This window comes from Bradyrhizobium sp. USDA 372, assembly GCF_053629095.1.
Genome location: NZ_JBRJHR010000001.1, coordinates 2,823,215 through 2,934,823, shown reverse-complemented (window position 1 = coordinate 2,934,823; position 111,609 = coordinate 2,823,215). Strand labels below are relative to the sequence as shown.

The window sequence follows — 111,609 nt, the reverse complement described above, 5'->3', positions numbered from 1 at the left end:
CGGCGGAATCCATCAAGACATTCGCCGCCAAGTTCGATCCGCAGCGCTTTCACCTCGACGAGGAGGAGGGCAAGAATTCGCTGTTCGGCGGGCTCGCGGCCTCGGGTTGGCATGTCGGCTCGGCCTGCATGAGCCTGCTTGTCGCCGACGGCCAGCGTCTGGCGCGCGAGGCCGCCTCGCGCGGCGAAGAGGTTGCGGTATGGGGCCCGTCGCCGGGCTTTCGCGATCTGCGCTGGATCAGGCCGGTGCTCGCCGGCGACAACGTCTCTTACGTCAGCGTCGTCATCGACAAGCGCACCTCCGCCTCCCGTCCTGGCTGGGGCATTTTGACGGCCCGCACCATCGGCACCAACCAGCGCGGCGAGGAGGTCTATTCCATCACCGCCTCCGCCTTCGTGCCGCTGCGCAAGGGCGCGTGATTTAGAATTGATCGAGCGGTCGCGGTCCCTTCACCTCTCCCCGCTTGCGGGGAGAGGTCGAATTCGATCGCAGATCGAATTCGGGTGAGGGGGGTACAGGTCTCTCGACAGCAGCATATGCGGAGAGAGGCCCCTCACCCCAACCCTCTCCCCGTAAGAACGGGGAGAGGGGGAAGAGAAACCGCGCGAGTGTTGCTCGCGCGCTATGGACGCGATTCCGGGTGGCTGCCATAAGCCTGCGCAACATGGTGACCGCGAAGCTTTTGGCGGAACCAGTGAGTTGCTAACTAATTATGAACCTGTCGCTGTCTATTTGAAACGAATTGGCAGAGACAGGGGACGAGGACCATGGCTGACCGCGGCGCACTCAAATTTGTTGGATTCATCTTCGCGACTGCGACGCTGGCCGTGATGCTGGTCGCCGGCATGGTGGTGAAGGGCTATGCCGATGGCGCCTACACGCTGGAAGCCTCGACCGTGGAAGCGGCCCGGTAAGAAGTCGTTAATGATCGCGGCCGGCATCCGGCCGCAGCTCAGCGGCTGTAGACGAACGCCAGGATGGCGATCGCAACCGCCAGCAGCCCGACAAAGCGCAGCATGATCGTGCCGAACTGATTCGGCGCGGGCCGCAACGGGATCGGGTCCGTGGTGTCGGGCCGAATGCTTTCCATGACATGTCCCCTGAGCCCGGCCGCGATGGCACGGGCGCTTGGCATTGGTCGCCGGTGAGGGGCTGGGGGTTCAAAGGGCACTCTCGTGTCCCGGACGCGCTGCAGCGTGCAACGCTGCTGCGCTGAGCCGGGACCCAGAAGGCCACACCGGAGAAACGCTGTGACATGGGCCCCCGCTCTGCGACGCGTCACTGCGTGCCGCGTCACGAGACCTCCCGCAAATCAAAACCGCCGCGTCCCTTTTCGGGAACGCGGCGGCCAATGATGCGGTGCTGACCGATCAGCTGTTGCGCAGGCCGTCGGCGGCGCGCTTCCACTGCGCGACGTTGTCGGCGATCATGCGGGTCGACTTCATCGCGGCCTGGCTGAGCTGGGCGTAGCCGGAGATCTCGCGCTGGACGCGCTGGCCTTCGGCGTGGAGCAGGTCGCGCAGGCTCTCGAGCTCGGAGATCAGGTTCTCGATCTCGGCGAGGGAGGTGCCGGCGACGCGCTGGATCAGCGAGTTGACGTTGTTGACGGTGGCTTCCGCGCTCGCGTCGAGCGGCGGCGCGTCGGTGGTGCCCGATGCCGGACGGCGCAGATAGGCGATGTCGTTGCGGACGAAATCGCGGATGCCGGCTTCGACCTCGGTCACGGCGGCGAGGTTGGTGTCGACCGTCTCGGTCTCGGTGGCTTCGACCTTTTCAGGACGCATGGCGTTCATCGTTGTTCCCCTGTTCGCGTTGAGCGCAGCGCGAGTGTCCCCCGCACGACGACGTCTGTGAGGCAGGCCGCATCAGGGCGTCCGATTTTGACCGCAAATGGGCCGAGATGCGGCAAGGCCGGACCATTCGGGGGTTTTGCCGTGGCGTATGGTTAGGGAAGTGTGAATGCTGTCGCGGTGATGGCCTTCTCCCCGCAGGCGGACCGCACGCGGGGAGAGGCGAAGAGCTCACCAGCTCTTCTTGAAGCCCGCCGTCACGCTCTTGTTCAGCGTGCCTTGCGAGGTCTCGCCGACCGAGCCTGATACGGTGACGTTGTCGAACAGCTTCTGCTCGGCGCCGAGCTTGCGCAGCCATTTGTCGTCGGTGGTCGACAGCGTCTGGCCGGCAACGATGCTGGTGCCGGTGTCGGTCACGGTGACCTTGGCGCTCTGGTCGGTCTCGTAATTGCGCGTGATGTGGCCGCCGAGGCCGGGGACCGCACTGCTGCCCTGCTGGTTGACGCTGTACCCGTTCTGCAGCGTCAGCGAGGTGTCGCCCGACAGCGGCACCGATTTGGTCAGTGACGCCCCGATCTTGCTGTGCTCGGCGCCGGGATCGACCCTGGCTTCCACCGCGGTCTTGTCCCAGATCGCGCCCGCGCCCGGCGCGGTTGCCGTCGCCCAGGCGCTGCCCGAGGATTGCGGCAGGTTGCCGCCGTTGCTGGCCTTCTGCGCCAGCAGCTCGGACATCGTCCTGGGCTCGCTCGCCACCGTCATGTCGGCGCCGATCCGCGTATCCCAGAACGAGAACACCGATTGCTTGACCGTCACCGCGGAGGAGCCGTTGGCATTGGGGTTCGATGACCAGTCGAGGCCTTCCCTGGCGGCGGCCTGGGCGCGCTTCTTGGCGGCCATCGGGTCGATGCCGGTCCCCGCATCGACCGCGAGCTGGCTCCAGTCGAGCTTGTCGACGTCGATGCCCTTCATGATGTCGGGATCATTGACCTCGGGAGCTTCGGCAGCCTCGGCCTGGTCGTCGGATGGCGGCGGAGAGAAGGGCGGAATGATCTGCGCCTGTAACGTCAGCGCCGAGCCCAAAATGAATGCGGCTGCCAGCAACGGCAGCCTGGTCCAGCCAAACCCTGTCGAGAATTCCATCGTCCTGCCCACGAACCCCAGCGCATGCTGTCCGCCGCACTATAGCGGCCGCAATGACCATGCGCCATTCCGGCGCTGAAGGTGCCGATTTATCGTTGCGGAATTGTGGCGGTTCGCCAGGGGACGCGAACCAACGGGCCGCGCGAAAGGCGCGCGCCCGATGACGGGCTCGTGATGCAACGGCATCCGGCGGGGCTGGAGGCCAGGACGTCGCGATCGTCTTCGTCATCGGTCCCGACAGTGGAGCCCGTTGGCGTCCCCCCTAAAGCGCGATGATCTTCATCGTGCTTCAGGTTGTTGTTTGCGCATAATCTTTTCGGAAAACCGCTTCGCACTTTGCGCTAACGCGGCCCTTCGGGGCCGGATCATGCGTTAGCCGACGCTGGTCATCTTCGGCAGATGAATGGCGCGGCCGAGTGCCTGCTCGACCAGATCGAAGGTGTCGATCAGCACCCGCATGCTGATCAGCTTGCCGGCCTTGAACTGGGCGAACTGCGCCACGCGCAAGCTGATCGGCTTGTTGGAATCCAGGGCCGTCAGCGAATAGCGCAGCATCGAGGCGGCGGAATCGACGCCCAGCATGATGCTCTCGCGGTCGAAGCGGCGGACGTGGAAATTGTCGGCGAGCTGGCGGATGACGTCGAGCACGGCATTCTTGCCCTGGCGCGCGCCGAGGAACGGAAACATGTCGATCGGGCCGTAGAGCGCCCATTCGACGTCCTCGTCGATCAAGCTCTCGATATCCTCGAAATGCCGGTCGTTGATCGCGCGGTGCAACGCGCGCGAGAAACGCCAGAGGCTGTGCTCTGTCATTTGGGGCAGTCCTGAAGCTGGCTTTACGGAAAAACGGAAAACAACCCCACGCGCAGTCAGGCGCCGGGGCTCAACTCATTTGTATACGAATGAAATAGCAGATTTCGGCCAAAACGCAATTCACGTTTTTGCAATGCACACTTGATCGCTCTTTGTGAGATTTACAATAGGATCCCGTAATTGTCCGGGTCTCGACGCTCACCGCCCCGTGATCAGCGGCCCGATCTCCCGTTCCAGCACCTGCTGCACCAGGTCGTAGGAATCGATGATCTCGCGGATCTCCGCCACCAGGGCGCCGCGGAACGTGTAGAACACCGCGATGTCGAACTGCACGACGCGGTCGTTGCTGCGCTTCTTGAAAAAGGCGTGCAGGTAGGTCGCGACCGCCTCGCCCTCGGCGACGATGTGCGGCGTCTTGTACCGAATCTCCGAATAGCGCGACCAGACCGTCTGCCACAGCTCGCGCAGCTCCTGCTTGCCATGGCGCGGCACCAAATGCGGCAGCACGTCGATCGGCGCGTGGGTGAGGAAGTAGACGTCGTCGGTGCAGCAGGCCAGCGCCGTCTCGATGTCGCCGCGCGCGAAGGCATCGAGCAAGTGCACGACGCGTTGGCGATTCAGCTGCTCCACCGTCATTCCGCCGATCCTCGTTTGGCCCCGTGACGTCGCGCAACGCTAACGCGCGGTGTCGCGCACCGGCAATCCGCGAAATCACAGGGATGTTGCAGACGTTTTGACGCATGAGCGCAATGCCCGGTTCATGGTGTACAACGGAGGGTTGAGTTGCAGGTAGGCTGCACGAATTCGCGCTCTATCCGATTGCGTGGCGCGCAACGCGCGTGGTGCCGTGCGCAACGTCCCGCCACGCAGGCGCCTGGAATCGCGATATCTCCGCCACGCCCGCGAGCTACTCCCTCGCCCCGCTCTGATCCGCCGAAGCCTTGGCGAAGGCGGATGCTGGCCGCGACGAGCTTCGCTCGCGCTGGACGGGTTTGGGAGGCTCCGCGAGTCCGATGATGATCGGGAGCAGCGCTCCTTCAACACGTCATTGCGAGCGCAGCGAAGCAATCCAGAATCCCGTCCACGGATAGACTCTGGATTGCTTCGCTGCGCTCGCAATGACGACGTTGAGAGCAGCTGCGAGCTCAACCCGGACTTTTGGCTTCCGGCCTGTCCCCGCATGCCGGGAAGAGGCGATGCCCCGTACCGCTCCCCGCGTGACCCATCTCACATCGTCCCACCGGCGTCGCGGCTACCGTCATCGGCATGTCATCAGGGAGACGTGCCATGGCCGCCATCGCCACCGTCAGAAAGTCCCGCCTGCATAACGCGCTCGAAGGCCTCGCGCTGACCGCGACCCTGCAGAGCTTCCCGACCTTCGCCACTGCGGCCTTCCTGCTCAAGCTCGTGGGCAACCACGATCTCGTCGGCGACCCCGGCGTCGCCATCTTCGTCGCCTTCGCCTCGCTCGCCCACGCGATGCTGGCCGTGACCTTGGGTCCGAGCTTCCCGCACCTCTTCAAGACCGTCTACGAGCCGAAATTCTTCGAGGCTCATCTGTCGCTCTCCGACAAGATCACGGCCTGGCGCACCCAGCCCGTCGCCTCGCTGCAACTCGTGACGATCGTGCTGCTGCTGTCGGTGATGGCCGTGGTGACGGCGAGCGTGGGGTGAGGGGGGAATCTCTCCGCGTGTCATTCCGCAGAGCGGCGAGCTATGATGCGCGATTGCGCATCTGAGAATCCATAACCACGAACGTCGCCGATAAACCTGCGCCGCCCTACCTCTTCTTCCACCCACCCCGTCTTCCCGGCGCGCCACCCGTCGACTTCGGCGCGGGCCCGAATTCCGGCCCCGACTGCCGCGAGTCCGTCGGCTGGATGATCCGGCTGGTGCTGCCGAACGGCTTTGCCGGCAGCGCGCGGCTCTCGCGATAGGGCAGCGATTCCGGGCCGTGCATCTCGTCGAGATGCGGCTTGTGCACGCGGGAGCCCTTGCCGCCGCCGGCCTTGAGCGCGGTTGCGGCGCTCTTGTTCTTCATGGCGCTGACGGGGAGGTTGGCGGCGTCGCCGTATTTCTTCGTTCCCGCATAGGCGCCGGCCTTGCCCGCGACGATGCGCTGCTTGGCGGTGGGGTCGTCGACCACGGCGAGCTCGGTGGCGCGCAGGCGCTTGACTTCGTCGCGCAGGCGCGCGGCTTCCTCGAAGTTCAGATCGGCGGCGGCCTCGCGCATCCGCGTTTCGAGATCGGCGAGCACGGCCTCGAAATTGTGGCCGATCGAGATGACGTCGTCGGTCATGTCGTGGCCGCCGACCTCGACCAGCACGTGGTCGCGCTCGTAGACCGAGTTGAGGATGTCGCCGATCTGCTTCTTCACGCTCTCCGGCGTGATGCCGTTGGCGTTGTTGTACTCGACCTGCTTCTCGCGGCGGCGGTTGGTCTCGGCGATGGCGCGCTCCATCGACCCCGTCATCTGGTCGGCATAGAGGATCACCTTGCCGTCGACGTTGCGCGCGGCGCGGCCGATGGTCTGAATCAACGACGTTTCACTGCGCAAAAAACCTTCCTTGTCGGCATCGAGGATCGCGACCAGGGCGCATTCGGGAATGTCGAGGCCTTCGCGCAAGAGGTTGATGCCGACCAGCGCGTCGAACGCACCCAAGCGCAAATCGCGGATGATCTCGATGCGCTCGATCGTGTCGATGTCGGAGTGCATGTAGCGGACGCGGATGCCCTGCTCATGCAGATATTCGGTGAGGTCCTCCGCCATGCGTTTTGTGAGGACCGTGATCAGCGAGCGATAGCCCGCTTGCGCGGTGGCGCGCACTTCCCCGACGAGATCGTCCACTTGCGTGCGCGCCGGGCGGATGTCGACCGGCGGATCGATCAGCCCGGTCGGGCGAATGACCTGCTCGACGAACACGCCGCCGCTCTCGTTCAGCTCCCAGCTGCCCGGGGTCGCGGACACCGCGACGGTCTGCGGCCGCATCATGTCCCATTCCTCGAAGCGGAGCGGGCGGTTGTCCATGCAGGAAGGCAGGCGGAAGCCGTATTCCGCCAGCGTCGCCTTGCGGCGGAAGTCGCCGCGGAACATGGCGCCGATCTGCGGGATGGTGACGTGGCTTTCGTCAGCGAAGATCAGCGCGTTGTCGGGCACGTATTCGAACAGCGTCGGCGGCGGCTCGCCGGGGCGGCGCCCGGTGAGGTAGCGCGAATAGTTCTCGATGCCGGCGCAGCTGCCCGTCGCCTCCATCATCTCGAGATCGAAGGTGGTGCGCTGCTCCAGCCGCTGCGCTTCCAAAAGGCGGCCCTGGTTGTTGAGCTGGTCGAGCCGCTGCTTCAATTCGAACTTGATCGACTTGATCGCCTGCACCAGCGTCGGGCGCGGCGTCACGTAGTGCGAGTTGGCGTACATCTTGATGAATTCGAGCTCGTCCTGCTTGTGGCCGGTGAGCGGATCGAACTCCTCGATATTCTCGATGGTGTCGCCGAACAGGTTCACGCGCCAGGCGCGGTCTTCATAGTGCGCCGGGAAGATGTCGATGACGTCGCCGCGCACGCGAAACGTGCCGCGGGTGAAATCGGCCTGGGTGCGCTTGTACTGCAGCGCGACGAGGTCGGCGATCAGCTGGCGCTGGTCGATGCGCTCGCCCTTCTTCAGCGCGAAGGTCATCGCGGTGTAGGTCTCGACCGAGCCGATACCATAGATGCAGGACACCGAGGCGACGATGATGACGTCGTCGCGCTCGAGCAGCGCGCGCGTCGCCGAGTGGCGCATGCGGTCGATCTGCTCGTTGATCGACGAATCCTTTTCGATGTACGTGTCCGTGCGGGGCACATACGCTTCCGGCTGGTAGTAGTCGTAATAGCTGACGAAATACTCGACTGCGTTGTCCGGAAAGAAGTTCTTGAACTCGCCATAGAGCTGCGCGGCGAGCGTCTTGTTCGGCGCCAGGATCAGAGCCGGGCGCTGCGTCGCCTCGATCACCTTGGCCATGGTGTAGGTCTTGCCCGAGCCGGTGACCCCTAACAGCACCTGCGAACGGTCGTTGCGGTCGATGCCCTCGACCAGCTCGGCGATCGCCGTCGGCTGGTCGCCCTTGGGCTCGTAGGACGACTTGATCTCGAAGCGCACGCCGCCTTCGGACTTTTCCGGGCGCGGCGGCCGGTGCGGCGTCCACACCTTCATGGAGCCGTCGTTCTTGCGGAACTCCGGCCGGCCCTCGCGGATCAGCGATTCCAGCGCATCCGCGGTGGCCTTGACGCCCAGTGCCTCCATCTTGGAACGCGGCGGACGCGCCAGCGCCTCGGCATCGTCCTCCTCCGTGGGCAGGCCGAGCTGTCGCGCCAGTTCCGGATCGAGCGTCGGAATCGTGGCCGCGGTTCCGTAATTGGCTTGCGGCGCCTCCTCCAGCCCAGCAAGCTCACTGGACTGACGAGCGCTCGGCGGCTGCGGATTGGGCCGCAGCGGCATCGGCCGCGCCGCATCTTGCGGAAACTCCTTCGGCGTCGAAGCCCGCGCGCGATGCGCGGCGGCTTCGCCCCCGGCGCGGCGGTCGCGCGAATTGTCCGGCGGCGGCTGCAGGCCTGTGCCTGATCCCAAGCCCGCATCGCCGCGATTGATCGCGGGATTGAGCAATTCGGCGAGCGCCGGCCCGATCGGCTGCACATCGGGGCGATGCGCCTTCGAGTTCGGAGCCTTGGTTTTGGGGGATTTGGGGGGAGCAGGTTTCTTCGCCATGAGGCGAATATGGGACGAGTCTGCCCCGCGATAAAGGGTGAATGCCCGTGGCCATGCAGGCTGCTGACAGCAGGTTGGCAGCAGCCTTCCGTTCACGCCGCCGGCAGCGGCCCGTCGTCGTTCCCGGCGGCGACATTCGGCTCGAGGATGTCGAGATGAATGCCACCGCAATCGGTGCAGCGCATGGTCCAGTACTCGCATCCGGCGCGGCCGCCGATCACGCGGAGCACTGTGAGATCGCCGTCGCATTCCGGGCAATTGGACAGCACTGAGCGGGCGTAGATCCGCGGCCGAGCTGCATCGGTTTCGATGATGGACATGACCGGTTTGCCCCCTTTTTTCGCCGCCCTGGTCCGCCTGCGGACCGCCTATTCGTCGTCGCTGTCGGCCCGCAGGCGGAAACGATCGATGTGGTGCTTGGCATCGGCAATCGCGGCATCGCGATCGGGCCAGGCGAAGCCGACTTCCATGGCCGGAAACAGTACGCCGTCGATGGCCACCGGGCTGAGATCGGCACGGCGGATCCGCGCGTGCCACAGCCCCTTGCCAGCTTCGAAGGATTCGATGTCAAAGCCGTCGTAGAGGGTCGTCATGAGTGTAGGTCCCACGTTTCTTTTCGGAGGGTCAGGGGACCACATTTGCGGATTTTGGGATGTGAAGCCGTTCACAAGCAGGCGGCTTTTTTGCCCGCCTTCAGTTACGCGCTGCAGCGCGGCCGATCTTGCGCGGGCGGGCAGCGGGTTCCGATGCCGCCCGCATGATCCAGCGGCGGAACGCGGCAAAGTCGCGCTGCTCGGTCTGGAAGCTGCGATAGAGCAGGTACCAGCGCATGCCCTTGGGCACCGAGAGGTCGAACGGCGCGACCAGCCGGCCGGCCGCGAGATCGTCGTCGATATAGGGGCGGATGCCCATGGCGATGCCGAGTCCGTCGGCGGCGGCCTGCAGCGCCTGGCCGTAGAACTGGAACTCGGGCCCGCGCGCGTTGATCCTCGCCGTGCCCGCCGCCTTCAGCCAGATCGGCCAGTCCTCGGGTGAGTGCGCGACGCGGATCAGGCTCGGTCCCTTCAGGTCGGCCGGACGCTTCAATCCGCCGGCGAGGCGCGGCACGCAGACGGGGGTGAGGTCGCCCGCGAACAGCGGCTCGGCGACGAGGCCGGGCCAATCGCCGGTGCCGAGCTTGATGCCGCAGCTCCAGTCCTCGCCGAACGGCACCGCGGCGCCGCCGGTGGTGAAGCGCACCTCGATGTCGGGCTCCTCGCTGCGAAACTCCGACAGGCGCGGGATCAGCCAGCGCATCGCAAAGGTGTGGCCGACGCCGATGGTGAGCACGCGCACACTGGCGGGCGCCGTCACCTGTGCCGTGAGGCTCGCCAGCGCATCGAAGATCGGGGTCAGCCCGCCTTGATAGGCGCGGCCGGCCTGCGTCAGCACCAGGCGATTGGCCTTGCGCTCGAACAGGGCGACGCCGAGCCGCTCTTCGAGCAGGTGCACCATGCGGCTGACCGCGGCGGCCGATACGCTCAGCTCCAGCCCGGCCGCAGCAAAGCTGCCGGTCCGCGCCGCCGCCTCGAACGCCTTGATGCCGTTGAGAAACAGCAGTCGCCGCAAATGACCGACCCTCAGGAAAGCTGACGCCAGGGCAAGATAACTCAGTTTGCGCGAGAGGGGCAAGCGAGGCACAACTTGAAACGTAGGTTTTAGGCTGATTTGCCGAGTCCGCCGCGGCTTCTTCGCCTCTCCCCGCTTGCGGGGAGAGGCCGGAATCCAAGCGCAGCTTGGATTACGGGTGAGGGGACTCTCCGCGAGTCCAACTCTCACCGTCCCCGCGGAGACTCCCCCTCACCCCAACCCTCTCCCCGCAAGCGGGGCGAGGGAGCGAAACAGTTTGCGTCCCTCACTCGCTCTCAGGAGATTCCTCTCGTGACGCCCATCATGATCGCTGCCCTCGGATTGCTGATGGTGGCCACCGCGTTCCTGTCGGGGCTGTTCGGCATGGCGGGCGGGCTGATTCTGATCGGCGTGCTGCTGGCCTTGATGCCGCTGCCGACCGCGATGGTGCTGCATGCGATCACGCAGATGGCCTCGAACGGCTGGCGGGCGTTCCTGTGGCGGGCGCATATCCGCTGGCGGCCGGTTGCGAACTACATGGTCGGCGCGACCGTGGCGCTCGCCGCCTGGTCGCTGACCCGCTACGTGCCGGACAAGCCGACGGCGCTGCTGCTGCTCGGCGCCACGCCGTTCATGGCGCGGCTCCTGCCCGCGAACATCAAGCCGGATCCTGACAGGCTCTGGCAGGGCACGGTCTATGGCACGATCTGCATGGGCCTGATGCTGATGACCGGCGTCTCCGGCCCGCTGCTCGACACCTTCTTCCTCGGCGGCGATTTCGGCCGGCGCGAGAAGGTGGCGACGAAAGCGATGTGCCAGCTCATCAGCCATTTCACCAAGCTGATTTATTTCGGCGGCATCATCGATCAGGCCGCGAGCCTCGATCCCGTGCTCGCTGCGGTCGCGATCGCAGCCTCGATGCTCGGCACCACGCTGGCGCGGCGCATCCTCGAAGCCATGACTGACCAGCAGTTCATCGCCTGGTCCAACAAGCTGATCACCACCATCGCCTGCTACTACATCGCCTATGGCGGCTGGCTGTTGCTGCGTGCGCCGGTTCTGGCCGCCTTCGACAAGGGAGGTTTGCAATGAGCGAGACGGCCGATCCGCTGGTGCTGGACTTCGTTGAATGGGTGGCGCGCGAGCCGCGCGCCTACGCCGAGGTGCTCGCGACCTGGAAGACCTCGTGCCCGCGCCTTACCATCTGGGAAGACGCCGCCGAGCGCGGCTACGTCGCGCGCGAGACGATTGCAGGTCTCGGGCTGGTGATCGCGGTGACGGAAGGCGGCGAGAGGCTGTTGCGCGCCAACGGGCGGTGATTCCGCCTCCACATCGTCATTGCGAGCGTAAGCGAAGCAATCCAGAATGCCTCAGCAGCGGCAGTCTGGATTGCTTCGCTGCGCTCGCAATGACGGAATAACAATCATGTCGCTCAAACTCTACGAACTCGTCGGCATCGACGCCGCACGCCCCTTCAGCCCGTATTGCTGGCGCACGCGGATGGCGCTGGCGCATAAGGGCCTTGCGGCGGAGACGCTGCCCTGGCGCTTCACCGAGAAGAGCGCGATCGCGCCGCACGGCTCGGAGAGGGTCCCGGTGCTGCTGCATCACGACAAGCCGGTGGTTGATTCCTGGACCATCGCGAACTATCTCGAGGACAATTTTCCGGATCGCCCGTCGCTGTTCGGCGGCGAGGGCGGCCGCGCCATGGCGCGCATGATCAATGCGTGGGGCGACATCGCGATCGTCGGCGGTCTCTCTCCGCTTGTTATCGCCGACATCCCGAAGAATCTGAATGAGGTCGATGCCGCCTATTTCCGCAAGTCGCGCGAGGCGCGGTTCGGCAAGGGCCTGGAAGAGGTCCAGGCGAGTCGCGATGCCGGCGTCGTCGCGTTCCGCAAATCGCTGGAGATCATGCGTCAGACCTTCAAGACGCAGCCCTTCATCGGCGGGAATGCGCCGAACTACGCCGACTACATCGTGTTCGGCGGATTCCAATGGGCGCGCGTGGTCAGCCCGTTCAAGCTGCTCGACGCGGATGATCCGGTCTATGCCTGGCGCGAAAAGCTGCTGGATGCGTTCGACGGCATGGCGCGCAAGTCGCCGGGATTTGCGGTGTAACGCACGTAGTTTCGTAGGATGGGCAAAGGCGCAAAGCGCCGTGCCCACCATCTCTCGCGATCGCCAAGAATGCGTGGGCACGCTTCGCTTTGCCCACCCTACGAGACTGCCTCCGCCGCCGCTTTCCTTAAACACTCCCGGCACAGGCAGTCCGCGCCCTCGATCGGCATCGGCAGCCGCGCCGTCTCTTCCGCGCACCAGCAATTGCCCGAGAGATCGCAGCCGAATTCGCTGCCGCAACGGGAACAGGTGAGACGGCGCGCAAGTGCCGGCGCTGACGGCATTTCTTTCGGATTTGTCATGATTTACGTCGAAGCTTCGCCGTCATTTTTCATGTCGGGTTCATCTGTCGCTGCGGTATATTACGCGCCGCCCGCGTCGAAAGGAAAGCGGCTCCCAACGCGCGAAGGACAGTTCATCGATGGCCCGCGATTCCCAAGCCGCCCTGGTCGCGCTCAACCGCTTCGGCTTCGGCGCCCGCGGCGGTGCATCGGGCGATCTCATCAACGCAAGCTCCGACCCGCGCGGCTTCGTGAAGGCGGAGCTTTCGCGTCCCAATGGCGTGCTGCTGGAAGCGCCGGGCCTGCAATCGACGCCGCAGCTCGGGCAGGCCGTGTTTGCCTATCAGGACGAGGTCAAGCAGGCGCGTGAGGCGGCGAAGGCCGCCGCGCCCGTCGAGACGCCGGCCCAAGCGCCTGCCGATCAGAAGCCGCCCTTGCGCCGCAATCTCTCGCTGAATGCCGCGGCGGAGATCACCGGCCAAATGGCCGATGCGAAGCCCGCCGACGGCGCACCGAAGCCGGAGACCATGCAGCCGGGCGCACCCGCGCCGCAGCCCACCGCCAAGCCCGCCCCGCAGCCGCTCAATGTGATCCAGAAAACCTTTCGCGCCGAGGCGCTGGCGCGGTTGCAGCGCGCAACGCTCGTCGAGTGCGGCTTCACCGAGCGCCTCGTCGCGTTCTGGTCCAATCATTTCTGCATCTCCGCCAGCAAGGGCGAGCTGGCGCGGATCTGGGCCGGCGCGTTCGAGCGCGAGGCGATCAGGCCGCACGTGCTCGGGCGCTTCGCCGACATGCTGAGGGCGGTCGAGCAGCATCCGGCCATGCTGTTTTTCCTCGACAACCAGCAATCGCTCGGCCCTGACTCGCGCGCTGGCCAAAACCGCAAGCGTGGGCTGAACGAAAATCTCGCGCGCGAGATCATGGAGCTGCATACGCTCGGCGTCGGCGCCGGCTACACGCAAGGCGACGTCACCTCGCTCGCGCGCATCATCACCGGCTGGACCTTTGCCGGCAGGCAAGGGCAGCTCGGGGTTCCCGGCTCCTTCGTCTTCAACGTCAATGCGCATCAGCCCGGGCCGCAAGTCCTGCTTGGCAAGATCTACGATCAGGCCGGCCTCGCACAGGGCGAAGCCGCGCTCGCCGATCTCGCGCGGCATCCCTCGACCGCGCGCTTCATCGCCACCAAGTTCGTCCGTCACTTCGTCGCGGACGATCCGCCGCCGGCGCTCGTTGCGCGCCTGCGCGACGTCTTCGTCAAGACCGACGGTGATCTCAAGGCGCTGGCGACGGCGCTGGTCGATTCCGATGAAGCCTGGAAGGCGCCGCTCACCAAGATGCGCTCGCCTTACGATTTCCTGGTTGCGAGCGGCCGGCTGCTGGCGCGCGTGCCCGAGGATCCCGGCGCCTATCTGAACAACCTCAATCTGCTCGGCCAGCCGCTGTGGTCGCCGCCGGGCCCCAACGGCTTTCCAGATACCAATGCCGCCTGGGCGGCGCCTGAAGGCATCAAGCTCAGGCTCGACATCGCGGCGCAGATCGGTGCGCGGCTCGGCAACAGCGTCGATCCGCTCGATCTCCTGGAGTTTGCCGCCGCCGATGCCGCCTCGGCCGAGACGCGGCGGACCATCGAGCGCGCGGAGTCGCGGCAGCAGGCGCTGGCGCTGCTGTTGATGTCGCCGGAAATGCAGAGGAGATGATGATGACCGACTGCGTCGAGAACCGGCTCCTCACGTCCCGTCGTGGTCTGCTGCTCGGCGGTGCCTCGTTTGCAGCCTGGGCCTACCTGCCGAAATTCGCCCGCGCGGCCGACGGGCGCGATCCGCGGTTGGTCGTGGTGATCTTGCGCGGCGCGCTGGACGGGCTCTCGACCGTCGCGCCGATCGGCGACCCCGATTATGCCGGCCTGCACGGATCGATTGCGCTTGCGGCCGATGGTGCGCATCCCGCGATCATGCTGGACTCGTTCTTCGGCCTGCATCCGGCGATGCCGGAATTCGCGCGCATGTATCGCGACAAGCACGCGGCGGTGATCCATGCGGTCGCGACGCCCTATCGCGACCGCTCGCATTTCGATGGCCAGGACGTGCTCGAAAGCGGCTATGCCGGCCCGGGTCGCGTGCAGTCCGGCTGGCTCAATCGCGCGCTCGAAGCGCTGCCGCGCGGCGAGCGCGTATCGAGCGGGCTTGCGGTCGGCCCCACCACGCCGCTGGTGCTGCGCGGCAACGCGCCGACCGTCGGCTGGGCGCCGGTCGCGCTGCCGCAGGCCGATGACGACACCGCGATGCGCCTCGTCGAGCTCTACCGTCACCGCGATGCCGCCTTGGCCTCCGCGTTGTCGCAAGGCCTCCAGCTCGACAAGGCGGCGAGCGGCGACGACATGAAGGCGACGCGCGGCAACGCCGTCGCGCAGATGCGCCAGGTCGCGCGCGGCGCGGCAAAGCTGATGGCGGCCGATGACGGCCCGCGCATTGCCGCGCTCGCTTTCGACGGTTGGGACACGCATGCCAATGAAGGCGGTCCCGTGGGGCGTCTCGCCTTCCTGCTCGGCGGCCTCGACGGCGCGCTCGCCGAGTTCGAAAGCGGCCTCCGGAATCGCTGGCGCGACACCGTCGTGGTCGTCGCCACCGAGTTCGGCCGCACCGCGCGCATCAACGGCACCGAGGGCACCGATCACGGCACCGGCACGATCGCCTTGCTCGCCGGCGGCGCGGTGAAAGGCGGCCGCGTCATTTCGGACTGGCCAGGCCTCAAGCTCGCAAGCCTGTATGAGGGCCGCGACCTCAAGCCGACGACGGATCTGCGCTCGGTGATCAAAGGCGTGCTGCAGGACCAGTTCGGCCTCTCGGACCGTGTGCTCGCGGAAACGGTGTTTCCCGACAGCGCAAGCGCGCGGCCGATGAAGGGGCTGTTAGCTTAACCTCTCCCCGCTCTTTGCGGGGAGAGGTCGGATCGCGCAGCGATCCGGGTGAGGGGCAGAGCACTCTACTGCCACGAACAAAATCCTTCCGACTCGCAAGACGGTTGCGATTGCGCGCACCGTATCTACAATCCACACCGAACTCGCGGAGACAGCCCCTCACCCCACCCTCTCCCCGTAAGAACGGGGCGAGGGAGTGAGAGGGCGGTGCGTCCATCACGGGCGGAGGCAGTGCAATGCGTGGCCACAACGAAAAATCCATCCGACTCGCTCGACGCTTGCGCGCCGATCAGACAGATGTCGAGACGGTTCTCTGGAATCGCATTCGCAATCGGAGGATCGATGGGCACAAATTCGTCAGGCAAGAGCCAATCATCGGCTACATCTGCGATTTCGTATGTCGCGAGAAGCGGATCGTCATAGAGGTCGATGGCGGGCAGCACAATGAGTCCGCAGCGGATGCAATTCGAGACGAGCGCTTGATCAAGAAGGGCTACAAGGTGCTTCGCTTCTGGAACAACGATGTCCTTGGGAATATCGAAGGTGTTCTCACCGTGATTCAGACCGAGCTCGCGGCAGCGGGAGACGGGACCTAACCTCTCCCCGCCCTTCTGCGGGGAGAGGTCGGATCACATCGCAGATGTGATCCGGGTGAGGGGCCTGGCACACTGTTTCCGAGAGGGCAGTCCATCCGATTCCCACATTCACCGTGCGTGCATCGCGCACATCGCCTACAATCGAAACCGAACTCGCGGAGGCAGCCCCTCACCCCACCCTCTCCCCGTAAGAACGGGGAGAGGGAGCGAGAGAGCATCGCATCCCTGACGATCGCGCCTAGAGGAGACACCACCCCATGTACATCGCCATGAACCGCTTCCGCGTCGCCAAGGGCTCCGAGGCTGCCTTCGAGCAGGTCTGGCTCACGCGCGACACCCATCTCGACAAGGTGCCGGGCTTCGTCGAATTTCACCTGCTGCGCGGGCCGGAAGCCGAGGACCACACGCTGTACGCTTCGCACACCGTATGGGCAAATTTTGCGGCGTTCGAGGCCTGGACCAAGTCGGAGGCGTTTCGCGCGGCGCACCATAAGGCGGGCGACAACAAGCCGCTTTATCTCGGCCATCCCCAGTTCGAAGGTTTCGAGGTGATGCAGACGGTGGGACGCGGCGCGAAATAGCGCCGCGCCGCAAAGGTCGGTCGTCGCAAAATCAATCCAGCGTGATCCTGTCGATCTCCGCCGTCTCCTCCGCGCTGAGCTTCCAGGCGATCGCCTTGACGTTCTCCTCGATCTGCTCGACGCGGGTCGCGCCCGCGATCACGCTCGAGACCTGCGGGCGCGCAGCGAGCCAGGAGAAGGCGAGCTCCAGCATCGAACGGCCGCGTGCCTTGGCGAAGGCGGCGAGCTTCTCGACGATGTCCTCGTTGCGCGGTGTGACGTAGCGATCGCGCAGCCGCGGCACCTTGCCGAAACGGGTGTCCGCAGGCGCGGCCTCGCCCTTCCGGTATTTGCCGGTCAACAGGCCGCTCGCGAGCGGGAAGAACGGCAACAGGCCGAGCTTGTATTCCGTCGCGGCCGGCAGCAGGTCCTTCTCGATGTCGCGCACCAGCAGGGAATATTCGTCCTGACAGGAGACGAAGCGGCTGACATTCATCGCACGCGCGACGTATTCGGCTTCCGCGATCCGCCAGGCCGGAAAGTTCGAGTTGCCGATGTAGCGGACCTTGCCTTGGCGCACGAGATCGTCGAGCGCGCGCAGGCTCTCCTCGATCGGCGTCAGCGGGTCGTAATCGTGCTGCTGATAGAGGTCGATGTAATCGGTCTTCAGCCTTTTCAGGCTCGCCTCCACGGCCTCCATGATGTAGCGGCGCGAGGCGCCCTGCTTGGTGCCGTCCTCGGTCATTGGCTTGGCGTATTTCGTCGCCAGCACGATGTCCTTGCGGCGATCGCCGAGCACGGTGCCGAGCACGGTCTCCGAGCCGCCCATGTTCGAATAGATGTCGGCGGTGTCGAATAGCGTGATGCCGAGGTCGAGCGCGCGATGGATCACCTTGCGCGAGGTCTCGAGGTCGGTGCGTTGGCCGAAATTGTTGCAGCCGAGCCCGACCGCGGACACGCGAAGGCCGGAGGCGCCGAGATTGCGAATTTCCATGAAAGATCCTGTCGGAGATGAGCGGCGGATATTCTGACCACCACGCGCCGCAGCAGCAAGCGGGCGGCCGCGCTGCTGCCATGCCGGCAGCGCGGACAAAAAAATGCGGCCCCTGTCAGACGCGGCGACTGACGGGGACCGCTTGGGGCGCATGATCGGTGACGGGGGCCTGACCAGACGCAGGGGCAGCCTAGTCTTGCTATGTTACGCGCGGGTGACAGGCGGAGTTATCCACAGGCCCCCGGGGCTCAGAAGATCTTGCGATAGACGATGAAGCCGGAGCGCTCGGCGACCTTGTCGTACAGGCGCTGCGCCGTGAGATTGGTCTCGTGCGTCTGCCAGTAGACACGCGGCGATCCCGCCAGCTTCGCGCGCTCGTAGACGCCATGGATTAGCGCCGAGCCGACGCCCTTGCCGCGCGCGGCCTCGGACGTGAACAGGTCCTGCAAATAGCAGGACGGCTCGATCGCGGTGGTGCTGCGATGGAACAGATAATGCGTCAGGCCGAGCAGGCGGCCGTTGTCCTCGGCGACCAGCCCATGCATCGGCTCATAGGCATCAAAGAAGCGCTGCCACGTCATCCGCGTGATCTCGGGCGCGAGCGCGGTCGGACCGGAGCGGCCGTAAAAGGCGTTGTAGCCGTCCCACAGCGGCAGCCATTGATCGTAGTCCTGCCTGGTGACGGCGCGAATGATGAGCGACATGTGAATTTCCGCGATCTCGGGGGTGCGCGACGAAGGGATGTCCTTCATACGTGATGATCGTATTGCCGATCAATCGCACACTCGCCTCACTCCGCAGCGCGCAAGTACCGGATCAGCTTGCGGCCGGTCGGATCGCGCAGCGAGCGGTAGTAGTCGGCACGCGCCGGCGCATCGGTGTGGCGCACGAGGTCGGTGACCGGGGTGTAGCTCAGCATGCGCCCGCCGTCGGGCAGCGCGGCGCAGACGAAGCGCAGCACCTCGCCATTGCGCAATTTGATGTTGATCGGCGTCGCATCGCCGATCCGCACCATCTCCATGCGCTGTGCGATGAAGGTGCCGAGCTCGTCCTCGGGCAGCTCGAACGCGCCGGTGTCGCGGCCGTGATACATCAGCGCGATGAAGGGCGGCTTGGCGTCGGCGATCTCGTCCGGCACCGCAAAATAATCGCGGAACGCGCGGTTGATGAATTCGGCCCGGGTCTCGGCATCGAGCAGCACGATGCCGATATCGACCTTGTCGAGCGCGGCCGACAGCCGCGCGGCAATAGCGTGGCTGCGGCGCTCGGCGGCGAAGCTGCCGAGCAGCCGCTCGCGCATCAGCCCGGTGATGCCGGCGGTGCCGAAAGCCGTGACGGCCAGGAGGCCGAGCGGCACCAGATCGGCGGCACCATGGCCGGAAACGCCGTGGCGATGGAGGAAGAACAGTGCCGCGCCGATCACCGCGACAATCGCGGTCGTCACGGCGGAGGCGAGTCCTGCGAGCGCGCCGGCGAGGGCCACGATGCCGACGAACAGCGGGGCGGGCGAGGGCGCGGGGACGAGGCGATCGAGCAGCAGCGCCGGCAGCAGGGTCGCTGCCGTCAGCGCCGGACCGGAGATCGCACGCCATCCGAACCGCATGGACCTGTCTCGCTCCTCCCGAACGAGGTAAGGCCGCAACACTGGCTGATTGTTGCGTGACCGCGCCGCGATTTCATGCGGCGTGCTTAAGATGCGCTTGTGCGCAAGCGTAAGGCTTTCGGAAGATTTTAGACCATCTGCGCGTGCTTGACGCGCTGCTGCAGCGTCGGCGCGTTCAGCGTCGACGTGCCTGCGCCCTTGCGCGTGCCGACGATGATCAGCAGCGAGGCCGCGACCAGGATGGCCGCAGTCAGGGTGATTGCAACGACTACCACAGGTGATTTCATCGACGTCCTGTCGCGATGCCGGTCAGCGCGGGCCGCACGGCGCCCTGAAGGCTGGTCCAGGATGAAACGGGAATCAGACCGGCAGGCCCATCGCCATGGTCGCCTTGGTCGACAGCACCGTGAGGGTGACGATCAGGCACAGCGAGAGCGCGGCGACGGCGAGAGAGGCCGCGACCGCATGGGTGAGCCGGGAAGACGCGACGGTAGCGGATGGGCTCTGAAAGCCCGCCGTGCCGGACGCCCGCATCATGGTCTAAATCCTTCAACACGCGAGCGAATCACCCGCGACTTTCCAGAATTTCCCAGTTTCAACCGGCAATATTGCGGCGGCGCCCGCGCCGAAAGTGGCGGGATTGCGGCAAAGACGGCCGTTATGCCCGCTATTCGCCGGAGCGGGACGCCGTCAGGCGCTCGCGGCGATGCTGGCGGGGTCGTCGATGTCGGCCGGGCGCCAGTCCATCGTCACGAAGCCGGGCGTGGCTTCGACGCGTTTCAGCCAGTCCCGGATCGCCGGGAAGGCCTGGAGGTCGAAGTCGCAGCGTTCGGCGAGGTGGGTGTAGCCGTACAACGCGATGTCCGCGACCGTGAGCTGGCGCGCGGCGAAATAGGGGGTGGTCTTGAGGTGGTTCTCCATCACCTGGAGCGCGCCGTAGCCGCGCTCCATCCAGTCCTCCAGCGAATGGGTCTGCAGGTCGCGACCACCCTTGACCAGCGACAGCCAGAAATAGGCCGCGCCGATATTCGGCTCGAGCGCGTGCTGCTCGAAGAACATCCATTGCAGCGCCTCGGCGCGGTCGATGCGGTTCTCCGGCGCGAGCGGCGTGCCGACGGCAACGTACCAGAGGATGGCATTGGACTCGGCGAGATAGCGGTCCTCGCCGACCTCGAGCAGCGGCACCTGGCCCGACGGGTTCTTGGACAGGAAATCCGGCGTGCGGCTCTCGCCGCGCAGAATGTCCACCTCCACCGCTTCGTAAGGCAGGTTAAGCAGCGCCAGCGCAAGGCGGACCTTGTAGCTGTTGCCCGAGCGTTGCATCGAATAGAGCTTGTACATTCTGGCGTTCGAATCCGAGGACGAGAAGACGCGGCGCTCGTTGCCCCGCGAGGCGGTTAAACAATGATGCCGATGCGAATCCGCCGCAAGAGCCGGCCGATAGAAAAACTCGAAAACCCTACCGCATTGCGATGCCTGGGAAGATCATTTCCGCGACGATGCAATTTAGTTCACGCTTGCGTCAACGCGGAGCGGGGCGCGTCGGATAGTCGTCAAGTCGGGGGACGATCGCGCACGCTCCCGCGTCGTCATGCCCGGGCTTGTCCCGGGCATCCACGTTCTTCGTGCTGCGCGGCCAGACGTGGATGGCCGGGGACAAGCCAGGACAAGCCCGGCCATGACGGAGAAGAACCTGACTCGCAACACGCAAAATTGCTCCGAGGACACGCTTTGCCGGATATGAGCAATTCCGGAGGGCAAAGTTGCGCAAAATTGCGGGAAATCGCGGCTTGAACCGCTCCAAATCGTAAACTTTTCCGGGATCGGGCCGAAGTTTCTTGCGGCGCAGCGGTACACGTTTTAGGGTGGCCCATTCCCACAATCAGAGTCGTGAGGCGAAGGGCTTCACGACGCTCGCCAGGAGATGATGATGTCCTTCCTTGCCGCTGCGCTCGACCGTGTGAAGCCGTCCGCGACCATCGCGGTCACGGATAAAGCACGTGCGCTGAAAGCGGCGGGCCGCAACGTCATCGGCCTCGGAGCCGGCGAGCCCGACTTCGACACGCCCGCCAACATCAAGCTGGCGGCGATCCGCGCCATCGAGGCCGGCAAGACCAAGTACACCGCGGTCGACGGCATCCCCGAGCTGAAGGAAGCCATCATCGCGAAGTTTCAGCGCGAGAACGGCGTCGCCTACAAGCCGAACCAGATCATCGTCGGCACCGGCGGCAAGCAGGTGCTCTACAACGCGTTGATGGCGACCATCAATCCGGGCGACGAGGTGATCATTCCCGCGCCCTATTGGGTCAGCTATCCCGAGATGGTTGCGCTCGCGGGCGGTGAGCCGGTGCCGGTGGTCTGCACCGCCGCGACCGGCTTCAAGCTCCAGGCCGAGGCGCTCGAGCGCGCGATCACGCCGAAGACCAAATGGGTCATCCTGTGCTCGCCGTCGAACCCGACCGGAGCTGCCTACACGCGCTCGGAACTGAAAGCGCTCACTGACGTGCTGATGAAGCATCCCCACGTCTGGGTGATGACCGACGACATGTACGAGCATCTCGTCTATGACGACTTCCAGTTCACCACCGTCGCGCAGGTCGAGCCCGGTCTCTACGACCGCACGCTCACGGTGAACGGCGTCTCCAAGGCCTATTGCATGACCGGCTGGCGTATCGGCTATGCCGGCGGCCCGGCGCAGCTCATCAAGGCGATGTCGACGATCCAGTCGCAATCGACCTCGAACCCGTCGTCGATCGCGCAATGGGCTGCGGTGGAAGCGCTGAACGGGCCGCAGGACTTTATCCCCGCCAACAACAAGGTGTTCAAGGAGCGCCGTGACCTCGTCGTCTCCATGCTCAATCAGGCCAAGGGCATCGAGTGTCCGCGCCCCGAGGGCGCCTTCTATGTCTACCCGTCCTGCGCCGGCACGATCGGCAAGACCGCGCCGTCGGGCAAGGTGATCGACAATGACGAGACGTTCGTCACCGAGCTCCTGGAGACCGAAGGCGTCGCCGTGGTGCAAGGGTCGGCCTTCGGCCTTGGACCGGCGTTCCGCATCTCTTACGCGACCAAGACCTCGGACCTCGAAGACGCCTGCAAGCGCATCCAGCGCTTCTGTGGTAATCTTCGGTAAGACTGTCGCGGCATGCGATGTCCTCTTCCCGCTCTTGTGGGATGGGATTTCTCTCCGCGAGTCTGGAATCGTAGGGTGGGCAAAGGCGCACTCGCGCCGTGCCCACCATCTCTCTCGATCGCAAAGATGCGTGGGCACGCTTCGCTTTGCCCACCCTACGAAATCTGCGAAATGGCCCGCCGCCGGCGGGCCTTTTATTGTTTGCACGTTCATCCCCGTGCATGATCTGGCACGGCCGCGGCTCTTGTGGCATAGACGCGCAACACGGGTGGGGCGCTCTCTCTGCTCGCATCACATCATCGCCGGAGATATTCATGCGCCGTTCGTTCCTCTTCGCCGGACTCACCGCTGCCGGCCTCATTGCTTCCGTCGTGAGCACTGGTGCGCAGCAGCGGATGGCGCGGGTCGGCGTGCTCGAATGCCGCGGTGGCGCCAGCGTCGGCTTCATCGTGGGGTCGGTGACCCATCTCGGCTGCGTGCTGCGCGCCGACGGCTTGCCTGACGATCGCTACGTCGCGACCATCCGCAAGGTCGGTCTCGACATCGGCATCACCCAGGAGACGGCTTTGGCCTGGGGCGTGTTCGCACCGGTCGACCGGCTCGGCCCCGGCGACCTCGCCGGCAATTACGCCGGCGCGCAGGGCAGCGCCTCGATCGGCGTCGGCCTCGGCGGCAACGTGCTGGTCGGCGGCTCCAACAATTCGATCGCGCGCTCCAGCCGCTCAGCGTGCAGGGCCAGGTCGGCCTCAATATCGCTGCGGGCCTCGAGAGCCTGGAACTCCGTCCGGGCCGGTAACACTTTTGCGTGTGATCGCGCCGCGCGAAGCGGCGCGATTTTACGGACGACGCACCGCAGCGACGTTTGTTGCTTGCCAAATCTCGGGGAGGGGCAGAGCATCGGCGTTTGCCGACCCAATCACGGGCCGAGCTCCACAAGAAGGAGGCGGCGAATGGGACAAGACGTCAGAAGTCCCCGAGGTCCACGGTGCATCGCGCTGGTGGGCCCTTTCCAAAGCGGTAAAACCACACTTCTGGAAGCAATATTGGCGCGAACGGGCGCAATCCCGCGCGCCGGCAGCGTGGACGCCGGAACGTCCGTCGGCGATGCCACGCCGGAGGCCCGTCATCACAAGATGACCGTCGGCCTCACTGCCGCCACCACGAGTTTCATGGGCGACAGCTACACCTTCCTCGATTGTCCCGGTTCCGTCGAGTTTGCCCACGACATGCGCGCCGCGTTGCCTGCGGTCGACGCCGCAATCGTGGTCTGCGAGGCCGACGAGAAGAAGCTGCCGCAGCTTCAGATCATCCTGCGCGAGCTGGAACAGCTGAAGATCCCGCGTTTCCTGTTCCTCAACAAGATCGACCGCGCCAGCGAGCGCATCCGCGAAACCCTCGCGATGCTGCAGCCCGCCTCGCGCGTGCCGCTGGTGCTGCGCCAGATCCCGATCTGGAAGGGCGAGCTGATCGAGGGCTTCGTCGATCTCGCGCTGGAGCGCGCCTTCATCTATCGCGAGCACAAGGCCTCCGAGGTGATCGCGCTCGAAGGCGGCGATCTCGATCGCGAGAAGGAAGCCCGCTTCTCGATGCTGGAGAAGCTCGCCGATCACGACGATGCTTTGATGGAGCAGCTGCTCGAGGACATCCAGCCGCCGCGCGATGCCGTCTTCGACGATCTCGCCCGCGAATTGCGGGAGGGGCTGATTTGCCCGGTGCTGCTTGGCGCCGCCGCGCGCGAGAACGGCGTGTTGCGCCTGATGAAGGCGTTGCGTCACGAGGCGCCCGGTGTTGCGGAGACCGCCAAACGTCTCGGCGTTCCCGAGACCAAGGACGCGCTCGGCTACGTCTTCAAGACGCTGCACTCGCAGCACGGCGGAAAGCTGTCGCTGACGCGGCTGCTCGCCGGCCATCTCGACGACGGCGCCACGCTGCAATCCTCCTCCGGCGGCGCAGGGCGCATCTCCGGCATCCTCGCCGTCAACGGCGCCTACGACACCAAGCGTGCCTCAGCCGAAGCCGGCGACACCGTGGCGCTCGCCAAGCTCGATCCGGTCAAGACCGGTGACACGGTTTCGAACGGCAAGACGGCGCCCGCGGCATTGATCACGATCGAGCCGACGCCGCCGGTGCTCGCGATCTCGGTCGCGGCCACCGACCGCAAGGACGACGTCAAGCTCGGCCAGGCGCTGACGCGCCTGCATGAGGAGGATCCCTCGCTCATGATCGTGCAGAACGCCCAGACCCACGACACCGTGCTGTGGGGCCAGGGCGAGATGCACCTGCGCGTCGCCAGCGAGCGCTTGCGCGACCGTTTCGGCGTCAAGATCGCTTCGCATCCGCCTGCGATCGGCTATCAGGAGACCATCCGCAAGCCGATCACCCAGCGCGGCCGTCACAAGAAGCAGTCCGGCGGCCACGGCCAGTTCGGCGATGTCGTGCTCGACATCAAGCCGCTGCCGCGCGGCGACGGCTTCAAGTTCGCCGAGAAGGTGGTGGGCGGCGCGGTGCCGCGCAATTACATCCCGGCGGTGGAGGAGGGCGTCGTCGATGGCTTGACGCGCGGCCCGCTCGGCTTCCCCGTCACCGACGTGCAGGTGACGCTGACCGACGGCTCCTATCACAGCGTCGATAGCTCCGATCTCGCCTTCCGCACGGCGGCGCGGGTCGGGCTCAACGAAGGCCTGCCGCAATGCCAGCCGGTGCTGCTGGAGCCGATCCACATGGTCGAGATCGTCTGCCCGACCGACGCCACCGCCAAGATCAACGCGATCCTGTCGGCGCGGCGCGGCCAGATTCTCGGCTTCGACACCCGCGATGGCTGGACCGGCTGGGACTGCGTCCGCGCCATGATGCCGGAAGCGGAGATCGGCGAGCTGATCGTGGAGCTGCGCTCGGCCACCGCCGGCGCCGGCAGCTTCACGCGCCAGTTCGACCACATGGCCGAAGTCACCGGCCGCGCCGCCGACCAGATCATCGCCGCACATCAGCACGCGGCGTGATCGGGTAGGCGATCTCGTGCCCCGGACGCAGCGCAGCGCTCCTTCAGCGGTGCGCTGCAGAGCCGGGGCCTATGTATCAGCGGGCGTGCTTGGAATTTCTGGGTCCCGGCTCTGCGCAGCAACGCCAAGAGCGTTGCAGCGCGTCCGGGACACGAGATTCTCGTATGCCACTGCACCACACTCCGTCATTGCGAGCGTAGCGAAGCAATCCAGCGTCTTTCCGCGGAGGGATTCTGGATTGCTTCGCTTCGCTCGCAATGACGGAGGAGGCGCTTGCACTAGCCTCATTATGACGTATTTTACATCATTGTATATGTACAGAATATCACATATAAGCTCTGATACGTGAGGCCAAGGTGATCACCTCGTTCCAGATGCGGGCAGCCCGCGCGTTGCTCGGCATCGACCAGAAAACCCTGGCCGAGCTCGCCGGCGTGTCGCTGCCGACCATCCAGCGGATGGAGGCTTCGACCGGCAATGTTCGTGGCGTGGTCGAGACCCTGATCAAGGTGGTCGAGGCGTTCGACCGGGCCGGCGTCGAGCTGATCGGCGAGCAGGCCCGAAGCGACAGCGGCGGACGTGGCGTTCGCTTGAAGGAGCCGGGGCCGCCGCGCCGCGTCGGAGCATGATCGCGCGTTGATCGTGCCCGGCATCAAGTTGGGCTAGCGCATCGTCGCACCTTGGGACGCACGATGCTTCGGAGCATCGTGGGGCCAGCGGAGCACTTTGCTGACATGAGCATCACAGGCGATCAGGCAGGCCGGCTGCACCAGCTGCGTCAGCCGACCTTTGCCGAATTGTATCTGCCGAAGCTCGTCACCGTCTTTCGTGAAGGCTACGGCCTCGCCGATTTCCGCGCCGACGTCTTCGCCGGCCTGACGGTTGCGATCGTCGCGCTGCCGCTGTCGATGGCGATCGCGATCGCCTCGGGCGTGACGCCGGACCGCGGCCTCTACACCGCCGTCGCCGGCGGCTTCATCGCCTCCATGCTCGGCGGCAGCCGGTTCCAGATCGGCGGCCCGGCCGGTGCGTTCATCGTTCTGGTCGCGGCGACCGCGGAGCGCCACGGCGTCGACGGAGTCATCCTCGCCACCATGATGGCGGGCCTGTTCCTGATCGGCGCGGGGCTGCTCAGGGTCGGCACCTACATCAAGTTCATTCCCTATCCCGTCACGGTCGGCTTCACCGCCGGCATCGCCGTCATCATCCTTGCGAGCCAGCTCCGCGATCTCTTCGGCATCACGCTCGCGGGGAAAGAGCCCAGCGAGTTCGTGCCGAAGCTCGCCGCGCTCGCCGGCGGCCTCAGCACGATCAATCCATCCGCAGTGCTGGTCGCGATCGTCAGCATCGCCATCATCGCGTCCTTGCGAATCTGGCGTCCCTCCTGGCCCGGCATCCTGATCGCGGTCGTCTTCGCCGCATTCGTTTGTGCAATATTCGCGCTGCCGGTGGAAACGATCGGCTCGCGCTTCGGCGGCATCCCGCGCGAATTGCCCTCCCCAGTGCTGCCCGCGTTCTCGCTGGAGAAGGCTCGGGCCGTGCTGCCGGATGCGATCGCGTTCGCATTGCTCGCCGCAATCGAATCGCTGCTGTCGGCGGTGGTGGCCGACGGCATGACCGGGCGCCGTCACCGCTCCAATTGCGAGCTGGTGGCGCAAGGCGCGGCCAATATCGGCTCGGCGCTGTTCGGCGGCATCTGCGTCACCGGGCTGATCGCGCGCACGGCGACCAACATCCGCGCCGGCGCGCGCGGGCCGCTCGCGGGCATGCTGCATTCGGTGTTCCTGCTGCTGTTCATGCTGATCGCGGCCCCGCTCGCGAGCTACATTCCGCTGGCCGCGCTCGCCGCGGTGCTGGTCGTGGTGGCCTGGACCATGGCGGAGAAGCACGAATTCGCCACGCTCGTGCGCTCGTCATGGGGCGATGCCGTGGTGCTGCTCGCGACCTTCCTGCTCACGATCTTCCGCGATCTCACCGAGGGCATCCTGGTCGGCTTCGCGCTGGGTGCGGTGCTGTTCATCCATCGCATGGCGGAGATGACGGGCATCGAGGAGCGCTCGCCGCTGGTTGCGGATGATCGTCCCGACGACGGCAACGGCGACCGCGTGCGTTACGATCCCGCGCTTGCGGTCGACCGCGACGTGCTGGTCTATCGCATCACCGGCGCGTTCTTCTTCGGCGCGGCCTCGGCGATCGGCGGCGTGCTCGACGGCATCGCCGACCGGCGCAAGGCCTTCGTAGTCGACTTCGCCGCGGTGCCGTTCCTGGATTCGACCGCGGCCAACGTGCTCGGCCGCGTTGCCGCCAAGGCGCACCGCCAGGGCATCCGGCTGTTCATCACGGGGGCCTCGCCCGCGGTCCGGCGCGCGCTGCTCACCCATGGCGTCACGCCGCCGCGGGCGCGCTACCGCACGAGCCTCGAGCGGGCCATCGCCGACATCAAGGGCCGGGCCGCCGACGAGTCCGCTGCGAGCTGACCGCGCGCTTGACAGAGCGGGCGCGACGCGAAATGGATCGCCTCGGAAACGACCCGAGGGAAAGATGACCGCGTCCAGGATCCCCGCAGCCTGTCTGATCGGATGGCCGGCCGCGCATTCGCGCTCGCCGCTGATCCACCGTCACTGGCTGCGCACGCTCGGCATTGAGGGCGGCTATGTCATCGAGGCGGTGCCGCCGGAGGATCTGCGCGATTTCGTGCTGCGGCTGTCGCTGCGCGGCTTCGTCGGTGCCAACGTCACCATCCCGCACAAGGAAGCCGTGCTGGCGCTGTCGACCCCCGACGCGCGCGCCCGGGCCGTCGGCGCTGCGAACACGCTGTGGTTCGCCGAGGGCGAGCTGCGCTCGACCAACACCGATGTCGAAGGCTTCATTAACAATCTCGACGCCAGCGCGCCCGGCTGGGACATGGCGGAAGAGGCGCTGGTGCTGGGCGCCGGCGGCGCCGCGCGTGCGGTCGTGTTCGGCCTGCTCGAACGCGGCATCAGCTGCGTTCATGTCGCCAATCGCACCCTTGCACGAGCCGGGACGCTGGCAAGGCAGTTCGGACCAAATGTGCATCCGCTGCCGTGGGATGCGATCGGGGACGTGCTGCCGGGCGCAAGACTTCTCGTGAACACGACCTCGCTCGGCATGCATGGCCAGCCTTCGCTCGATATCGACGTCGCGCGCCTGCCGCAAGACGCCGTCGTCGCCGACCTCGTCTATGTTCCCCTGGTGACGCCGCTGCTCGCCGCGGCCATGGCGTGCGGCCTGAAGACCGCCGACGGGCTCGGCATGCTGCTGCATCAGGCGGTGCGCGGTTTCGAGCTGTGGTTCGGGCGGCGGCCCGAGGTCACGGCCGAGCTGCGCGCGTTAATCGAGGCCGATCTCACGAAGTCTTGAGAGAATAGTGCGGGGTCTTTCGGAGTTCTCTCTTCCTGGGGACAATCGGAGACCGTCATGTCTGTTCAACGTGCAACTTTCACACGTCCGCTGATCGCCGTCGCGATGGTGGCCGTCTCGACCTATTGCGCCTTCGCCCAGAAGGCGCCGGTGCCGACGCGCGTGCGCGGCACCATCGAAAGCGTCAATGGCGACACCATGCAGGTCAAGTCGCGCAGCGGTGAAGAGGTCAAGCTTCGCCTCGCCTCCGACGTGAACGTGTCGGGCGTTACCAAGATCTCGCTCGCCGACATCAAGCCGGGCTCGTTCATCGGCGCGACCACCGTGCCGGGGCCGGACGGCAGCCAGAACGCCGTCGAGGTGCACGTGTTTCCGGAAGCCATGCGCGGCACCGGCGAAGGCTCGCGGCCCTGGGACCTCAAGCCCAATTCCAGCATGACCAATGCGACGGTGGCCGAGAGCGTCGTCGGCAATGACGGTCACACGCTGCTGGTCAAGTACAAGGACGGCGAGAAGAAGGTGTTCGTCGCCGACGACACGCCGGTCGTGACCTTCGTGCCCGGCGACAAATCCGAGCTGAAGGCCGGCGCCAAGGTGATCGCCTTCATGAAGCAATTGCCGGACGGCTCCTTCGAGACCAGCCGTGTCAGCGTCGGCCGCGACGGCCTGACGCCGCCGATGTGAATGATCGAGCGTTGAATTCGTAGGGTGGGTTAGGCGGAGCCGTAACCCACCATGCTTCCGCATATGGCGATCTAAGGTGGTGGGTTAGGCGCAGCGACCGCGCTTCGCGCAGCCGCTGAGCTAACCCACCCTACGGCACCGCGCGCACTCACATTGCAATGACGTGATCGTCGATCTCGTCGATCCGGTTGACGCCGCACAGGCCCATCGTGGTGAGCAGCTCCTTCTGGATGATGTCGATCGCCTTGGCGACGCCGGCCTGGCCGCCGGCACCGAGGCCATAGGCATAGGCGCGGCCGATCATGCAGGACTTCGCGCCGAGCGCGAGCGCGCGCATCACGTCCTGGCCGGAGCGGATGCCGCCGTCGAACATGATCTCCATCCTGTCGCCGACCGCGTCCGCGATCTCCGGTAGGACCTCGATCGAGGACGGCGCGCCGTCGAGCTGGCGGCCACCATGGTTGGAGACGACGAGCGCCTGCGCGCCGGTCTTGGCGGCTTCCTCGGCGTCCTCGACGTCGAGGATGCCCTTGATGATGAGCTTGCCCGGCCAGATGCTGCGGACCCACTCGACGTCCTTCCAGTTCAACGAGGTGTCGAACTGCGAGGCGGTCCACTCGGCGAGGCGGTTGAGATCCTCGGTGTTCTTCACGTGTCCGGCGATGTTGCCGAAGGTACGGCGCTTGCCCTGCAGCACGCCGGAAACCCAGGCCGGCTTGCTGGCGAAGTCGAGCAGCTTCGACAGCGACCATTCGGGCGGCACCGTCATGCCGTTCTTGATGTCGGCGTGGCGCTGGCCGATCACCTGCAGGTCGACCGTGAGCACCAGCGCGCTGCACTTGGCAGCCATCGCGCGCTGGATCAATTCCTTGATGAAGCCGCGGTCCTTCATCACGTAGAGCTGGAACCAGAACGGCTTCTCGACACTGGCGGCGATGTCCTCGATCGAGCAGATCGACATGGTCGATTGCGTGAACGGGATGCCGGCGGCCTGCGCAGCGCGGCAGGCGTGGATCTCGCCGTCGCCGTGCTGCATGCCGAGCAGGCCGACCGGCGCGAGGATCAGCGGCATGGTCGAGGGCTCGCCGAGGATCGTGGTCGAGGTATCGCGCTTGGAGACGTCGACCAGGATGCGCTGGCGGAACTTGATCGCCTGCATGTCCTCGCGGTTGGCGCGCAGCGTCTCCTCGGCATAGGAGCCGCGGTCGCAATAGTCGAAGAACGCCTTCGGCACGCGGCGCTGATGCAGCGTGCGAAGATCGTCGATACAGGTAATATGCTTCATGTCGTTTCCCCGGCCCGTCATGTCCCAACAGTCTTGCATCGGAAGATTTCGGGGTCATCTAGCATGGTTGGATGCACAGCCAAATCGTTTGCAGAACGTTTTGGAAGGAGAGCGCCAAGGAGAGCGTCATGACGAAGCCGCACGCGCCACCTTCGCCGGAAGAGATCAAGGAGAAGCACGATCTCGAGGAGGCGCTGGAAGAGGGACTGGAGGAGACCTTCCCGGGCTCAGATCCAGTCAATGTCACCCAGCCGGCCCCGAGCCGCGCCGACAGCCATGTGAAGCGCTCGGATTAGGCGAGTTCCGCCGCTTTTCGCTGGTCACGCAGGAATTACAATGTTAACAATATGTTATCGGGGCGGTCGCGGCGCCGGTTCCGTAACGATTCATCATATTTTTTGAAGCCAAGTTAGCCGCGATAGCTTTATAAGACCTCGGCAAATCAGGGATGCGGGTCCCGTTGGGGCAGCCCGTGGTTGTAGAGGGGACTCCCTGGTTGTTGCTTGGGGGACGATATGAGCCGCAAATATTTCGGGACGGACGGGATTAGGGGCCGCGCCAACGGACTGATCACGCCGGAACTCGCGCTCAAGGTCGGCCAGGCCGCGGGCCTTGCGTTTCAGCGCGGCGACCACCGCCACCGGGTCGTGATCGGCAAGGACACCCGCCTGTCCGGCTACATGATCGAATACGCCATGGTCGCAGGCTTCACCTCGGTCGGCATGGACGTGCTGCTGGTCGGCCCGATGCCGACGCCGGCGGTCGCGATGCTGACCAAGTCGATGCGCGCCGATCTCGGCGTCATGATCTCCGCCTCGCACAATCTGTTCGAGGACAACGGCATCAAGCTGTTCGGGCCGCAGGGCTTCAAGCTCTCCGACGACGTCGAGCGGCAGATCGAGCAGCTGCTCGACGAATCCCTCGACAAGCGGCTCGCGCAGAGCGCGAGCTTGGGCCGCGCCCGCCGTATCGACGGCGTGCATGACCGCTACATCGAGTTCGCCAAGCGCACGCTGCCGCGCGACCTTTCGCTCGAGGGCCTGCGCGTCGTGATCGATTGCGCCAACGGCGCCGCCTACAAGGTGGTGCCCGAAGCGCTGTGGGAATTGGGCGCCGACGTGGTGCCGATCGGCGTCGAGCCCGATGGCTTCAACATCAACAAGGATTGCGGCTCGACCTCGCCGGAGGCGCTGTCGAAGAAGGTACGCGAGATGCGCGCCGACATCGGCATCGCGCTGGACGGCGACGCCGATCGCGTCATCCTGGTCGACGAGCGCGGCCATGTCGTCGACGGCGACCAGCTGCTCGCGGTGATCGCGCAGAGCTGGAAGGAGGACGGACGCCTCTCGCGCCCCGGCATCGTCGCCACGGTGATGTCCAATCTCGGCCTGGAGCGCTTCCTCAAAGGGCAGGGGCTCGATCTCGTGCGCACGCCGGTCGGCGACCGCTACGTGCTCGAGCAGATGCTGAACGGCGGCTACAATCTCGGCGGCGAGCAGTCCGGCCACATCATCCTGTCCGATTACGCCACGACGGGTGACGGTTTCGTCGCGGCGTTGCAGGTGCTCGCCGTGGTGCAGAAGCTGCGCCGTCCGGTGTCGGAAGTCTGCCACCGCTTCGATCCGCTGCCGCAGATCCTCAAGAACGTCCGCCACAAGGGCGGCAAGCCGCTCGACGATTCCGACGTCAAGTCGGCGATCTCCGACGGCGAGAAGCGCCTCAACGGCCACGGCCGTCTCTTGATCCGCTCCTCCGGCACCGAGCCCGTGATCCGCGTCATGGGCGAAGGCGAGGATCGTCACCTCGTCGAGGACGTCGTCGACACCATCGTTCTGGCATTGGGGCAGGCGGCGGCGTAAGGCGCGATCGTAGACCGGATGGAGCGCAGAGCATCGTAGAGCCTGTGAGCCAATTCGTTTTGTTTCGGCTTCGGCATCAAGGGGTGGTATCGCCCCTTGATGGGGGAAGCCGGCGGCGTCAGGCTGTTGGTTATCTATGCTTTTGCGAGACGATGCCCTTGCAGGATGTTGTTGGTGAGGGCGTACCAGAGCACGACGGCACGGACCTTCTCGATGCCGCGCACGGTCAGTTGCCTGAGGTCCCAGTTGCGCCAGCGGGCATGGATGCATTCGCAGATGGTACGGGCCTGGTACTGTGCCTTGCCGGCTTCGCTGGCCATGCGAGCACGCCAGGCCGCTATGCCAGGACCGTCGCTGCTCCGGGGTAAGAAGGGATCGACACCGCTCCTGGATTGGGGCGGTGGACAGTAAACCTCGATGCCCTCGCCATGCGCCCATTCGATGTCGTCGCCAGTGCAGAACCCGCCATCGGCGAGGTAGCGGCGTGGCAAGCGCTTCAGCCGAGCGCGCGTTCGCTCCAGCATCGGGCGCATCAAGCCACGATCTGAGCCGCTGTTGTCGACATCGATCGCGACCACGATCAGTTCGCCAGCCGCGCTAGCCACCTGCACATTATAGGCCGGACGGAAGCCGGCATCGGCCATCTTCATCACCCTGGCCTGCGGGTCGGTGGTGGAGGCCCGAGGCTCCTTCGGCTTCTTGCCATTGCCGCCCTTGTCGTCGAGCTGTTTTCGCTTGCGCTTGATCTCGGCCAGCGCGGCCTGCGCGGCTTGCACCCGCTCGCTGCGTTCGCGCGCCGCCCGCTCTTTGGCGGCCCGGATCCGCCGATTGCTGGCTTCCGGGTCCGCATCGACCTCGCGCTTGAGCTCTTCCACAATGGCCTCGGCCTGCGCCATCTGCCGATCCAGCGTCGCCTCCCGCCGGAAAGATCCGGTCCCGGCATTCGCTCGTATCCGCACCCCGTCCTGGGTCAGCTTCTCCAGATCGACCAGCCCTGCCTCGTTCAGGGCCACCAGATGTTCAACCAGCAAACGGTCGAGCAAGTCGGCACAGCCGACCCGGAAGTCCGACAGCCCGTGATGGTTCAACGACACGCCACCGCAGAGCCAGCGGTAGACGTCGTGGCTGTCGCAGAGCCGGTCCAGCGCCCGCGCGCTGCCAACGGCATCGCTCGCGGCGTACAGCCAAAGCGCCAGCAACAACCGTGGCGATGGCGCCGGATGGCCCGGCCTGTTTTCCCGTGCCTTGACGCGATCTTCCAGCTCGCTCAGGTCCAGCCCTTCGACATAAGCCCAGATCACCCGCGCTGGATGATCCTGCCCGATCAGGCTGTCGATATCGACCGCTCGCAATTCGACCTGATTGCGCACAGGCTCGCGCAGCCGAGGTGCGCCTTGCGGCACCGCTTCGGTTCGTGCCGACTGCTCCGGCAATTCACCAAAAAGTCCGTCGTCAGCCATCATCCTCTCCAGCAGATCAGTCTGCCCAGAGAATCACATTCGTCTGACGCGCGGTACAAAAGATTCACAGTCTCGTAGGGTGGGCAAAGCGAAGCGTGCCCACGCGTCTGTCGCCGTATCGGAAAGATCGTGGGCACGGCGCAAGGGCGCCTTTGCCCACCCTACGATATCCGACTCGCGGGGAGGGCCTCGCGCATCCCAGCCATTTGCGATTGACGGTGGTTTCACCGCGGCTTGCATCGTAATGAGCGGTTGCTGCGGTTCGCCGCGCCTGCCGGGATTGCCGCCTTGAACAAGCCTGTCGTCGTCTCAGAGGAAACGCTGACCGAGCCCGTCGTCGTCGCCGACGTGGCGCCGGCCGCTGCCAAGGCGGCGGGGCCGGCTTACCTCGTGCTCGCCGGCATCAGCGTCTCGCACTTCCTCAACGACACCATGCAGTCGCTGATCGCCTCGGTGTATCCGATCCTGAAGGACACCTACGCGCTCGACTTCGCGCAGATCGGCATGATCACGCTGGCCTTCCAGTTCACGGCCTCGCTGCTGCAGCCGGTGGTCGGGCACTACACCGACAAGAAGGCGCAGCCCTATTCGCTGGCGTTCGGCATGGCCTCGACCTTCTTCGGCCTGCTGCTGCTCAGCGTCGCGCACCAATATCTCGTCATTCTCGTTGCCGCCGCGCTGGTCGGACTCGGCTCGGCGGTGTTTCACCCGGAATCGGCGCGCATCGCGCGGCTCGCTTCCGGCGGCCGCTATGGTTTTGCGCAATCGGTGTTTCAGCTCGGCGGCAGTTTCGGGACCTCGATGGGGCCGGTGCTCGCTGCGTTGATCGTGGTGCCGTTCGGGCAGGGCAGCATCGCCTGGTTCTCATCGATCGCGTTTCTCGCGATCCTCATTCTCTGGCGTATCGGGCGCTGGTACGCGCCGCAGATCACGACGAAGCCGGCGGCGGCCGCCGACACCCATCCGGGCGCGCCGAGCTCGCGTCGCGTCGCGCTCGCGCTTCTCGTGCTGGTCGCGCTGTTGTTCTCCAAGCAGCTCTACGTCTCGAGCCTGTCGAGCTATTACATTTTCTACCTGATCGACCGTTTCGGCGTGTCGACGCAGGCGGCCCAGATCTATCTCTTCGTCTTCCTGGCGGCGAACGCCGTGGGTGCGTTTCTCGGCGGTCCCCTGGGCGACCGCTTCGGCCGCAAGATCGTGATCTGGATCTCGATCCTCGGCGCGCTGCCGTTCACCCTGGCGCTGCCCTATGCCGGGCTCGTTGCCAGCGCCGTGCTCAGCGTCGCGATCGGCCTGATCATCTCCTCGACGACGTCGTCGATCATCGTGTTCGCGCAGGAGCTGGTGCCGCATCGCTTCGGCATGATCTCCGGCGTGTTCTTCGGCGTCGCCTTCGGCATCGGGGGCCTGGGCGCGGCCGTGCTCGGCAAGCTCGCCGACCACCTCGATCGAGTTCGTCTACCAGGTCTGCGCCTGGCTGCCGGCGATCGGGTTGCTCGCGGTATTCCTGCCCAAGCTGCCGCGGCACGTGCGTTAACGCATCCTCTCTTGCCGCGTTGCGGCTTCACACATCGTTAGGGAATGCGGCGCCGATGTCGCATTTTGCGCGGCAATTTTGCAACGCTCGCGCGGCGCGCGCGTGTAGGGTCAGAAAAAATCAACCTTAAAAATTAGGGTTAAGTGGCGCTTAAGCATTTGCTGGCATCGTCCTCCCCGTGAGTTTCCAGAACGTGAGGCGCCCGTATTTTGCCTCACCGGCCATAAGGACGAAGCCAATGCGTAGCGTTAAGTCTCTCCTTGCCGCGGGTGCGGCGACCCTGATCTCGTCGATGGCGTTCGCCGCCGACATGCCGATCGCCGCTCCCCCTCCCATGTACGCGCCGCCGGCTCCGCCCGCCGACTTCGGCGGCTGGTATCTGCGCGGCGACATCGGCATGACCAACCAGAGCGCCAAGCGCATCGAGAGCACCCTGCCGGCAGGGTTCACGAAGACGACAGAGGGCCTCGGCTTCGACTCATCCCCGCTGTTCGATCTCGGCGTCGGCTATCGCTTCAACAACTGGTTCCGCGCCGACGTGATCGGCCAGTACCGCGGCAAAGCCAATCTGCACGGCAGCGATAACGTCGTTGGGCCCGGCTTCGTGGGCGTCAACAACTACACCGGCAGCAAGTCCGAGTGGGTCGTGATGGCCAACGCCTATGTCGATCTCGGCACCTGGTGGTGCGTCACGCCGTTCATCGGCGCGGGCGTCGGCGGCTCCTACAACAAGATCAGCGGCTTCCGGGACGACGGCGTGTCCTTCAACCCGTTGCTCAGCAACAGCGTCGCCTACTTCGCCGATAACGGAAAGTGGAACTTCGCCTGGGCCGCTCATGCCGGTCTCGCCTACAAGGTCAATCCCGGGTTCACCGTCGAACTGGCCTACAGCTACATGAATCTCGGCGATGCGGCGCCCGGCAACTTCCGCTTGTTCGACAACAGCGCCTCCGGCCCGACCTCGATCAAGATCAAGGAGCTCACCTCGCACGACGTCAAGCTCGGTGTGCGCTGGGATCTCAACAGCCCGCCGGCCTACGTGCCGCCGCCGCCGCTGGTCACCAAGGGCTGATCGGAAGGCGGATCGGTTAGGACTTCTTAACGGCGCGGGATCATCCCGCGCCGTTTTGCTTTGCGTATTTTTCATGGCGAGCATCGACCAAAGCGCCCGCCGCAACCATTGGTTAAGGTTAACGGGCGATGATCATCGCAACAGTTCGAGTCCGATGGAGCGTGGTGATGCGTAGGCTGGTGTTGGCAGCGGCGATGTTGGGGACGGTATCGGCCGCGCAAGCGGCTGACATGCCGGACCTGCCCGTGCTGCGCGGCGGCTTCACCGACGGTCTGTCGAAGACGACCCGTAATTGGGATGGCCCCTACGCTGGCGGTCACTTCGGTTACACGACCGACTCGACCGATTTCGGCCAGAGCGTGGTCGGCCTGACCAACTACATCTTTCGTGACAGCGTGCTTCAGCAGCCGACCGCGTCATGGTCGCTCCTCAGCAAGAACACGGCACAGAGCACGAATTTCGGTGGGTTCGTTGGCCGCAACTGGCAATGGTACGACGCGGTGCTTGGTCTCGAAGGTACCTACACCTACTTCAACAACCTCAAGACCGCGTCGACCGGCTCCAACGCTCTCGACATCATCAACCCGCCTGGCGACACGGTGCCGCCAGGTGCCTTCAATCATTGGAACGTGACTCTGACCGGGGCCGCCACGGCTCAAGTCAAAGATATGGTCACGTTGCGTGGGCGCATGGGCTGGGATGGTGGTGACTTCATGCCGTATGTCTTCGGCGGCGCTGCCGTCGGCCGCATGGATGTTTCCCGCACGGTATCCAGCAACGTAACCCTGCGTACCGATACGACCACGACAGACCTATTAGGTAACACCATAATCGTGCCAGGAACGACTAATCCCGTTCCAGCTCAGTCGCAAACGCAGGGTCAGCACAAGACCAACGCCTTCGTGGTCGGCTGGACCGCCGGCATCGGACTCGAATATTGCCTGTGGGGTGGCTTGTTCGCGCGAATTGAATATGAGTACGTGCAGTTCTCGCCCGTCATGAACACGTCGGTGACGCTGAACAACGCGCATGTCGGCCTCGGCTACAAGTTTTGAGCCCTTCCTGCCTGGTTGACAAGTTTCTCGCCCCCTGATGCTCTGTCGTTCCGAAAGCGGGGCGGCAGCGATGAAGATCTATGGCGACAGCAATTCCGGAAACTGTCTCAAGGTGAAGTGGGTCTGCGACAAGCTCGCATTGCCCTACCAGTGGATCGAGATCGACACCCGCAAGGGCGAGACGCGCACGCCGCAATTCCTGAAGATGAACGGCGCCGGCCAGGTGCCGACCGTTGCATTCGGCGACGGCCGCACGCTGGCGCAGTCCAACGCCATCATCCGCTATCTCGCCCGTGACAGCGCGCTCGTTCCGCGCGACGCCTTCACGGCGGCCAAGATGGACGAATGGCTGTTCTGGGAGCAGTACAGCCACGAGCCCTACATCGCGGTGTGCCGCTTCCTCATGGTCTATCTCGGCAAGGACGCCTCCGAGCTCGATCCTGAAAAGGTCAAGCGCGGCTATGCGGCGCTCGATCGCATGGAGCAACATCTCTCATCCAGCCGCTTCTTCGCCGGTGACGAGGTGTCGCTCGCCGACGTGTCGCTGCTCGCCTATACCCGCCTCGCGCATGAAGGCGCCTTCGACCTTGGCCGCTATGCGTCCGTCCGCCGCTGGATCAGCGAAGTCGAAGCGTTTCTCGGCCTACCGCCGGCGCGTTGAATCCGGAGCTGTCTGACATGAGCGCCGAAACGGTCTCCATCCGTCCCGCGCGCCGCGAGGACGTCGCCGCGATCGTGGCGATGCTCGCCGACGATCATCTCGGCCGCGCGCGCGAGCGCGTGGAGGATCCGTTGCCCGCCGCCTATTACGACGCATTCGCGCGGGTCGAGCGCGATCCAAATCTCACGCTGGTGGTTGCCGAGAGCGCGGGCAGGGTGGTCGGCTGCCTGCAGCTCGCGATCCTGCCGGGCCTGAGCTCGCAAGGCGGATCGCGCGGCCTGCTTGAGGACGTTCGCGTTGCCGCTGATTGTCGCAGCCGCGGCATCGGCGAGCGATTGGTGCAATGGGCCGTGACGGAAGCAAAGGCGCGCGGCTGCAATCTCGTCGAGCTTCTGACGCATCAGACGCGCGTCGATGCGCAGCGCTTCTACGAGCGGCTCGGTTTTGCGGCGAGTCACGTCGGCATGACTGTCCGCTTTTGATGCAGCACCACGCGGCCGTTGCGCAATCAGCGAAATCGGATCGCGCGTTCGTTCATGTTAAGAGCCGGTAAACTACCCAGCCGTCGTTCACGTTGATGAAGGAACGAACGGTGCTACGCAGCGTCAGGCACCGAGCTCGGTCGGTTCGGGGATTTCGATGACAAGCTATTCCATCATCAAGGTCGGCAACGATTACGTCGTGCAGGCCAATGACAAATGCATTTTGAAGGTCGGCAGCCGCCGCAAGGCCGCGCAATTGATCAGCGAAGCCACGGACTTGCTGAATGCGCTCGCTGTCGTCGAATCCCCTGATATTGCACCGGAAGCGCCATCATTGGCGCGTGGGGCCCCCGAACTTCCTTGACGGACCTTCCCGATTCCCGTATCAGCCGCGGCGGGACACCTCCCCCCAACGGGAGGCTTACTATCTGGAAGGGTAGATCATGACTGTAGCGAAGCCCGCTTCGCGGCCGAACGTGCCGCATTTCTCCTCCGGCCCCTGCGCCAAGCGCCCCGGCTGGAACGCCCAAAATCTCAAGGACGCAGCCCTCGGCCGCTCGCATCGCGCGAAGATCGGCAAGACCAAGCTCAAGCTCGCCATCGACCTCACCCGCGAAGTGCTCGAGGTCCCCGCCGATTACCGCATCGGCATCGTGCCGGCCTCCGATACCGGCGCGGTCGAGATGGCGCTGTGGTCGCTGCTCGGCGCACGGCCCGTCACCACGCTCGCCTGGGAATCCTTCGGCGAGGGCTGGGTCAGCGATATCGTCAAGGAATTGAAGCTCAAGGACGTCACCAAGCTCAATGCGGCTTACGGTGAGATCCCCGATCTGTCGAAGGTCGATCCCAAGAGCGACGTCGTCTTCACCTGGAACGGCACCACCTCCGGCGTGCGCGTGCCTGATGCCAACTGGATCAGCGCGAGCCGCGAAGGCCTGACCATCTGCGATGCGACGTCCGCCGCGTTTGCGCAAGCTCTCGACTGGGCCAAGCTCGACGTCGTCACCTTCTCCTGGCAGAAGGCGCTCGGCGGCGAGGCCGCGCACGGCATGCTGATCCTGTCGCCCCGTGCGGTGGAGCGGCTCGAGACCTACAAGCCGGCCTGGCCGCTGCCGAAGATCTTCCGCATGACCAAGGGCGGCAAGCTCAATGAAGGCATCTTCGTCGGCGAGACCATCAACACGCCGTCGATGCTCTGCGTCGAGGATTATCTCGATGCGCTGAACTGGGCCAAGTCGATCGGCGGTCTCAAGGCGCTGATCGCGCGCGCCGACGCCAACACCAAGGTGCTCGCCGACTGGAAGGCGAAGACGCCCTGGATCGACTTCCTGGCCAAGGACGCCTCGATCCGCTCCAACACCTCGGTGTGCCTGAAGTTCACCGATCCCGCGATCACCTCGCTCTCCGAGGACGCGCAGGCGGAGTTCAGCAAGAAGCTGGTGGCCCTCGTCGAGAAGGAAGGCGCAGGCTACGACTTCGCTTATTACCGCGACGCGCCGGCGGGCCTGCGCATCTGGTGCGGCGCCACGGTGGAAGCAAAGGACGTCGAGCTGCTGACGCAGTGGATCGACTGGGCCTTCGCCGAGACCAAGGCCACGCTAGCCAAAGCAGCGTAAGTTCTTACCCTCCCCTGGAGGGGGAGGGTCGACGCACCGTCAGGTGCGGCGGGGTGGGGTGATCTCTCCACACGGCGCACCGGCAATTTTCTTTGTTGCAGCTTCACCCCACCCCGGCGCTTCGCGCCGACCCTCCCCCTCCAGGGGAGGGTGTGAAGGACACATCCCCATGACCAAACCCAAAGTTCTCATTTCCGACGCCCTCTCGCCCGCTGCCGTGCAGATCTTCAAAGATCGCGGCGTCGAGGTCGACTTCCAGCCCAATCTCGGCAAGGACAAGGACAAGCTCGCCGAGATCATCGGCAATTACGACGGCCTTGCGATCCGCTCCGCGACCAAGGCGACCGCCAAGATCCTCGAGAAGGCGACGAAGCTGAAGGTGATCGGCCGCGCCGGCATCGGCGTCGACAATGTCGAGATCCCGGCCGCCACGGCCAAGGGCATCATCGTGATGAACACGCCGTTCGGCAATTCGATCACGACCGCCGAGCACGCCATCACGCTGATGCTCGCGCTCGCCCGCGAGATCCCGCAGGCCGACGCCTCGACCCAGGCCGGCAAGTGGGAGAAGAACCGCTTCATGGGCGTCGAGATCACCGGCAAGGTGCTGGGCGTCGTCGGCTGCGGCAATATCGGCTCGATCGTCGCCGACCGCGCGCTTGGCCTGCGCATGAAGGTGATCGCGTTCGATCCGTTCCTGTCGCCGGAGCGCGCCAAGGACATCGGTGTCGAGAAGGTCGAGCTCGACGATCTGCTCAAGCGCGCCGACTTCATCACGCTGCACACGCCGCTGACCGAGAAGACCAGGAACATCATCGATGGGGCCGCGATCGCCAAGATGAAGAAGGGCGTGCGCCTGATCAACTGCGCCCGCGGCGGCCTCGTCGACGAGCAGGCGGTGGTCGAAGCGCTCAACGCCAAGCACATTGCGGGCGCCGCCTTCGACGTCTTCGTCGAGGAGCCCGCGACCAAGAACGTGCTGTTCGGCCATCCCAACGTGATCTGCACGCCGCATCTCGGCGCCTCCACCACGGAAGCCCAGGAGAATGTCGCGCTGCAAGTCGCCGAGCAGATGTCGGATTACCTGCTCACCGGCGCGATCTCGAACGCGGTCAACTTCCCCTCGATCACGGCGGAAGAAGCCCCGAAGCTGAAGCCGTTCATCGCGCTTGCCGAGAAGCTCGGCTCGTTCGCCGGCCAGCTCACCGAGAGCGGCATCCTCAAGGTCGAGATCACCTATGAAGGCCACGTCGCCGAGATGAAGATCAAGGCGATCACCTCCGCGGTGCTGTCGGGTCTGCTGCGCCCGATGCTTGGCGAGGTCAACGTCGTGTCGGCGCCGGTCGTCGCCAAGGAGCGCGGCATGGTGGTGGACGAGATCGTCCGCGCCGCCCAGAGCGACTATGAGAGCCTGATCACCGTCACCGTCGCGACCGAACGCCAGGAGCGCTCGGTCTCCGGTACCGTCTATCACGACGGCAAGCCGCGCCTCGTCGACGTCAAGGGCATCCGGGTCGATGCCGAGTTCGGCAAGTCGATGATCTACGTCACCAACGAGGACAAGCCCGGCTTCATCGGCAAGTTCGCGGGGCTTCTGGGCGACGCCAAGATCAACATCGCCACCTTCCATCTCGGCCGTGTCGCCCCCGGCAGCGATGCCATTGCGCTGGTCGAGGTCGACGGTGTGGTGCCGGCCGACGTGCTCGCCAAGGTGCAGGCCCTGCCGCAGGTCAAGCAGGCCAAGGCGCTGACGTTTTGATCTTCACCTCTCCCGCTGGGGAGAGGTGACACAGCAGGCCAACAGAGTCGAATTTCCTTCGCCCCCTTACAGACATATTCCGACCCGCGGAACAACGCCGCTTCCTTCGCCGGGAGGCGGCGTTTTATTTTCCCGCGACCTCCTGACTTTGTGTACCAATGGCGCGGAGAAAATCTCGTACCAACGCTCCGTTCAAAATCGTTCGACAAGGGAGAAAACAATGCGTGAAGCCGTCATCGTTTCCTATGCGCGCACGGGCCTCGCGAAATCCGGCCGCGGCGGGTTCAACATCACGCCGCCGATGTCGCTCGCGGCCCACGCCATTCACCACGCGGTGGACCGCGCCGGGGTCGAGAAGGACTATGTCGAGGATTGCTATCTCGGCAATTGCGCCCATGGCGCGCCGAACATCGGCCGCCAGGCCGCGCTGCTCGCCGGCCTGCCGAAGACCACGGCCGGCGTGTCGGTGAACCGCTTCTGCTCCTCGGGCCTGCAGACCATCGCGATGGCCGCGAACTCGATCCGCTCCGACGGCGCCGATTGCATCGTCGCCGGCGGCGTCGAGAGCATCTCGATTCCGGGCGGCGGCTCGCCGAAGGAATCGATCGATCCGGAGCTGCTCAAGGTCGCCCCCGACATCTTCATGGCGATGATCGACACCGCCGACATCGTCGCCGAGCGCTACAAGCTCAGCCGTGAATATCAGGACGAGTTCTCGCTGGAATCGCAGCGCCGCATGGCCGCGGCGCAGCAGGCGAACAAGTTCAAGGACGAGATCGTCCCGATGAAGACCAAGATGAAGGTCGTCGACAAGCAGACCAAGGCCGAGTCGATCGTCGACTACGTCGTCGATCGCGACGAATGCAATCGCCCCGACACCACGATGGAAGGTCTGGCAAAGCTCGAGCCGGTGAAGGGCCCGGGCAAGTTCGTCACCGCCGGCAACGCCAGCCAGCTCTCCGACGGCGCCGCCGCCGTGGTGCTGATGGAAGCCAAGGACGCCGAGAAGCGCGGCCTCAAGCCGCTCGGCCGCTTCGTCGCCTGGGCCACCGCCGGCTGCGAGCCGGACGAGATGGGCATCGGTCCTGTCTTCGCGATTCCGAAGCTCTTGAAGCGCACCGGCCTCAAGATCGACGACATCGACCTGTGGGAGCTCAACGAGGCCTTCGCCAGCCAGTGCCTGTATTGCCGCGACCAGCTCGGCATCGATCCCGCCAAGTACAACGTCAACGGCGGCTCGATCGCGATCGGCCATCCCTTCGGCATGACCGGCGCCCGTCTCACCGGCCACCTGCTGCAGGAAGGCGCCCGCCGCAAGGCCAAGTGGGGCGTGGTGACGATGTGCATCGGCGGCGGCCAGGGCGGCGCCGGCCTGTTCGAGATCTACAGCTGATCCAGGCCGCAGCAATGCAAAAGGGCACGGCGCCGCAAGCGCCGTGCTTTTTTTTGCTCGAGCTGTATCCCCATCGTCATTGCGAGCGAAGCGAAGCAATCCAGAGTCTCACCGCGGAGGCAGTCTGGATTGCTTCGCTTCGCTCGCAATGACGGAGGACGAAGGCGATAGCCGTCGCGCCTACGCCCCCGCCAGCGCCGGCGCGAGCACCACCTCGATCAGCGTGCCGTGGCCGGCGCTCTTGATGTTGAACCGCGCGCGGTTGGCTTCGACCAGCGCTTTCGTCAGCGACAGGCTCAGTGCCGAGCTGTCGGCGGCGTCCCCCGGCGGCGGGGTGCGGAACGGCTCCATGGCGGCGGCGACCTCGCGCTCGGAAAGGCCATGGCCGGTGTCGCGGATGCGCAATGCGATCTCGCCGCGATCGGTCAGCGCGGTCGAGACGATGACCTGGCCGCCGGCGCTGGCAAGCCGGATCGAGTTCGAGATCAGGTTCATGGTGATCTGCCGCATCGCGCGCGCATCCACGCTCACCTGCGGCAGCGCATGGGCGAGCGAGGTGCGGATGATGATGCGCTCGCGATTGGCCTGCGGCTGCATCACCGTCACGCAGGCTTCGACCAGGTCGTTGAGGTTCAGATTCGAAAAATTCAGGTCGAGCTTGCCGGTCTCGATCCGCGACAGCTCCAGCAAATCGTCGATGATGGCGATGACGCGCTCGCCGGACGCGCGGATGTCCTTCATGTATTCGCCGTAGCGCTCGTTGCCGAGCGTGCCGAAGCGCTCGGAGATCATCACCTCGGCAAAGCCGATGATGGCGTTGAGCGGCGTGCGGATCTCGTGGCTGATCCGCGCCAGCATGTCGGCCTTGGCATTCGCCGCACCGTCGACGAGGCGGCGGGCCTGGGTCAATTCGCTCTCGCCCTTCTTGGCGTGCGAGAGATCGCGGAACACGGCGAAGAAGTTCGGCCCTTCGGGGCGCGTGCGGCCCATGATCATCGCGAGCGGGATGACGCCGCCCTTCTTCTCGCGGCCCAGCACCTCGCGGCCGTGATCGAGCAGGCTGGAGATATCCTGGCTCTTCAGGCTTTGCAGATAATCGGCGACGATTTGCTGGCTCTCCGGCGCGAACAGCGTCAGCAGATTCTGCTGCAGCAGCGCCTCGCCGTCATAGCCGAACAGCGCCTCCGCGCTACGATTGCAGGCGTGGATGTTGCCTTCGGCATCGAACATCACGATGCCCTCGGCCGTGGTGTCGAGGATGGCGGCGAGATCCTCGGCCTCGGCTTCGCCGGCCGCTGGCTCCGCGTCAGCTGCGTCAGATTCTGCTGCCACCACGGTCTCTGCAACGGCAGCCGCGGCGATCGGTGCCGCCTCCGGCAGCGCGCAGATCAGTGCATGCGCGCCGTCACCGTCCCAGTCGATGGTGTGCAGATGCGCTTCCGTCGTCGGAAGCGGTGCGTCGCCATTCGCAACCGCCGCGCTGATCGTCACAGGTGTGCCGCCTTGCGAGGTGCTGCTGGCCGCCGACACGCCCGGCTCGACATAGAGCGCATCCAGCCCGCCGGCATGCTCCAGCGCGGTCAGGCTGTCATAGCCCATGCGCGCGAGGAAGGCGGGATTGGCGTAGAGCAGGCGGTCGAGCCGGTAGATCAGGATGCCCGTCGGCAACAGGTCGAGCAGCGTGCGGTCGCGCGCGCTCGCGCCGCGCGGCGGCGGTGCGGGCGCGGTCAGCCATTCGGCTGCGGCCTGCGGCGCCTCCTGCTCGGGCACTGGCGCTTCGGCTGTGATTTCCGCCACCGGCTCGGTCGCGTCGGTGGCGATGCTCTCGCGCTCGCGTTCGAGCCGCTCGGACAATTGCCGCGCGAGCTCGTTGAACGCGCTGTTCTCGACCGGCGTCAGCGTCGGAGACCGCGCATCGCCGTGCGGGCGGAACGGCACGACATTGGGAGGCGTTTCCACGGGCGTGTCCAGTTCGGTTGGGTGTGAAGTCGTCTCGCTTGTGGGCTCGGGCAGGTCGGGCTCGGCTTGCGGCTCGGGCTCGGATGGCGCGATCGGCGGCGGCGCCGCCACTGCTTCGCCCTCAACCTCTGCTTCGGCCGCCGCTTCAGGCTTGGCTTGCGGCTCGGCCTCCGCATCGGGCGCGACGGCCTCAGTGGAGCGATCCTGCGCCGGCGGGTCGACGAGCAGCTCGAAGCGCCTGAGCGCCTCGAGCCGGTTGAGCGCATCGAGATCGCGGCAGACACCAAAGCCGCGGAAGCCGGCGAAGTTGCGGTTGCGGTCGTAGACCGGCAGGCCCGCGAGCTCGACCGGAATGTGCTCGCCGCCGTCGGCCGGCCAGTTCACTGTGATGCCGGCCCAGGTGTCCTGGCTTTCGAGCGCCTTGGCCACGCGCCCTTCGGGATCGAGCGAAAACGCCTCGGCGATCTCGCGCCAGGGGCGGCCGAAGCCGGCGGCCGTGTGCGTGCCCATCAGGCGGATGAAGTCATCGGAGCCGAGCGCAAAGCGGCCCTCTTCATCCATCTGCCAGAGGAAGCGCAGCGGATGCTGACGCGGTGCGGCCGGCTCTTGCTGGCCCGAAGAATCATGGCCTGAAGAGTGCTGGCCTGAAGAGTGCTGGCCCGAAGTCGGCTCGACCATGCCCGCATTGATCGGCGCGGGCTGCGGCGACACAATGGCTTGCGGCTGGTTTTCAACCGGAGTTTTGGGCGCCTCAGGGACATCAGGCGCGTTCGTCTCGACCGGTGCCTCGGCCGGCTCGGCGAAAGCATCGAACAGCGCGATCGCAGACGGCGCCTCATCCGGCAGCGCAGGCTGCGCGTGATCCGGCACTGGGTCCGGCCGTGCGACGGGCGTGACCTCCGGCGCGGCATCGCGCGCCGCTGTGGTGGCGCCCGGCTCGATCAGCGCGACCAGGCCGACATCGGCGCCTTGGCCGACCCGTTGCAGCACCATCTGGCCGATGCCGATCGGCGTTGCGGCGCGGCCGCTTGCCAGCGCATCGCTGCGCGCCCGGTCGAGCCCGGCCTCGAACAGATCGCGGAAGCCGAGCAGGGCGTGCGCGGCCTCGCTCGCGCCGACGAACAGCCCGTCCGGCGCGAATGCCGCCATCGGCACCTTGGCCCCGGCGACCAGCCGATGCAGCCGCTCCACCAACGGCATCGTGCGCAGCGTCGGGTCCATCGCGATGACGAGCACGGCATGGCCGCCATCGGCAAAGTCGAGCCGCGCGCAAGCACAGGTCATCAGCGCCCCTAGCCGGGCGCCGAAGCCGCGCAGCCGTTCGAGCCGCATGGCGCCGCCTCCCGGCAGCTGCCGGGCGAGCCGGACGACCTGGCGGCGATGGCTGTCGGCGGGGCCGAACACCTTGTCCGCGAGCCCTGCGCTGTTGGCCGCGCCGAACAGTTTTGCGCCGACCGGATTGGCCCACAGCACGCGCGCGCCGTCGGTCGACCACAGCCAGGCCGGCAGGGCAGAGGTCGCATGCACGGCCAGACGCGGATCGCCCACCCCTCGCAACTGGAAATCCGAACGCGTCATCAGGCCGGCTGCATCTCACGCTTCACGTGTGGCGGCTGCCGGGAATGACAGCCTTAAGAAAGGGTTAGTATCGCCCGGAAGGCGCGACCAGGTCCACGGCCCAAAGCCGGCAAGCGCCCCCCAAGCGGCGATAACCTTAATCGCGCCCACCTCGCAAGCCGAGCCGATGTTGCATCCAAGGGATTCCTGGGTTGGGGAGGGGCGCGCGGCATGCGCGCTGCCATCCTCCCCTGGAGGGGGAGGATTGGTTCGCACGCAGCGAAGCGGAGAGCGAACCGAGGTGGAGTGACAGTCTCTCCCCACGGGCGGTCCCCGAGTGGAGAGATCACCCCACCCCGCCCGCGCTTCGCGCGATCGACCCACGGGCGAGCTACGCTCGTCCCGGACCCTCCAGGGGAGGGTAAGGAAGCCGCTCGCCTCCGTGCCTCTTGGGCCCCTCAACCCCCGGTTCCCCGCCTCCGGAACCTCATCCTCCCCGAGATTAAATTTCGCACCGCACGTCTCTGCCGCGTTGCGATGCACAATGTTGACATGATAGGCAGTCATAGTGCTTGGCGCTGGGCGAGCCATCTCGATTGTTTCGCGTTTCCAGTCTTCGTTCCCGCTCAATGCGAGGGCCCATGATGGGGGCCGGCGGGCGCGCCAGAAGGCTCACTCCATTTTTTCAATTAGCGTGAGGGACCAACATGACAGGTGCGACTGATCCGTTTTCTGCCTCGATCATCCCGTTCGAGGTTCCCGAGCAGATGCGTGCGTTCGCCGAGAAGGGCGCGGCGCAGGCCCGCGAGAACTACGCCAAGTTCAAGGACGCCGCCGAGACCCACAACGGCACCGTCGAGGCCGTCTTCACCTCCGCCTCCAAGGGCGCGAGCGAGTACACCGCCAAGCTGGTCGAGTTCATGAAGGCCAATTCGAGCGCCCAGCTCGACTTCGCCCAGCAGCTGTTCGGCGCCAAGTCGCCGACGGAAGCGATGGAGCTGTGGACCGGCCACGCCCGCAAGCAGCTCGAGACCTACCAGGCCCAGGCCAAGCGCTGGTCGAGCTCACCCAGCGCGTCGCCGCCGAGACCGCCGAGCCGATCAAGGCCAGCGCCTCGAAGTACTATCCGTCCGCCGCCTGAGCGGTCGGATTGGTGTGAGATGCGAAGCCCGGGCCAAAAGGCCCGGGTTTTTTCTTTTGAAATGGGTTCGCTCCGCTCGCGCCCAGCAATCCGTCCACCTCTCCCCGCCGGGGAGAGGTGATCCCGCCCGGCAGATCGACCTGTTTTCCTCGCGCTGAAGAGGCCAAATAACGGGTTTTGCGGCCTTGCCAAACCGGGCCGTTGCACCTAGTTTCCGCCCCGTCCAGCCCCCTCAGGCATCAGGCCTTTTCAGGCAGCCCAAGGCGCGGCTCGCAAGGATGCAGTTGTAGCTCAGTTGGTTAGAGCGCCTGTCTGTGGAACAGGAGGTCGGTGGTTCGAGCCCACCCAACTGTACCAGCGGGATCAAATCCCTAGCAGAAGTGACCCCAATATCGGGCTAGGGTGAAGAACGCCGCCCTTTGGTTGCGTTCGCGCTGCGGGCGCTTTCTCCGCAACCATGGCGCGAAGCGTTGAAACTCACATCATTCAGTTTACATTTTGCGCTAAGGTGACGCGCAATGGCTATCGCCCAGAAAAAAGAAAGAGCGCCGTTCAATCGCGACGTCCTTCAATGGGCGCGGAAGCGCGTGCGTCTGTCCGTGGAGAGCGCTGCGAAAGGAGCCGGGGTAACGCCCGATCACATACAGCGATGGGAGGCAGGCGCAGACCTCCCAACCGTGAAGCAAGCCCGTAAGCTAGCGAATGTCTACGACGTGCCGTTTATGGAGCTTCTGTCCAAGGAGCAGCCGCAGATAAAGGAGCTGCAACTGGTTCCGGATTTTCGGCTCCATTCAGAAGCCGAGGCTCCAAATGAGCAATACGAACTTCTACTAATCCAGGCAGAGGCCGAACAGACACGCCTCAATGCGCTCGACCTCTACGAAATTCTGGGAATCAAACCGCCCGTCCTTGACAGCTCATTCTACTGGCCCCTTGGGAAAAACCATGAAGCGGCGGCGGCGACTGTTCGCGAAGCGCTGAAGCTACCGATGGATGAGCAGTATTCGCGCAAGGGTAACGATAAGGCCAAGTTCGTCAGCGCATTCCGGGACTACCTAGAACGCGCGGGCATCATAACTATGAAGAATTCGGGTCTAGCGGCCTTCGGCGCGAGAGGCATGTGTCTCTTTGCAAGTCCTCTGCCCGTACTCGTCTTCAGCAAGGAAGCTCCAACCGCACAGGCTTTCACGCTTGCACATGAGCTCGGACACGTGGTCCTTAAGGAGAGTGGGATCAGTGGTCCAATAGGATCAGCGCCAAGCAAGACGCGGGCGCGGTCGGTAGAGGATTGGTGCGACGGCTTTGCGGGCGCATTCCTAATGCCCAAAACCGAAGTCGTTCGGCTACTCCAGCCAGTGCCGCGTCGACCAGAGCGCAGCATAGACGACGGAAAGATTGCAGCCGTGGCTAACGCATTCTGTGTGAGTCGACACGCTGCACTAGTTCGGCTCGTTGAGCTCGGTTACGTCGATCAAGATTTCTACTGGCGCGTAAAGAGACCTCAATTCCTTCAGCAAGAGAAGGAATTCAAGGGCGGCGGTCGTCCCGAATACTATGGTTCAAGATTTCGGTCATCCCGTGGTGACCTTTACACTGGACTTGTCCTTGAGGCGTGGTCCAACGGAATGATCACGAACCACAATGCGGCAGAATTTATGGGCATCAAAAATCTTGCCCACCTCGATGACATCCGAAATCATTTTAGAACCTGATGAAGAGATATTGCCTCGACACATCGGGGTTGAGCAACCCTCTGGAGTTCATGCCAGAGGACATCCATCCAACTATATGGGCGAAAATCGCTGGATTAGTTGTAGACGGGACGTTTGCTGTGACCGTCGAGATATTCGAAGAGCTCGAACACCTTCCCGGTCCGATTGGAGAGTGCATCAAGAATAACGCAATCGCACTTCAGATGGAAATAGAGGAAGAGAGCTGGGACTGGAAGACGTATGTGGCTCACTACGAGGAGATGAAGGTCCGACACGCGGCCGCCATCTCTGAGTACAATGGCAATCGGAAGGGTACTATCGGATTGAACGATCTAACGATCATTGCCCTGGCGAAGACTCTTGGACTTCCTGTTATCAGCAGTGAAAAGAAAACGAACGTAGATCAGGATAGCAGCAAACGACAAAAGATCCCTGATATTTGCGACAAGGAAGGTGTGATCCACCTCAGTTTCAACGACCTACTTCGCGCGGAAGGGATCAAGAACTAGGTGATCGGGTGGCAGTACATAAACCCCGATGCTGCAGAGCGCGTGCTATCTGGGGCGTTGGTCAAGATCAATTTGGTAGACCGTCATCCTAATTGCGCTTCCGTGCGTATCAACCGAGCTGCGGGTCCTTGCAGTTGTGCGACTGGAAGAATTCTGCAGGGACTCGCTCTTTCCCCCAGATTTTGTTGCCAGCCCTTCGCGGATTCGCGCGGAAATGCTCATTCCTTTCCTCAAAATATCGGTCGATCGCCGCTCTTGCCTCGTCAGGCGAATGGTAGTTGCTATTGTGAATGATGGCGCGTGCCATGCCGCTAAAGACCGATTCAATGACGTTGAGAAACTGCGCCCGAGCGGGCAACGGTGCGATCACTACTGTAGGCCCGACGATCCGGCTGTTGTGATCCTCTACCGCTTGGCTCAGCTCCTTCGAGATGTGCCAAGAGGCGGCGTCCCAAGACAGATAGATGCATCTGCAATTCTCGTATTGATCGAGCAGAATCTTCATCATCCGGATCATTTCGGCCGTGTTCTTCTTCTCGCTATAGAAGTGCGTTACCTGATTGGACGAAAGCTCGATTGCCGCCGTCAGCGTGACCTTTCCCCGAGATTTTTGCCATTGCTGAACGAGCGGCCGTTCGCCGGGACCCGTAAGCGATTTCCCGGGCTGGTGCTTGATGGCAAAGGGCCCAAACTCGTCGATTGAGAAGAATGCTTCGTCGGGGGCAAGGTTGCTTAAGATCGACTTGATGCGATCGAGCTTCTGAGAAAATTCCGGGTCGTTCGAGGTCAGCACGACGCGGGCTTTGCGCCACTTGTAACCCGAAGAGTTTATGATCTTGCGGACCGTATCCTCGCTCACTGGCTGTCCTTGCAGCGTGAGGACACCAGCAAGATCGACAACCCTCCATGTGGTGCGGTTGATCCCGAATCCGCTTGGCGGCCGGTGCAGAGTGTCAAAAAGGGCGTTCTTGAGTTCTTCTCTATCAAATTTTCGCGCAGGACTTCGGCGCCGCGCGAACAATGCATCCGCACCTCCTTCCGTGTAGATGCGAAGACACCGCCGCCAAGTGACAGGACTTAGCCCGATCAGTCCACACAACTTGCTTTGTCGAACACCGAGCCAATGTGTTATTAGCACTATGGCTCGCCTGCGGTCGAGTATCCGTCCGCTCAGCAAATGCTCGCCGACAATGCGGAGATCGAATCTGTCGATAGTGGGAGGCATCTTCGCCTTCCAGCACGCGGGCAGCTCGCCGGCTGGGTCGCCCGCGAGACGGGCGATCGCGGCCATAGCGTCCGCAGAGCTCAGTGCACCTCTTCGTGAGAGGATAGTTGAGATTGTCGATGGAGCCGGGATTCTTGCTCGACCGCTTTTGCGAAGTTCGCCCGCGATCCGCCGGGCGCCCCAGAGCGGATGAAGCGCCCGGACCGACAAGACTTCGTCCTCGATTTCTGCTGGCGTTCTCGAAGGATGGTGCCGAGGCCGCCGGGAGCGATCCTGATACCCATCAGACCCCATTGTACGAACACGCGCGAGCAGCTTGTAAGCCGTTTTGGGGCTGACGTTGAACTTGCGACAGAGGGCTCGGATGTTTGCGTGAGGCGAATTGGCTAAAGCGACAAACTCCTGCTTCGCCTCAATGAGCGTTCTGGATGTCCACGGCATGCTCTCCTCCATCGCTTGATGTTAAGAGCCGCAGCTGTTCTGAGTCAGCACAAGCGAGGGTCGCGTACCGATTTACACTGTACGCGGTCGCGCCGGCCACCGCGATCGTCGGCAGACGAGCCTCAATTCAGTCTCATCCCCCCTCACCCAATCACCGCCTTGATCTGCGCGGTATCCGCAAACTCGATCAGCTCGACGATCTTGCCATCCTGAAATCTGAACAGGTCCAGGATCTCGGTGCTGAAAGTCTTTCCGCCTGGATTGTATCGAACGAGAACCCGGGAATGGACTGCGACGCGACCGCCGTCGACGAGCTCGGCGAGGATCTCGCGGCTTTCGAAGCCGAAGGTGTCAGTGAACTGAGTGAAAGCCGCGCGCAGGGTCGGGTGCCCCTCCATGCGCCCCGTCAGTTCGAGCGCGCCCTTGTCGCCCATCAAGGTGAAGTGGCCCTCGGGATGAAAAGCCGTCACCAAGCCTTCGATGTCGCCCCTGCCGCGCGCGGCGTAGGCGGTCCTGATCGATGCAAGCATCTCTTCGCGCTGTGCCATGTGCCCCTCCCTGCAATGTGTATCGGGGCAGCCTAGCGACCTTTGCGTGCAAAGGCAAAATGATTGGAACCGTGCTGCGCGACCTCACCTCGCTACCACCTACACCACCACCGGCAACGTCACCGCCGCCAGCAGCGTCCCCAGCGCCACTGCGCCCGACACCGGGTTCACCAGCCGCTGATAGTGCACGCAAAAATGTACGCATTCGCGCCGGTCGGCATCGCCGCGAACTGCACGATGACGCCGGCGGCAGGGTCGAGCAATCTTGCCAGACGAACGCAGCGACTGGTATTGCCGAAAGCTGGAGCGGCATCACCAAAATGCTCAGCCGCTCGCTCTTCACCTCGCGCGAAACGAATAGATGCCGAGCTTGATCAGCGCCGGCGGCGAGCCTGAGTGCGCAAAGGATGTGATGATTGTTCGGAAGACTGCCGAGATTGCAGGTCGTGCATCACGTAAGGCAGTCGATCTTACTCTTTGGGGCGCGGCCTCAAACTCTTTTCGACGAAAGCGAGGACAGTGTAAACTGTTTCACAGCAGCGGGCTTGCTGCAATCTTAAGATCGTCCTGCACTTCTACGTTCTTGCGCGGCTCATCCGTACAAGATGTCGCTCTCTGTTGAAACAACGAGGAGCATGAAGATGAAGACGTTTCTTGCAACGAGATCTCCATTCCTGATCGTCGCCACTCTTGCAGTCTGCATCGGCACTGCGCGTGCCGATGTCATCATGGACTGGAACGCGAAAGCAGATGCGATTGCCGCCGAAAAGAAGGTGCTGCCTGTGCCACAGGCCCGCACGATGTCGATGCTTCACGTTGCCATGTTCGAGGCCGTCAACGCGATCGACAGGCGATACACGCCATACAAGCTGGATCTCGTAGCAGACCGCTCCACGTCCAAGGAAGCCGCAGCGTCGACTGCGGCTTACAACATTCTTCTGACGATCTATCCGGACCAGAAATCTGCCCTTGATGCGGCGTTGATTGCATCGCTTTCCGGCATTCCGGACACGGAGGGAAAGGCGAATGGAATCGAGCTTGGAAAGCTTGCCGCTTCCGGCGTGATAGCGTTGCGCAGGGATGACGGCAGTGACGTCCAGGAGACTTATCGTCCCTATACTGCCCCGGGGACCTATGTGCCGACGGTGGTGCCGATCGGCACGACGGCTGGAGGAATGTCCCCTTGGGTCATGACATCGGTCTCACAATTCCGTCCAGCGCCACCACCGGCGCTTGATTCCGAGACCTGGACCAGAGACGTCAACGAAATTCGGGAGCTCGGCGCTCGCAACAGCACCACCCGAACGGCAGAGCAGACCGCGATCGGACGAGTCTGGTTTCTGGTCGGGCCTCCCAGCTTCAATCCAATCGTCCGGCAGGTCGCCTTGGCCAAGCACATGGACGTCGTTGACTGCTCGCGCCTCTTCGCCCTCACCGAGATCGCTGCGAACGACGCAATCGTTGCCGTCCTTGATGCGAAGTATCATTACAACTTCTGGCGGCCTGTAACGGCCATACGCAACGCGGACATCACGCACAACCCGATGACGCCACGCGAAGCGTCCTGGTTGCCGCTGGGTGAAACGCCGTTGCATCCCGAATACCCCTGCGCCCACTGCATCGTATCGGCGGCGGTTTCCACGGTTCTCCGGTCCATCGCCGGCGACGAGGTCGGAGAGCTAACGATGACCAGCCCTACTGCGCCAGGGGTGACTCGCAAATGGACCAAGCTCCAGGATTATAGCGATGAGGTCGCAAATGCCCGCATCTATGCCGGTTTCCATTACCGTTTCTCGACGGAGGTCGGAAAGGACATGGGCCGTAAGATCGGTGACTTGACTGTCGGGACACAGCTTCGCGGGCTGGAAGCGCGAGCTGAGCCGAAGCAGTAAGCTGCTTCGCAGCCTCTCAGGTTGAGGCTCACCTGCATGGCTGCGCATCGAAACTGTTGCCGCGCATGCCGTCCTCATCCTGAGGGCCCGCGAAGCGGGCGTCTCGAAGGATGCGCCGCAGGGGACTCAGCCTCAACGCCGCTACGACCCCAGCTCGATGATCCGCCGCGCCATCCGCACGTTGGCATAGTCGATCATCTTGCCGTCCAGCGTCACCGCACCCTGTCCCAGCGCTTCGGCCTGCTCCATGGCCTCGACCACCCGCCGCGCCTGGGCCAGCTCCTCGTCCGAGGGCGTGAAGGCGCGCAGCGTCGGCTCGATCTGGTCGGGATGGATCACCTGCTTGCCGTCAAAGCCCATCGCCGCGGCCTTTTGCGCGCTGGCCTCGGTCAGCCTGGCATCGCGGAACGCGCCGCAGGGGCCGTCGATCGCGCGCAGGCCGCACGCGCGCGCGGCGACCAGCAGGCGCATCATGGGGTAGGCGAACAGGTCGAGCGGCGCGGCAGCGTAGCCGCTTTGCGCTGATCCGACATGGCGATAGCCATCCGGCGAAATGCCGATGTCGGAGGTGCGGGCGCCGAGCGAGGCTGCGAGGTCGCCAACGCCGAGATGCAGCGCGGCGACGCTGTCGTTGCAGGCGGCGAGGGCGTCGACATTGACGAGACCGAGCGCCGTCTCGATCAGCAGCTCGAGCGCGACAGGCGCGGCGCGATCCGGCGCCGCCGTGCGCAGCTGATCGGCGATGGCGACGATGTCGCTCACCCGCTCTGCCTTCGGCACGATCACAGCATCCAGCCGGGGCAGGGCCGCCAGGGCGCGAATCTCCTCGGCGATGAAGGAGCTGTCGACCGCATTGAGCCTGACCGCGACGTGCTTGTGGCCCCAGTCAAGCGAGGACAGCGCGCGGGCGGCTTCCTCACGCGCAACGCCCTTCTCGCCTGGCGGCACGGCGTCTTCGAGGTCCATGAACACCGCGTCCGCCGATGAGGCCGCCGCCTTGGCGACGAGACGGGCGCGATGTGCGGGAACGGCGAGATAAGCCCGCGTCGGCCGGAGCGAAGCCATTCTCACGTTCCCTTGACGAGGCCGAGTTCGCCGAGGATCGACGCGTTGTGCTCGCCGACATCAGGCACCGGATCCATCCGCGGCGTCACGCCGGGAAGGGTGAGCGCGGGCAGGAAGCTCATCACCGGCCCGCACGGTGATCCCACGCTTCTCACCCGCGCGCGGGCGTGAAGCTGCTCATGCTGCAGGAAAGCCTCGACCGAGTTCAGATGCGCATTGGCAATCGCGGCTTCGTCCAGCAGCCGCAGCACCTCCTCGCTGGTCATGGATGCAAAGCGCCGCTCGATATGGGATTGCAGATCGTCGCGGTTCTGCATGCGCAGCGGATTGGTGCGGAAGCGCAGGTCGTCGGCAAGTGCGGCATCGCCGAGCACGACGCGGCACAGCGACCGCCATTCCCGGTCGTTCTGGATGCCGAAGAAGACGGTCGTTCCGTCGCCGACCCGGAACGGGCCGTAAGGCGCGATCGTCGCGTGCCTGGCGCCGGTGCGCGGCAGCGGCTTGCCGGTACTCTCAGTGTAGAACGCGGGATAGCTCATCCAGTCCGTGATGGAATCGAACAGCGAGGCCTGGAACGCCGTGCCCTTGCCGGTCCGCTCGCGGGCGTACAGCGCCATCAGCACGCCGTTCAGGATGTACATGCCGGTGGCGATATCGACCACCGAAAGCCCGACCTTGGCGGGCTCCGCTTCGGTGCCGTTGATGGCGAGCACGCCGGCCTCGCACTGCACCAGCAGATCATAGGCCTTCTTGTCGCTGTAGGGCCCGCCCGTCCCATAGCCCGAGACGTCGCAGGCGATCAGGCGCGGAAACCTGCGCAGCAGCGATGCGGCGTCGAGGCCGAGCCGTTCCGCCGCGCCGGGCGCGAGATTCTGGATGAACACGTCGGCCCGCGGCAGCAGGGCGTCGAGCACCTTGCGCCCCTCGGGGCTCTTGATGTCGATGGCGAGGCTTTCCTTGGAACGGTTGGTCCAGACGAACTGGCTCGACATGCCGTTCATCACGTGGTCGTAGTCGCGGCAGAAATCACCGGTCCCCGGCCGCTCGATCTTGATCACCCGCGCGCCCCAATCGGCGAGGTGCCGGCTCGCCAGCGGCGCGGCGATCGCCTGCTCCAGCGAAACCACCGTCACACCCGACAGCGGCAGCTCCGCCTCATTCCCCGTCATTTGATCGCCTCCACTCCCGCTCGCTTCTGATCAGCGCGGGAGAACGAGCACCATCCACGCGCATTTTGATTGTGACATCTTGCCCCTGTTTTGCCCGACGAGTCAAACCTGGCTTCGAAAAATCCTAAAATTTGGCGACGTGAGTGTTTGCAATGACTTGGCTACTGTGCATGGGGTTGTTTTCGCAGTTTTTTGTTTGAGGCCCCGACGGCGGGGTCGTCGTCGCGTTCCCCCGGAACTGCCGAGGCTCCTGACCCCGCCCTGTTGCCGAGACCGCACACGTGTCGGCTTTCGCAACCCCCTCGGTTGCCAACGAACCGCCGTTCACCCACTATTCGCAACCGACTCGTCATGTGGGGGGATCGATGCCGGCGTTTCGCTTGAAGTCCTTTGCTAAGCCCTCGGCCGTTGCAAGCCTCGCGCTTGCCCTGGCCGTCCTGGCGCTGCCGCGCGCCGGTTTCGCCTACACCCAGGAGGAGCAGCAGGCCTGCACGCCGGATGCGATGCGGCTGTGCGGCGAGTTCGTCCCGAACGTCGATGCCATCACCGCCTGCATGATCAAGAAGAAGGCGCAGCTCTCGCCGCAATGCGCGGTGTTCTTCCGCCGTGGACCGGAGCCCGGCCAGTCCCGTGCCGGCAAGCCGACCAGCATCGCGCCGAAGACCGCCAAGAAAAACAGCAAGCCGGCGGCGAAGAAGAAATCCAGCCAAGGCTAAGCGCCTAGCGGCCAAGGCTGAGCGACAGCCGGACTCGTTTTGTTCGCACGACGCCGGCAGGCCTCCGCCGATTGACGCGCGTGGGCGCTCGAAAAGAGTCGGTGGCGGGTTTGCGCGGCAAGGTTGCATTTCACTTTCCGCCTCGTTGCTCAAAAAACACACAGACGCCCCCCACGAGCGGCCTTTCGTTGCGGCCCGTGTCTGCCCCCTGCAAAGCAGTGTGACTCAAAAGCCAACACGTCTTGTTATTTCGTGGCTGTCGCGCGACCCCCGACAAATTTTTCTTTCACGAATCAGCGGCGTGATTCATTTTCGCGGCCTGGGGTCAATCTGGAGGCCGAAGGTATGAACGTCATTGTTTTTGCATCGCGTAAAGGCGGCTCGGGCAAAAGTACCCTGGCTGCACATCTTGCTGCGCAGATCAAGGCAAGCAAGCAGGTCATGCTCGTGGACGCCGATCCGCAGGGCTCGCTCACGCTGTGGCACAAGCTGCGTGGCACCAACGAGCCGCCGATCAAGGCGGCCGTGAACTCCCGTCAGCGGCATCGTCTCCGCTGCCAAGCGCGACGGTTATGAATGGGTGTTGATCGACACGCCGCCGAACCTGTCGGCCGTCGTCGACGACGCGATCAAGAACGCCACCATGGTGGTGATCCCCGCCCGTCCCGGCGTGTTCGACGTCAACGCGGTGCAGGAAACCATCCAGATGTGCCGCGCGGCGCGCAAGCCCTACGCGGTCGTGCTCAACGGTGCTCCGGCCAAGCGCGACGAAGCCGAAAGCCCGATCGTCACCATCGCCCGCGAGGCCCTGGCGAAATTCCGCGCTCCGGTGTGGGGCGGCCAGATCACCAATCGTTCGGATTTGCTGATGGCGCTCAGCCACGGCGAAGGCGCGCGCGAGTATCAGGCCGAGAGCCGTGCGGCTCAGGAAATCGCCAGGCTCTGGGCGGCGATCGAGCGTTCGGTGAAGGCTATTCGCGGCACGGCGTCGGCTTCCGGCGCAATGCACAAGCAGGCTGCGTAATTTTCATTGTTTCATTTCGAGCAGCGAAAAACGCGCGGGAATGGCCGCGCGTTTTGCGTTTCTGATATCCCGTGTCATTCCGGGATGGCGCGGAAGCGCCAGACCCGGAATCTCGAGATTCCGGATTCGCCCTTCGCGCGCTCCGGAATGACAAGGTGGGATTACGCCACCATCAGCATGTAGAACACGATGACCGGCGACAGGGTCAGGATCACCGACCAGATGCCGACGGCCCAGAGAATGTCCTCGGTGGTAAAGCCCTGCTGTTCTGCGTCGAAATGCGACGCCATTTCATTCTGACTATTCACAAACGCCCCCGCGATTTCTTCGCTTATGGGCATCAGTGATAGCAGCGATGTTTTAAGATCCGGATCGCATCGGTCCGTGGATTTTGAACACAGGTGCTACCACGGATTAACCATCCCGCGCGCCGGCCTCAGCCGACCAGCCAGACGCGAAACAGCAATACCGGCATCAGGCCGAGCATCACGGCCCAGAACCCGAACGACGAGACGACGAGAATTCCCCGCAAGAGATCGGCGGGCGCGAACTGGCTCGCGGCCGTAGGCCGGTTGCGATACCCCATGGTCATTCCCCCTTCGGTGACTTTGAAGGGAACGATAAGCGCGGTCACGTAAACGAGACGTGGATGCGGATTGCGGCGGCTGCGAAGGCCGTTGGGGCGCGGTTAACCACGCGGGCCTCAACCCTCTCCGCTTGCGGGAGAGGGTGGCTCGCCGCGTAGCGGCGAGACGGGTGAGGGGTCACTCTCCTCACGAACAGTGTTGCGCGTCGAGAGAACCCCTCATCCGGCGCTTCGCGCCACCTTCTCCCGCAAGGGGAGAAGGAAGAACTCGCGCGTAGAGAGAGAGCGCTACGCCGCGACCTTCATCCGTCGCTCGATCTCGCGATCGATCGTTGCCGCGAGCTCGCTGCTCACTTCCACCATCGGCAGGCGCACCTCCGGGCTGTCGATCAGGCCTGATCGCCACAGCCAGTACTTCGCCGGCGCGGGGCTCGGCTCGGCGAACAACAGCCGCGTCAGCTCGGCGACCTCGTGCCAGCGCGCCTGCGCCGCATCGTGGTTGCCGCGCTTCGCCTCCGTGTACACGGCTGCGAACGTCGCGGTCTCGACATGGGCTGACAGCACGATGCCGCCGTCGGCGCCGTCACCGAGCGCCTCGAGATAATTGGCGTCCTCGCCGGTGAGCACGCGAAAACCCTTCGGCCGGTCGCGCAAGAGCGCGATCGATTGCTCGCGGCTCGCGCCGCAATCCTTCAGGCCGATGATGTTCTTGTGCTCGGCAAGCCGCAACATGGTCTGGTTGGTGATGTTGACCGCGCAGCGATAGGGAATGTTGTAGAGCGCGATCGGCCATGCCGCGTGGTCGGCGAGCGCCTCGAAATGCGCCAGCAGGCCGCGCTGCGACGGCCGCACATAATAGGGGCTGGCGATCAGGTAACCGTCGATCGGCCAGTCCGCGGTCTCGTCGAGGCGTTCCTGCAGGCGCGAGGTGTCGGCGCCCGACAGACCGAGGCAGATCGGCAGGTTGCAGCCGCCGGCCGCCATCTCCTCGCGCACCACGGCGACGAGGCGTTCGAGCTCGGCCGCGCGCAGCGTCATGCCTTCACCGGAGGTCGCGCCCAGGATGAAGCCGTCGATGCCCTGCGCACCGTAGTGCCGGGTCAGCCGCCGCAGCGACCTCTCATCCAGCGCGCCGTCCTGGAACGGCGTCACCAGCGGCAGCCACAGCCCGTGCAAATGATCTCGAAGTCCGGTCATGTTTCCATCTCCTTCTCGGGAAAAAGCCTGAGACGGAGGGCACATGAAAAAACCCCGTCCAGGCGGCGGGGTTTTCGAAGATTTGCAGCGATGACGAAGTCAGCTAGCGCGCGCAAAGATCCGAGGCCCCGGGATGGGGCCCTTTTTTCGAGACGATGGCCTCAAACGAGATTGCGCACGACTTCGTGATCATTCGGAAAATGATGCGGAGGATAGGTGGAACTGTCAATACACGCGGAGCGCGAAGCCACATTTTGACGAAAAAAAGCCGGACCCGAGGGCCCGGCTTAGGTATTGGCCACGTGAGGCCGACACAATCACCTTCCAAGAGGGATTACTGAACTCCCGCGCCACTGGAGGAGGGGGACAAATGCGCAACGCGAAGGCTCAGCGTGCAAACATTATGAGCTTGCCGAGTGCCTTGCAGCAACAGCCGAGGCCGCATGTCAGTCATGCGGAAATCAGGACGGCCAGCGTTGCGCCTTGCTCACCACGAAGTCGCGGAACACCTGCACGCGCGCGACCGTCTTCAACTCCTCGGGATAGACGAAGTAGGTGTCGAGCTGGATCGAATCCGACTCGCCGAACAGCTGCACGAGCTTGCTCTGCTCCTCGACCAGGTAATCGGGCAGGGCGGCGATGCCGAGGCCCTGCGCGCAGGCGCGCACGAGACCGAGGATGTTGTTGACCTTGAAATAGGCTTCGCGCGGACCCGAGCCGTTGCGCCCGGCTTCGATCAGCCAGTTGCGGTTCTGCAGGTGCGGCGCGAAGTTGCCGTCCGACAGCGTGATAATGCGGTGGGAGTCGAGCTCCTCCAGCGTGCGCGGCGTGCCGAAGCGCTTGATGTATTCCGGCGAGCAATAGGCGTGGAAGCCCATCGCGAACAGCTTGCGCTGGATCAGATCCGGCTGCGTCGGCTTGCGGGTGCGGATCGCAACGTCCGCCTCGCGCATCGACAGATCGAGCTCCTCGTCGGTGACGATCAACGAGATGCGGATCTCGGGATAGAGCGCGGTGAATTCGCCGAGCCGCGGGATCAGCCAGTTGATGCCGACGCCGGGCGTGGTGGTGATCTTGAGATCGCCGCTCGGCCGCTCGCGGCTGTCGGTCAGCTTGGCGCGCGCCGCCTGCAGCTGCATGAACACGTCATGCGCGGTGCGGAACAACAGGTCGCCCTGCTCGGTGAGGATCAGGCCGCGGGCGTGGCGGTGGAACAGCGAGACCGAGAGCTCCTGCTCCAGCGCCGAGACCTGGCGCGATACCGCCGATTGCGACAGGCCGAGCTGCTCGCCCGCATGCGTGAAGCTGCCCGCTTCCGCCGCGGCGTGAAACACCTTCAGCTTGTCCCAGTCCATATCCGTAAATCCGTCGCGTGTTCGGGGCATGATTCTATTCCGCTGCCGCGCGCTCGCTGGCGCGAAGGGCCAAGAAACGTTCGGCTTCGAGTGCGGCCATGCAGCCGAGGCCGGCGGCCGTCACGGCCTGGCGATAGGTTTCGTCGGCGACGTCGCCGGCGGCGAACAGGCCGGGCACCGAGGTCGCGGTCGAGTTCGGGGCGACCTCGATATAGCCCGAGGGTTTCAGCTTGACCTGATCCTTGACGAGCTCGGTCGCCGGCGCATGGCCGATGGCGATGAAGATGCCGTCGGCCTTCACGTCCGTGAGCGCGCCGGTCTTGACGTTCTTGAGCCGGACATGGGTGACCTTGTTGGGGTTCTCGGTGCCGCAGATCTCGTCGACGGCGGCGTCCCAGATCACCTTGATCTTCGGATGCTTGAACAGGCGCTCCTGCAGGATGCGCTCGGCCCGGAAGTGATCGCGACGATGAACGATCGTGACCTGCGAGGCATGGTTGGTGAGGTACAGGGCTTCCTCGACCGCGGTGTTGCCGCCGCCGACCACGATCACCTCCTTGCCGCGGTAGAAGAAGCCGTCGCAGGTGGCGCAGGCCGACACGCCGCCGCCCTGGAACTTGGCTTCCGACGGCAGCCCGAGCCAGCGCGCTTGCGCGCCGGTGGCCAGGATCACGGTCTCGGCGAGATAGACGTCGCCGCTGTCGCAGGTGAGGCGGAACGGCCGCCGCGCCGTCTCCAGCTTGGTGACCAGGTCGGAGACGACCTTGGTGCCGACATGGACCGCCTGCTTCTCCATTTGCTCCATCAGCCAGGGGCCCTGGATGACGTCGGCGAAGCCGGGATAGTTCTCGACGTCGGTGGTGATGGTGAGCTGTCCGCCGGGCTGGATGCCCTGGATCAGGATCGGCTCCAGCATCGCGCGCGCGGCGTAGATCGCGGCGGTATAGCCGGCCGGCCCGGAGCCGATGATGACGACCTTTGCATGAACAGGAGCGGACATTTCGATGGACGCCTTTCACGGGGGATTTGCAGCGCGGGCGCGGAATGTGCCGGGAGGCCTCGCGGAGGCGCTGAAATATCAGAGCTAATCTAAGCCTTCTGGCGAGCCATGCAAGAATTGCATTCCCTCTCGGCGGATTTTTCCAACAGGGAACAAAAGTCGATTGCGCTGCACGCGCAATAAAATTGCGCTAGCTGTGCTGGTTAGGCTATGAGGATTGCGACAAATCACCCAATACCGCCGCAAAGGCCAGGAGTTCCAATCACGTGTCGCGGAACCTAGACGAGATCGACCTCAAAATTCTCGCCGAGATTCAGGCCGACGGTCGAATCACCAATGTCGAGTTGGCCAAGCGCGTCGGCATCTCGCCGCCCCCCTGTCTGCGCCGCGTCCGGGCGCTGGAGGAGGAGGGCTATGTCCACGGCTATCGCGGCCTCCTGGACGCACGCAAGCTGGGCTTCGACGTCACCGTTTTCGCCGCCGTGCACCTGTCCAGCCAGGCCGAGGCGGATTTGCGCGCGTTCGAGGAGTTCGTCCGCGCCGAGCCTTTGGTGCGGGAATGCTGGATGCTGTCCGGCGAGGTCGATTTCATCCTGAAATGCGTCGCCCCCGACATGGCGACCTTCCAGGATTTCGTCACGCACCTAACCGCCGCACCGCATGTGCGCAACGTGCGTACGTCATTGGTGCTGCACAATTCGAAATACGAGGCGGCGGTGCCGCTGGAGGTGAAGGGGCGGCGGTGAGGGTCTTCTCCCTCTCCCGTTCTTACTGTTCAGACCGAGGAGATGGTGGACGGGTGTTCGGAGACATCGTGGACACTTTCGAGGCTCCCGTCGAGAGGCCGGATGTCGACGGTTGCAATCGTCTGAGTTCTGAAGACGACGTCGAAGACGCCATCCTGTGTGGTTGGCCGGAACGCGACGGTTTTGCCGCGGAACGCCTTGGGGACTTTGATGTTGCGGCCGAGGAAGTTGACGTGTCCGCCTTGTTGGACCCGACGCACGGCATCGCCTGGTGCATATTCGAAGGGCGCGACGGTCTCGACATAGTCGCGCGGGCTCGGCTGGTAACGGCTGGCCGGCACGGCAAGCTCGAGCGCGTCGTGCGGCCGCTGCGTGTTGTAGATGGTGCGCCATCGCTCGAAAGCACGCTGGGCGGCGGCGATATCGGCGAACGGCGGGGCGGACAAGACTTCGGCCTTGAGGCTGCGATGGAAGCGTTCGTCCTTGCCCATGGTTTGCGGATGATAAGGCCGCGAATGGCTGATCTTGACGCCATGCTCGATCAACCAGACCCCGAGAGGGGTGAACGGGCTGCCTGGTCCATCGCCCCATGGCGAGCCGTTGTCGGTGATCAGCCTCTCGGGCAGGCCGTAGCGGCGGAAAGCCGCAATGAGATGCCCCTGAACTGTCTCGGTGCGTTCGTTGGTGCACGCCGCGAGTGCAACTGAGAAACGCGAGTGATCGTCGAGCACGGTCAGTGGATGAAGCCGGCCAGTGTGCATGGCCACGTGGCCCTTGAAGTCCATTTGCCACAACTCGTTCGGCCGCGATCGTTCGAAACGGGTCAAGGCAGGCGAGCCGCCGCCGAATTTGCCCAGTTCCACCCCATGTCGCCTCAGGATCGCCGTGACCGTCGACGGGGCCGGAACGGCTTCCTGTCCTAGATCCTTCAGCCGCCTGGCAATCTTCCGCCCGCCCCAGACCGGATGCTCGGCTCTCACCGAAAGCACGGCCCTCTCGATCGCCGCGGCGGTGCGTGCCGGCGACGTCTGAGGTCGCCGCGGCTGCTCCACAAGTCCAGCCGCCCCGTCGAGCCGCCAACGCTCCAGCCACTTGTAGCCCGTCGTCGGACTGATCCCGAAGCGACGGCACAGCTGCCGAACATTGCTGCCCTCTTCTGAGGCCAACATCACAAACTCCAATCTTGCGTCCATCCGGGACACCTCGCGGAACGGCATCCGACAGCCTCCTTGCTTCGCTGTCGAAAGTGTCCACGATGTCTCCGAACACCCGTCCACCATCTCCTCGGTCTGAACACTTACGGGGAGAGGTGAAGACCGGTCCACAGTCCTCTCCGTCATTGCGAGCGCAGCGAAGCAATCCAGAGTCTTTTCGCAGAGGCAGTCCGGATTGCTTCGCTGCGCTCGCGAGGACGTGTGGTGAGAGCGTGTGTCCACCACAACCCCAGCAACCCGCTGAAACAAAAAGGCCGCGCGTCGCGCGGCCTTTTCGAAACGTCAGCGCAGCGGCAAATCCTTACCGCCACTCAACCTTGGTGATCTCGTACGCCTTGGCGCCGCCAGGCGTGTTGACCTCGACCGTGGCGCCCTTCTTCTTGCCGATCAAGGCGCGTGCGAGCGGCGAGGTGATCGAGATGCGGCCCTTCTTGGCGTCCGCCTCGACCTCGCCGACGATCTGCCACACCGTCTTCTTCTCGGTGTCCTCATCGACCAGCGTCACGGTGGCGCCGAACTTGATGGTGTCGCCGGAGAGCTTGGAGATGTCGATGATGTCGGCGCGCGCGAGCTTGTCCTCGAGCTCGGCAATGCGGCCCTCATTGTGCGACTGCTCTTCCTTCGCGGCATGATATTCCGCGTTCTCCGACAGGTCTCCGTGCGAGCGCGCCTCGGCGATATGCTCGATGATCCGCGGACGGTCCACGGACTGGCGCTGCTTCAATTCTTCCCCGAGCGCGACAAAGCCGGCCTGGGTCATCGGAACCTTTTCCATCGTCTCTCTCGTCCTTCGATCGTGCGCCCCAGAATGCGGATGGGCGCCGCAACCTTGATTCGTCAGTCCTCCAGAGCCCAAAGAGGGGCTTCCGGACCTTGACAGATATGGGCTTTAGCGCCGGAACAGAACTGCCACCTGGCCGGACAGTTCCTCCGGCCATTGTGGCTTCATTGCCAATCACTTAGCGGAAGCTTCGCTGCCGCTAGCGATCAGGTTTCCGAAAAGTAGCTCTGCAGGGTACGAACCTCAAGGTCCCCGCCCAGATAGGCGCGGATGCCCTGCGCGGCCGCCACGGCCCCGGAAAGAGTGGTGTAATATGGCACTTTATGCAAGAGGGCCGCGCGCCGCAGCGAGCGGCTGTCGGCCAGTGCCTGCGGGCCTTCGGTGGTGTTGAAGACGAGCTGGACGTCGCCATTGGTGATGGCATCGACGATGTGCGGCCGCCCCTCCAGCACCTTGTTCACCTTCTCGGTCGGGATGCCCTGGTCGGTCAGGAAGCGTGCGGTGCCCGAGGTCGCCAGCACCTTGAAGCCGAGCGAATGCAATTCGCGGACGGCCTCGGCAATGCGCGTCTTGTCGCTTTCGCGCACCGAGACGAACACCGTGCCCTTGCGCGGCACCCGCGTTCCGCCGCCGAGCTGACTCTTGGCGAAGGCCACCGCAAACGAGCGGTCGATGCCCATGACCTCGCCGGTCGAGCGCATCTCCGGGCCGAGCACGGTGTCGACGCCGGGGAATCGTGCGAACGGGAAGACCGATTCCTTGACGCCGACGTGCTTGAGCGTTGCCTTCTTCAGCTTGAAATCGGCGAGCTTCTCGCCGGCCATGATGCGCGCGGCGATCTTGGCCACCGGCGTGCCGACCACCTTGGCGACGAACGGCACGGTGCGCGAGGCGCGCGGATTGACCTCGAGCACGTAGATCTCGCCGTCCTTGATGGCGTATTGCACGTTCATCAGGCCGATGACGTCGAGGCCGAGCGCGAGCTCGCGGGTCTGCCGCTCCAGCTCCTCGATCATTTTCGCATCGAGCGAGTGCGGCGGAAGCGAGCAGGCGCTGTCGCCGGAATGGATGCCGGCTTCCTCGATGTGCTCCATGATGCCGACGATGAAGGTGTCCTTGCCGTCGCAGAGGCAGTCGACGTCGATTTCCGTGGCGTCAGACAGATAGCGGTCGAACAGCAGTGGGTTCTTGCCGAGCACGGTGTTGATCTGCCCGGTCTTGTCGTTCGGATAGCGCGCCTTGACGTCGGCCGGCACCAGCTCCGGCAGCGTGCCGAGCAGATAATCGTTGAGCTGGTTCTCCTCGCGGATGATCTGCATCGCGCGGCCGCCGAGCACGTAGGACGGGCGCACCACCAGCGGCAGGCCGAGATCGGCAGAGACGAGGCGAGCCTGCTCGACCGAATAGGCGATGCCGTTCTTCGGCTGCTTGAGGCGAAGCTTGTCGAGCACGCGCTTGAAGCGGTCGCGGTCCTCGGCGAGGTCGATGGCGTCGGGCGAGGTGCCGAGGATCGGCACTTCCGCGGCTTCCAGCGCGCGCGCCAGCTTCAGCGGCGTCTGGCCGCCGAACTGCACGATGACGCCGTGCAGCGTGCCCTTGCTGCGTTCCTTGGCGATGATCTCCAGCACGTCCTCGGCGGTCAGCGGCTCGAAATAGAGCCGGTCGGCGGTGTCGTAGTCGGTCGACACCGTCTCGGGATTGCAGTTGACCATGATGGATTCGTAGCCGGCGTCATGCAGCGCGAAGCAGGCGTGACAGCAGCAATAATCGAACTCGATGCCCTGGCCGATGCGGTTGGGACCGCCGCCGAGAATGATGACCTTCTTCTTGTCGGACGGCGTGCTCTCGTCCGCGGGTAGGCCCGCGAACGGCGCCTCGTAGGTCGAGTACATGTAGGCGGTCGGCGAGGCGAACTCGGCCGCGCAGGTGTCGATGCGCTTGTACACCGGGTGAACGCCGAGCGCGTGGCGCTTCGCCTTGACTTCAGCCTCCGTCGTCTCGGCCAGCACGGCGAGCCGCGCGTCGGAGAAGCCCATGGCCTTCAGGGTGCGCATGCCGAAAGCGTTGCCAGGCAGGCCATTCTTCCTGACCTTCTCCTCCATCTCGACGATGCCGCGCATCTCGGCAAGGAACCACGGATCGATCTTGCAGGAGTTGAAGATGTCTTCGTTCGACCAGCCGAGCCGCATGGCCTGGGCGACCTGGAGAATGCGGTTCGGCGTCGGCGTGCCGAGCGCGGCACGGATCGCGTTCTTGTCGTCGTCGCGGCCGAGGCCCTCGATCTCGATCTCGTCGAGGCCGGTCAATCCGGTCTCGAGCCCGCGCAGGGCCTTTTGCAGGCTTTCCTGGAAGGTGCGGCCGATCGCCATGACTTCGCCGACCGACTTCATCGAGGTGGTCAGCGTGGTCGAGGCGCCCGGGAACTTCTCGAAGGCAAAACGCGGCACCTTGGTGACCACGTAGTCGATGGTCGGCTCGAACGAGGCCGGTGTTGCGCCGCCGGTGATGTCGTTGGCGATCTCGTCGAGCGTGTAGCCGACCGCGAGCTTGGCGGCGACCTTGGCGATCGGAAAGCCGGTGGCTTTCGAGGCCAGCGCGGAGGAGCGCGACACGCGCGGATTCATCTCGATGACGACCATGCGGCCGTCCTCGGGATTGACGCCGAACTGCACGTTGGAGCCGCCGGTCTCGACCCCGATCTCGCGCAGCACCGCCAGCGAGGCGTCGCGCATGATCTGGTATTCCTTGTCGGTCAGCGTCAGCGCCGGCGCCACCGTGATGGAATCGCCGGTGTGCACGCCCATTGGATCGAGGTTCTCGATCGAGCAGACGATGATGCAATTGTCCTTCTTGTCGCGCACCACCTCCATCTCGTACTCTTTCCAGCCGAGCACGGATTCTTCGATCAGCACTTCGTTGGTCGGAGACGCATCGAGGCCACGCTCGATGATGTCGAGGAACTCTTCCTTGTTGTAGGCGATGCCGCCGCCGGTGCCGCCCATGGTGAAGGAGGGACGGATGATCGCGGGCAGGCCGATCTCGGACAGCGCCATCATCGCCTGGCCCAGCGCATATTCCTGATAGCGCTTGCGGCGGTCGCCTTCGCCGAGGGTCCATTGCCGGTCGAGCTCTTCGAGCGCCGCGCCCGACAGCTTCTCGCGTTCGGCGTGATATTTGTCGCGGAACGACTTCTTCAGCTCCGAGGCGTTGGCAAGCCGCGACTTCGGGGTCTGCAGCCCGATCTTGGTCATGGCGTTGCGGAACAGCTGGCGGTCTTCGGCCTTGTCGATGGCATCGGCGGTGGCGCCGATCATCTCGACGCCGAACTTCTCCAGCGTGCCCTGCCGGCGCAGCGACAACGCGCAGTTCAGCGCGGTCTGGCCGCCCATGGTCGGCAGCAGCGCGAAACCGCCGGGAATGACGTGACGTTCCTTCTCGATGATCTTGGCGACGATCTCGGGCGTGATCGGCTCGATATAGGTCGCATCCGCCAATTCCGGGTCGGTCATGATGGTGGCCGGGTTGGAATTGACGAGGACGATGCGATAGCCCTCTTCCTTCAGCGTCTTCACCGCCTGCGTGCCCGAATAGTCGAACTCGCAGGCCTGGCCGATCACGATGGGGCCGGCGCCGATGATCAGGATGGTGGTGATGTCTGTACGTTTGGGCATCAACTCTCGCCGAAGTGGAATTTGGGCACAAAAAAAGGGCGCGCTTGCCGCGCGTCCCTTTTGCGAGAGCGCGGGGTCTTCCCTCGCGCGCGGGTGGGTCTTAGACCAGTTTTCAGGACGGCGAAACCCCGAAAAACGCCCATCAACCGGCAATTTTGACCGGTTTTGGCCGCGCCTGCCAGCCGCGGGCGAGGTGCACCAGAAGCGAGGCCGCAACGCTCGTTCCACCGATCCAGCCGAGGTCATCAGGCGAGAGGGTGGCCAGCACCGCGCCGCCCAGCGCTCCACCAATGGCGAAGCCGAGATACATCGACGAGGCGTTGAGCGAGAGCGCGATCATCGAAGCCTGCGGCTCGATCCGGATGATGCTGGCGATCTGGGCCGGATAGAACGCCCAGCCCGAGAGGCCCCAGAGGAAGATCGTGCCGAGCACCGCATAATGCGCCTGTGCGGGCATCAGCTTCAGGACCAGCGAATGCAGGATCAGGGCGCCCGCCATGCCGGCGAGCCCGAGACCTGCGGTCGCGAGCGTGCCGAGCCGGTCGGCGAGAACGCCGCCGACCATGTTCCCGATCGCCGCCGCGCCGCCGAACACCAGCAGAGCAAGGCTGATCTGCGAGGCGTCGAAGCCGAGGCCGCGCAGCGGGACTGCGAAATAAGTGAACACCGTGAAGCCGCCCAGGGCCCACAACATCGTGATCAGCAGCGCGACCACAACGTTGCGGTGGCGCGCCACCGCCAGCCTCTCGCCGAGCGAGGCCGTATTGCACGGCAGACCGCGCGGCAGCCCGAGCAGCAGGCCGGCGAGCGCAACAGCGCCGATCAGGGCGACCATGGCGAAGGTTGCACGCCAGCCGAACAGGCTGCCGACGAGATTGCCGAAGGGAACGCCGATCACGGTCGCAACCGTGAGGCCGGCGGTGACGAGCGCCACCGCGCGGCCGCGCCGTTCGGGCGCGGCGACCGCCACGGACACGGCAAGCGCCGTCGGCATGCACAGCCCCGAGCCCAGCGCCATCAGCATCCGCGAGGCCAGCAGCAGGGCGTAGTTGGATGCGACCATCGCGGCGAGGTTGCCGGCGATGAAGGTCGATAGCGCCAGGGCCAGCACGGTCCGGCGATCGATATTGTTCAGCACGACTGCGAGGATGGGCGAGCCCACCGCATAGGTGAGCGCGTAGGCCGTGACCAATTGGCCTGCGGCCGAGACGGAAATCGATAGGTCGGAAGCGATCGCCGGCAAAAGCCCTGCAATGACAAAGCCTTCAGTGCCGATCGCAAAGGCCGCCAAGGCCAGCCAGAGCACGCTCATCGGAAACTTTCCTTGTGTTCAAGATTCATTGAACTATCGAACGAAGCGATTTCGCTGTCAATTGGTTCAAGAACTATTGAACATTGCGGGCGCATCGTTATGATTCCCGGACCATGAGCCGCACGCCGCACCATCCAACCCGCGAGCAGATCGAACTGCCGATGGTCCTGGATTGCCTGAGCGATCCGATCCGTCTGGCGATCGTCTACCAGCTCGCCCAGCAGGAACGTGTCAGCAGCGAACTCCGCTGCAGCGACTTCAGCGCGCTGAGCGGCAAGTCCAACCTCGCCTATCACTTCGCCAAGCTGCGCGAATGCGGCCTAATGCAGACGCGCATCGCGGGCACCAACCGCTTCATGCGGCTGCGACGAGAGGATCTGGAGGCGCGCTTCCCGGGCCTGCTCGATGCGGTGCTCAGCTCCGCAGCCAAGGATGCCGACCGGCTTCCGCTCGTGTCCGGCTGCGACTTGATCGAGGTCGATCGAAAATGAGACGGTTGCCCGCCGCCGCTCTGCGAGCTACGGCGCGGCAAGGCTGGCTTGCCGAGCCGAAGCTGCGGTAGCAGCGAAGGCTGGAGACCCGGCCTGGATTTGAACCAGGATGTAGAGCGTTGCACCGCCCTCGCGTAGACGCTTCCGCCACCGGGCCGCGGCGATCATTACCGATTGCAGTGCGACAAGCCACAACGGCTAATTGTTATGCTTAACGGATCAGAGGCGGCCTGGCGATGAACGTCATGCGCCAGCGGTTGTGGCCGATATTGCTGTGGGCGCGCTGGGCCGCGAAGCCCGCCGCCTTCAGCTTGGCCGTGACCTCGTCCTCGCTGTAGCGCCGCAGCCCGATCTTCGAGCGCAGCTGGCGATAATCCGACAGCGCGGTGCTGATCAGCCCGATCAGCGCGTCCTTCAGAAAGCCGTGGCGCAGGCCGAAGCCGAGCAGCGCCATCACGTCCCTGGCCATGCCGACCTGCGGCTGGAGAATGTCACCCAGCACCAGCTTGCCGGAGGGTTTCAGGATCCGGCGGATATTCAATAGCGCCGCATCGAGCTCGTCCGGCGTCATGTATTGCGCGACCGAGTTCATCACGACGAGGTCGATCGACTGGTCCTGCATCTTGCGGACGTCGTCGAGCGAGCGGACGCGGATCTTGGTGTTCGGGGCAAAGCGCGCGATGAGTCGGCCGCGCACGCCGGGCGCGGGCTCGGCCAGGATCAGCTTGCCGCAGGCGGCTGCCACCTGGTTCGCCGACAGCGCTTCCCCGCAGGCATAGTCCAGCACTGTCGCATCGGGCGAGGGGATGTAGCCGATGATATCCCGCGCAATGATCTGGAAGTGCAAGTCGCGATGCAGCTTGCTGACATAGATCGTATGCGTCGAGTCGTAATAATCGATCCAATCGTCCATGGTATTCGAAGGTCCCGGCCTAACGGTTCCGCTAGTGGAACCGGCGCTGTCCGCCTTGCGTTAGGGGTGCGACGGCGCGCCGTCAATGTCCGCGTCCTAACAGGAAGGTCTCCCGTGAGCAAAACCAACAACAAGGTCTCGCCCGAACTCGATACCCCCACCGATCTGTCGCCCGACGGGGTCAAGAAAGTCTCGGAGGCGCTCAACGTGCTTCTGGCCGACGCCTTCGCGCTTTATCTCAAGACCAAGAATTTCCACTGGCACATCAGCGGGCGCCACTTCCGGGATTACCACCTGCTGCTCGACGAGCAGTCCGACCAGATCTTCGCCACCACCGACCAGCTCGCCGAGCGTGTCCGCAAGATCGGCGGCACCACGCTGAAGTCGATCGGCCAGGTCGCAAAGCTCCAGACCATCAAGGACAACAACGAGGACTACGTCCCGCCGCGCGAGATGCTGCGCGAGCTGATGCAGGACAACAAGCTCGTCGCGGCCGCGATGCGCAAGGCGCACGATGTCTGCGACGAGGCCGGCGACGTCGCCAGCGCCAGCATTTTGGAAAACTTCATCGACGAGACCGAGCGGCGGACCTGGTTCCTGTTCGAAGCGACCCGGCAGGAAGGTGGCAACGAAGCGTAGGACACAGGGCGGTAGGGTGGGCAAAGCGAAGCGTGCCCACCAACTGGATTGTACGGATGGAGTAGTGGGCACGGCGCGCAAGGGCGCGCCTTTGCCCACCTATCGCACCGCGCTTGTGGCTACCGCCACAACCGCATCAATGCCCCATCCTTCCCCGTCACGGGATCAGCCGGCGGCAGCGCGACGCGTGGAATCGTCTTCAGCGCTTTGGCATGATTCTCCGGCGTTGCCCGCGTGATCTCCATCTTCGCGCCCGATGGATAGGCGCCGATCACGCAGAAATCATCGCTCGCCTTGATGCATTGATGCCCGGTGCCGGCGGGCAGGATCGCAACGTCGCCGGCCTGGATCTGAAGCTCCTGGCCATGGTCGCCGCCGAAGCGGACGCGGGCGCTGCCGCGCGCGACGCCGAGCACCTCATGCACCGTCGCATGATAATGCAGATAATCGTAGACGCCGTTGCGCCACGTCCCGCCCCAGCCGTTCGCTTCGAACAGAAGTTCGATCGTCTCTTCCGGGCGCTTTGGGTCGAGCTTCACCGCGCCCTGGTAGACCAGGAACGGAAGGATGTTGTTCGGCACGAGACCGTCATCCTCGAACACGATGGCGAGCGGCTCGGCCTTGTCGCGGACGACGGACATGGCTGGGCTCCTGCGTCAGGGTAGCAGGAATCAACGAGAACAGTGAGGCGGCGTTCCTGGTTCTGTCATTCCGGGGCGACGCGCAGCGTCGAACCCGGAATCCATCGTGCTGCAGAGTCTGTTGGCCGATGGATTCCGGGCTCGCGCTACGCGCGCCCCGGAATGACGAAAAAGCCCGGGCTTTGTCGTGAAGTATCCGAGGAGAACGCGTCTCACGCGCTCTTCTTCTGCCGCATCAGGTCGGCGAAACGCTGGAACAGATAGTGCGAGTCGCGCGGGCCGGGTGAGGCCTCGGGGTGGTACTGCACCGAGAACACCGGCTTGCCGTCGAGCTGGATGCCGCAATTGGAGCCGTCGAACAGCGAGATGTGGGTTTGCGTAGCGCCCTTCGGCAGCGTCGTCTCGTCCACCGCAAAGCCGTGGTTCATCGAGGTGATCTCGACCTTGCCGGTGGTCTCGTCCTTGACCGGGTGATTGGCGCCGTGATGACCCTGATGCATCTTCTTGGTTCTGGCGCCGACGGCGAGCCCCAGCATCTGGTGGCCGAGGCAGATGCCGAAGGTCGGCGTGCCCGACTTGATCACGTCGCGGATCACGGGCACGGCGTACTTGCCGGTCGCGGCCGGATCGCCGGGCCCGTTCGACAGGAACACGCCGTCCGGCTTCAGCGCCAGGATGTCCTCTGACGACGTTGTCGCCGGCACCACCGTCACCTTGCAGCCGACGCCGGCGAGCAGGCGAAGGATGTTGCGCTTGATGCCGTAATCGATGGCGACGACGTTGAACTCGGGCTTGTCCTGCCGGCCGAAGCCCTTGTCCCAGGCCCAGGGCGTCTCGTCCCAGGTGAAGCGCTGGCCGCTCGTCACCATCGGCACGAGGTCCATGCCTTCGAGGCCCGGCCACTCGCGCGCCTCTTCCTTGAGGCCATGCAGATCGAACTCGCCGGTCTTCGAGTGCGCGATCACGGCGTTGGGCATGCCCTTGGAGCGGATCAGCGCGGTCAGCGCGCGGGTGTCGATGCCGGAGAGGCCGATGATGCCGCGGGCCTTGAGCCACGCGTCGAGATGCTTGGTGGCGCGATAGTTCGAGGGATCGGTGATCGCGGTGCGCAGGATCACGCCGCGCGCGCCCGGCGTCGCCGCCATATTCACCGTCTCGATGTCGTCCTCGTTGGTGCCGACATTGCCGATATGCGGGAAAGTGAAGGTGATGAGCTGGCCGGCATAGGAGGGATCGGTCAGGATCTCCTCATAGCCGGTCATCGCCGTGTTGAAGCAGACCTCACCGACGGCGTGGCCTTCGGCGCCGAGGCCAAAGCCCTCGAGTACCGTGCCGTCGGCAAGCACGAGGAGCGCGGTCGGTTTATGGTCCGGCCAGGCGGGATCGTTGTCATGTTGTGTCATGAGCGCGTTTCATAGTCCCCCCGCGCGCGCCCGTCAAAGCGGGAGAGGCCGGATTCACATGCGTTTTTGCATATTTGACAGGCGGCTTGAGGCACTTTGAGCCGGAACGGGCAATTTTGCGCCATTTCAACCGCTGGCGAGGAAACAATGAACCGGCGATCGCTCCGGTATGGCCTCTTGCCCGCGAACGGCTTAGATCAGGGGGTCAGATTGAGAGGACCCGACATGCTGCGCGACGACATCAACAATGCGGTCAAGGAGGCCATGAAGGCCAAGGACGAGCGCAAGCTGTCCACGCTGCGCATGGTCAACTCGACCATCAAGAATGCCGACATCGACGCGCGCGGTAGCGGCAAGCCGCCGCTGTCGGATGGCGACATCCTCGCGGTGCTACAGAAGATGATCAAGCAGCGCCAGGAGGCGGTCGAGCTCTACGACAAGGGCGGCCGCGCCGAGCTTGCCGCGCAGGAGCGCGAGGAGATCGCGGTGATCTCGGCGTATCTGCCGAAGCAGATGTCCGAGGACGACGTGAAGAAGGCGATTGCGGACGCGATCGCCGAGACCGGCGCAGCCGGCATGAAGGACATGGGCAAGGTGATCGCCGTGCTGCGTGCGAAATACGCAGGACAGATGGATTTCGGCAAGGCCAGCGGTTTGGTGAAGGCCGCGCTGTCGGCCTAGCCGTCATTCCGGGGCGACGCGAAGCGTCGAGCCCGGAATCCATCGTGCTGCCGGCCCTGTTGCGAAATGGATTCCGGGTTCGCGCTACGCGCGCCCCGGAATGACAACAAAAACAAGGGAGGCACGGTGACCGCCATCCATCCATTTCGCATCGCCATCGGCGACGACATCCTCGCCGACCTGAAGTCGCGCCTTGCCCGTACGCGCTGGCCGGAGGCGGAGCTGGTCGACGACTGGAGCCAGGGCGCGCCGCTGAAATGGATCCAGGAGATCTGTGCCTACTGGGCCAAGGACTACGACTGGCGGGCCCGCGAGGCGAAGCTCAATCGCTTCGCGCAGTTCACCACCGAGATCGACGGGCTCGATATTCATTTCATTCACGTGCGCTCGAAGGAGCCGTCGGCCCTGCCGTTGATCATCACCCATGGCTGGCCCGGCTCGATCGTCGAGTTCCAGAAGGTGATCGCGCCGCTCACCGATCCCGCCGCGCATGGCGGCAATCCCGCCGATGCCTTCCACGTGATCTGTCCCTCGCTGCCGGGCTTCGGCTTCTCGGGCAAGCCAAGGACCACCGGCTGGGGCGTCGATCGCATTGCCGCGACCTGGGCCAAGCTGATGGACCGTCTCGGCTATGCGCGCTACGGCGCGCAAGGCGGCGACTGGGGCTCGGCGGTGACGACCTCGCTCGGCGCGCATGACCCCGCTCATTGCGCCGGCATCCATATCACGCTCGCCTTCAACGCGGCGCCGAAGGTCGAGGGTGAGCCGACGGCAGAGGAGAAGCGCGCGCTTGCCGGCCTCAAGCATTATGTCGATCTCGATTCCGGCTACTCCAAGCAGCAATCGACGCGGCCGCAGACGCTCGGCTATGGCCTGACGGATTCGCCGAGCGGGCAGGCGGCCTGGATCCTGGAAAAGTTCTGGGCCTGGACCGATTGCAATGGCCATCCCGAGAACATCTTCAGCAAGGACGAGCTGCTCGACAACGTCATGCTCTATTGGGCGGCGCAGACGGCGACGTCGTCGGCGCGGCTCTATTGGGAGAGCTTCGGCAAGCGCCGCACCACGCCGGTGGTGAAGGTGCCGACGGGCGTCGCGGTGTTTCCGAAGGAGATCATCACGCCGGTGCGGCGCTGGATGGAACCGAACTTCCCCAACATCACGCATTGGAGCGAGATGGAGAAGGGCGGTCACTTCGCCGCCTTCGAGCAGCCGGAGCTGTTCGTGCGCGATGTCAGGACGTTCTTTGCGACGGTGCGGTGACCCCTGTCATTCCGGGGCGCCCGCAGGGCGAACCCGGAATCCATTGGGCCGCGGCAAACGCTACGCAATGGATTCCGGGCTCGACGCTGACGCGTCGCCCCGGAATGACGTCCCGAGCTCTTGTTCCGAGCATTCACAGCTCTAGACTGGGCCATAACAACACACCGGGAAACGACCAAGCCCATGCTCACCGAAGCCGCAACCTACGACGAGCTCGTCCGCAACTTCCGTTGGGACATCCCCGCGCGCTTCAACATGGCGGAGGCGTGCTGCGATCGCCATGCCGACGGCAGCGGCCGGCTTGCGCTGATCTATGTCGACGAGAACGGCGCCACCAGCCGCACCTCGTTCGACGAGGTCGCGGAGATGTCGCGCCGTTTCGCCAATGTGCTTAAGGCCGACGGACTTGTCCGCGGCGACCGCCTCGCGGTCTTCCTGTCGCAGTCGCTGGAATTGCCGATCGTGCACATGGCGGCGTTTCGCTCCGCCATGATCTCGATCCCGCTGTTCGCCCTGTTCGGCGAGGACGCGCTGGAGTTCCGCCTGTCGAACTCCGAGGCCAAGGCGATCGTCACCGACGAGGGCGGCTGGGAAAAGCTGTCAAAGATCCGCGACCGCCTGCCGGAGCTGAGGAACGTCTACATCGTTGGCGCGCGCGCCCCCGCCGGCACGAAATCGTTCTGGGCTTCGGTGAAAGCCGCTTCGCCCGACTTCGCGCGCGCGGATACCTCGGCCGACGATCCCGCGCTGATCATCTACACCTCGGGCACGACGGGTAATCCCAAGGGCGCTCTGCATGCGCATCGCGTCGTGCTCGGCCATCTGCCGAATGTGGAGATGTGCCACAACTTCTTACCCAAGCCCGGCGATCTCATGTGGACGCCGGCGGACTGGGCCTGGATCGGCGGGCTCATCAACGGCCTGCTCGCGTTCTGGTACCACGGCATTCCGCTGGTCGGCCATCGCGCGCGAAAATTCGAGCCGCAGGCAGCGATGCAGATGATGGCCGATCTTTCCGTCCGCAACGTCTTTCTGCCGCCGACGGCCTTGAAGCTGATGCGGCAGGCCGGCGTCAAGCATTCCGGCGTGAAGCTGCGCAGCATCTTCACCGGCGGGGAGTCGCTCGGCGGTGAATTGCTCGGCTGGGTGCGCGAGACGTTTGGTGTCGACGCACATGAGGTGTTCGGCCAGACCGAGTGCAACCTCGTGATCGGCAGCAATTCCAACCTGTTTCCGATCCGCCCGGGTTCGATGGGCAAGGCGACGCCCGGCTTCGACGTCCGCATCGTCAACGACAAGGGCGAGGAATTGCCGCGGGGTCAGCGCGGCATCATCGGCGTGCGCCAGCCATGTCCCGTCACCATGCTGGAATATTGGCGTAATCCGGAGGCGACGGCGAAGAAATATGCCGGCGACTTCCTGCTCACCGGCGATCTCGGCGTGCAGGACGAGGACGGCTATTTCTGGTACGTCAGTCGCGAGGACGACGTCATCACCACGGCCGGCTACCGCGTCGGCCCTTCCGAGATCGAGCACACGCTGATGAAACATCCGTCGGTGGCAATGGCTGCGGTGGTCGGCATTCCCGATCCGATCCGCACCGAATCGATCAAGGCCTGGATCGTGCTGCGTCCGGGCTTTGCCGGCAGCGACGCGCTGGCGCGCGAGATCCAGGACTTCGTCAAGGTGCAGCTCGCCGCGCACGAATATCCGCGCTTCGTCGAATTCGCCCAGACGCTGCCGATGACGGCGACCGGCAAGGTGCTGCGCCGCGAGCTGCGGGCCAAAGGCTGACTTCTCACAAGGGCTGGCTTCCGACCATGGCAAAGACGTCTCAAGCCGCGGGGCTTCACCGCGCCTCGCTTGCAAAGCTGCACGAGCTCGATGCGGCGCTGGAGCTCATGTACTACGGCTGGCGCGGCATGACGCTGCAGGCCGACGCATATCTGGCCAAGCAGGGCCTGTCGCGTCCGCACCATCGCATCCTCTACGTGGTGGCGCGCCGGCCCGACATCGCCATCGGCGCGCTGATCGAGATCCTCGGCATTTCCAAGCAGGCCCTCAACCGGCCGCTCAATCTGCTCGTGGAGCGCAAGCTCCTGACCTCGAAGCGCGCGCCGGAGCAGCACCGCTCGAAACTGCTGCGCCTGACCGAAGCGGGGCGGCGCATCGAGCAACGGGCCTCGGACCACGAGCGCCAGGTCCTGCGCGAGGCGTTCGAGCGCGTCGGGGCGAGCGGTGCGGCGGGATGGATCGGCGTGATGGCGGCGATCGCCGACAACAATTGATGGAAATCTCAAGTCAACATAGTTGACATGAGGCGTGCGCTTTGCCACCTTCCCGGCAACGAGCCAAGGGGAGGATCCGTGTCGTGAGCGGACAGGCAATGAACCGCGCGACCGCCGCAAGCTTCGTCGCGGCATGGTGCGCGAATTGGTGCAGGGTCGATATCGACGCGGTCGTCGCCCATTTCGCCGACGATGCGCAGATGCGCAGCCCTCTCGCTCTCACCCTGACGGGGTCTCCGACCGTCACCGGCGCCGAGAACATCCGCGCCTATTGGCGCAAAGCCTACGGCCACATCGAAACTGCCGACCTGAAGATCCTGGGCTGGAGCTGGGACGAGGCGATCGCGCGGCTGACGGTGTGGTGGCAATTGGGCGACACGCGTGCCAGTGAATTCATGGATTTCGACGATGTGGGCCGTGTGGTGCGCAGTGAAGCTTTTTACGGGAAATAGCCATGCGATTTTCGGACATCGTCCTGCTCCTCAACACGCTCTGGTTCGTCGGGGCGTTCATCCAGTTCAGCATCGCGCAAACCAACACGTTGAAGATCCTGCTGCCGCGGGAGGAGCGCAGCAATCCGATCGCGCCGACCCTTGCGGCGAGCGTCGCGTTCCTCGGCGGCATGAATCTGCCGATCGGGCTCTTGTCGCTCTATCTGCTGGCGGCCCGTCCGTCCTTCTTCCAGCCGGTCGAAGCGCAGCTCGCGCTGTTTCTGTTCTTTGCCGCCTGCCATTTCAGCCAGTTCGCCTACAATGTCCCGGTGCTGATGCGCGGCGGCCGCGTCGGGGTGGCCTATTGGCCGGTGTTGAAGGGCCCGATGCTCCGGATCTTCGTCATCGATGCGGCTCTGTTCGCGGCCAATCTCGCAGTGGCGCTGCAGCTCACGATCGCGTCCTGATCTACCGCGGCGGCACCGACAGGGCCGTGCGCAGCATCGCGGCGAGATCCTTGCGCCGGAACGGCTTGGTCAGAATGCGCGCGTCGATCCCGTCGGGCGTCTTGACCGGATCCTGGCTGTAGCCGGATGTGAAGAGCACCTTGAGTCCAGGCCGCAGTTGAAGGGCCTGTCTCGCCAGCTCCGGCCCGAACATGCCGCCGGGCATCACGACGTCGGTGAACAAAAGCTGGATGTCCCCGGACTGGCGCAGCGCGTCCAGCGCCGCAGGTCCGTTCGCCGTCGAGATGACGCGGTAGCCGAGCGCCCTCAGCTCGTTCTCGACATAGGCGCGCACCATGTCGTCGTCCTCGACGACGAGGATCGTCTCGTGGCCCTCGGGTGCGGCGACAGGCTCTGCCGGTGACGGCTCCTCGTTCGGCGACGTCGCGAGGCGGGGAAAGAACAGCCGGACCACGCTGCCTTGACCCGGTTCGGACTGCATCTGCACGAGCCCGCCGGATTGTTGCGCAAAGCCGTAGACCATGCTGAGGCCGAGGCCGGTCCCCTTGCCGACCTCCTTGGTGGTGAAGAACGGCTCGAACGCGCGCCCCAACACCTCGCTGCTCATGCCGGACCCGGTATCCTTCACGGCCAGCATGACGTAGTCGCCGGGCCGCGGCTCGCCGTTGACGTCGAGGTCGGATTCGCCGAGCGATGCATTGCGCACCTCGACCGTCAGCTTGCCGCCGTCAGGCATCGCGTCGCGCGCGTTGAGCACGAGATTGAGCACGGCTGTCGCCAATTGGCCGGGATCGACGCTGGCGAGCCAGAGATCCGGCGCGAACGCGAAGCTGGATTCGATGTGCTCGCCCAGGGTCCGCTGCAGAAGTTGCGTCATGCCGGTCACCTGCTCGGCGATGTCGATCTCTCGCGGCCGCAGCGGCTGCTTGCGCGCGAAGGCGAGCAGGCTCCGTGTCAGGTCGGAGCCGCGCTCGGCGGCGGTGGCAATGTCGTCGGCGATCCGGTGCAATTCCTTGTTCCCCGCAAGCCTGTCGGCGAGGTGCTCGGAATTGCCGAGAATGACGGTCAGGAGATTGTTGAAATCGTGCGCCACGCCGCCCGTGAGCTGGCCCATGGCTTCCATCTTCTGGGACTGGCTGAGCTTGTGGCTGAGATCGGCGATGGCGGCGCGCTGCTGCTCGAGCGATTCGGCCGTGCTGTTGAGCAGGGTCATCAATCCGCCGAGCTCGCCGCCCGGGTGAGGCTCCGGAATGCGCGCGCTGAGATCGCCCCGCCCGAGGTTCTTCGCCATGGCGGCGAGCCGCCCGACCTGCCGTCCGATGCTCACGGTCGTGAGAATCCAGAGGCCGGCGAGGAGCAGCAGCGAGGCCACTGCCAGAATCGCCATGTCCTCGTAGAGCCGGCGGTTCGCTGCCGCGACCAGTCCGTCCTTGGACCGCCCAACCAAAATGTAGAGTCCGGCCTTGCGGATCGCCGGCGAGCGGGCAAGGCCCCAGATCTGCGTGCGGCCCCCGCGATCGGTGATCTCCCGGAATGGCTCGCCATCGGGCGCTGCCGCGAAGCGGAACAGGTCGGAGCCCGCAATGGATCCGCCGACGGGTACGCTCCAGCCGCCACCCTTGGGCGCGGCCAGGACCGTGCCTTTGGCGTCGACGAGCAGGATGTCCTTCTCGGCGAGCAGCCGCTTGTGGTGAAACTCCGCGAATTTGTTCAGGTTGAACGATGCGAGCAGCACGAATTTCAGCGCGCCCGTATCCGATCGCACCGGATAGGCGATCTGCAGCACCGACAGTCCAGTGAGGCGGCCGAACACCGGCTCCACCGCGACGACGCCCTGGAGATTCTTGACCTCCTTGAAATAGCTGCGGTCGTTCAGGTCGAGCGTGCGGTTGGTCCGCAGCGAGTCACAGAACAGCCTGCCGTCGGGATCGATGGTCAGGATACCCGTGAACTGCGGATATTCCTCGCGGACATCCGACAGAAACGCCGAGCATGCCGCCTTGTCGCGCGTGTCGAGGTCGCGGGCGCGGGCGAGCCCGTAATGAAGTTGCGCAGTGCCCTGGATCTTCTCGCCGAGATCGCTGGCGATGTCGTCGGCCGATGCGGCGAGATTGGCCAGCGCCGTGTCGATCTCGCTGGTCCGGTTCTGCACGAAGCGCAGCCCGACCAGAATCGCCGGCACGAGCATGGCCGCGATGACGAGGATCAGTAACCGGGTACGCAGGCTCATCGGTGGGTGATCTGCTCTCTCGGGCGAGGGTGCTCGGAGGTACAATTTGCGGCACGAGCATCCGCCCCGTCCATAGCCGTCGGCGCGAAAATCGCGCGAAAGGCTTAAGATTTCCGAGTGCGAGCGATGTTGCGTCGCTTCTCCTCATCGCGCCGGCCGGCCTCGAGTTGCGCCGCCGCGCGGCGGCGCTAATATCGCGGCATGCGCGCGACGAAGATCGCGCCGATGTGCGGAGGAAGCTGATGTCCATCTCGGGCAAGGTCGATCCGGTGGTGCGTCCCGTGGCGGCGGCCGACATCGCCGAGGCGCTGGTCGAGGGCCTGCGCGATTTCCAGGCGCTGCCGCTCTACGGTCTCTGCTTCGGCGCGCTCTACGCCGCCGGCGGCATCGTCATCATGCTCTGTCTCACCGCCTTCGGCATGGTCTATCTGGTCTATCCCCTCGCTGCCGGTTTTGCGCTGATCGGTCCGTTCGTTGCGATCGGCCTTTACGAAGTCAGCCGGCGCCGCGAGCGCGGCGAGCCGGTCTCGTTCTCTGCGATCTGGTTCGCAATCCGCGCGCGCAGCGAGATCGGCTGGATGGCCTTCGTGACGTTGTTCATGTTCGTGATCTGGATGTACCAGGTGCGGCTCCTGATCGCGCTGCTGCTCGGCCTCAACGCTTCGTTCTCGAGCTTGCAGGAGTTCATGACGGTGGTGCTGACGACCAGCGAGGGCCTGCTGTTCCTGGCCATCGGCAATGCGGTCGGGGCCGTGCTGTCGCTGATCCTGTTCTCGCTGACCGTGGTGTCGTTCCCGCTGCTGCTCGATCGCGAGGTCGATTTCGTCACGGCGATGGTGACGAGCGTGCGCGCGGTGGTGACGAGCCCGCTGCCGATGATCGGTTGGGCCGCCGTGATCGTGATGCTGCTGATCGTCTCGGCGCTGCCCTATTTTCTCGGGCTGATCGTGACGTTGCCGGTGCTGGGGCATGCGACGTGGCATCTGTACCGGCGGCTGGTGGCGCCGGTGTAGCTTATCGCTCCCTTCGCCCCGTGGGCAGTGCCGTAGGGTGGGCAAAGGCGCACTTGCGCCGTGCCCACCACTGACCCAATACAGCATAGAGGCGGTGGGCACGCTTCGCTTTGCCCACCCTACGATATCTCTCCCACAAGGGGAGAGGGGAAGATGCTTGTCCTTCTTCAATCACGGCGTCTTGATGCCCATCGCCTTCAGCGCTTCCAGCAACCTCACCGGCGGGGACATCTCGATCTTCGGCGCCTTGCCCGTTTCCAGCAGGCTCTTTAATCCGGAGAGGATCGCGGGCCAGCCGGTGCGGCCACCGGAGAGGATGTCGTCGCTGAGCTCGCGGTCGTGACGTTCGCTCATGGTGAGGCGGACGGCTTCGCCGGCCTGCTCGATCTCATAGTTGACAATGGTGGTGCCGAGCTTTTCCACGAGGCCCGGCCAATTGACGTTCCAGCTCACCGTGAGCCTCCTCGGCCGATCGTACTCGAACACTTCGCCGCGGATGTGCTCGGAGCCGTCGGGCGCGTGCACAATGAAACTGCCGCCGAGCTTCGGCTCCATCTCCACCGCAAAGCCGGAGAAATATTTTCGGCTGAACTCGGCGGACGTCAGCGCCTCCCACACCTTGTCCGGCGTCGAGGCGATGTAGATGGTGTAGACGGTCAGCGGCTTGAATTGATCGAGGTTCATTTTTTTGCGTCGAATCCCTTGTTGAGCGCCGTGCGCGGGATGGCGAGGACCTGGCCTCTCTCCAGCAGGCTCTTGAGCCCGGACAGGATCGCCGGCCAGCCGTTGGAGACGGCGCCGAGATATTTGCCGCCCTCGACGAAGCCGTCATGCAGCACGGTCAAACGCACGAGCGGGCCGAACGGTTCGAGCGTGAAGACGACGCGCGAGGCCGGCTCGTTGCGCAGCTCCTCGAACTTGTGGTGCTTGAAGCTGTAGGACAGGCGCCGCGGCGGATCGGATTCCAGGATCTCGCCGGAATCGGTGACCTCACCATCGAGCAGAAGCGCGAAGGGAGAGCCGACCTTCCAGTCCGAGCGAACCTCGGCGCCGAACCAATATTGCCTGGTGAACTCGCTCGACGTCAGCGCCTGCCACAGCTTCTCGGGCGTGGTCTCGATGTAGGTCACGTAGACGAACTCCGGCTTACTCATCGCGTTTCTCCAACTGGCGTTTCAATTCGCTGAGCGCGGCGAGCTTGCTGCGCTCGAACTTCTTGATCCAGCGCTCGCCGATCTGATGGATCGGCACCGGGTTGAGATAATGCAGCTTCTCGCGGCCCTGCCTGATGGTCGTGACCAGGTTGGCCTCTTCGAGAATGACAAGGTGTTTTGTGACGGCCTGCCGCGTCATGGCGAGGCCCTCGCAAAGCTCGTTCAATGTCTGGCCGTTCCTGGTGTGAAGCCTGTCGAGCAGCGACCGTCGTGACGCATCGGCGAGCGCTTTGAAGACTTCATCCATGGTCGAGATAATAGGCAACCAAATGGTTGCATGTCAAGTGAAGGCGAAGAGAGAGGGAACGTCTTCCGTTCCAACGCTCGCCATGCATTAATGCGGCAGAACCGCCTTCAGCGAGTCCCTTCCATGATGTCCATGCAAGCCTATTTCGCCTTCGTCGCCGCCTGCATTGCGCTGGCGCTGCTGCCGGGGCCGATCGTCACCCTCGTGATCGCCAATGGCTTGCGCCACGGCACGCGTGCGGCGCTCATCAACGTGGCCGGCGCGCAGGCCGGGCTTGCCATCGTCATCGGCATCGTCGCGATCGGCCTGACCTCGCTGATGGCGACCATGGGCTATTGGTTCGATTGGGTGCGCTTTGCCGGCGCCGCATATCTCGTCTGGCTCGGCATCAAGCTGATCTGGGCGCCGGTCGAGGGCGTCGATATCGACGCGCCGCCTCCGCCGCCGCGCGGCGGCTTCTTCCTGCAGGGCTTCCTGGTGCTGCTGTCGAATCCGAAGGTGCTGGTGTTCTTCGGCGCTTTCATCCCGCAGTTCATGGACATGAGTCAGCCGCACTTCCCGCAGGTCGCGCTGCTGGGTGTCACCTTCATGGTGACGGCCGTGCTGACCGATGCGCTCTACGCGATTGCCGCCGGGCGCGCGCGAAAATTCTTCTCGGCGCGCCGCACGCGGATGATGTCGCGCATCTCCGGCGGCTTCATGATCGGCGGCGGCATCTGGCTGGCGCTGACGCGGGCGAAGTGACCGCTTACGCCATTCCCTGGTTGCGCAGCGTTGTCTCGATCTCTCTAAGGATCCGCGCCAGCCGCTCGGCCCATTGCTGCTGGCCGCTCTCCTCAGTGATCAGATCCTGGCGGATCTCGATGCCGGTGTTGACGAGGCCGCGCGCCTCGCCGTGGACGGGAATGGTGTAGTCGGTGATGTCGCTCACCGCGTAAGGCTGGTTGTCGCCGACGACGAGCGCGCTCTCGTCCCGCAAATGCTTCAGCATCAGCCGCGGCAGCACGGTGTCGCGCCGATAGAGCGTGCCGATGTGCCAGGGCCGCGGCTCGCCGTAATAGACCGGCGTGAAGCTGTGCAGCGCCACCAGCACCGTCGGCTTGCCAGCGTTGACGCGCGCATCGATCGCCGCGCCAATCCGGCGGTGATAGGGATCGAAGATCTCGCGCCGGCGCATCTCCTTGGCCGCGGCCGATAGATCCTCGTTGCCGGGGATGGCGGTTGCCTCGGAGATCACCGGAATCGAGCTTGCGACACCGGGCGGGCGGTTGCAGTCGATCACCAGGCGCGAATAGCGCTGCGCGATCAGATGCGCATCGAGCATCGCGGCGAGCCGCTCGGCGACGCCGGCGATGCCGATGTCCCAGCCGATGTGCCTGACGAGATCGCCCTCCGCGACCCCGAGATCGCCGAGCGCGCGCGGCAGCACCCGTCCGTAATGGTCCGCGGTGAGCAGGAACGGCGATGTCCCTGCCGTATTCACCTCATGCACCGGCGGAATGTCGCCCTCTCCGAGCAATTGATCCGCTACGTCGGCAATATCCAAAGCCATCCTGATTTGCCTATGGAATGACAAAGTGTGTAAACGGAGTAGCGGTATCGCACCGACGCCGCAACGTTGGAACAGCATGAGCTCGGATCGACTCTTCGTTTACGGCACCCTGATGCGCGGCTTCGACCACCCGATGGCGCGGCTGCTCGCGGGCCATGCCGAATTCCTCGGCGAGGCCACCTGCCGTGGCCGGCTCGTTCTGGTGAAGCACTATCCGGGATTGCTGCTCTCCGAGGCGCCGGCGGACATCGTTCATGGCGAGCTCTTTCACCTGCGCGTGCCGGACGAGCTCTTGCGCGAGCTCGACATGTACGAGGCCTGCGGCGAGGGCTTTCCCGAGCCGACGGAATATCTGCGGCAGATGATCGAGGTGACGTTGCCCGGCGGCACCACCGAGAAGGCCTGGACCTACGTCTACAATTGGCCGGTTACCGATCTGCCGCGCATCGAATCCGGGCGATTCCTGGAGCACTGACAGCGAATGCGGTTTCACTTCTCCCCGCTTGCGGGGAGAGGTCGGATTGCATCGAAGATGCAATCCGGGTGAGGGGGACTCTCCGCGAGTCTAACTGCCACCATCCTTGCGGAGACTCCCCCTCACCCCAACCCTCTCCCCGCAAGCGGGGAGAGGGAGCAGACCTTTTATGCCGACAGCACTTCCTTGACCACGCGCACGTCGACCTCGCGCTCGACATAGCTCCACTCCTCGGTCCGCCGCAGCATCGCCACCAGCTCCTCGAACAGCGAGGCGTGCGCGGGGGCGAATTCGAACCAGGTCAGGAAATCGAAGGGGCCGCCGAGGTCGCGGCAATGATAGAGCTGGCGTGCGATCGCGGGCAGAAAACGAAGACTGCTGGCGATGTGGTGCGACTTGTCCTCAAAAATCCTGCGGCGCTCTTCCTGGGTCAGGTCCCACCAGGCCTGCGACTTGCGGATCGGGATCAGCGCCGCGCTGGTGGCTTCCAGCCGGCCGAGGCCGGCCTGCACGGCGACGAGCTGCTGCTTCTCGCCCCGCTCGGTGTAGCGCAGGCTGCTCGCAACGCCGACCAGCCGCCAGGCATTGCGCGAGGGCACCAGCGGCAACGAGACGGCCTCGCTGTCGGTCACCGACAGCGCCGGCACGAAGGGCAGGGGCTCGCCCGTCACCGGTGAAATCGAGGTCACGCGCCAGCCCCCGCTGTGGCCGCCTCGAAAGGTCCTGAACATGGCGGTATGGAAGCGTGGAACCGGCCGCGGTTCAAGTGGCTCGTCATTCCGGGGCGCGCCCCTTGGCGCGAGCCCGGAATCCATTTCTCCGAGCGTCCCGGCGGCGCCATGGATTCTCAGGTGCGCAATTGCGCACCATAGCTCGATGCTTTCGCATCGCCCCGGAATGACGGGAGATGACGGAGGCCCTGTGCATAGGTCGAATAACCCGGATAAGCCCGACAAACCTGGCCTTTGGCCGCGCCGCACCTATATCCCTGATCCCTCGCCCGACTCACCCCGGTTCGCGCTACACAGAGCCCATGCGCTTCACGCCCCAGTTCCTCGACGAGCTTCGTGCCCGGCTTTCGGTCTCCGAGGTCGTGGGCAAGCGCGTCAAGCTGAAGAAGGCGGGGCGGGAGTGGAAGGGGCTGTCGCCGTTCCAGCAGGAGAAGACGCCGTCCTTCTACGTCAACGACCAGAAGGGTTTTTATCACGACTTCTCCTCGGGCAAGCACGGCGACATCATCAGCTTCGTGATGGAGACCGACGGCCTGCCGTTCGCCGAGGCCGTAGAGCGTCTCGCCAACATGGCGGGCCTGCCGCTGCCGGCGGTGACGCCCAACGCGGCGCGCGAAGAGCAGCGGCGGCGCTCGCTGCATGACGTGATGGATCTCGCGGCGAAATTCTTCGCCGAGACGCTGGCCTCGCGTGTGGGCGCGAAGGCGCGCGGCTATCTCGCCGATCGCGCCATCTCCCCAGTGACGCAATTGCAGTTCCGCCTCGGCTATGCGCCGGGCGAGAAATTCGCGCTGAAGGAGCATCTCGGCAAGCTCGGCGTCTCCGTCGACGACATGGTCGAGACCGGGCTGCTGGTGGCCGGCAACGACATCCCCGTGCCTTACGACCGCTTCCGCGATCGCGTGATGTTTCCGATCACGGATCTGCGCGGCCGCGTCATCGCCTTCGGCGGGCGCGCGCTGGAGAAGGACGTTCCGGCAAAGTACCTGAATTCGCCGGAGACGCCGCTCTTCCACAAGGGCGACAATCTCTACAACCACCAGACCGCGCGCAAAGCCACCCATGACGGCAGCCCGCTGATCGTGGTCGAAGGCTATGTCGACGTCATCGCCATGGTCACCGCGGGCTTTGCCGGCAGCGTCGCGCCGCTCGGCACCGCGCTCACCGAGAGCCAGCTCGCGCTGCTCTGGAAGATGGCGGACGAGCCGATCCTCTGCTTCGACGGCGACCGCGCCGGACAGAAGGCGGCGTATCGTGCTGCGGACCTTGCCTTGCCATTCCTCGCACCCGGCAAGAGTCTTCGCTTTGCGCTGCTGCCGGAAGGGCAGGACCCTGACGATCTCGTGCGCTCAGGCGGCCGTGGCGCGATCGAGGAGGTGATCGCCGCCGCCCGTCCGCTCGCCGACATGATCTGGTCGCGCGAGCTCGAGGGCGGCAATTTCGCCACGCCCGAGCGGCGCGCCGCGCTCGAGGCCCGCATCAAGGACCTCACCAACGGCATCCGCGACGAGGTGGTGCGGCGCTATTATCGCGACGACTTCGTCGAGCGGCTGCAGCGCACCTTCGCGCCCGAAGGCGGGCGCGGCTTTGGCGGCCGGGGCAATTTCCGCCCCGGTGGCGGCCGGCCGTTCCAGCCGCGGGGCGGTCCGAATCGATTCGGCGGACAGGGGTTCGGCGGCGGCCGTCGCGGCGCCCCGGGTCCGACCCTGCTGCCCTCCGGCCCCTATCAGGCGGCGAGCCCCCAGTTGGCGGCAAGCCCGATCATGCGGGGCCAGCGCAGCGCCATCTCCCGTCGCGAAGCCCTGATTCTGCAAAGCCTGATCAACCACCCCTGGCTGCTGCACGAGCATTTGGAGGAGGTCGCCGCCCTGGAGCTGGCCCATCCCGAGGCCCACAAGCTCCGGGCCGGCATCATCGCCGCCTTCGCCAACGACCATCACCACTCGCCGGACCCCGGCGAGCTGGCCGAAAAGATGCGCGGCGACCTCGAAAAGGGCGGATTTACTCAAACTCTTCAAAGGGTTGAGAATGTCATCACGACCCAGGCGGTGTGGGCCGCCCGCGAGGGCGCGGCCCGGGATGACGTTCTTGCCACCTGGCACCAGCTGGTTGCCTTGCATCGGCAATACCATTCACTACTTAGAGAGCTGAAAGACGCCGAGCTGGCCTTGGGGGAGGATCCCAGCGAGGCCAATTTGGCGTGGCTGCGAGACGTCAAGGCTCGGATAGGGGAAGTCGACGGTACCGAGGCCCTGATCGAGGGTTTTGGCGAGCTGTCGGGCCGGCTCCAGAAGAGCATGTGATGAAAGAATCATGCGGACGGCCGCGGCCGGAACCGCTAAAAGACTCGCCAAATCCATGATTTGGCGGCAAAAACAGGGTTAATCGAGGCTTAACGGTCTTGTAGCACTTTGGCCCGGAGGCGGCCGCAGGCATAACAGACGCGTCAGGAATGAATCCGCGCAATCGCTGTTGGCACTACACCTGCATCCGCCGCGACAAAGAGGCTGACGAAGCGTTAGGCAATTCCGGCGAGAGAAAGTTGGGGGTGGCGAGAGGTTTGTGCGCCGCCCTTTCCGTGTCGAGAGCTGCCGAAGCGAGAGCGTCGAGCAACAGGTTCATGTGAATTCACGCGAAGGCGCGGCGGGCGTCTCGCATGAAGCGCGTTTAGGAGCAATGGATGGCCACCAAGGCAAAGACGCTGCAGGCGAAGGACAAGGAAAAAGACGACAAGGCAGCGGATGCGCCGGAGAAGGATTCCCAGGACGCGCCCTCGCCCTTGCTCGACCTGTCCGACGCGGCCGTGAAGAAGATGATCAAGCAGGCCAAGAAGCGCGGCTTCGTGACCTTCGATCAGCTCAACGAAGTCTTGCCGTCCGACCAGACCTCGCCCGAACAGATCGAGGACATCATGTCGATGCTCTCGGACATGGGCATCAACGTCACCGAAGCCGACGATAGCGAAGGCGAGGAGGAGAAGGACGAGGGCGAGGACGAGACCGATAACGAGCTCGTCGAGGTCACCCAGAAGGCGGTCACCGAGGTCAAGAAGAGCGAGCCGGGCGAGCGCACCGACGATCCCGTGCGCATGTATCTGCGCGAGATGGGCACGGTCGAGCTGCTCTCCCGCGAGGGCGAAATCGCGATCGCCAAGCGCATCGAGGCCGGCCGCGAGGCGATGATCGCGGGCCTCTGCGAAAGCCCGCTGACCTTCCAGGCCATCATCATCTGGCGCGACGAGCTCAACGAAGGCAAGATCTTCCTCCGCGACATCATCGATCTCGAAGCGACCTATGCCGGCCCGGACGCCAAGGGCGGCATGAACACCGCGATGATCGCAGGTCCCAATGGCGAGGGCGGCGAAGCCTCTGCCGAGGGCGGCGAAGCCACCGCGTCTGCAGCCGCGCCCGCCCATGTCGCGCCGCCCGCCGCGCCGCCGTCACCGACCCCGTTCCGCGCCGCGCCTGCCGGCGGCGGTGCTGATGCCGGCGAGGAGAAGGATCCGGGCGAGGCTGCGGCCGAAGCCGACATGGACGACGACGAGTTCGAGAACCAGATGTCGCTCGCGGCGATCGAGGCCGAGCTCAAGCCGAAGGTGGTGGAGATCTTCGATCGCATCGCCGACAGCTACAAGAAGCTGCGCAAGCTTCAGGAGCAGGACATCCAGAACCAGCTCCAGAACGAGTCGCTCTCGCCGCACCAGGAGCGCAAGTACAAGAAGCTGAAGGACGAGATCATCGTCGAGGTGAAGTCGCTGCGCCTCAACCAGGCCCGCATCGACAGCCTCGTCGAGCAGCTCTACGACATCAACAAGCGCCTCGTCTCGCATGAGGGCCGCCTGATGCGCCTTGCCGACAGCCACGGCGTCGCGCGCGAGGATTTTCTGCGCAACTACACCGGCTCGGAGCTCGACCCGCGCTGGCTCAACCGCGTCTCGAAGCTGTCGGCGAAGGGCTGGAAGAACTTCGTCCACCACGAGAAGGACCGCATCAAGGACCTCCGCCACGAGGTGCATCAGCTCGCCGCGCTGACCGGCCTCGAGATCGTCGAGTTCCGCAAGATCGTGCACTCCGTGCAGAAGGGCGAGCGCGAGGCCCGCCAGGCCAAGAAGGAGATGGTGGAAGCCAACCTCCGTCTCGTGATCTCGATCGCCAAGAAGTACACCAACCGCGGCCTGCAGTTCCTCGACCTGATCCAGGAAGGCAACATCGGCCTGATGAAGGCGGTCGACAAGTTCGAGTACCGCCGCGGCTACAAGTTCTCGACCTACGCCACGTGGTGGATCCGGCAGGCGATCACTCGCTCGATCGCCGACCAGGCCCGCACCATCCGCATTCCCGTGCACATGATCGAGACGATCAACAAGATCGTGCGCACGTCTCGCCAGATGCTCAACGAGATCGGCCGCGAGCCGACCCCGGAAGAGCTCGCCGAAAAGCTCGGCATGCCGCTGGAGAAGGTGCGCAAGGTCCTCAAGATCGCCAAGGAGCCGCTGTCGCTGGAGACGCCGGTCGGTGACGAAGAGGATTCACACCTCGGCGATTTCATCGAGGACAAGAACGCGATCCTGCCCATCGACGCCGCGATCCAGTCCAACCTGCGCGAGACCACGACGCGCGTGCTCGCCTCGCTCACACCGCGCGAAGAACGCGTGCTGCGCATGCGCTTCGGCATCGGCATGAACACGGATCATACGCTGGAAGAAGTCGGCCAGCAGTTCAGCGTGACGCGCGAGCGTATCCGTCAGATCGAGGCGAAGGCGCTGAGGAAGCTGAAGCATCCGTCGAGGTCGCGGAAGTTGCGGAGCTTTTTGGATAATTGATTCGATTTCAATCAGAACGAAAACGGCGGGCCAACAGCCCGCCGTTTTTGTTTGACCCGGCTCTCGCCACGTCATTGCGAGGAGCGCTTGCGACGAAGCAATCCAGGCTGCGCTTGTACTCACCAGGCGATTGCCTGACCCATGCCCGCTTCTATTCCAACAGCAACAAAGCGCGGACGGTGCCCGACTCCCGAGATGGGCCAAAAGAGACCCTACTCCGGTGGCACACCAAATTTGATTTTACACCTCGAGTGATCGGCGATGGTCACGACAGAGATTTTGCTTTTTGATCTTGAACCGTCCTGCATACGCGTGCAGGTTCTATGTGCGCGATTGAGCGGCCGCCAGCGCACAAGTAGCCGTCATACCAATGCAGCTCGCTGATGCCGACGCTATTTGCGATCGGCATATGGGGGTTTGTTGCGGGGATTCTCTGATGCGCAAGGAGAAGAACATGACGGCCAAGACCCTAATAAGCTCATTGCTTCAATACAAAGCCGCCTCGAATGCGGAGTTGCTTCTCGCCTTGAACACCGTCGATGCTGAACCGCACACAACGGAATATCGGGCAGCACTGCGTGTTCTGAATCACGCCCACATGGTCGACCGAATATTTGCCGCCAATCTTCAAGGCGAACGTCACTCATACGCGGCGAATTGGAGCGCTGACACGCCCGTTCTTGCTCAACTCGCCCCAAGCATTCGACTAACGGACCAGTGGTACATTGATTACATTTCGCGAGCGAGTTCTTCTGACCTCGAAGAACTGGTCGATTTCACCTTTACAGATGCGACGCAGGGACGGATGTCTCCGAGAGGAGATGCTTGCTCATGTGGTTACCCACTCCGGGTATCATCGAGGTGAGGTAGGTCGTCTCCTTCCGAAAATTGAAAGTACGGCGATGCGTGATGTGTTCGCTGGATATCTGCATAGGTCCGATCCCTCGCGTACCCAGCGTTGATTGCATCAGCCGATGCTAGATGGCATTTCTGGGTCAAAATCGGCGATCCAGATTGCTGCGATCAGCGTCCGCTCCACGCCCGACAGCCGACACCTCAACGGGCATTCTGCTTGGCCGCGACGGGCCACAAGCAGGCTTGTTACTCGCCCCTATAGACAGATACCTCAATGCCCATCCCTGCCTCACCCGCAGCCGCGACAACATCGGCGGGGATGGTTAGATATTTGGCCATGAGCGAGTCGGGAAAGACCATAGCCACGTCCACGCTCGGTCGCCCGATCTCGCCTTTCGCCAACAGACCCGGAATGACGGCGCCAATCGAACGGATAAGATCGAGTAAAGCAGCCCATTGATCTTCATGATCTCCGTTATCGATTTGGGCATACGCAAGACGAGATGACGGTTCATAACGATCGACTTGTAGCTTCAATGATGTGTCCAGATCGGAACGCGAGAGAGCTACGTTTGGTATGCGAATTACCACGGTCAGCGGCTGGGATAGCTTCATACATACCCTCCCGTTTTTCTCAAGGCGTCCGCCGAGGTTCATAAGCGGTGCTCAGCGGGCATCGCCATGTAAGTCAGCCACCGACCGAGTGCGGACCTTCAAGACTGCCGAACTGCGCTCCCTATGATCGAAGGGGCAAACTTTTCAAATCCCAGGTAGGGCCGATCGGCTCGCGCGCTACTGGGCGTTCCACCAGCGTCGTACATTGGAGAACAGCCGTCCGAAAATGAACAGCCCAGCAGCAATGACGAGCACGGCTGTCACGAGAGCCGATACAAAGGTGATTGGGTCGCTCTCAAAGCTGACGAGTCTTGACGAGCCCATCCAACCAGGGCCGTAACCGCGCGAGTACAGTTCTCCTGTCGTGAATACGCGACATATCTGGGCTAGCCCAAGCCACGTCGCGAAGGCGAAGAAGGGCACGCCGACGGCGAGTGTGGCTATTGCCTTACCGGTTTGCAGCAATTCCCGCATTCGAACTAGTCGGTTCCCCCACACTACGATGATCGCTCAAGCGGCGGCCTTCCACAATCATAGTTGCAGCAAGGAAACCGACAAACAACCTTTGAAGGTTCACGAAAAGCCGCGACATCGATAAAGAACCGTTAAGGAAGCGATACCTCGACTGGCCGCTCGCCGCGAAAGTTTCGCTGCTATTCGAGGTCTGCATGGGTCAAAATGTGAGAACTCAAGTTTTAAAAATCAGGTCTGCTCTGCCGCCCATCCCCACAGACGCATCTCTGGATTGCTTCGCTGCGCTCGCAACGACGGGGACAGGGCCGAAGCCTACCTCTTCTTCGCCCCACCCTTTGAATCCGCTCGATCTCCAACGCCGGCCTCGCGCTCTTTTCCGCGACTCGCGATCCTGCTCCCCAATGAAGTTGAGCGCGGGCTCGTCGCCGTCGAGGCCGCCGCGTAATTCGGCGGGCCTAGGGCGGCCGCCCTTCCTTGTGCCTTCGTATCGGCAGCTTTCAGCCAAAGACGTTTATCTAGCTTCCCTCGGACTATAATTCCGACGAGAAAGGCGCATTGATGCCTACCCACCTGACCGTCTACTACAACACCCGCTGCCCCGTTTGCGACGCCGGCATCGACTGGCAGCGCAACAAGCTGCTGGCGCTGGTGCGGGCGGGCATGGTCGAATTCACTGACATCAACGAGCAGCCCGACGCGCTGGCGCATTTCGGTGCTTCGCTCGATGACATCAGGCGGCGCCTGCACGCGACCGATGAGACCGGACGCCTCATCGTCGGCGCGGATGTCGCGATTGCGCTCTGGCGGTTGACGCCGGGGGAGGGGTGGCTTGCGGCGCTATCAGGCAATCGCGTGGCGTTGCCGGTCACGCGGTTTGTCTATGACCGGTTTGCCGATCTGCTGTTTGCCTGGAATAGATGGAGCGGGCGCTGGTGAGCGCCTGCCTTAGCCCGCCTACTTCTTCTTCGCCCCGACCCGCTCGATCCGCTTGATCTCCAGCACGGGCTTGCCGCTCTTCTCCGCGATCTCGCGGTCCTGCTCCATGATGAAGGCGCGGGCGGGTTCGTCGCCGTCGAGACCGCCGAGCAGCTCGGCTGGCACGCGGCGGTTGGAGCGCTGGGAATCGTCGGCATAGACGACGTTGAAGAAGGCGAATTCGCCTTTGGGGTTGGTTCCGGGTTTCTTGGCCATGGCGGCTTGTCCTCGATCAGGACGCCGCAGTCAAATGACTTTCGGGTCGTCGCCACGCCCTTCAATAAACGGCGGGCCGAAGCCCGCCGTTTATCTCTTCAGCGTCGCCCGGGGCTGGCAGGGCGACAACCTAAAATAGAAGGCTATCGCTTGCGCGCTGCGATGGCAAGGCAAATCGTCGCGTGACGATGTCGCAGCAGGCGCATCAGATATGCAGCTGATGGTCATCGCGAGTTCCCACAAATTTCGAAAAGCAGATGCTTTGGATCATCGAAGTATTTTGTTCATCTTGCCGCGCGCTCGCAACGCAGCGAGAGCGCGCGGGCGTCAACGTCTGGAGCTTGCGATGTTGGCACAATACCACTGTTTTGCCCGACAGTCAACGTTGATTCGGAAAAAACGTAAGTGTCATCGCGGGACGTCTACTGTGCATGGGGTTGTTTTGCAGTTTTTGTTTCGGCGCCGTCGGTCGGGGGCACCGATATCATTGATCTGGTCGCTTTGACGGTCGCGGCGTTCCCGGGCATGATCCTTAGCACTGCTTCGCACTGGGATTCTCTGGGGGTTTGCTCCACATGCCGAGACTGCTTCTCGCCGCCGCCTTCGTCGTGTCTCTCGCCGGCGGATCGGCGCAGGCCGCCCGCTGCGGCGGCGACTTCAACGGCTTCATCGCCAGCATGGCGCAGGAGGCGCAGGCTGGCGGCGTCTCGGCAGGCGTGACCAATGCGGCGCTCGGCGGCGTGACGCCCGACCCTGCGGTTCTCGCCTTCGACCGGCGCCAGCGCTACACCTTCAACAAGACCTTCGAGCAGTACGTCTCGACCCGCGTCGGCCCCGGCCGCATCAATGGCGGGCGCGCGCTGCTGCAGCGTCATGCCGCGCTGCTGTCGCGCATCGAGCAGCAGTTCGGCGTGCCCCGCTACATCCTCGTCGCGATCTGGGGCCTCGAGAGCGATTTCGGCAAGGGCGACACCGGCAAGCTGCCGGTGATCCGTACGCTCGCGACGCTCGCGCATGATTGCCGCCGCACCGATCTGTTCCAGGGCGAGCTGCTCGCCGCGCTCAAGATCGTGCAGCGCGGCGACCTGCCGCTGCGCGACCTCATCGGCGCCTATGCCGGCGAGATCGGCCAGACCCAGTTCCTGCCGTCGTCCTACATCAAGTACGGCGTCGATTTCGACGGCGACGGCCATGTCGACCTCCGCCACAGCATCCCCGACGTGCTTGCCTCGACCGCGAACCTCCTGAAAACGAGCGGCTTCAAGATGGGCCAGCCCTATGGCGAGGGAACGCCGAACTTCGAGGCGATGCGCGAGTGGAACCGCGCGGTGGTCTATCGCAAGACGATCGGTTATTTCGCCGACCGGCTGATGGGGCAGTGAGGGCGGCACCCCGCCAGCCACACTCGTCATTGCGAGCGCAGCGAAGCAATCCAGAGTCTTTGCGCGGAGACAGTCTGGATTGCTTCGTCGCTACGCTCCTCGCAATGACGGTGGAGAGACATTGCCTCCCCCAACTCACGTCCCCTTCGCCATCTTTTCCAGCTTCCGCTGCAACGGCGCCCAATACGTCCCAGGGCGGAAGCGCTGCAGCAGGTCCATGAAGCGGGCGTCGTTGCCGATCAGGATGCGCGGCTCGTTCCGCTCGATGCCCCTGATGATGCGCAGTGCGGCGTCCTTCGGCGAGGTCTTCGCCGCGTTCTCGAACCGCTCGATCGATTGCGCGCGGCGGGCATTGTCGGTGATGCCGACGCCTGTGCGGGCGTTGCGCGCGATCGCGGTGGCGACGCCGCCGGGATGCACGACCGACAGCTTCACCGGGCTGCCCGCGACGCTGAGCTCGTGCCGCAGGCTCTCCGAGAAGCCGCGCACCGCGAACTTCGCCGCGGCGTAGGCCGATTGGCCCGGCGGGGCGATGATGCCGAAGATCGAGGAGAGGTTGACGATGTGCGCCTCGCCCATCGTCTTCAGATGCGGCAGGAAGGCGCGCGTGCCGTGCACCACGCCCCAGAAATTGATGTCGAACAACCAATCCATCTGGGACTGGTCGATCTCCTCGAACGAGCCCATCAGCGCAACGCCGGCATTGTTGACGACGATGCCGAGGGCGGGATGCGCGGCGATGGCCTCGCTTGCGAATTGCGCGATGTCATCAGGCTCGCCGACGTCGACGCGATGCAGGCTGACCTTGCGCGTTGTTCCGATCTCTGCTCCGAGCGCCTTCAATCCGCCCTCGTCGCGATCGGCCAGCGCGAGGTCGCAGCCGCGTTGCGCGAGCTCGATCGCCAGTGCCCGGCCGATGCCGCTCGCGGCTCCCGTGATGGCGGCAGCGCCCCGAATCGTCGTCATGAATTTCCCCCGTCAAGCCCCTGATGATGGAACTATGCTTTACATTTTTTCAGAATGGAACCGAACCGTAGCGGGTCTCGGTTTTTAACATTCGTTATGGAGGCAATGCATTGGGAGCCGCCGATGGGACAAGCGACGCCATTTCGCGCGACAGCGCTGATCGTTGAAGACGACGCCATGCAGCGGGAGATGCTTTGCGTCCTGCTGGAGGAGAGCGGCTATCAGGTCATCCAGTGTGAAAGTGCCGAAGCCGCCGAGCGCGTTCTCGACAACAACGCCGGCGCGCTCTGCCTGATGCTGACCGACGTCCAGCTGGCCGGCCGCATGAACGGCGTCGAGCTCGCGCATGTCGCCAAGGACCGCAATCCGAAGCTCGACGTCGTGGTCACCTCGGGCCGCCCCTTGAAGCAGCCCTTGCCCGACGGCGCCAAGTTCTGGGCCAAGCCCTGGGCGCCGCTCGACGTGCTGCGCGAGGCCGAGATCGCTCAGCTGTCCTGACGCGCTCGCTTTCTCGCAGCGCGCTGCGGTGATAAGGTCGGGCCATGACCTGGTCCTTCCTGCTCACCTCGCTCATCGTCGTCGCTTCGCCCGGCACCGGCGTGCTCTACACGCTGGCCGCGGCGTTGACCCGCGGTTCGCGCGCCAGCGTGGCGGCCGCCTTCGGCTGCACGCTCGGCATCGTGCCGCACATGGCGGCGGCGATGCTCGGCCTTGCCGCCGTGCTCCACACCAGCGCGCTCGCCTTCGCCGCACTGAAATGGTGCGGCGTCGCCTATCTGCTCTACATGTCCTGGCAGGCGCTGCGCGAGACCGGGGCGCTGGCGGTTGGCGGCGAGATCACGGAGCGATCGAGCAGCCGGGTCATCGTCACCGGCTTCCTGATCAACATCCTCAATCCAAAGCTGTCGATCTTCTTTCTCGCCTTCCTGCCGCAATTCATCGCGGCGGACGAGGCCCATGTGCTGGCGCGCATGCTGGAATTGAGCGGCGCCTTCATGGCGATGACCTTCGCGGTGTTCGTCCTCTACGGCTTCTGCGCTGCCGCGGTGCGCGAGCGCGTCATCTCCCGCCCGGCCGTCATGGCCTGGCTGCGCCGCAGCTTTGCCGCCGGCTTCGCCGCACTCGGCGCCAAGCTGGCGTTGTCGGAGCGGTAGCTCTTCCTTCACCTCTCCCCGCTTGCGGGGCGAGGTCGGATTGCATCGAAGATGCAATCCGGGTGAGGGGGGCAGATATCTCGACCGCCGCGCGTGTGGATAGAAGCCCCTCACCCCACCCTCTCCCCGTAAGAACGGGGAGAGGGAGCGAGAGAGTGGAGCGGGTCCAATCCAATAAAAAAGCGGGCCTTGCGCCCGCCAATTTCGATCGACCCGACGCCCGGGCGGAGCTGAGTCCACCCGGGCAAAGAAACAGAAGCCTCGTTACTTCTTCTTCGCCTTCTTGGCCTTTTTCGCCTTCTTCTTCGCCGCCTTCTTCGCTTTCTTAGCCATAGTATCCTCTCAAGGGTTAATGGTGGAACGCGACACGAGGGATGCTCGGCGGAGGGCCAGCCTCGCAACATCCTCGACGACAAACTCAGCAGATTCGGAGGCGGCTGCCCCGCGTCGTCACATCCGTGTCATCCTGTTATCCACAGCTCAGATGCATTTTCGGCTGATTTTTGGTCGCGAATCCGCCTCACGCGCCAGCACGGCCATCGGCGGCGACAGACTTAACGATCCGACAATGGCGCGTGTCGTTCATGAATCCAAAACCAAGGGCGCGTTTTCGCAGGTCGCAGTGAGACTCCATTAAGCGCAACCGTCGCATTGTCTTCCGCAAGAAAACGGGGATGGGTCATGGACGGACGGCTGCCGGGAACGGGGGGCGGGACGCGGCGCGTGCTGTACGCGCCATGCTGAACGTACCGACATTGTGGACGGTCTTCGTCGTCAACTTCCTGGCGCTCGGCGTGATCTGGGCCTACGTGACGCGTTCCTATCCGAATTTCGCGGCTGCGCGGTTCTGGATGGCATCGGCCTTCGTCGGTGCGGCCGGCGCGATGACGGCCTTGATCCGTCTGTTCGTCGCCTCTCCCCTGCCGCTGCTGCTCGGCGCTGGCGGCGTCATCGCTGCGAGCTGCCTAGCCGCCATGGGCATTCAGCGCTTCTACGATCGGCCGGTGTCGTGGCGCCTGATGACCGCGACGGGGTGCTTGAGCCTCGTCGGCGTCGTGGTCTTCATGGTCGGCTTCGAGCACATGCAGCTGCGCATGCTGAGCTACACGTTCGGCCAGGCCCTGCCGCTGGTGCTGGCGCTGCGTCTGTTGTTGTCGCCGGAAGGACGCGTCAGTCCGGGCGCCAAGCTGTCCGGCATCGTCATCCTCAGCATCATCGCGATTCTGCTCGTGCGCACCGTGGGCAATCTGCTCGGCTACGATCTCTCGGCGCGCGCCGGCGGCCAGGCCCATGCCATCATGGTGCTCGGGCTGCTGTTCCTGTCGATGACCCTCAATTTCGGCTTCCTGCTGATGGCGATGGACAGCTTGCGGGGCGAGGTCGCCGACCTCGCGCTGCTCGACGATCTCACCGGCGTCGCCAACCGGCGGCATCTGCTGCAGCGTCTGTCCGAGGAATGCGCACGGTCGGAGCGCAGCGGCGAGCCGTTCTCGCTGCTGGTGATCGATCTCGACGGCTTCAAGACCATCAACGACACCCATGGCCATGCCGCCGGCGATGCCTGCCTCAAGCACTTCACCCTGATGGCGCAGACCCGCCTGCGGCCCGGCGACATGCTCGCCCGCACCGGCGGCGACGAGTTCTGCGTCGTGCTGCCGTCCTCGTCCCTGCGCGAGGCTGCCGCGATCGCCCGCCGCGTGCTCGAGGTCTGCCGTCAGGACGCCGCCAGCTGCAGCGGCCGCGACATTCCAATCGCGATCTCGATCGGGGTTGCGGAGTGGGATCGCGGCATCGGCGCATTCCCCGACCGGCTGATGGCCAATGCCGACCACGCCCTCTATGCCGCCAAGAAGAACGGCAAGAACGATTTTGCGGTCTATGACCCCGCCCCGCCGCTGGCGCCCGAGGCTGTCGGGACGGTGCGGACATTCGCGTAAAGCCTGTTAGGCTCGGCGTCGCATGGGGCCCTGCATGATGATGTTTCGCCTGCTCGCGGCTGTCCTCGCCGCTCTCGTTCCGATCGTCCCCGCCGCTGCTGCGGATGCCGAGCTCGCCAGGCTCGCGCGCGCCTCCGGCACGCCCGACATCCCCGGCCTGAAGATCGTCTGGCTGGCGCCCTGGGGCGAGGTCCGGAACGCAAGACCCTGGCGCAACATCATCGTGCACCAGACCGAGGGACCTGCGGGCTCCGCGCGCGGCGGCGCGCAGGCGCAGGCGAGGAACCCGATGCGGCGCGGCGTTACGGTCTGGGTCGAGACCGACGGCACGGTCTATTGGGCGGTCGCCGAGAACCTCGTGCCGACCCACGGCGACGGTGCCAACCGCAATGACAACAAGTACATCGACAACCGGCCGACCTACCGCCAGGTGGTGCGCGACAATTCGATCGGCGTCGAGTTCGCCGGCAATTATCCCGACGTGACGGCGGGGCCGACCGAGGCGCAGGTCGCGGCGTGGAAGATCCTCGTTCAGGTGCTGCGCGCGCGCTACGACATCCCGCCCGAGCGCGTCTATGCGCACAACTGGATCGACTACAAGGACGCGCGCTATTGCGAAGGCTGCATCCTCGCGACGATGGCACGGGAATGGGGCGAGTAGGCGGTGTGCCCGCGCACCCCGCTATCGGGTGCAGCTCCCATCACAGCAACAAAAAAGCCGGCGTTGCCGCCGGCTTTCTGTCTCTTTCGATCCGCCAATCTCTGGCGCCGAACCGCCGCGCTTAATGCGCGGCTTCCAGCGCGGCCTGTTCGGCCTTTGCGATCGTGCCCTTGACCGCGGACTGCACCTTCTCGAAGGCGCGAACCTCGATCTGGCGGACGCGCTCGCGCGACACGCCGAACTCGGCAGCAAGGTCTTCCAGCGTCATCGGCTCATCGGCGAGGCGGCGGGCTTCGAAGATGCGGCGTTCGCGCGGGTTGAGCACGCCCATGGCGCCGTTCAGCGCGTCACGGCGGTGATCATATTCCTCGTGCTCCGCCATCATGGCTTCCTGGTTGGGCGTGTTGTCGACCAGCCAGTCCTGCCATTCGCCGGCTTCGCCGTCGTCGCGGATCGGTGCGTTGAGCGACGCGTCGCCGCCGAGGCGGCGGTTCATGTCGATCACGTCCTGATCGGTGACGCCGAGGCGCTTGGCGATCACCTTGACCTGGTCGGGGCGGAGATCGCCTTCGTCCAGTGCGTTGATCTTGCTCTTCGCCTTGCGCAGGTTGAAGAACAGTTTCTTCTGGTTCGCGGTGGTGCCCATCTTCACGAGCGACCACGAACGCAGGATGTACTCTTGAATCGACGCCTTGATCCACCACATGGCGTAGGTGGCGAGACGGAATCCCTTCTCGGGTTCGAAACGCTTCACCGCCTGCATCAGGCCGACATTGCCTTCCGAGACGACCTCGGAGATCGGCAGGCCGTAGCCGCGATAGCCCATGGCGATCTTGGCCACGAGGCGGAGATGGCTGGTGACGAGTTGGTGCGCCGCGTCGCGATCGTCATGCTCGCGCCAACGCTTGGCGAGCATGTACTCCTCCTGCGGTTCCAGCATCGGGAACTTGCGGATCTCGGCGAGGTAGCGGGAAAGGCCGGATTCTCCATTGAGGACCGGCAAAGCAGCGGTACGGGCCATAGTGCGCCCTCCAAAAGGTTCAGGCCCCCGATAGCGGCGGGCCAGGCAGACGACCGCTGTGTTAAAGCCGGCCGTAGCTGCGATGTTCCGCGTTGGTGATTTCAACGCAGGCGCAATATACCCCATCGGGGGTCAAAAAGGGAAGGATTGCTGACGTCACGTCCCCGTGTGGCTGCTATAACTTTTTGTAATGTAAAGGCTTTCTGAAGCGGCCTGCGTCATAGCGCCGCTTTGAGGGTGCGTTCGAGGAGAAGCAAATCCTCCGGCAAAGGCGCCTCCCAGTGCAGTAATTCTCCCGTCCTTGGGTGCTCCAATACCAGCAGGTAAGCGTGTAAGGCCTGCCGCCCCAGCGCCGCCAAAGCTGCCCGCGACTCGGGGCCGAGCTGGTTGGCCTTGGTCTTGAAATGCGGGCCATAGACGGCATCGCCCATCAGCGGGTGGCCGATATGGGCGAGATGGACGCGGATCTGGTGGGTGCGGCCGGTCTCGAGCTCGCAGGCGAGCAGGGCGGCGACGCCCTTGCCGTCGCGCCCATGAAAGCTCTCCAGGATTTCCCAATGCGTCACCGCCTCGCGGCCGCCCTGGCGCACTGCCATCTTCTCCCGCGCATGCGGATGCCGGTCGATCGGCGCATCGACGGTGCCGCGATGCCGGTTCGGCACTCCCCAAGCAAACGCCATGTAGCCGCGCCGCATCGCGCCGGTTCGGCCGTGGTCGGCGAACTGGGCCGACAGCGAGGCATGGGCGAGGTCGTTCTTGGCGACGACCATCAGCCCCGTCGTGTCCTTGTCCAGCCGGTGCACGATGCCGGGCCGGCGCACCCCGCCGATGCCCGACAGCGAGGCGCCGCAATGGGCAATCAGCGCGTTCACCAAGGTGCCGGTCTCGTGGCCGGCCGCGGGGTGGACCACCAGGCCCTTGGGCTTGTTGATGACGATGATGTCGTCGTCCTCGAACACGATATCGAGGGCGATATCCTCCCCTTTGGGCTCGGCGGGCGCGGCCTCCGGCACGTCGATTATGATCGTATCGCCGGATGCGACGTGATAAGCGGGGTCGCGGACCGCGGAGGCCTTCAGGTGCACTGCGCCCGCCAGGATCAGGGCTTTCAGCCTCGATCGCGACAGCTCCGGCAGGCGCGCCGCCAGCACGCGGTCGAGCCGGGGCGAGCCCTCGGAGCCGGCGACGACAACCTCCAACCTTTGCGCTGACCCAGAGCTTTCCATGACGACGTCTGATACCGCTGTTCCCGAACCGACCCCCGAGCAGGCCGTGCTGTTCGCGCGGGTGCGGCGGATGATGCTGATCGCGGGGTTGACCACGGCGCTGGCGATCTGCGCCGTGCTGATCGCGGTGGGCTACCGCCTTTTCAAGTCCGAGGGAAGGGCGGCCGAGCCGGCGGGCGATGTCACCGCCACCCTGCCCAAGGGCGCCAAAATCGTCTCGACCGGGGTCGCCGGCGACCGCCTCGTGATCACGCTGGATCTCGGCGGAATCACCGAGATCCGTACCTTCGACGCCCGCACATTGAAGCCGGCCGGCCGGCTGAAATTCGCCAATGAGCCGTAAAAGGCCCGTCGGGGTCCTTGCGGCGGACAAATTTCGAGGCTATTGGCTAGCCCTCACGCTCCCTTCGTCTAGCGGTTAGGACGCGGCCCTCTCAAGGCTGAAACAGGGGTTCGATTCCCCTAGGGAGCGCCAAATTCGCGATATCCCAGCGCAAAACGCAAAATAAGCCATATCGCGACGTTGCTTCTGCGTCGCGCGATGTTGCATGAGCGCATGAGTTCGGCTCCCCTTTCCGCCTGTTCGAGCGGGGGATCGCGAGAGGAGCCTTGGCCATACCCTGGCCACAAGTTCAGTGATGCGCCGAAACGCTCCTGACGGTCTCGGTCAGCATATCACCGGACGCGGAATGGCTGACGTCACCAAGGCTGATGATGCCGACCATCCGCTTGCTCTTGTTGATCACCGGCAGCCTGCGGACCTGCAGCTTCTCCATGTGATGCATCGCCTTGGCGAGGTCATCGTCCTCGCGGCAGCAATGGATGCCTTCGGTCATCACGTCACGTGCCTTCGCGCGGCCGGCATCGAAGCTGTGGCTCGCGAGTCCTTTGCAGACGATGTCGCGGTCGGTCACCATTCCGACCAGCTTGTCGTCCTCGCCGATCGGAATGCAGCCGATGTCATGCGCCCGCATCAGTTTGGCTATCTCGGTGATTGGCGTATCGGGGCTGACCCAGTCGACACCCTTGTGCATCACGTCTTTGACTTTCATGGCGAGCCTCCGTTCGTGGGTTTCAAGTGCGTTGATGCAATCAATGCAGCGGCATCCCCAATCTTCCGAACTCCGACCAGGCAAGCGCAGAAACTCTCGCCGCCACCTGCTGATCAGTATGACGGCGACCTCGCGGCCAGGGTTCCCGCCCAGGATCGCAACGGCAATGGGCGGTCTCCAAAAAATCCTCAGTCATGCGCGCTGAAGCGCCCATGCGGTGCGTTGGCCATCAGGCGCGCAAACTGCGCGTGACCCATATGGAGCAGCGTCTCATGATCGCCGGCTTCCATATAGATGTCCGGCTGTGCCTCGATGCTGTCGTCGACGATCGTTTCCAATCCGTAGCATTTGCCGACGGCGGGAACCGCACCGTGTGCACAGTCGCTGAACAGCCGATTGACCTCGGTTTCATTGGCCATGTGGACATTGTCGCCGAGGCTTGTCCTCAGGTCCGCCAGACGGAGATGATGCGAAGCGGGCAAGATCGCCAGCATGTATCCGCCGTCGCGCCGCAACACGATGCCCTTGGCGAGGCGGTCGCCCGGGATATGGCATGCCTCGGCCGTTCGAGCGGACGTCATGCTGAGTTCGTGCGGGATCACCTCGTACTGGATGTTCTCAGCGGCGAGGTATTTCTGGAGCGTGGGAGCAATGGCCATGGCATCACCTCCGATGCGGAATGCAAACCATCCACCGTGAGGTCGATCCTGCAGTCTCTCGCCATACGATGGGCGGCTGCTGACTAGAGACCCAACATAGGTCTTCCATCCGCAAGCTGCAATTCATCATGGTTGACCAACTTCATGGCGAGATGGTCAGCCAATCGTACGGTCCAGCGGTGGAGAGTATGGTGATGCCGCACTGCGCTTCCTCCTTCGAACCGGCGCCGCTGCGCTCCGTTTGGTGACAGCAGGCATCGTCGGAATTATATAGCAATTTCAATGACATAAGCGTTTGCGATGTTGTTCTGAAAAGCGCGCCATCAAATCCTAAGCCATTGAAAACCCGCACACTCTAGGCAACCATGTGAGCCTGGAGAGACCGCCTTGTTGCACGTAGCTCACAAGGTGGTCCGCTAATGGTGCTCGCGGTCGTGACATGGCAATCCTGATCCCGAGTCTCGGCTTCGCGCGCTTCGACAGCCGTGGGGAGCTACGACTGGCGGAACGACTGAAGGACTTCCTCGAAGAGAACGCCGTCGTTTGGCACAACCTGCCTGTCGGGCCTCGCAACCGGCACCCGGATTTCATCATCATTCATCCCGCGAACGGCCTGCTCGTGCTCGAGGTGAAGGACTGGCGCCTGGAGACGATCGTTTCGGCGGACAAGACGAAGGTCGAGCTGCTGACAAGTCGTGGTGAGGTGCGGGAAAGCAATCCGCTGGAGCAGGCTCGCAAATATACGTTCGAGGTCGTGCGAACGCTGGAGCGCGACGGGCAATTGTTGTTTCCGCGGGGGCATCGCCTCGCGGGCCGGTCCATCGTTCCGTTCGGCTTCGGGGCCGTGTTCACCACCATCACGCGCAAGCAGTTCGACCAGACCGATCTCAAGGAGGTGTTCTCCGAGCATCTCTGCCTGTTCAAGGACGAGATGACCGAGGGCGCGGACCCCGAGGAATTCCGGTCGAGATTATGGCGCATGGTTCATCCGCGTCTCGAAGAGCCGCTGTCCATGCCGCAATTCGACCGCCTGCGCGCGCTGCTGTTTCCGGAGATTCGCATACGGCAGATTGCCCTGCCTTTGGACGATGCGCCTCGCGCCGATTCTTCGGATCGCACGCTTGCGGTCATGGACCTGCATCAGGAGCAGTTCGCGCGCAGCCTGGGCGAGGGGCATCGCATCATTCGCGGCGTCGCCGGATCGGGCAAGACCCTGATCCTCGCCTTTCGCGCCGAGTATCTGGCGCGAGCGGCGGCAAAGCCGGTGCTCATCCTGTGCTACGCCAACGGCATTGCCGGCCGGCTCGAGGATGCCATGCAGAGCAGGGGCGTCGAGGACCGCGTTCAGGTTTTCACCTTCCACTCGTGGTGCTACCGGATGCTGCGGACTTACGGGATTCCCGCCCCATCCGAGCGAGATTATCCAGACTACGCAGAGCGCCTGGCTGCGAGCGTTTCAGAGGTCGTGAAGGCGGTCGATCAAGGCCATATCCCGGCAGAGCAGTACGACGCCGTCCTGATCGACGAGGCACACGACTTCGAGCCGCAATGGCTCGCGCTTGCGGCCAAGATGGTCAACCCCCGCACCAAGGCGCTGATGGTCGTCTACGACGATATCCAGGCCATCTATAAGGGGCGTGAGCGCCCGGTGTGGAGCCAGCTCGGCATTGAAGCCAAGGGCAGAACGACCGTCTTGAAGGTCAACTATCGCAACACCGCCCAAATCGTTGCCTTCGCAAGACGGTTCGCCGCGGACGTCATCGGCGCTCCCGGCATCACGGCCGACGACGAGCACGCCATCCTGCTGCCGGAAGATGCGGGCCGGCAGGGATTGGAGCCGGACGTGCGGCGGTGCGTGAGCATCGACGCAGAAGCTCACTGCGTCGCCGAGTGGTTTCTCGACCGCAAAAAAGCCGGCTACGAGTGGTCGCAGATGGCGTGTCTCTACCCGGAGCACTGGATCGGCGGGCGGGTCGCGCAGATTCTCGCCAGGCATGGCGTGCCGATCGACATGGCCAAGGACAATCGCAACAGGGTTTCGGTCAAGCGGGTGGCCGTGCGGTTCTTGAGCATGCACAGCGCGAAAGGGCTGGAGTTTCCCTGCGTCGCCATTGCCGGCTTGGGCCTGCTCGGCCGCCACGGCGAGACCGTCGAGGAATGTGTCCGCCTGACCTATGTCGGGGTCACCCGGGCAACTCACGAGGCGCTCCTGACGTATTCGAGCGAGTCGGCATTGGTGCAGCGCCTGATCGCTTAGACGAATGCGTGCAGGCGCTGTTTCACGCCGTCGTGCCGTCGATCGAGCGGCGGATCACCTTCTGCACTTCCGTATTCGACAGGAACAGATCGTGGTTGATGATGCCCCAGCCTTCCTGGGAGGCATCGACCACGCGCACACCGAGCCCCGCGATGGCGGCCTTCTCGGCCGCGCCGACGCGGGTCATGCCGCCTGCGAGCTGCCCCGACAGTGCCAGTGCACGATCGTTGGTCGAGGCGATCACCGTGATCTTGCCGGCGAGCGGACCGATGCGCTGGATCGCCGACGAGAACACGTCCATGTCGATGTCGGGCGCGGCAAACACCACCGCGCCGATCTTGCTCGTCACTGTGTCGCCGTATCGCCCATGGAGCTGGCGCAGGCTTTCGAGCGTCAGCATGGTTCCCATGCTGTGCGCGACGATGTGCACGCGGCCGCCGCCTGGCGCCGACACCAGCGCAGAGAGCACGCGCTCGAAATTGTCGCGCGACCACATCGCGCTGTCGCGGTCATAGGCATAGTCGAACAGTCCTGCCTTGGATGGCCAGGAGAATGCCATGGTCCGGCCGCGGAACTTGATCCCATCGGAAAGATGGGCCGCATCCAGCACCGCCGTCTCGAATGTCTGCTTGAAGCCGTGCACATAGATTAGCACGTCTCCTCCGCCGGCCTGCGCAGCGAGATCGCCGGCGTCAGTCGCCACCGGCTCGATCCGGTCAAGACGCCAATCCTCGAGTCCAACCGAGGCGAGGGAAAGTCGGCTCTCGTCCGGCGCCGCCAGCTTCGCCCGCGCGACCGTCATGCTCGTCGCACGCTCCGGCCCGAACCAGGGTTTCGCGCGGGCACCGTTGACGGGCTTGCGCGTGGTGACGACAAGCAACGTGGGGTCAGCGGACAGTGACGATGCGTCAAAGCGCGCCCCGGTCGCACCAAGCCCGGCGCATCCGCCGAGCGCGAGCGCGCTCCCTGCCGACAGGAGTCCGCCGAGAAACGCGCGGCGCGAAACGGAATGATTTGTGTGTAGAAGACGTCGGCCTATCACAAGGAACCCATCGGAACTTGCCCCCGACAGCATCGCCCCATCTGCTCTCTGAATGACAATGGAGGCGAGATCGCGGCGGAGCCGCCTCGCGCATGTCATGGCGTTCAAGTGAATGCCGGGTCAGTCGACGATCTCGATGGCATGGATCTGGCACCAGTCGCGTAACGCCCGCTCCGTCGCCTTGTTGCGGTAGTGATGCCAGGCATCGATCGCTCCTCGTCGGGAGAGCAGGCCCTTGAACTTCTGATAGGCGCCGCGTTTGCTGAAGATGTAGCGAACGTCGTCGAGATCGTTCGGCAGGAACTCGCGGACGAAGGCAATCACGAGAGGCTTGCCCAGGTCGAGGTCTCGTGTGTTCGGGATCTTCAAGTATTTGGTCTGGTCCTCAATATCGTCAGGCAGGTCGTCATCCTCGATCTCCTCCAGGTCGTCCTGATCGAACTGGTAGTAGATCTTTCCTGTCTGCCTGCAGACGAACGTGTGGCATTGCCCCATGCCGCCGTCGATGTCGGCAAATTCAAAAGCCTGGACGATGTCTCCGAATTTTACGGGCATGGGACACCTTGCCAACGGAACGACGGCGCAATGTCTGCGATCGACCCGAAGAGTATAAGCGGATCGTCCTTCGAGGCAATGAACCCTCCCAGTGTCCAGAAGGCAACAGCCCCGGCGTCGACGGGCAAAACACCCCGATCCGCTGTCAATCCCTCCCGCCAAAGATATTCCACTTTGCCGAAATTCTCCCAGCACGGACCTGCCTCCAGCAAGCATGCCGCCTCGGCGTCCGTGGTGGTGGCCGTTCTCCCCAGAATCTGCACTATGCGTTCCGCCTCCGAAGCTGCTGCCGGGCCTTTGGAGATTTGGCAATTTGCTTTTCGGAGTGACGAGATGAGTGGTTTGGTGATCTCTGGCGGCCGGGTGGTGGATCCCGCGAGCGGGATGGACGCCGTCGGTGATGTGGCGGTGGTGGACGGCAAGGTCGCCGCCATGGGCACGGGTCTCGGCGACGCCGAGCGGGTGATCGACGCCACAGGCCTCGTGGTGGCGCCCGGCTTCATCGACCTGCACGCCCATGGCCAGTCGATCCCGGCCGACCGCATGCAGGCCTTCGACGGTGTCACGACGACGCTCGATCTCGAGGCCGGCGTGCTGCCGGTCGCGTCCTGGTATGAGCGCCAGGCGCGGAAGGGCCGCGTGCTGAACTACGGCGCGGCCACCAACTGGGCCTTTGCCCGCATCGGCGCGATGACGGGCTCCAACGCGGAGAGCTCGCTGGAGGCGTTCGGCAACGCCATGCGCGATCGCCGCTGGATGGACAACGTCGCGACCGATGCGGAGGTCGCAGGCATTCTCGAACGTCTCGGGCGCGGCCTCAACGAGGGCGGCATCGGCATCGGCATTCTCAACGCCTATGCGCCCGGCGCCGGCGTGCAGGAGCTGACCGCGGTGTGTCAGCTCGCGGCCGCCAATGACGTGCCGACCTTCACCCATGTCGCCTTCATGTCGCGCATCGATCCCGAGAGCGCGGTGGAAGCCTATATCCGCCTGATCGGCTATGCCGGCGCCACCGGCGCGCACATGCACATCTGCCATTTCAACTCGTCGAGCAAGACCGACATCGAGCGCTGCCGCGTGCTGATCGAAAAGGCGCAGGCGCAAGGACTGCCGATTACGGTCGAGGCCTATCCTTACGGCACCGGCTCGACCGTGCTGGCCGCCGCCTTCTTCAGCGATCCCAAATTCGTCGAGCGCAACGGCACTGGCTACGATTCCGTGCAGCGCGTCACCGACGGCTACCGCTTCCACGACCGCGAGGAGCTCCTGAAGGCGCAGGCCGAAGAGCCGTCCTCGCTGGTGCTCTGGCACATCCTCGACACCGAGAACAATGCGCATCACCGCGACCTGCTCGACATGTCGGTGCTGTATCCCGGCGGTGCCATCGCCTCCGACGCGATGCCGTGGACGCTGTCCGACGGCTCGACATATACCGGCGACGCCTGGCCGCTTCCGGATGACGCCACCTCGCATCCGCGCTCGGCGGGCTGCTTCACGAAGTTCATCCGCGAATGGGTGCGCGAGCGCAAGGCGGTGTCGCTGCTGGAAGGCGTGCGCAAATGCGCGCTGATCCCGGCCGAGATCCTGTCGCAGAGCACGCCGGCGATGCGCGCCAAGGGTCGGCTTACGAAGGACGCGGATGCCGACATCGTCGTGTTCGACTATGAGAAGCTCTCTGACCGCGCTACCTTCACGGCGATGAACCGTCCGTCGGAAGGCGTGCGGCACCTGATCGTCAGCGGTCAGCCGTTGATCAGCGACGGCATTCTCGATGTGACGGCGCGGCCGGGAAGACCGGTGCGTCGCCCCGTCGTGGAGAGCTGAGCCATGCCGGTCCCGGTTCTCCTGGTGACGGGTTTCCTCGGGGCCGGCAAGACCACCTTCGTCAACCATCTGCTGGCGCATGCGGACGGGCGGCGCATCGCCGCCGTCGTCAATGATTTCGGCGCCATCAACATCGATGCGGAGCTGATCGCGGGCGCGAGCGACGGCGTGGTCAGCCTCGCCAATGGCTGCATCTGCTGCTCGCTCGAGGGCGATCTGCTGCGCACGCTCGCGACGCTGCTGCGCCGTGATCCCAAGCCCGACTATATCGTCATCGAGACCAGCGGAGTCGCCGATCCCGCCGACATCGTGCGCAACCTGATGGACCCGGTGATCCTGCGCGAGGCACCGCTGGAGACGGTGCTCTGCGTGATCGACGCGGGGACACCGCCATCCGCCCTGGACGACGCGCTGCTGCGGTCGCAATTGCGCGTCGCCGATATCGTGGCGCTCAGCAAGCTCGATCTTGCGGACGCGGGCGCGGGAACGCGGATGCGCGAAGCCATCCGCGCCCAGCGGGTCCCCGCCGTAGTGGTCGAGGCGAACCACGGCGAAGTTCCGTCTGCGCTGCTGTTTCCGGCGAACGACGGCCGTGCGTCCACCCCGCGCGAGGTGGGACCGAAACGACCTGCGGAAGAGCGATTCGAGACGCTGAGCTGGACCTCGGACAAGCCGGTCTCTCTGCCCGGCCTGCAGCAGGCCATCAGCCGCCTTGCGCCGAAGCTGGCGCGCGCCAAAGGCCTGTTCGAGACGGTCGAGCAGCCCGGCCGCATGATGGTGTTTCAGTTCGCCGCCGGCCGCGCCACGCTCGCGCCAGGCGAGGCGCCGCCGCAAGGCGTGCCGCGGACACGGATCGTCTTCATCGCCGAGCTTGGCG

At 64.4% G+C, this 111,609-nt stretch carries 104 protein-coding genes, 3 tRNA genes and 6 pseudogenes (2 of these 113 only partly in view); 62 read left to right on the top strand and 51 right to left on the bottom strand.

All coding sequences use genetic code 11. The features are described from left to right. Together AB7M16_RS13950 and AB7M16_RS13945 are read left to right on the top strand one after the other, a co-directional pair. Positions 1 to 419, top strand: partial view of a MaoC/PaaZ C-terminal domain-containing protein gene (locus AB7M16_RS13950; protein ID WP_439364640.1) — the 3' portion only. Its footprint begins 61 nt before the window's first position; 419 of the gene's 480 nt are visible here — the last part of the coding sequence; the start codon falls outside the window, past its left edge; the stop codon is at positions 417 to 419. Positions 420 to 767: 348 nt separating this feature from the next. Next, positions 768 to 914, top strand: a complete 147-nt coding sequence (locus AB7M16_RS13945; RefSeq protein WP_027545961.1) for a hypothetical protein — start codon at positions 768 to 770, stop codon at positions 912 to 914. 38 nt (positions 915 to 952) lie between these two features. On the opposite strand, the gene AB7M16_RS13940 is transcribed toward AB7M16_RS13945, so the two are convergent. From AB7M16_RS13940 to AB7M16_RS13920, 5 genes are all read right to left on the bottom strand, one after another. Further along, positions 953 to 1,090, bottom strand: coding sequence for a hypothetical protein (locus tag AB7M16_RS13940; protein WP_007614812.1), 138 nt, complete (start codon positions 1,088 to 1,090; stop codon positions 953 to 955). Between the two features lie 280 nt (positions 1,091 to 1,370). Continuing rightward, positions 1,371 to 1,793 carry a hypothetical protein gene (locus AB7M16_RS13935; RefSeq protein ID WP_453944230.1) on the bottom strand — a complete coding sequence of 141 codons (423 nt, stop codon included), beginning with the start codon at positions 1,791 to 1,793 and terminating at the stop codon, positions 1,371 to 1,373. Between the two features lie 228 nt (positions 1,794 to 2,021). Beyond that, a complete protein-coding gene (locus tag AB7M16_RS13930; RefSeq protein ID WP_453944229.1) occupies positions 2,022 to 2,930 on the bottom strand; it encodes a hypothetical protein in 909 nt (302 codons plus the stop codon). 372 nt (positions 2,931 to 3,302) lie between these two features. Next, positions 3,303 to 3,743 carry a nuclear transport factor 2 family protein gene (locus tag AB7M16_RS13925; RefSeq protein WP_453944228.1) on the bottom strand — a complete coding sequence of 147 codons (441 nt, stop codon included), beginning with the start codon at positions 3,741 to 3,743 and terminating at the stop codon, positions 3,303 to 3,305. A 198-nt stretch (positions 3,744 to 3,941) separates the two neighbouring features. Then, positions 3,942 to 4,379: a nuclear transport factor 2 family protein gene (locus AB7M16_RS13920; RefSeq protein WP_453944227.1), complete on the bottom strand. Its 438-nt coding sequence runs from the start codon at positions 4,377 to 4,379 to the stop codon at positions 3,942 to 3,944. A 651-nt stretch (positions 4,380 to 5,030) separates the two neighbouring features. Here AB7M16_RS13920 and AB7M16_RS13915 point away from each other — a divergent pair. Continuing rightward, on the top strand, positions 5,031 to 5,417 hold the full coding sequence (locus AB7M16_RS13915) for a hypothetical protein (protein ID WP_453944226.1): 387 nt from the start codon (positions 5,031 to 5,033) through the stop codon (positions 5,415 to 5,417). 106 nt (positions 5,418 to 5,523) lie between these two features. Here AB7M16_RS13915 and uvrB read toward each other — a convergent pair whose 3' ends face one another. From uvrB to AB7M16_RS13895, 4 genes are all read right to left on the bottom strand, one after another. Further along, complete coding sequence (gene uvrB, locus AB7M16_RS13910; RefSeq protein WP_453944225.1) at positions 5,524 to 8,484, bottom strand: excinuclease ABC subunit UvrB; 2,961 nt, start codon at positions 8,482 to 8,484, stop codon at positions 5,524 to 5,526. A gap of 92 nt (positions 8,485 to 8,576) precedes the next feature. Beyond that, positions 8,577 to 8,804 (bottom strand): hypothetical protein, encoded by a 228-nt coding sequence (locus AB7M16_RS13905; RefSeq protein WP_172788736.1) that lies wholly within the window; start codon positions 8,802 to 8,804, stop codon positions 8,577 to 8,579. A 48-nt stretch (positions 8,805 to 8,852) separates the two neighbouring features. Beyond that, on the bottom strand, positions 8,853 to 9,077 hold the full coding sequence (locus AB7M16_RS13900; RefSeq protein ID WP_172788735.1) for a hypothetical protein: 225 nt from the start codon (positions 9,075 to 9,077) through the stop codon (positions 8,853 to 8,855). 100 nt (positions 9,078 to 9,177) lie between these two features. Beyond that, positions 9,178 to 10,092, bottom strand: a complete 915-nt coding sequence (locus AB7M16_RS13895; RefSeq protein ID WP_172788734.1) for a LysR substrate-binding domain-containing protein — start codon at positions 10,090 to 10,092, stop codon at positions 9,178 to 9,180. 312 nt (positions 10,093 to 10,404) lie between these two features. On the opposite strand from AB7M16_RS13895, the gene AB7M16_RS13890 reads away from it, so the two are divergent. The 3 genes from AB7M16_RS13890 (at position 10,405) to AB7M16_RS13880 (ending at position 12,213) form a co-directional block, all read left to right on the top strand. Further along, positions 10,405 to 11,184, top strand: a complete 780-nt coding sequence (locus tag AB7M16_RS13890; RefSeq protein ID WP_172788733.1) for a sulfite exporter TauE/SafE family protein — start codon at positions 10,405 to 10,407, stop codon at positions 11,182 to 11,184. After that, complete coding sequence (locus AB7M16_RS13885; protein ID WP_212259384.1) at positions 11,181 to 11,411, top strand: hypothetical protein; 231 nt, start codon at positions 11,181 to 11,183, stop codon at positions 11,409 to 11,411. Before AB7M16_RS13890 ends, AB7M16_RS13885 begins: the two co-directional genes overlap by 4 nt. Positions 11,412 to 11,517: 106 nt before the next feature. Next, a complete protein-coding gene (locus AB7M16_RS13880) occupies positions 11,518 to 12,213 on the top strand; it encodes a glutathione S-transferase family protein (protein WP_453944224.1) in 696 nt (231 codons plus the stop codon). A gap of 98 nt (positions 12,214 to 12,311) precedes the next feature. On the opposite strand, the gene AB7M16_RS13875 is transcribed toward AB7M16_RS13880, so the two are convergent. Beyond that, positions 12,312 to 12,515: a cysteine-rich CWC family protein gene (locus tag AB7M16_RS13875; protein ID WP_246571893.1), complete on the bottom strand. Its 204-nt coding sequence runs from the start codon at positions 12,513 to 12,515 to the stop codon at positions 12,312 to 12,314. Positions 12,516 to 12,634: 119 nt separating this feature from the next. Here AB7M16_RS13875 and AB7M16_RS13870 point away from each other — a divergent pair, with 119 nt between their 5' ends. From AB7M16_RS13870 to AB7M16_RS13855, 4 genes are all read left to right on the top strand, one after another. Continuing rightward, a complete protein-coding gene (locus AB7M16_RS13870) occupies positions 12,635 to 14,191 on the top strand; it encodes a DUF1800 domain-containing protein (RefSeq protein ID WP_453944223.1) in 1,557 nt (518 codons plus the stop codon). Positions 14,192 to 14,193: 2 nt separating this feature from the next. Beyond that, complete coding sequence (locus AB7M16_RS13865; RefSeq protein ID WP_453944222.1) at positions 14,194 to 15,411, top strand: DUF1501 domain-containing protein; 1,218 nt, start codon at positions 14,194 to 14,196, stop codon at positions 15,409 to 15,411. A 236-nt stretch (positions 15,412 to 15,647) separates the two neighbouring features. Next, positions 15,648 to 16,007, top strand: coding sequence for an endonuclease domain-containing protein (locus tag AB7M16_RS13860; RefSeq protein WP_260380962.1), 360 nt, complete (start codon positions 15,648 to 15,650; stop codon positions 16,005 to 16,007). 257 nt (positions 16,008 to 16,264) lie between these two features. Then, positions 16,265 to 16,588 (top strand): antibiotic biosynthesis monooxygenase family protein, encoded by a 324-nt coding sequence (locus AB7M16_RS13855; RefSeq protein WP_453944221.1) that lies wholly within the window; start codon positions 16,265 to 16,267, stop codon positions 16,586 to 16,588. Between the two features lie 31 nt (positions 16,589 to 16,619). Here AB7M16_RS13855 and AB7M16_RS13850 read toward each other — a convergent pair whose 3' ends face one another. The 6 genes from AB7M16_RS13850 to AB7M16_RS13825 all read right to left on the bottom strand — a co-directional run bounded on the left by AB7M16_RS13850 (position 16,620) and on the right by AB7M16_RS13825 (position 20,505). Then, complete coding sequence (locus AB7M16_RS13850) at positions 16,620 to 17,561, bottom strand: aldo/keto reductase (RefSeq protein ID WP_453944220.1); 942 nt, start codon at positions 17,559 to 17,561, stop codon at positions 16,620 to 16,622. 248 nt (positions 17,562 to 17,809) lie between these two features. Next, on the bottom strand, positions 17,810 to 18,265 hold the full coding sequence (locus AB7M16_RS13845; protein ID WP_260380959.1) for a GNAT family N-acetyltransferase: 456 nt from the start codon (positions 18,263 to 18,265) through the stop codon (positions 17,810 to 17,812). Between the two features lie 86 nt (positions 18,266 to 18,351). Then, positions 18,352 to 19,164, bottom strand: coding sequence for a PAS-domain containing protein (locus AB7M16_RS13840; protein ID WP_453944219.1), 813 nt, complete (start codon positions 19,162 to 19,164; stop codon positions 18,352 to 18,354). Between the two features lie 128 nt (positions 19,165 to 19,292). Beyond that, complete coding sequence (locus tag AB7M16_RS13835) at positions 19,293 to 19,451, bottom strand: hypothetical protein (protein ID WP_212259390.1); 159 nt, start codon at positions 19,449 to 19,451, stop codon at positions 19,293 to 19,295. A 73-nt stretch (positions 19,452 to 19,524) separates the two neighbouring features. After that, complete coding sequence (locus tag AB7M16_RS13830; RefSeq protein WP_162832045.1) at positions 19,525 to 19,701, bottom strand: hypothetical protein; 177 nt, start codon at positions 19,699 to 19,701, stop codon at positions 19,525 to 19,527. A gap of 153 nt (positions 19,702 to 19,854) precedes the next feature. After that, positions 19,855 to 20,505: a glutathione S-transferase family protein gene (locus tag AB7M16_RS13825; protein ID WP_172788723.1), complete on the bottom strand. Its 651-nt coding sequence runs from the start codon at positions 20,503 to 20,505 to the stop codon at positions 19,855 to 19,857. 589 nt (positions 20,506 to 21,094) lie between these two features. Between AB7M16_RS13825 and AB7M16_RS13820 the strand changes: the two genes are divergently transcribed. The 7 genes and pseudogenes from AB7M16_RS13820 (at position 21,095) to AB7M16_RS13790 (ending at position 29,361) form a co-directional block, all read left to right on the top strand. Continuing rightward, positions 21,095 to 22,297, top strand: coding sequence for a pyridoxal phosphate-dependent aminotransferase (locus AB7M16_RS13820; protein WP_172788722.1), 1,203 nt, complete (start codon positions 21,095 to 21,097; stop codon positions 22,295 to 22,297). 314 nt (positions 22,298 to 22,611) lie between these two features. Next, positions 22,612 to 23,093 (top strand): annotated as a pseudogene (locus AB7M16_RS13815) (DUF992 domain-containing protein). Between the two features lie 154 nt (positions 23,094 to 23,247). Then, positions 23,248 to 25,296: an elongation factor G gene (locus AB7M16_RS13810; protein WP_453944218.1), complete on the top strand. Its 2,049-nt coding sequence runs from the start codon at positions 23,248 to 23,250 to the stop codon at positions 25,294 to 25,296. Between the two features lie 356 nt (positions 25,297 to 25,652). Next, the gene (locus AB7M16_RS13805; protein WP_008566993.1) at positions 25,653 to 25,925 is read left to right on the top strand and encodes a helix-turn-helix domain-containing protein; all 273 of its coding nucleotides are present in this window, start codon (positions 25,653 to 25,655) and stop codon (positions 25,923 to 25,925) included. 105 nt (positions 25,926 to 26,030) lie between these two features. Further along, positions 26,031 to 27,773, top strand: a complete 1,743-nt coding sequence (locus AB7M16_RS13800; RefSeq protein ID WP_453944217.1) for a SulP family inorganic anion transporter — start codon at positions 26,031 to 26,033, stop codon at positions 27,771 to 27,773. Positions 27,774 to 27,837: 64 nt separating this feature from the next. Continuing rightward, a complete protein-coding gene (locus tag AB7M16_RS13795; RefSeq protein ID WP_453944216.1) occupies positions 27,838 to 28,677 on the top strand; it encodes a shikimate dehydrogenase in 840 nt (279 codons plus the stop codon). A gap of 57 nt (positions 28,678 to 28,734) precedes the next feature. Continuing rightward, the gene (locus AB7M16_RS13790; RefSeq protein WP_212259394.1) at positions 28,735 to 29,361 is read left to right on the top strand and encodes a hypothetical protein; all 627 of its coding nucleotides are present in this window, start codon (positions 28,735 to 28,737) and stop codon (positions 29,359 to 29,361) included. Between the two features lie 148 nt (positions 29,362 to 29,509). Here AB7M16_RS13790 and AB7M16_RS13785 read toward each other — a convergent pair whose 3' ends face one another. Then, entirely contained in the window at positions 29,510 to 30,646 is a 1,137-nt protein-coding gene (locus tag AB7M16_RS13785) for an alpha-hydroxy acid oxidase (RefSeq protein ID WP_453944215.1), read from the bottom strand. Between the two features lie 128 nt (positions 30,647 to 30,774). On the opposite strand from AB7M16_RS13785, the gene AB7M16_RS13780 reads away from it, so the two are divergent. Next, positions 30,775 to 30,942: a hypothetical protein gene (locus AB7M16_RS13780; protein WP_172788715.1), complete on the top strand. Its 168-nt coding sequence runs from the start codon at positions 30,775 to 30,777 to the stop codon at positions 30,940 to 30,942. A gap of 219 nt (positions 30,943 to 31,161) precedes the next feature. Then, a complete protein-coding gene (glmM, locus tag AB7M16_RS13775; RefSeq protein ID WP_260380953.1) occupies positions 31,162 to 32,505 on the top strand; it encodes a phosphoglucosamine mutase in 1,344 nt (447 codons plus the stop codon). Positions 32,506 to 32,639: 134 nt separating this feature from the next. On the opposite strand, the gene AB7M16_RS13770 is transcribed toward glmM, so the two are convergent. Next, positions 32,640 to 33,968, bottom strand: a complete 1,329-nt coding sequence (locus tag AB7M16_RS13770; protein WP_212257604.1) for an IS1182 family transposase — start codon at positions 33,966 to 33,968, stop codon at positions 32,640 to 32,642. 285 nt (positions 33,969 to 34,253) lie between these two features. Between AB7M16_RS13770 and AB7M16_RS13765 the strand changes: the two are divergent. From AB7M16_RS13765 to AB7M16_RS13725, 9 genes and pseudogenes are all read left to right on the top strand, one after another. Continuing rightward, positions 34,254 to 35,502: pseudogene (locus tag AB7M16_RS13765) on the top strand (MFS transporter). Positions 35,503 to 35,740: 238 nt separating this feature from the next. Continuing rightward, a complete protein-coding gene (locus tag AB7M16_RS13760) occupies positions 35,741 to 36,574 on the top strand; it encodes an outer membrane protein (RefSeq protein ID WP_172788712.1) in 834 nt (277 codons plus the stop codon). Between the two features lie 167 nt (positions 36,575 to 36,741). Beyond that, the gene (locus AB7M16_RS13755; protein WP_172788711.1) at positions 36,742 to 37,629 is read left to right on the top strand and encodes an outer membrane protein; all 888 of its coding nucleotides are present in this window, start codon (positions 36,742 to 36,744) and stop codon (positions 37,627 to 37,629) included. Positions 37,630 to 37,699: 70 nt separating this feature from the next. Further along, positions 37,700 to 38,290 carry a glutathione S-transferase family protein gene (locus AB7M16_RS13750; protein WP_453944214.1) on the top strand — a complete coding sequence of 197 codons (591 nt, stop codon included), beginning with the start codon at positions 37,700 to 37,702 and terminating at the stop codon, positions 38,288 to 38,290. A 17-nt stretch (positions 38,291 to 38,307) separates the two neighbouring features. Next, positions 38,308 to 38,772, top strand: a complete 465-nt coding sequence (locus tag AB7M16_RS13745; protein ID WP_453944213.1) for a GNAT family N-acetyltransferase — start codon at positions 38,308 to 38,310, stop codon at positions 38,770 to 38,772. A 157-nt stretch (positions 38,773 to 38,929) separates the two neighbouring features. Continuing rightward, positions 38,930 to 39,136, top strand: coding sequence for a hypothetical protein (locus AB7M16_RS13740; RefSeq protein ID WP_439364627.1), 207 nt, complete (start codon positions 38,930 to 38,932; stop codon positions 39,134 to 39,136). Positions 39,137 to 39,215: 79 nt separating this feature from the next. Beyond that, a complete protein-coding gene (locus tag AB7M16_RS13735; RefSeq protein ID WP_260380949.1) occupies positions 39,216 to 40,388 on the top strand; it encodes a phosphoserine transaminase in 1,173 nt (390 codons plus the stop codon). A gap of 169 nt (positions 40,389 to 40,557) precedes the next feature. Further along, entirely contained in the window at positions 40,558 to 42,147 is a 1,590-nt protein-coding gene (gene serA / locus AB7M16_RS13730; protein ID WP_453944212.1) for a phosphoglycerate dehydrogenase, read from the top strand. 220 nt (positions 42,148 to 42,367) lie between these two features. After that, entirely contained in the window at positions 42,368 to 43,540 is a 1,173-nt protein-coding gene (locus AB7M16_RS13725; RefSeq protein WP_172788976.1) for a thiolase family protein, read from the top strand. Positions 43,541 to 43,720: 180 nt separating this feature from the next. On the opposite strand, the gene AB7M16_RS13720 is transcribed toward AB7M16_RS13725, so the two are convergent. Then, positions 43,721 to 47,077, bottom strand: coding sequence for a PAS domain S-box protein (locus tag AB7M16_RS13720; protein ID WP_453944211.1), 3,357 nt, complete (start codon positions 47,075 to 47,077; stop codon positions 43,721 to 43,723). Between the two features lie 686 nt (positions 47,078 to 47,763). Here AB7M16_RS13720 and AB7M16_RS13715 point away from each other — a divergent pair. The 4 genes and pseudogenes from AB7M16_RS13715 (at position 47,764) to AB7M16_RS13700 (ending at position 50,418) form a co-directional block, all read left to right on the top strand. After that, positions 47,764 to 48,197: pseudogene (locus AB7M16_RS13715) on the top strand (phasin). A gap of 280 nt (positions 48,198 to 48,477) precedes the next feature. Further along, positions 48,478 to 48,554, top strand: a tRNA-His gene (locus tag AB7M16_RS13710). 161 nt (positions 48,555 to 48,715) lie between these two features. Continuing rightward, on the top strand, positions 48,716 to 49,909 hold the full coding sequence (locus AB7M16_RS13705; protein ID WP_439364625.1) for an ImmA/IrrE family metallo-endopeptidase: 1,194 nt from the start codon (positions 48,716 to 48,718) through the stop codon (positions 49,907 to 49,909). Continuing rightward, entirely contained in the window at positions 49,909 to 50,418 is a 510-nt protein-coding gene (locus AB7M16_RS13700; protein ID WP_257187539.1) for a DUF4411 family protein, read from the top strand. Before AB7M16_RS13705 ends, AB7M16_RS13700 begins: the two co-directional genes overlap by 1 nt. A gap of 109 nt (positions 50,419 to 50,527) precedes the next feature. On the opposite strand, the gene AB7M16_RS13695 is transcribed toward AB7M16_RS13700, so the two are convergent. After that, the gene (locus AB7M16_RS13695; RefSeq protein WP_439364624.1) at positions 50,528 to 52,084 is read right to left on the bottom strand and encodes an IS630 family transposase; all 1,557 of its coding nucleotides are present in this window, start codon (positions 52,082 to 52,084) and stop codon (positions 50,528 to 50,530) included. A gap of 143 nt (positions 52,085 to 52,227) precedes the next feature. Beyond that, positions 52,228 to 52,632 (bottom strand): nuclear transport factor 2 family protein, encoded by a 405-nt coding sequence (locus tag AB7M16_RS13690; protein ID WP_453944210.1) that lies wholly within the window; start codon positions 52,630 to 52,632, stop codon positions 52,228 to 52,230. A gap of 635 nt (positions 52,633 to 53,267) precedes the next feature. Between AB7M16_RS13690 and AB7M16_RS13685 the strand changes: the two genes are divergently transcribed. Then, positions 53,268 to 54,524, top strand: a complete 1,257-nt coding sequence (locus AB7M16_RS13685; RefSeq protein WP_453944209.1) for a vanadium-dependent haloperoxidase — start codon at positions 53,268 to 53,270, stop codon at positions 54,522 to 54,524. A 141-nt stretch (positions 54,525 to 54,665) separates the two neighbouring features. On the opposite strand, the gene AB7M16_RS13680 is transcribed toward AB7M16_RS13685, so the two are convergent. After that, a complete protein-coding gene (locus AB7M16_RS13680; protein WP_453944208.1) occupies positions 54,666 to 55,589 on the bottom strand; it encodes an HpcH/HpaI aldolase/citrate lyase family protein in 924 nt (307 codons plus the stop codon). A gap of 2 nt (positions 55,590 to 55,591) precedes the next feature. Continuing rightward, entirely contained in the window at positions 55,592 to 56,758 is a 1,167-nt protein-coding gene (locus AB7M16_RS13675; RefSeq protein ID WP_453944207.1) for a CaiB/BaiF CoA transferase family protein, read from the bottom strand. 365 nt (positions 56,759 to 57,123) lie between these two features. Between AB7M16_RS13675 and AB7M16_RS13670 the strand changes: the two genes are divergently transcribed. Both AB7M16_RS13670 and AB7M16_RS13665 read left to right on the top strand, forming a co-directional pair. Further along, the gene (locus tag AB7M16_RS13670) at positions 57,124 to 57,474 is read left to right on the top strand and encodes a hypothetical protein (protein WP_271508907.1); all 351 of its coding nucleotides are present in this window, start codon (positions 57,124 to 57,126) and stop codon (positions 57,472 to 57,474) included. Positions 57,475 to 57,819: 345 nt separating this feature from the next. Then, a pseudogene (locus AB7M16_RS13665) lies at positions 57,820 to 58,498 on the top strand (AAA family ATPase). A 161-nt stretch (positions 58,499 to 58,659) separates the two neighbouring features. On the opposite strand, the gene AB7M16_RS13660 reads toward AB7M16_RS13665, so the two are convergent. The 5 genes from AB7M16_RS13660 to trxB all read right to left on the bottom strand — a co-directional run bounded on the left by AB7M16_RS13660 (position 58,660) and on the right by trxB (position 62,636). Continuing rightward, positions 58,660 to 58,839 carry a hypothetical protein gene (locus tag AB7M16_RS13660; RefSeq protein WP_210268521.1) on the bottom strand — a complete coding sequence of 60 codons (180 nt, stop codon included), beginning with the start codon at positions 58,837 to 58,839 and terminating at the stop codon, positions 58,660 to 58,662. Positions 58,840 to 58,934: 95 nt separating this feature from the next. Beyond that, positions 58,935 to 59,090 (bottom strand): hypothetical protein, encoded by a 156-nt coding sequence (locus AB7M16_RS13655; RefSeq protein ID WP_172788974.1) that lies wholly within the window; start codon positions 59,088 to 59,090, stop codon positions 58,935 to 58,937. A 282-nt stretch (positions 59,091 to 59,372) separates the two neighbouring features. Next, positions 59,373 to 60,281 (bottom strand): 4-hydroxy-tetrahydrodipicolinate synthase family protein, encoded by a 909-nt coding sequence (locus tag AB7M16_RS13650; RefSeq protein WP_453944206.1) that lies wholly within the window; start codon positions 60,279 to 60,281, stop codon positions 59,373 to 59,375. A 461-nt stretch (positions 60,282 to 60,742) separates the two neighbouring features. Next, positions 60,743 to 61,666, bottom strand: a complete 924-nt coding sequence (locus tag AB7M16_RS13645) for a LysR family transcriptional regulator (RefSeq protein WP_025032176.1) — start codon at positions 61,664 to 61,666, stop codon at positions 60,743 to 60,745. Positions 61,667 to 61,670: 4 nt separating this feature from the next. Then, positions 61,671 to 62,636, bottom strand: a complete 966-nt coding sequence (trxB, locus tag AB7M16_RS13640; RefSeq protein WP_453944205.1) for a thioredoxin-disulfide reductase — start codon at positions 62,634 to 62,636, stop codon at positions 61,671 to 61,673. A 266-nt stretch (positions 62,637 to 62,902) separates the two neighbouring features. Between trxB and AB7M16_RS13635 the strand changes: the two genes are divergently transcribed. Continuing rightward, positions 62,903 to 63,382 carry an Lrp/AsnC family transcriptional regulator gene (locus tag AB7M16_RS13635; RefSeq protein ID WP_172788989.1) on the top strand — a complete coding sequence of 160 codons (480 nt, stop codon included), beginning with the start codon at positions 62,903 to 62,905 and terminating at the stop codon, positions 63,380 to 63,382. Between the two features lie 29 nt (positions 63,383 to 63,411). Here AB7M16_RS13635 and AB7M16_RS13630 read toward each other — a convergent pair whose 3' ends face one another. The 4 genes from AB7M16_RS13630 to AB7M16_RS13615 all read right to left on the bottom strand — a co-directional run bounded on the left by AB7M16_RS13630 (position 63,412) and on the right by AB7M16_RS13615 (position 70,360). After that, on the bottom strand, positions 63,412 to 64,599 hold the full coding sequence (locus AB7M16_RS13630; protein ID WP_453944204.1) for an IS481 family transposase: 1,188 nt from the start codon (positions 64,597 to 64,599) through the stop codon (positions 63,412 to 63,414). A gap of 298 nt (positions 64,600 to 64,897) precedes the next feature. Continuing rightward, the gene (gene greA, locus AB7M16_RS13625) at positions 64,898 to 65,371 is read right to left on the bottom strand and encodes a transcription elongation factor GreA (RefSeq protein ID WP_036009537.1); all 474 of its coding nucleotides are present in this window, start codon (positions 65,369 to 65,371) and stop codon (positions 64,898 to 64,900) included. A gap of 212 nt (positions 65,372 to 65,583) precedes the next feature. Further along, entirely contained in the window at positions 65,584 to 69,048 is a 3,465-nt protein-coding gene (gene carB / locus AB7M16_RS13620) for a carbamoyl-phosphate synthase large subunit (RefSeq protein WP_453944203.1), read from the bottom strand. A 142-nt stretch (positions 69,049 to 69,190) separates the two neighbouring features. Continuing rightward, positions 69,191 to 70,360: an MFS transporter gene (locus AB7M16_RS13615; protein WP_453944202.1), complete on the bottom strand. Its 1,170-nt coding sequence runs from the start codon at positions 70,358 to 70,360 to the stop codon at positions 69,191 to 69,193. Positions 70,361 to 70,473: 113 nt separating this feature from the next. Here AB7M16_RS13615 and AB7M16_RS13610 point away from each other — a divergent pair, with 113 nt between their 5' ends. Further along, positions 70,474 to 70,851, top strand: a complete 378-nt coding sequence (locus tag AB7M16_RS13610; protein ID WP_172788992.1) for an ArsR/SmtB family transcription factor — start codon at positions 70,474 to 70,476, stop codon at positions 70,849 to 70,851. 81 nt (positions 70,852 to 70,932) lie between these two features. Here the strand turns inward: AB7M16_RS13610 and AB7M16_RS13605 are convergent. Next, a tRNA-OTHER gene (locus tag AB7M16_RS13605) sits at positions 70,933 to 71,008 on the bottom strand. Between the two features lie 54 nt (positions 71,009 to 71,062). Beyond that, positions 71,063 to 71,764: a class I SAM-dependent methyltransferase gene (locus AB7M16_RS13600; protein WP_453944201.1), complete on the bottom strand. Its 702-nt coding sequence runs from the start codon at positions 71,762 to 71,764 to the stop codon at positions 71,063 to 71,065. Positions 71,765 to 71,878: 114 nt separating this feature from the next. On the opposite strand from AB7M16_RS13600, the gene AB7M16_RS13595 reads away from it, so the two are divergent. Continuing rightward, positions 71,879 to 72,403 (top strand): Dps family protein, encoded by a 525-nt coding sequence (locus AB7M16_RS13595; protein ID WP_172788994.1) that lies wholly within the window; start codon positions 71,879 to 71,881, stop codon positions 72,401 to 72,403. A gap of 119 nt (positions 72,404 to 72,522) precedes the next feature. Here the strand turns inward: AB7M16_RS13595 and AB7M16_RS13590 are convergent, their stop codons facing one another. Both AB7M16_RS13590 and carA read right to left on the bottom strand, forming a co-directional pair. Beyond that, positions 72,523 to 73,044, bottom strand: a complete 522-nt coding sequence (locus tag AB7M16_RS13590; RefSeq protein ID WP_260382209.1) for a cupin domain-containing protein — start codon at positions 73,042 to 73,044, stop codon at positions 72,523 to 72,525. A gap of 212 nt (positions 73,045 to 73,256) precedes the next feature. Beyond that, positions 73,257 to 74,447: a glutamine-hydrolyzing carbamoyl-phosphate synthase small subunit gene (gene carA / locus AB7M16_RS13585; protein WP_172788996.1), complete on the bottom strand. Its 1,191-nt coding sequence runs from the start codon at positions 74,445 to 74,447 to the stop codon at positions 73,257 to 73,259. Between the two features lie 225 nt (positions 74,448 to 74,672). Between carA and AB7M16_RS13580 the strand changes: the two genes are divergently transcribed. The 6 genes from AB7M16_RS13580 (at position 74,673) to AB7M16_RS13555 (ending at position 79,577) form a co-directional block, all read left to right on the top strand. Next, entirely contained in the window at positions 74,673 to 75,128 is a 456-nt protein-coding gene (locus AB7M16_RS13580) for a GatB/YqeY domain-containing protein (RefSeq protein WP_212259940.1), read from the top strand. 126 nt (positions 75,129 to 75,254) lie between these two features. Continuing rightward, the gene (locus tag AB7M16_RS13575; protein WP_453944200.1) at positions 75,255 to 76,391 is read left to right on the top strand and encodes an epoxide hydrolase family protein; all 1,137 of its coding nucleotides are present in this window, start codon (positions 75,255 to 75,257) and stop codon (positions 76,389 to 76,391) included. 183 nt (positions 76,392 to 76,574) lie between these two features. Continuing rightward, positions 76,575 to 78,185, top strand: coding sequence for an AMP-binding protein (locus AB7M16_RS13570; RefSeq protein WP_453944199.1), 1,611 nt, complete (start codon positions 76,575 to 76,577; stop codon positions 78,183 to 78,185). 26 nt (positions 78,186 to 78,211) lie between these two features. Beyond that, the gene (locus AB7M16_RS13565) at positions 78,212 to 78,679 is read left to right on the top strand and encodes a MarR family winged helix-turn-helix transcriptional regulator (RefSeq protein ID WP_453944198.1); all 468 of its coding nucleotides are present in this window, start codon (positions 78,212 to 78,214) and stop codon (positions 78,677 to 78,679) included. A 98-nt stretch (positions 78,680 to 78,777) separates the two neighbouring features. Continuing rightward, the gene (locus AB7M16_RS13560) at positions 78,778 to 79,131 is read left to right on the top strand and encodes a nuclear transport factor 2 family protein (RefSeq protein WP_453944197.1); all 354 of its coding nucleotides are present in this window, start codon (positions 78,778 to 78,780) and stop codon (positions 79,129 to 79,131) included. A gap of 2 nt (positions 79,132 to 79,133) precedes the next feature. After that, on the top strand, positions 79,134 to 79,577 hold the full coding sequence (locus AB7M16_RS13555; protein WP_036030342.1) for a hypothetical protein: 444 nt from the start codon (positions 79,134 to 79,136) through the stop codon (positions 79,575 to 79,577). A gap of 1 nt (position 79,578) precedes the next feature. Here the strand turns inward: AB7M16_RS13555 and AB7M16_RS13550 are convergent, their stop codons facing one another. Next, positions 79,579 to 81,807, bottom strand: coding sequence for an ATP-binding protein (locus AB7M16_RS13550; protein ID WP_453944196.1), 2,229 nt, complete (start codon positions 81,805 to 81,807; stop codon positions 79,579 to 79,581). A gap of 242 nt (positions 81,808 to 82,049) precedes the next feature. On the opposite strand from AB7M16_RS13550, the gene AB7M16_RS13545 reads away from it, so the two are divergent. Further along, positions 82,050 to 82,820: a DUF2189 domain-containing protein gene (locus tag AB7M16_RS13545; protein ID WP_453944195.1), complete on the top strand. Its 771-nt coding sequence runs from the start codon at positions 82,050 to 82,052 to the stop codon at positions 82,818 to 82,820. Between the two features lie 171 nt (positions 82,821 to 82,991). Here the strand turns inward: AB7M16_RS13545 and AB7M16_RS13540 are convergent, their stop codons facing one another. From AB7M16_RS13540 to AB7M16_RS13530, 3 genes are read right to left on the bottom strand one after another with little or no spacing between them, the layout of a single operon-like run. Further along, complete coding sequence (locus AB7M16_RS13540; RefSeq protein ID WP_453944194.1) at positions 82,992 to 83,504, bottom strand: SRPBCC family protein; 513 nt, start codon at positions 83,502 to 83,504, stop codon at positions 82,992 to 82,994. Beyond that, positions 83,501 to 83,974, bottom strand: a complete 474-nt coding sequence (locus AB7M16_RS13535) for an SRPBCC family protein (protein WP_453944193.1) — start codon at positions 83,972 to 83,974, stop codon at positions 83,501 to 83,503. The genes AB7M16_RS13540 and AB7M16_RS13535 overlap by 4 nt, the downstream gene beginning before the upstream one ends. Beyond that, a complete protein-coding gene (locus AB7M16_RS13530; protein WP_212259926.1) occupies positions 83,967 to 84,281 on the bottom strand; it encodes an ArsR/SmtB family transcription factor in 315 nt (104 codons plus the stop codon). The genes AB7M16_RS13535 and AB7M16_RS13530 overlap by 8 nt, the downstream gene beginning before the upstream one ends. A gap of 123 nt (positions 84,282 to 84,404) precedes the next feature. Here AB7M16_RS13530 and AB7M16_RS13525 point away from each other — a divergent pair, with 123 nt between their 5' ends. Further along, entirely contained in the window at positions 84,405 to 85,025 is a 621-nt protein-coding gene (locus tag AB7M16_RS13525) for a LysE family translocator (protein WP_212259924.1), read from the top strand. 4 nt (positions 85,026 to 85,029) lie between these two features. Here the strand turns inward: AB7M16_RS13525 and AB7M16_RS13520 are convergent, their stop codons facing one another. Further along, positions 85,030 to 85,833 carry an N-formylglutamate amidohydrolase gene (locus tag AB7M16_RS13520; RefSeq protein WP_453944192.1) on the bottom strand — a complete coding sequence of 268 codons (804 nt, stop codon included), beginning with the start codon at positions 85,831 to 85,833 and terminating at the stop codon, positions 85,030 to 85,032. A gap of 76 nt (positions 85,834 to 85,909) precedes the next feature. On the opposite strand from AB7M16_RS13520, the gene AB7M16_RS13515 reads away from it, so the two are divergent. Further along, complete coding sequence (locus AB7M16_RS13515; protein WP_439364607.1) at positions 85,910 to 86,308, top strand: gamma-glutamylcyclotransferase; 399 nt, start codon at positions 85,910 to 85,912, stop codon at positions 86,306 to 86,308. A gap of 167 nt (positions 86,309 to 86,475) precedes the next feature. On the opposite strand, the gene AB7M16_RS13510 is transcribed toward AB7M16_RS13515, so the two are convergent. Beyond that, the gene (locus tag AB7M16_RS13510) at positions 86,476 to 87,039 is read right to left on the bottom strand and encodes a chlorite dismutase family protein (protein WP_453944191.1); all 564 of its coding nucleotides are present in this window, start codon (positions 87,037 to 87,039) and stop codon (positions 86,476 to 86,478) included. Positions 87,040 to 87,341: 302 nt separating this feature from the next. Here AB7M16_RS13510 and dnaG point away from each other — a divergent pair, with 302 nt between their 5' ends. From dnaG to AB7M16_RS13495, 3 genes and pseudogenes are all read left to right on the top strand, one after another. Further along, entirely contained in the window at positions 87,342 to 89,342 is a 2,001-nt protein-coding gene (dnaG, locus tag AB7M16_RS13505; RefSeq protein ID WP_453944190.1) for a DNA primase, read from the top strand. A gap of 377 nt (positions 89,343 to 89,719) precedes the next feature. Continuing rightward, entirely contained in the window at positions 89,720 to 91,861 is a 2,142-nt protein-coding gene (gene rpoD / locus AB7M16_RS13500) for an RNA polymerase sigma factor RpoD (protein WP_172789012.1), read from the top strand. 454 nt (positions 91,862 to 92,315) lie between these two features. Continuing rightward, positions 92,316 to 92,823, top strand: a pseudogene (locus AB7M16_RS13495) (DinB family protein). Positions 92,824 to 92,962: 139 nt separating this feature from the next. Here the strand turns inward: AB7M16_RS13495 and AB7M16_RS13490 are convergent. Beyond that, positions 92,963 to 93,331 (bottom strand): hypothetical protein, encoded by a 369-nt coding sequence (locus AB7M16_RS13490; protein ID WP_212259912.1) that lies wholly within the window; start codon positions 93,329 to 93,331, stop codon positions 92,963 to 92,965. Between the two features lie 1,032 nt (positions 93,332 to 94,363). On the opposite strand from AB7M16_RS13490, the gene AB7M16_RS13485 reads away from it, so the two are divergent. Continuing rightward, complete coding sequence (locus AB7M16_RS13485; protein WP_453944189.1) at positions 94,364 to 94,741, top strand: thiol-disulfide oxidoreductase DCC family protein; 378 nt, start codon at positions 94,364 to 94,366, stop codon at positions 94,739 to 94,741. Between the two features lie 18 nt (positions 94,742 to 94,759). On the opposite strand, the gene AB7M16_RS13480 is transcribed toward AB7M16_RS13485, so the two are convergent. Further along, positions 94,760 to 94,996, bottom strand: coding sequence for a hypothetical protein (locus AB7M16_RS13480; RefSeq protein ID WP_212259907.1), 237 nt, complete (start codon positions 94,994 to 94,996; stop codon positions 94,760 to 94,762). 575 nt (positions 94,997 to 95,571) lie between these two features. On the opposite strand from AB7M16_RS13480, the gene AB7M16_RS13475 reads away from it, so the two are divergent. Continuing rightward, positions 95,572 to 96,378 (top strand): lytic murein transglycosylase, encoded by an 807-nt coding sequence (locus AB7M16_RS13475; RefSeq protein WP_453944188.1) that lies wholly within the window; start codon positions 95,572 to 95,574, stop codon positions 96,376 to 96,378. Positions 96,379 to 96,513: 135 nt separating this feature from the next. Here the strand turns inward: AB7M16_RS13475 and AB7M16_RS13470 are convergent, their stop codons facing one another. Further along, positions 96,514 to 97,344 (bottom strand): SDR family NAD(P)-dependent oxidoreductase, encoded by an 831-nt coding sequence (locus AB7M16_RS13470; RefSeq protein WP_453944187.1) that lies wholly within the window; start codon positions 97,342 to 97,344, stop codon positions 96,514 to 96,516. Between the two features lie 123 nt (positions 97,345 to 97,467). On the opposite strand from AB7M16_RS13470, the gene AB7M16_RS13465 reads away from it, so the two are divergent. The 4 genes from AB7M16_RS13465 to AB7M16_RS13450 all read left to right on the top strand — a co-directional run bounded on the left by AB7M16_RS13465 (position 97,468) and on the right by AB7M16_RS13450 (position 101,096). After that, positions 97,468 to 97,842: a response regulator gene (locus AB7M16_RS13465; RefSeq protein ID WP_172789018.1), complete on the top strand. Its 375-nt coding sequence runs from the start codon at positions 97,468 to 97,470 to the stop codon at positions 97,840 to 97,842. Between the two features lie 44 nt (positions 97,843 to 97,886). Next, positions 97,887 to 98,498 carry a LysE family translocator gene (locus tag AB7M16_RS13460; RefSeq protein ID WP_212259901.1) on the top strand — a complete coding sequence of 204 codons (612 nt, stop codon included), beginning with the start codon at positions 97,887 to 97,889 and terminating at the stop codon, positions 98,496 to 98,498. 737 nt (positions 98,499 to 99,235) lie between these two features. After that, a complete protein-coding gene (locus AB7M16_RS13455; RefSeq protein ID WP_172789020.1) occupies positions 99,236 to 100,435 on the top strand; it encodes a GGDEF domain-containing protein in 1,200 nt (399 codons plus the stop codon). A 34-nt stretch (positions 100,436 to 100,469) separates the two neighbouring features. Then, positions 100,470 to 101,096 carry a peptidoglycan recognition protein family protein gene (locus tag AB7M16_RS13450; protein WP_453944186.1) on the top strand — a complete coding sequence of 209 codons (627 nt, stop codon included), beginning with the start codon at positions 100,470 to 100,472 and terminating at the stop codon, positions 101,094 to 101,096. A gap of 121 nt (positions 101,097 to 101,217) precedes the next feature. On the opposite strand, the gene rpoH is transcribed toward AB7M16_RS13450, so the two are convergent. Beyond that, positions 101,218 to 102,117 carry an RNA polymerase sigma factor RpoH gene (gene rpoH, locus AB7M16_RS13445; RefSeq protein ID WP_172789022.1) on the bottom strand — a complete coding sequence of 300 codons (900 nt, stop codon included), beginning with the start codon at positions 102,115 to 102,117 and terminating at the stop codon, positions 101,218 to 101,220. Positions 102,118 to 102,335: 218 nt separating this feature from the next. Next, entirely contained in the window at positions 102,336 to 103,343 is a 1,008-nt protein-coding gene (locus AB7M16_RS13440; protein ID WP_172789023.1) for an RluA family pseudouridine synthase, read from the bottom strand. Here AB7M16_RS13440 and AB7M16_RS13435 point away from each other — a divergent pair. Both AB7M16_RS13435 and AB7M16_RS13430 read left to right on the top strand, forming a co-directional pair. After that, positions 103,342 to 103,686: a hypothetical protein gene (locus tag AB7M16_RS13435; protein WP_453944185.1), complete on the top strand. Its 345-nt coding sequence runs from the start codon at positions 103,342 to 103,344 to the stop codon at positions 103,684 to 103,686. The two genes, AB7M16_RS13440 and AB7M16_RS13435, sit on opposite strands and share 2 nt — an antisense overlap. A gap of 57 nt (positions 103,687 to 103,743) precedes the next feature. Beyond that, positions 103,744 to 103,818, top strand: a tRNA-Glu gene (locus AB7M16_RS13430). Between the two features lie 157 nt (positions 103,819 to 103,975). Here the strand turns inward: AB7M16_RS13430 and AB7M16_RS13425 are convergent. Both AB7M16_RS13425 and AB7M16_RS13420 read right to left on the bottom strand, forming a co-directional pair. Beyond that, on the bottom strand, positions 103,976 to 104,395 hold the full coding sequence (locus AB7M16_RS13425; protein WP_212259892.1) for a CBS domain-containing protein: 420 nt from the start codon (positions 104,393 to 104,395) through the stop codon (positions 103,976 to 103,978). Positions 104,396 to 104,583: 188 nt separating this feature from the next. Next, a complete protein-coding gene (locus AB7M16_RS13420; RefSeq protein WP_172789025.1) occupies positions 104,584 to 105,054 on the bottom strand; it encodes an aminoacyl-tRNA deacylase in 471 nt (156 codons plus the stop codon). Between the two features lie 439 nt (positions 105,055 to 105,493). On the opposite strand from AB7M16_RS13420, the pseudogene AB7M16_RS13415 reads away from it, so the two are divergent. Together AB7M16_RS13415 and AB7M16_RS13410 are read left to right on the top strand one after the other, a co-directional pair. After that, positions 105,494 to 105,760 (top strand): annotated as a pseudogene (locus AB7M16_RS13415) (nuclease-related domain-containing protein); the annotation flags it as partial. 138 nt (positions 105,761 to 105,898) lie between these two features. Continuing rightward, the gene (locus AB7M16_RS13410; protein ID WP_453947178.1) at positions 105,899 to 107,311 is read left to right on the top strand and encodes a DEAD/DEAH box helicase; all 1,413 of its coding nucleotides are present in this window, start codon (positions 105,899 to 105,901) and stop codon (positions 107,309 to 107,311) included. 22 nt (positions 107,312 to 107,333) lie between these two features. On the opposite strand, the gene AB7M16_RS13405 is transcribed toward AB7M16_RS13410, so the two are convergent. Further along, complete coding sequence (locus AB7M16_RS13405) at positions 107,334 to 108,287, bottom strand: alpha/beta hydrolase (RefSeq protein ID WP_453947177.1); 954 nt, start codon at positions 108,285 to 108,287, stop codon at positions 107,334 to 107,336. A gap of 186 nt (positions 108,288 to 108,473) precedes the next feature. Further along, a complete protein-coding gene (locus AB7M16_RS13400; protein ID WP_453944184.1) occupies positions 108,474 to 108,908 on the bottom strand; it encodes a hypothetical protein in 435 nt (144 codons plus the stop codon). A gap of 333 nt (positions 108,909 to 109,241) precedes the next feature. Here AB7M16_RS13400 and AB7M16_RS13395 point away from each other — a divergent pair, with 333 nt between their 5' ends. Then, complete coding sequence (locus AB7M16_RS13395; RefSeq protein WP_439364593.1) at positions 109,242 to 110,732, top strand: amidohydrolase family protein; 1,491 nt, start codon at positions 109,242 to 109,244, stop codon at positions 110,730 to 110,732. Positions 110,733 to 110,735: 3 nt separating this feature from the next. Then, positions 110,736 to 111,609: the 5' portion of a CobW family GTP-binding protein gene (locus AB7M16_RS13390; protein WP_453944183.1), read on the top strand. The gene runs 56 nt beyond the window's last position; 874 of the gene's 930 nt are visible here — the first part of the coding sequence; the start codon lies at positions 110,736 to 110,738; the stop codon falls past the right edge of the window.

Bases quoted from the DNA above. Each gene is read 5' to 3' on its own strand.
- AB7M16_RS13945 (WP_027545961.1), top strand. From the start codon at position 768: ATGGCTGACCGCGGCGCACTCAAATTTGTTGGATTCATCTTCGCGACT.
- AB7M16_RS13940 (WP_007614812.1), bottom strand. From the start codon at position 1,090: ATGGAAAGCATTCGGCCCGACACCACGGACCCGATCCCGTTGCGGCCC.
- AB7M16_RS13935 (WP_453944230.1), bottom strand. From the start codon at position 1,793: ATGAACGCCATGCGTCCTGAAAAGGTCGAAGCCACCGAGACCGAGACG.
- AB7M16_RS13930 (WP_453944229.1), bottom strand. From the start codon at position 2,930: ATGGAATTCTCGACAGGGTTTGGCTGGACCAGGCTGCCGTTGCTGGCA.
- AB7M16_RS13925 (WP_453944228.1), bottom strand. From the start codon at position 3,743: ATGACAGAGCACAGCCTCTGGCGTTTCTCGCGCGCGTTGCACCGCGCG.
- AB7M16_RS13920 (WP_453944227.1), bottom strand. From the start codon at position 4,379: ATGACGGTGGAGCAGCTGAATCGCCAACGCGTCGTGCACTTGCTCGAT.
- AB7M16_RS13915 (WP_453944226.1), top strand. From the start codon at position 5,031: ATGGCCGCCATCGCCACCGTCAGAAAGTCCCGCCTGCATAACGCGCTC.
- uvrB (WP_453944225.1), bottom strand. From the start codon at position 8,484: ATGGCGAAGAAACCTGCTCCCCCCAAATCCCCCAAAACCAAGGCTCCG.
- AB7M16_RS13905 (WP_172788736.1), bottom strand. From the start codon at position 8,804: ATGTCCATCATCGAAACCGATGCAGCTCGGCCGCGGATCTACGCCCGC.
- AB7M16_RS13900 (WP_172788735.1), bottom strand. From the start codon at position 9,077: ATGACGACCCTCTACGACGGCTTTGACATCGAATCCTTCGAAGCTGGC.
- AB7M16_RS13885 (WP_212259384.1), top strand. From the start codon at position 11,181: ATGAGCGAGACGGCCGATCCGCTGGTGCTGGACTTCGTTGAATGGGTG.
- AB7M16_RS13880 (WP_453944224.1), top strand. From the start codon at position 11,518: ATGTCGCTCAAACTCTACGAACTCGTCGGCATCGACGCCGCACGCCCC.
- AB7M16_RS13875 (WP_246571893.1), bottom strand. From the start codon at position 12,515: ATGACAAATCCGAAAGAAATGCCGTCAGCGCCGGCACTTGCGCGCCGT.
- AB7M16_RS13870 (WP_453944223.1), top strand. From the start codon at position 12,635: ATGGCCCGCGATTCCCAAGCCGCCCTGGTCGCGCTCAACCGCTTCGGC.
- AB7M16_RS13865 (WP_453944222.1), top strand. From the start codon at position 14,194: ATGACCGACTGCGTCGAGAACCGGCTCCTCACGTCCCGTCGTGGTCTG.
- AB7M16_RS13860 (WP_260380962.1), top strand. From the start codon at position 15,648: ATGCGTGGCCACAACGAAAAATCCATCCGACTCGCTCGACGCTTGCGC.
- AB7M16_RS13855 (WP_453944221.1), top strand. From the start codon at position 16,265: ATGTACATCGCCATGAACCGCTTCCGCGTCGCCAAGGGCTCCGAGGCT.
- AB7M16_RS13850 (WP_453944220.1), bottom strand. From the start codon at position 17,561: ATGGAAATTCGCAATCTCGGCGCCTCCGGCCTTCGCGTGTCCGCGGTC.
- AB7M16_RS13845 (WP_260380959.1), bottom strand. From the start codon at position 18,265: ATGTCGCTCATCATTCGCGCCGTCACCAGGCAGGACTACGATCAATGG.
- AB7M16_RS13840 (WP_453944219.1), bottom strand. From the start codon at position 19,164: ATGCGGTTCGGATGGCGTGCGATCTCCGGTCCGGCGCTGACGGCAGCG.
- AB7M16_RS13835 (WP_212259390.1), bottom strand. From the start codon at position 19,451: ATGAAATCACCTGTGGTAGTCGTTGCAATCACCCTGACTGCGGCCATC.
- AB7M16_RS13830 (WP_162832045.1), bottom strand. From the start codon at position 19,701: ATGATGCGGGCGTCCGGCACGGCGGGCTTTCAGAGCCCATCCGCTACC.
- AB7M16_RS13825 (WP_172788723.1), bottom strand. From the start codon at position 20,505: ATGTACAAGCTCTATTCGATGCAACGCTCGGGCAACAGCTACAAGGTC.
- AB7M16_RS13820 (WP_172788722.1), top strand. From the start codon at position 21,095: ATGTCCTTCCTTGCCGCTGCGCTCGACCGTGTGAAGCCGTCCGCGACC.
- AB7M16_RS13810 (WP_453944218.1), top strand. From the start codon at position 23,248: ATGGGACAAGACGTCAGAAGTCCCCGAGGTCCACGGTGCATCGCGCTG.
- AB7M16_RS13800 (WP_453944217.1), top strand. From the start codon at position 26,031: ATGAGCATCACAGGCGATCAGGCAGGCCGGCTGCACCAGCTGCGTCAG.
- AB7M16_RS13795 (WP_453944216.1), top strand. From the start codon at position 27,838: ATGACCGCGTCCAGGATCCCCGCAGCCTGTCTGATCGGATGGCCGGCC.
- AB7M16_RS13790 (WP_212259394.1), top strand. From the start codon at position 28,735: ATGTCTGTTCAACGTGCAACTTTCACACGTCCGCTGATCGCCGTCGCG.
- AB7M16_RS13785 (WP_453944215.1), bottom strand. From the start codon at position 30,646: ATGAAGCATATTACCTGTATCGACGATCTTCGCACGCTGCATCAGCGC.
- AB7M16_RS13780 (WP_172788715.1), top strand. From the start codon at position 30,775: ATGACGAAGCCGCACGCGCCACCTTCGCCGGAAGAGATCAAGGAGAAG.
- glmM (WP_260380953.1), top strand. From the start codon at position 31,162: ATGAGCCGCAAATATTTCGGGACGGACGGGATTAGGGGCCGCGCCAAC.
- AB7M16_RS13770 (WP_212257604.1), bottom strand. From the start codon at position 33,968: ATGATGGCTGACGACGGACTTTTTGGTGAATTGCCGGAGCAGTCGGCA.
- AB7M16_RS13760 (WP_172788712.1), top strand. From the start codon at position 35,741: ATGCGTAGCGTTAAGTCTCTCCTTGCCGCGGGTGCGGCGACCCTGATC.
- AB7M16_RS13755 (WP_172788711.1), top strand. From the start codon at position 36,742: ATGCGTAGGCTGGTGTTGGCAGCGGCGATGTTGGGGACGGTATCGGCC.
- AB7M16_RS13750 (WP_453944214.1), top strand. From the start codon at position 37,700: ATGAAGATCTATGGCGACAGCAATTCCGGAAACTGTCTCAAGGTGAAG.
- AB7M16_RS13745 (WP_453944213.1), top strand. From the start codon at position 38,308: ATGAGCGCCGAAACGGTCTCCATCCGTCCCGCGCGCCGCGAGGACGTC.
- AB7M16_RS13740 (WP_439364627.1), top strand. From the start codon at position 38,930: ATGACAAGCTATTCCATCATCAAGGTCGGCAACGATTACGTCGTGCAG.
- AB7M16_RS13735 (WP_260380949.1), top strand. From the start codon at position 39,216: ATGACTGTAGCGAAGCCCGCTTCGCGGCCGAACGTGCCGCATTTCTCC.
- serA (WP_453944212.1), top strand. From the start codon at position 40,558: ATGACCAAACCCAAAGTTCTCATTTCCGACGCCCTCTCGCCCGCTGCC.
- AB7M16_RS13725 (WP_172788976.1), top strand. From the start codon at position 42,368: ATGCGTGAAGCCGTCATCGTTTCCTATGCGCGCACGGGCCTCGCGAAA.
- AB7M16_RS13720 (WP_453944211.1), bottom strand. From the start codon at position 47,077: ATGACGCGTTCGGATTTCCAGTTGCGAGGGGTGGGCGATCCGCGTCTG.
- AB7M16_RS13705 (WP_439364625.1), top strand. From the start codon at position 48,716: ATGGCTATCGCCCAGAAAAAAGAAAGAGCGCCGTTCAATCGCGACGTC.
- AB7M16_RS13700 (WP_257187539.1), top strand. From the start codon at position 49,909: ATGAAGAGATATTGCCTCGACACATCGGGGTTGAGCAACCCTCTGGAG.
- AB7M16_RS13695 (WP_439364624.1), bottom strand. From the start codon at position 52,084: ATGCCGTGGACATCCAGAACGCTCATTGAGGCGAAGCAGGAGTTTGTC.
- AB7M16_RS13690 (WP_453944210.1), bottom strand. From the start codon at position 52,632: ATGGCACAGCGCGAAGAGATGCTTGCATCGATCAGGACCGCCTACGCC.
- AB7M16_RS13685 (WP_453944209.1), top strand. From the start codon at position 53,268: ATGAAGATGAAGACGTTTCTTGCAACGAGATCTCCATTCCTGATCGTC.
- AB7M16_RS13680 (WP_453944208.1), bottom strand. From the start codon at position 55,589: ATGGCTTCGCTCCGGCCGACGCGGGCTTATCTCGCCGTTCCCGCACAT.
- AB7M16_RS13675 (WP_453944207.1), bottom strand. From the start codon at position 56,758: ATGACGGGGAATGAGGCGGAGCTGCCGCTGTCGGGTGTGACGGTGGTT.
- AB7M16_RS13670 (WP_271508907.1), top strand. From the start codon at position 57,124: ATGCCGGCGTTTCGCTTGAAGTCCTTTGCTAAGCCCTCGGCCGTTGCA.
- AB7M16_RS13660 (WP_210268521.1), bottom strand. From the start codon at position 58,839: ATGCCCATAAGCGAAGAAATCGCGGGGGCGTTTGTGAATAGTCAGAAT.
- AB7M16_RS13655 (WP_172788974.1), bottom strand. From the start codon at position 59,090: ATGACCATGGGGTATCGCAACCGGCCTACGGCCGCGAGCCAGTTCGCG.
- AB7M16_RS13650 (WP_453944206.1), bottom strand. From the start codon at position 60,281: ATGACCGGACTTCGAGATCATTTGCACGGGCTGTGGCTGCCGCTGGTG.
- AB7M16_RS13645 (WP_025032176.1), bottom strand. From the start codon at position 61,666: ATGCCCCGAACACGCGACGGATTTACGGATATGGACTGGGACAAGCTG.
- trxB (WP_453944205.1), bottom strand. From the start codon at position 62,636: ATGTCCGCTCCTGTTCATGCAAAGGTCGTCATCATCGGCTCCGGGCCG.
- AB7M16_RS13630 (WP_453944204.1), bottom strand. From the start codon at position 64,599: ATGCCGTTCCGCGAGGTGTCCCGGATGGACGCAAGATTGGAGTTTGTG.
- greA (WP_036009537.1), bottom strand. From the start codon at position 65,371: ATGGAAAAGGTTCCGATGACCCAGGCCGGCTTTGTCGCGCTCGGGGAA.
- carB (WP_453944203.1), bottom strand. From the start codon at position 69,048: ATGCCCAAACGTACAGACATCACCACCATCCTGATCATCGGCGCCGGC.
- AB7M16_RS13615 (WP_453944202.1), bottom strand. From the start codon at position 70,360: ATGAGCGTGCTCTGGCTGGCCTTGGCGGCCTTTGCGATCGGCACTGAA.
- AB7M16_RS13610 (WP_172788992.1), top strand. From the start codon at position 70,474: ATGAGCCGCACGCCGCACCATCCAACCCGCGAGCAGATCGAACTGCCG.
- AB7M16_RS13600 (WP_453944201.1), bottom strand. From the start codon at position 71,764: ATGGACGATTGGATCGATTATTACGACTCGACGCATACGATCTATGTC.
- AB7M16_RS13590 (WP_260382209.1), bottom strand. From the start codon at position 73,044: ATGTCCGTCGTCCGCGACAAGGCCGAGCCGCTCGCCATCGTGTTCGAG.
- carA (WP_172788996.1), bottom strand. From the start codon at position 74,447: ATGACACAACATGACAACGATCCCGCCTGGCCGGACCATAAACCGACC.
- AB7M16_RS13580 (WP_212259940.1), top strand. From the start codon at position 74,673: ATGCTGCGCGACGACATCAACAATGCGGTCAAGGAGGCCATGAAGGCC.
- AB7M16_RS13570 (WP_453944199.1), top strand. From the start codon at position 76,575: ATGCTCACCGAAGCCGCAACCTACGACGAGCTCGTCCGCAACTTCCGT.
- AB7M16_RS13565 (WP_453944198.1), top strand. From the start codon at position 78,212: ATGGCAAAGACGTCTCAAGCCGCGGGGCTTCACCGCGCCTCGCTTGCA.
- AB7M16_RS13560 (WP_453944197.1), top strand. From the start codon at position 78,778: ATGAACCGCGCGACCGCCGCAAGCTTCGTCGCGGCATGGTGCGCGAAT.
- AB7M16_RS13555 (WP_036030342.1), top strand. From the start codon at position 79,134: ATGCGATTTTCGGACATCGTCCTGCTCCTCAACACGCTCTGGTTCGTC.
- AB7M16_RS13550 (WP_453944196.1), bottom strand. From the start codon at position 81,807: ATGAGCCTGCGTACCCGGTTACTGATCCTCGTCATCGCGGCCATGCTC.
- AB7M16_RS13545 (WP_453944195.1), top strand. From the start codon at position 82,050: ATGTCCATCTCGGGCAAGGTCGATCCGGTGGTGCGTCCCGTGGCGGCG.
- AB7M16_RS13540 (WP_453944194.1), bottom strand. From the start codon at position 83,504: ATGAACCTCGATCAATTCAAGCCGCTGACCGTCTACACCATCTACATC.
- AB7M16_RS13535 (WP_453944193.1), bottom strand. From the start codon at position 83,974: ATGAGTAAGCCGGAGTTCGTCTACGTGACCTACATCGAGACCACGCCC.
- AB7M16_RS13530 (WP_212259926.1), bottom strand. From the start codon at position 84,281: ATGGATGAAGTCTTCAAAGCGCTCGCCGATGCGTCACGACGGTCGCTG.
- AB7M16_RS13525 (WP_212259924.1), top strand. From the start codon at position 84,405: ATGATGTCCATGCAAGCCTATTTCGCCTTCGTCGCCGCCTGCATTGCG.
- AB7M16_RS13520 (WP_453944192.1), bottom strand. From the start codon at position 85,833: ATGGCTTTGGATATTGCCGACGTAGCGGATCAATTGCTCGGAGAGGGC.
- AB7M16_RS13515 (WP_439364607.1), top strand. From the start codon at position 85,910: ATGAGCTCGGATCGACTCTTCGTTTACGGCACCCTGATGCGCGGCTTC.
- AB7M16_RS13510 (WP_453944191.1), bottom strand. From the start codon at position 87,039: ATGTTCAGGACCTTTCGAGGCGGCCACAGCGGGGGCTGGCGCGTGACC.
- dnaG (WP_453944190.1), top strand. From the start codon at position 87,342: ATGCGCTTCACGCCCCAGTTCCTCGACGAGCTTCGTGCCCGGCTTTCG.
- rpoD (WP_172789012.1), top strand. From the start codon at position 89,720: ATGGCCACCAAGGCAAAGACGCTGCAGGCGAAGGACAAGGAAAAAGAC.
- AB7M16_RS13490 (WP_212259912.1), bottom strand. From the start codon at position 93,331: ATGAAGCTATCCCAGCCGCTGACCGTGGTAATTCGCATACCAAACGTA.
- AB7M16_RS13485 (WP_453944189.1), top strand. From the start codon at position 94,364: ATGCCTACCCACCTGACCGTCTACTACAACACCCGCTGCCCCGTTTGC.
- AB7M16_RS13480 (WP_212259907.1), bottom strand. From the start codon at position 94,996: ATGGCCAAGAAACCCGGAACCAACCCCAAAGGCGAATTCGCCTTCTTC.
- AB7M16_RS13475 (WP_453944188.1), top strand. From the start codon at position 95,572: ATGCCGAGACTGCTTCTCGCCGCCGCCTTCGTCGTGTCTCTCGCCGGC.
- AB7M16_RS13470 (WP_453944187.1), bottom strand. From the start codon at position 97,344: ATGACGACGATTCGGGGCGCTGCCGCCATCACGGGAGCCGCGAGCGGC.
- AB7M16_RS13465 (WP_172789018.1), top strand. From the start codon at position 97,468: ATGGGACAAGCGACGCCATTTCGCGCGACAGCGCTGATCGTTGAAGAC.
- AB7M16_RS13460 (WP_212259901.1), top strand. From the start codon at position 97,887: ATGACCTGGTCCTTCCTGCTCACCTCGCTCATCGTCGTCGCTTCGCCC.
- AB7M16_RS13455 (WP_172789020.1), top strand. From the start codon at position 99,236: ATGCTGAACGTACCGACATTGTGGACGGTCTTCGTCGTCAACTTCCTG.
- AB7M16_RS13450 (WP_453944186.1), top strand. From the start codon at position 100,470: ATGATGATGTTTCGCCTGCTCGCGGCTGTCCTCGCCGCTCTCGTTCCG.
- rpoH (WP_172789022.1), bottom strand. From the start codon at position 102,117: ATGGCCCGTACCGCTGCTTTGCCGGTCCTCAATGGAGAATCCGGCCTT.
- AB7M16_RS13435 (WP_453944185.1), top strand. From the start codon at position 103,342: ATGACGACGTCTGATACCGCTGTTCCCGAACCGACCCCCGAGCAGGCC.
- AB7M16_RS13440 (WP_172789023.1), bottom strand. From the start codon at position 103,343: ATGGAAAGCTCTGGGTCAGCGCAAAGGTTGGAGGTTGTCGTCGCCGGC.
- AB7M16_RS13425 (WP_212259892.1), bottom strand. From the start codon at position 104,395: ATGAAAGTCAAAGACGTGATGCACAAGGGTGTCGACTGGGTCAGCCCC.
- AB7M16_RS13420 (WP_172789025.1), bottom strand. From the start codon at position 105,054: ATGGCCATTGCTCCCACGCTCCAGAAATACCTCGCCGCTGAGAACATC.
- AB7M16_RS13400 (WP_453944184.1), bottom strand. From the start codon at position 108,908: ATGCCCGTAAAATTCGGAGACATCGTCCAGGCTTTTGAATTTGCCGAC.
- AB7M16_RS13395 (WP_439364593.1), top strand. From the start codon at position 109,242: ATGAGTGGTTTGGTGATCTCTGGCGGCCGGGTGGTGGATCCCGCGAGC.